Origin of the sequence: Streptomyces sp. HUAS TT7 (assembly GCF_051550175.1) — a bacterium.
Classification (GTDB): Bacteria; Actinomycetota; Actinomycetes; order Streptomycetales; family Streptomycetaceae; genus Streptomyces.
Window position 1 is genome coordinate 3,795,150 of the sequence record NZ_CP196175.1, and the last position, 113,252, is coordinate 3,908,401.

Below are 113,252 nucleotides of genomic sequence, written 5' to 3' on the forward strand. Positions count from 1 at the left end.
CCCTTAAGGCCTTGGGTCTGGGGCGCAGCCCCAGGGGCCGAACCATCCAACCCCCTGGACGGGTGGATGGGTGGGAAAACCGCCGGGGTCTGGGGCTCTGCCCCAGGGAGGTCGGCCCTTCCGGGGCTGGGCGGAAGCCCTAGCCCTCCGTCAGGTACCGCTGCAGCGTCGGCCCCACCAGCTCCACGATCCGCTCCGCCGGCGCGGAGGCGAGTGGCTCCACGTTCAGGACGTACCGCATGATCACGATGCCCATCATGTGCGACGCCGCCAGCTCCGCGCGGAAGCGGGGGTCGGGGACCCGGAGCTCCCCCGCCACCCGCTCAAGGAGGCGGCGCAGGACGAAGCCCCGCAGCACCTTCGCCGCCGCGTCGTGCGTGAGGGCCGAGCGGAGTACGGCGATCAGGGGGGTGCGGGTCGCCGGGTTCTCCCAGATGGCGAGGAAGTGGCGGGCCAGGCGGTCGCCCACGTCGTCGAGGGAGTCGCCGAGGATCGCGTCCACGGTCAGCGCCGGTTCGAAGTCGACCTCGATGGCCGCCGCGAACACCTCGTCCTTCGTGCCGAAGTAGTGGTGGACCAGCGCCGCGTCCACCCCCGCCGCCTTGGCGATACCCCGGATGGATGTCCTCTCGTAACCCCGGTCGGAGAATTCCGTACGCGCGGCGGACAGGATGCGTTCACGGGTGCCCGGGCCCGCTTCGGCGGCGGCCCGCGGCGGACGGCCGCGGCGGCGCGGGGCGGAGTCCGTCATGCGCGGCGGGCCGGCGCGGACGCCAGGTGCAGCCGGGTGAAGGCGAGGGCCTCCGCGAGGTCGGCCTCGCGCTCGGCGGCCGACATGGCCCGCCGGGTGTTCACCTCGATGACGACGTGCCCGTCGAACCCGGTCAGGGCGAGGCGCTCCAGGAGTTCCGCGCACGGTTGCGTACCGCGGCCCGGCACCAGGTGCTCGTCCTTCGCCGAGCCCCGCCCGTCCGCGAGGTGGACGTGGGCGAGCCGGTCGCCCATCCGGTCGACCATGGCCATCGCGTCCGTACGGGAGGTCGCGGCATGGGAGAGGTCGACGGTGAAGTGCCGGTAGTCGTCCTTCGTCACGTCCCAGTCGGGCGCGTACGCCAGCATCTCGCGGTCCCGGTAGCGCCACGGGTACATGTTCTCTACGGCGAATCTGACGTCGGTCTCGTCCGCCATCCGCCAGATGCCGTTCACGAAGTCGCGGGAGTACTGGCGCTGCCAGCGGAACGGCGGATGGACCACCACCGCCGACGCGCCGAGCTTCTCCGCCGCCGCCCGCGCCCGCTGCAGCTTCACCCAGGGATCGGTCGACCAGACCCGCTGCGTGATCAGCAGACACGGCGCGTGGACGGCCAGGATCGGCACCTGGTGGTAGTCGGAGAGCCGCCGCAGGGCTTCGATGTCCTGGCTCACGGGGTCGGTCCAGACCATGACCTCGACGCCGTCGTAGCCCAGGCGCGCGGCGATCTCGAAGGCCGTCGCCGTCGACTCCGGATAGACCGAAGCCGTGGACAGCGCGACCTTCGCATCCGGGATGCGCACCACTGGTTCTGCCACGCAGACAGCGTACGGGCCGCCACCGCCGACGGGGGAGGCGGTCCCGCGAGCCCGACGAACGTCACACTCGCCGGTAGCTCCGCGTCCGGCCCTCCCCCGCGCCCGTACCGCCCCCTCGCCCCGTCAGCCCACCGGCAGGTGGTCGAGATGGCGCAGGATCACGCCCTCACGCAGCGCCCAGGGACAGACCTCCAGCTCATCGACCGCGAACAGGTCCATCGCGCCCTCCGCGACGAGCGCCCCCGCGAGCAGCTGCGGCGCCCGGCCCTCCGAGACGCCGGGCAGCGTGGTGCGCTGCTCGGTCGTCATGGCGGCGAGCTTGGGCACCCACTCCTCCAGTGATTTACGACTCAGAGTGCGCTGGACGTAGGCGCCCTCGCTCGACCGTGCGGCCCCCGCGATCCGCGCAAGCTGCTTGAACGTCTTCGACGTGGCGACCACGTGGTCGGGCCGCCCCGAGCGGGTGAACTCCCCCACCGTGCCCGCGATCTGGGCCCGTACGTGACGGCGGAGCGCCCGTACGTCGGCCGCGTCCGGCGGGTCGCCCGGCAGCCAGCCCGCGGTCAGCCGCCCGGCTCCCAGCGGTAGCGAGACCGCCGCGTCCGGCTCCTCGTCGATGCCGTACGCGACTTCCAGGGAGCCGCCGCCGATGTCGAGCAGCAGCAGCTTTCCGGCCGACCAGCCGTACCAGCGGCGCGCCGCGAGAAAGGTGAGGCGGGCCTCCTCCTCGCCGGAGAGCACCACCAGGTCGACCCCGGTCTCGGCGCGGACCCGGGCGATCACCTCGTCCGCGTTGCTGGCCTCGCGCACGGCGGAGGTCGCGAAGGGGAGCAGTTCCTGGACACCCTTGTCCTCGGCCGAGAGCAGCGCGCCACTGATCGTGGCGATCAGCCGGTCGACGCCTTCCGGTCCGATCGCACCGTCCTCGTCGAGGAGTTCGGCGAGCCGCAGCTCGGCCTTGTGCGAGTGCGCGGGCAGCGGCGCGGCACCGGCGTGCGCGTCCACCACCAGCAGATGAACCGTGTTCGACCCCACATCGAGGACTCCGAGTCTCATGGACTGAACGCTACTGCGCGTCCGGACATGCCCTCGGACATACGCTTGAGGTGTGCCAAAGACGAAAAAGGCGAAGCCGGGCAAAGCCAAGGCCCCGAAGAACCCCGCGAACAGGGCTCAGGACGAGCAGGGGATCGACTTCCCGCGCGCCTGGGTCGAGTTCCCCGACCCCGCCGACGACGAGCAGGTCTTCCGCTGCGACCTGACCTGGCTCACCTCGCGGTGGACCTGCATCTTCGGCAGCGGCTGCCAGGGCATCGAGGCGGGCCGGGCCGACGACGGCTGCTGCACGCTGGGCGCCCACTTCTCCGACAAGGACGACGAGAAGCGGGTGGCCGGGCACGTGGCGCGGCTCACGCCGGAGCTGTGGCAGTTCCACGACGTCGGCACCGAGTCGGGCTGGACCCAGACCGACGAGGACGGCGACCGCCAGACCCGCCGGTGGAACGGCTCGTGCATCTTCCAGAACCGGCCGGGCTTCGCGGGCGGCGCCGGCTGCTCGCTGCACATCCTCGCCCTCAAGGAGGGCAAGGAGCCGCTGGAGACCAAGCCGGACGTCTGCTGGCAGCTGCCGGTGCGCCGGACGTACGACTGGATCGAGCGGCCCGACGACACCAAGGTGCTGCAGATCTCGATCGGCGAGTACGACCGCCGCGGCTGGGGTCCCGGCGGCCACGACCTGCACTGGTGGTGCACCTCGGCGACCTCCGCGCACGGCGCGGGCGAGCCCGTGTACGTGACGTACAAGCCGGAGCTGACCGAGCTGATGGGCAAGGAGGCGTACGACGTCCTCGTCGAGCAGTGCGAGGCGCGGCTCGCCTCGCAGCTCCCCCTGGTCGCCCCCCACCCGGCCGACCCGAAGCGGTAGCTCCGCAACTCCCTTGTCCTGTACGGCAGTTGTCAGCCGCTCGGGGCCGGTGACGGCGGGGTCTGTGTCGGTGTGGGCGTCGCCGTCGGAGTGGGGCTCTGGCTCGGCGGCGTCGGGGTCGGCGTGGGTGCCGGGCTGCTCGGGCTGTGCGTCGGCGGGGTCGGGGCGGGTGTGCTGGATCCCCCCGGGCCGGGGTGACCCGGGCCACCGGGGCCGGGCGAGGACGGCGTCGCGACGGGCGTGCCGTCGCCCGCGATGCGTACCGCCGCGCCCGAAGGCGCCACCTCGACACTTACCGACCAGGCGTGGTGCGGCTCCTGGGCGTGGTCGACCCGGATGTACACGGTGACGCTCTGCCCCGGCGCCAGCCTGCCCGCGCTCTGGCTGAAGGTGAGCCAGCGGGCGTGGCTGCGCAGTGACCAGTCGACGGGCGCGCCGCCGGTCGAGGTGAGCGTGAGCACGGTCGTGTCGCCGGCCGAACTCGCCGTGACTCCGAGCCGGGCGGGGCCGGCCGGGGTGGTCGTGGGGCTGATGACCTCGACGGACACGTCTGGGGCGCGGCTGCCCGCGGTGAAACGGGTGTCGGGCTCGCTGCGCGCGTTGCCCGCGTTCTCGTAGCGGTCGTACGGATGCCCGTTCAGCCCGCCGGGACTGTCGGCCTCGCTGGCGGTGACCTTGGCGCCGCCGTCCGGCTCGCCCGTCGCGGGGGCGCCGCGGTAGGCGGCCCAGAGCGCGAAGACGGGGGCCGCGACGACGGTCGCGACGACGGTGGTGGTCACGGCTCTGGCGCGCAGCCGGTCGCGCCGCGCTGCCCGGTCCTTCGGGTCCATCGGGAACCCGGCGCGGTCGAAACGCGGGGCCCCGCCGCGCGATCGCGGCACGTGCAGCATCGCGGCCTGGGCCGCGGCCCGCGGCGCCTCGGCCAGCGGCAGCGCGGCCGGGGTGACGGTCGCCCCGGGCCAGGGGCCGGACGCGCCCGCGCGCTCGGCGGCGCGGCGGCAGCGGGGGCAGTCGTCGACGTGCCGGACCAGTTCGCGGCGCAGCGCCGCGGAGAGCAACACCTGGTGGTCGCCGGTGAGTTGGGCGACCGTGGGGCAGCCGCCCATCTCGACGACGGCGAGCGCCGCGCGGGTCCGCTCGACCTCGCAGGCGCCCGCGGCCAGCAGTTCGCGGGCGGCCGGGTAGTTCATGCCGAGCACCGAGGCGACCTCGCGGGCGCCGAGCTGGTGGCGGACCGCGAGTTCGAGGGCCTCGCGCTGCTCGGGGGTGGTGCCGGCGGCCTCGGGCCAGGCGAGCAGGGCGAGTTCGCGACGACGCCGCTCCTGCTCCTCCTCGGAGACCTCGATCGTGGGGGCCTCTTCGGCGGTGCGTCCGGTGTGGGCGCCCTGCCGGTTCCTCCTGCGCTCGGCCAGCTTGCGCAGACAGGCCCAGCGGGCGAGTGCGTACAGCCACGCCTTGCGTTCGGCCTCGGCCGAGGGGCAGCGCGCGTACTGGCGCTCGGAGACGGCGAGTATGTCGCCGAGGGCGGCGGTCGCCTCGTCGTGGTCGCACAGGACGGACAGGCAGTACGTGAACAGGCCGTCCAGGTAGGCCTCGTAACGCGCGGGCGGGCGCTGGGCCAACGTACGGGGCGCACGGCTCTGCGCCCGGTGTGCGCCGGTGTTGTGCGCTGGTTGATCCGGTCTGCTGCTCGTCACGCGAGCGACCGTAGGCGGAGCATCAAGGCTTCTTCGTACCGGTTGAGCACATTTAATCCTTACGGGTGAACGTATCCCTCAAAAGGGGACAGGAACCGGGAGTTCCGTGGCATTCCATGGCAGATCCGCTACGCACTGTGCAAACGGACACAACCACCCGGGGCGACGCGGCGCCGGCCGCATCCACCCGAACGGCGGGGCGCGGAAAACCGGCCTCGTGCACAGGTGCCGCTTGCCCGGCCGGTCAAGGCCCGCTTCCCCGGGGTCAGGGCCCGCTGTCCCGGCCCGTACGGGATTGTCAGTGGCCCCCTATACGGTGACGCCATGGCTGCTCGTACGAAATCCGCGAAGGACCGGCCGTCCTACCGCTGCACCGAATGCGGCTGGACGACCGCCAAGTGGCTCGGCCGCTGCCCCGAGTGCCAGGCCTGGGGGACGGTCGAGGAGTACGGCGCGCCCGCGGTGCGCACCACGGCGGCGGGCCGGGTCTCCACGGCCGCGCTGCCCATCGGCCAGGTGGACGGCCGCCAGGCGACGGCCCGCACGACCGGCGTCGACGAGCTCGACCGGGTGCTCGGCGGCGGTCTCGTGCCGGGCGCGGTGGTGCTGCTCGCCGGGGAGCCCGGCGTCGGCAAGTCCACGCTGCTCCTGGACGTGGCGGCCAAGGCGGCCAGTGACGACCACCGCACGCTCTACATCACGGGCGAGGAGTCGGCGAGCCAGGTCCGGCTGCGCGCCGACCGCATCAGGGCGCTCAACGACCATCTGTATCTGGCCGCCGAGACCGACCTGTCCGCCGTCCTCGGCCACCTCGACGCGGTGAAGCCGTCCCTGCTCGTCCTCGACTCCGTACAGACCGTCGCATCGCCCGAGATCGACGGCGCTCCCGGCGGCATGGCCCAGGTCCGCGAGGTGGCGGGCGCGCTGATCCGCGCCTCCAAGGAGCGCGGCATGTCCACGCTCCTGGTCGGCCATGTCACCAAGGACGGCGCGATCGCGGGCCCCCGCCTCCTGGAGCACCTGGTCGACGTGGTGCTCTCCTTCGAGGGCGACCGGCACGCCCGCCTCCGTCTCGTACGGGGCGTCAAGAACCGGTACGGGGCGACGGACGAGGTCGGCTGCTTCGAGCTGCACGACGAGGGCATCACCGGCCTCGCCGACCCCAGCGGCCTGTTCCTCACCCGGCGCGACGTGGCGGTGCCCGGCACGTGCCTCACCGTCACCCTGGAGGGCCGGCGGCCCCTGGTCGCCGAGGTCCAGGCGCTCACCGTCGACTCGCAGATCCCCTCCCCGCGCCGCACCACCTCGGGCCTGGAGACCTCCCGCGTCTCGATGATGCTCGCGGTTCTTGAGCAGCGGGGCCGGATCACCGCGCTCGGCAAGCGCGACATCTACAGCGCGACGGTGGGCGGGGTGAAGCTCTCCGAGCCCGCGGCCGACCTCGCGATCGCGCTGGCCCTCGCCTCGGCCGCCAGCGACACTCCGCTGCCCAAGAACCTGGTCGCGATCGGCGAGGTGGGCCTGGCGGGCGAGGTCAGACGGGTCACGGGCGTGCAGCGCCGACTGGCCGAGGCCCACCGCCTGGGCTTCACCCACGCCCTGGTGCCGACCGACCCGGGCAAGGTCCCGGCCGGTATGAAGGTCACGGAAGTCGCCGACATGGGTGACGCGCTCCGGGTGCTGCCACGGGGGCGTCGTGCACAGGCCCCACAGGGGGAGTAGCGGCGCCGGTAGACTTTGCCCTGGTCTCGCCCGTCCGTACGAGCAGTACGCGAGCAGTACGCGCCGTATGAGCAACACCGGAGGAGTGCAGTGGCAGCCAACGACCGGGCATCAGCACCCGGAAAGTCCGGCACAGGCTCCGGTAACGAAGCACTGATGCGCGCCGCGCTGAGCGCCGTCGCGCCCGGCACCGCGCTCCGCGACGGCCTGGAGCGCATCCTGCGCGGCAACACGGGCGGTCTCATCGTGCTCGGCCTCGACAAGACCGTCGACTCGATGTGCACGGGCGGCTTCGTCCTGGACGTCGAGTTCGCCGCGACGCGGCTGCGCGAGCTGTGCAAGCTCGACGGCGCGCTGGTCCTCGACAAGGACATCACCAAGATCCACCGGGCCGGTGTCCAGCTCGTGCCGGACGCGGACATCCCCACCGAGGAGACCGGCACCCGCCACCGCACGGCGGACCGGGTCTCGAAGCAGTGCAACTTCCCGGTGGTGTCCGTCAGCCAGTCCATGCGCCTGATCGCGCTGTACGTGAACGGGGAGCGGCGGGTCCTGGAGGAGTCGGCGGCGATCCTGTCCCGCGCGAACCAGGCGCTGGCGACCCTTGAGCGGTACAAGCTCCGCCTGGACGAGGTGGCCGGCACCCTCTCCGCCCTGGAGATCGAGGACCTGGTGACGGTCCGGGACGTGACGGCGGTGGCCCAGCGCCTGGAGATGGTGCGCCGCATCGCGACGGAAATCGCCGAGTACGTGGTGGAGCTGGGCACGGACGGCCGGTTGCTGTCCCTGCAGCTGGACGAGCTGATCGCGGGCGTCGAGCCGGAGCGGGAGCTGGTCGTACGGGACTACGTTCCCGAGCCCACCGCCAAGCGCTCCCGCACGGTCGACGAGGCCCTGCGCGAGCTCAACGACCTCACGCACGCGGAGCTGCTCGAACTGCCCATAGTGGCAAGGGCGTTGGGCTACAGCGGCTCCCCCGAGACGCTGGACTCGGCGGTGTCCCCGCGGGGCTACCGCCTGCTCGCGAAGGTGCCGCGCCTGCCGGGCGCGATCATCGAGCGCCTCGTCGAACACTTCGGCGGCCTGCAGAAGCTGCTGGCCGCCTCGGTGGACGACCTCCAGACGGTCGACGGGGTCGGGGAGGCGCGGGCGCGGAGCGTGCGCGAGGGGCTGTCGCGGCTGGCGGAGTCTTCGATTCTGGAGCGGTACGTGTAGCTGGGCCGGGGGGGCAGGGTTTTCCCACCCGCCCACCCGTATGCGCAGGGTTGGCAGGTTCCGCCCCCTCCCGGGGGCTCCGCCCCCGGACCCCCGCACCTCAAACGCCGGAGGGGCTACCCGTGCGGACGGCTTTCGGCTGCGGACCGTGGGTGGCTGGTCGCGCAGTTCCCCGCGCCCCTAGCTGCATTGGTGCTGGCCCGCACCGGCATCTTTCAGCCCGCCCGGCCTCTTACGCGCCGCCCGTGCAGGCATACCCAGCCCGTCCGGCGTTTGAGGACGAGCGCCCTTAAGGCGCGAACGGGGTCTGGGGCGGAGCCCCAGGGTCAGTCCTGGGCCAGGGCGAAGGATGCTCTGGCCACGGGGAGGCCCGGGAAGTGGGCCTCCACCAGGTACGTGCCGGGGGCCACCACCCCCGCCCCGGGCGTCACACACCCCGGCGCGGACTGCGTGCGGTTCCACTCCACGGTGTGGGTGATCGCCGAGCTCCCCGGCACCTGGAAGAAGACGTCCCCGTCACCCGCCGGGCAGTCCTCCGTGGACCACACCCGGTCGTTCCCGGTGGACGTCACCGTCACCACCGCCCCCTTCGGCCCCAGGTCCGCCTTGCACGTGGAGTCCGAGTTGTTCTTGACGACGACTTCGAGGCGCGGCTTCTCCCCCGGTGCGTACGTCGTCTTGGTGCTGCGCAGGGTCAGGGTCAGCGAGCCCGGAGCGCAGGTCGGGAGGCTGGAGTCCGCCGGAACCTGGCGGCCCGTGTCACCCCTGCTGCCCGAACTCCCGCCGCTGGAGCCGGAGTTGGAGCCTCCCGAACCGCCGGAGCCGCCGGATGCGGAGGAGCCGCCCGAGCCGCCCGATCCGCCGGAGTCGTCGCGGCCGCCCGGTGCCGTGCTGATCGCGGGGCCGGAGCCCGATGGGCCCGGGGTGATCGACTGCGTAGGTTCCGGGCCCTTGTTGCCGCTGCCGCTCTTGTTCCCCTTGCCGCCACCGGACGTGACGACCCATAGGACGAGGAGCGCGAGCAGCGCGAGCAAGGACAGCGCAACTGCCCTCCGTCGCCAGTAGATGGAGGAGGGAAGCGGCCCGACCGGATTGCGCAGAGATCCCACGCACTGAACCTTACGAGAGATCGGGGGCAACTCCCGCCCCACCCGCCGCTACTCCGGCCAAGTTTTCCAGATCATCATTCCGGAAGCAGTCGGTCCGCAGTGTGGGCGCCGCCTTCCCGTCGGCTCGTGGTCGCCCCCCATTCATGATTCATACTGTCCGTCACCATGGATAGTGAGCTCTACCGCAACATCACCGACTTCGCCCACGACATGCCGTCCTGGGTGCAGAGCCTCGTCGAGGTCTGGACGGAGCTCGGCCTGCTCCTGTTCGGCGTGCTGTTCGTCTGCGCCTGGTGGCGGGCCCGCCGCCGCGACACGACGTCGTTCGCCCTCGCCCTGCTCGCGCCCGTCGCGACGGCGGTCGCCTATGTGTGCAGCGAGGTGATCAAGTCGCTGATCGACGAGGAACGGCCCTGCCGGGCGGTTGCGGGCGCGGCCACCTCGCTGATCGCCTGCCCCGCGGGCGGCGACTGGTCGTTCCCGTCCAACCACGCCACCATCGCGGGCGCCGCCGCCGTCGCGCTGGCCCTCGCCTGGTCCCGGATCTGGCTGCTCACCGTGCCGATGGCGCTTGCGATGGCCTTCTCGCGGGTCTTCGTCGGGGTGCACTATCCGCACGACGTGGCGGTCGGCCTGGTGCTCGGCACGCTGGTCGCGCTGCTCGTCGTGAAGGCGGGCACCCGGCCGGTGCGGTCGCTGGCCGAGTCGATGCGTACCAGCGACATCTCGGCGGTCGCCTGGTTCGCCGGACCCGGCGCACGCCTCCACGCACGGCAGCACGCGCGCCGCTGAGCGCCATTGCGCGCCCACCTCGGGGGCCGAACATGCCAGGATCGGCTCTGCGATGAACATTCTGCCGACGATGCCGACCGTGCCCATGACCGAGAAGAACGCGACGAACCCGACGACCGAGCCCGCCGTCCTGCACGAATCCGTCATCGGATGGTTCGGCGAGCACGCCCGCGACCTGCCCTGGCGACGCCCCGAGGCGGGCGCCTGGGGCGTGATGGTCAGCGAGTTCATGCTCCAGCAGACCCCCGTCAGCCGGGTGCTCCCGGTGTACGAGCAGTGGCTGGCGCGCTGGCCGCGCCCGGCCGACCTGGCCGCCGAGGCCCCCGGCGAGGCGGTACGCGCCTGGGGACGGCTCGGCTATCCGCGCCGGGCGCTGCGGCTGCACGGCGCGGCCCTCGCCATAACGGAACGGCACGGCGGCGACGTACCGGCGGATCACGGGCAGCTGCTCTCGCTGCCCGGCATCGGCGAGTACACGGCGGCCGCCGTCGCCTCGTTCGCGTACGGGCAGCGGCACGCGGTCCTGGACACCAATGTGCGCCGGGTGTTCGCCCGCGCCGTCACCGGGGTCCAGTACCCGCCGACCGCGACCACGGCGGCCGAGCGGCGCCTCGCCCGCGCGCTGCTGCCCGAGGACGAGGCCACCGCGGCCCGCTGGGCGGCCGCCTCCATGGAGCTCGGCGCGCTGGTCTGCACGGCGAAGAACGAGACCTGCCTGCGCTGCCCGATCGCCGCGCAGTGCGCCTGGCGCCTTGCCGGAAAGCCCGCGCACGAGGGCCCCGCCCGGCGTGGCCAGACCTATGCGGGCACCGACCGTCAGGTACGCGGCCGGCTCCTCGCCGTACTGCGCGAGGCCACCGGTTCCGTGCCGCAGTCGGCGCTGGACGCGGTGTGGCACGAGCCGGTGCAGCGGGCCCGGGCGCTCGACGGGCTGGTCGCGGACGGTCTCGTGGAGCCGCTCGAAGACGGCTTCTACCGGCTGCCCCAGTCCTGACCCCACCGACCGGCGCCGTCCTGCCCGACTGTGTCCGTAACGCCCGAAACAGCGGCGTTACCCCTGGAAAACGGCGGTAAACCTCGGCTGTTACACAACCGATGGCTCTCCGTGCGTCTGCCGACGGCTGCTCCGCACAGCCCCGTGACAAGTCCTCCGTAGGTTCATTCCGGTAAGCGACCAGCAGGACGAGCGGGACCAGCTCACGGGGACGACGGAGGCGGTTGGGTATGGCGCAGGGCGAGGTGCTTGAGTTCGAGGAGTACGTACGCACCCGGCAGGACGCGCTTCTTCGGAGTGCCCGGCGGCTCGTCCCGGACCCCGTGGACGCGCAGGACCTGCTGCAGACCGCGCTGGCCCGCACCTACGGCCGCTGGGACGGCATCGCCGACAAGACGCTCGCCGACGCGTACCTGCGCCGGGTCATGATCAACACCCGGACCGAGTGGTGGCGGGCCCGCAAGCTCGAAGAGGTGCCGACCGAGCAGCTGCCCGACGCCCGCGTCGAGGACGGCTCCGAGCAGCGCGCCGACCGCGCCCTGCTCATGGACGTCCTGAAGGTCCTGGCCCCCAAGCAGCGCAGCGTCGTGGTGCTGCGACACTGGGAGCAGATGAGCACCGAGGAGACGGCCGCGGCCCTCGGCATGTCGGCCGGTACGGTCAAGAGCACGCTGCACCGGGCGCTGGCCCGGCTCCGCCAGGAGCTGGAGAGCCGCGAGCTGGACTTCCGTGCGCTGGAGCGCGGTTACACGGGCGAGGTAAAGGGGCGGGAGCGGTGCGCGGCCTGAGCAGGCACAGCGGGGGCGCTTTGACGGCGGGGACCACGGCACTGGCCGGGCTCTCCGCCCTCGGGCTGCTCATGGCCGGCTGCTCCACCGGCGGCACCGGCACCCGGGACGAGGGCGAGGCCCCGAAGTCCGACAAGGTCGCCCACGCCACGCCGTCGCCGAGCGCGACCAGCCCGGCGCCGTTCACGAAGGTCGACCCGGTGCAGCTGCTCAAGGCCGACCCGAAGGTCAGCACCCGGGTCAAGGCCCAGCTCAAGCCCTGCACCAAGGACCAGTACCCGATCGACGTGACGTACGGGCACCTGACCGGCACGACCGGCCAGGACGTCATCGTGAACGTCATGAACTGCGCGGACGCCGTCGGCCTCGGCGCGTACGTGTACCGCGCGTCGGGCAGCTCGTACGACAACGTCTTCACCGCCGAGGAGACGCCCGTGTACGCCGAGATCGACCGGGGCGACCTGGTGGTGACCCGGCAGCAGTACGCGGCCGGCGACAAGCCGGCGTTCGCGTCCAGCGAGGTCGTGACGACCTACCACTGGTCGGGCGGTGCGAGCGGTAGGTTCGCCCAGCAGGACCAGGTGGAGAACGACTACAGCAAGGCGGTCGCCGGCAACGAGACCGCCGTCCCCGTGCCCGCCACCCCCTGACCCGCCCGCCCGGGTCGGCAGGCGGCGGCGCGCGCATGCCGCAGACTGGTACTGCGCCCGGCTCCAGCACGACGGCTGGGCGACGGAAGAGACCGCCGGAGAACTGAGAGAGCAGCGCGATGGCCGAAACCCATGTTCTGTTCGTCGAGGACGACGACGTCATCCGTGAAGCCACCCAGCTCGCCCTTGAGCGGGACGGCTTCACCGTGACCGCCATGCCCGACGGGCTCTCCGGCCTGGAGGCGTTCCGCGCCGACCGGCCGGACATCGCCCTGCTCGACGTGATGCTGCCGGGCCTCGACGGCGTCAGCCTGTGCCGCCGGATCCGCGACGAGTCGACCGTGCCGGTCATCATGCTGTCCGCGCGGGCCGACTCCATCGACGTCGTCCTCGGCCTGGAGGCCGGCGCGGACGACTACGTCACCAAGCCCTTCGACGGCGCCGTCCTGGTCGCCCGGATTCGCGCGGTGCTGCGCCGCTTCGGGCACGCGGGCGGGCCGGGTGCCGCCACCGAGACACCCGAGGAGGCGCCCGAGCGCGGGGTGCTCGCCTTCGGCGACATCGAGATCGACACCGAGGGCATGGAGGTCCGCAAGGGCGGCGAGCCCGTCGCGCTGACCCCGACCGAGATGCGGCTGCTGCTCGAATTCTCCTCGGCGCCCGGCACCGTGCTGTCCCGCGACAAGCTTCTGGAGCGGGTCTGGGACTACGGCTGGGGCGGCGACACCCGGGTCGTGGACGTCCATGTCCAGCGCCTTCGCACCAAGATCGGGCAGGACCGGATCGAGACCGTCCGTGGCTTCGGCTACAAGTTGAAGGCGTGATGGGCAAGTGAGGCGCCCGGCCCTGCGGACCGGTGTCCGCTGGAAGATCAGTATCGCGATCACGGCGGTCGGCGCGCTCACCGTGATGGCGCTGAGCCTCGTCGTGCACAACGCGGCTCGCGTCTCCATGCTCGACAACGCCCGCGAAGTGCAGATGGAGCGGCTCAGCTTCGCGCAGAACTACTACGAGACCAGCAACAAGCGGGTCCGCTTCGGCACCAAGCTGAACGATCCCGCGCTGCCGCCCGCGCTGAAGTCCAAGGCGTTGCAGGGCCGCAAGGTGTCCTCGGTGCAGGAGCACGGCAGCGGCCCGCCGGACATCTGGGCCGCCGTGCCCGTCGGCAACGGCGACGTACTCTCGCTGCACTCCACCTTCACCGACCGCAGCTCCAATGTGATGGCCGACCTCGACCGCGCCCTGGTCATCGGCTCGGTCGCGGTCGTCTTCGGCGGCTGCGCGCTCGGCATCCTCATCGGCGGCCAGATCTCGCGCAGGCTCCGCAAGGCGGCCGACGCGGCGGGCAAGGTCGCCGAGGGCAATACGGAGGTACGGGTACGGGACGCCATCGGCGGTGTCGTACGCGACGAGACCGACGAGCTCGCCCGCGCCGTGGACGCGCTCACCGACGCGCTGCAGGAGCGCATCGAGGCCGAGCGCCGGGTCACCGCGGACATCGCGCACGAGCTGCGCACCCCGGTCACCGGGCTGCTCACCGCCGCCGAACTCCTGCCGCCCGGCCGCCCCACCGAACTCGTGCGCAACCGGGCGCAGGCCATGCGCACGCTGGTCGAGGACGTCCTGGAGGTCGCCCGGCTCGACAGCGCCTCCGAGCGGGCCGAGCTGCAGGACATCGCGCTGGGCGAGTTCGTGAGCCGGCGCGTCGCGGTGTTCGACCCCGAGGTGAAGGTGCGCGTCGTCCACGAGTCGTGGGTCTCCACCGACCCGCGCCGCCTGGAGCGCATCCTGGGCAACCTGCTCGGCAACGCCGCCAAGCACGGCAAGGGGCCGGTGGAGGTCACCGTGGAGGGCCGGGTCGTACGGGTCCGCGACCACGGGTCCGGCTTCCCCGAGGCGCTCCTTCGCGAGGGGCCGAGCCGGTTCCGTACGGGGTCGAGCGACCGGGCGGGCAACGGGCACGGGCTCGGCCTGACGATCGCCGCGGGCCAGGCCAAGGTGCTCGGCGCCCGGCTCACCTTCCGCAACGTGGCCCCCGAGGGCGCGCCCCACGCGCCGGGCACGGGCGGGGCGATCGCGGTGCTCTGGCTCCCCGAACACGCGCCGACGAACACGGGCAGCTTCCCGGTCCAGCCGCCGACGAAGGACGCGCGGCAGGTGTAGCCCGCCGAGGGGCGCATATGGGGAGCGTCAACGGCCAGCAGTGGCAACACTGTTGACCATGCATGAGGGCTCACGTACTCCGCCGTCCGATTCCGTACCGATACCCGCGCCGGACCGGCCCGAGGCGTCCGAGCCGGTCGAGGCCGAGCGGCGGGCCACCTGGTTCGAGCTGTTCTGCGACCTCGTGTTCGTCGCGGCCGTCGGCCAGATCACCCGCCGCATCAGCTCCGAGCCGACGCTCGGCTCGGTCGCGGCGGCGGCCGCCCTGTTCGTTCCGCTGTGGTGGACGTGGGTGCTGTACACGGTGCGGGCCAACCGCGCGGACCGGGACGTGACCTCGCACCGGCTGCTCACGATGGCCGGGCTCGCGGCGGTGTGCGGGCTCGCGGTGTTCGTGGGCAGCGTGGGCACCTCCGACAGCGCGGACACCGGCTTCGCCCTGTCGTACCTCGGCGCGCGGCTCGGCGTGGCGGCGCTGTACGCCCTGGAGGCCCGGCGCGACCGGCGGCTGGCTCCTCTGCTGCGTTCCTTCCTGACCGGGTCGGCGTTCTCGGCGCTGTTCTGGGCGGGCGGCGCGCTGCTTGCGCCGACGGGGGCGGCGCGGTACGGGATCTGGGCCGGCGGGATGGCGGTCGACCTGGCGATTCCGCTGCTCTCGGGCCGCCGGATCGCGCGGGCCCCGCACCACACCGAGCACCTGCGGGAACGCTTCGGTCTTTTCACGATCATCGTGCTCGGCGAGTCGGTCCTGGGCTTCACCAACGGGCTGGTCCAGGCGCGGACGGCGGGCTCGGCGATGGTGACGGGAGCGGCGGCGTTCGCGCTGTGCGCCTGCCTGTGGTGGTCCTACTTCAGCGCGAGCGGGACCCGGCCGGGCGCGCACGCCGAACTCGCGGGCAATCCGCGCCTGTTGCACATCTACGTTCTGGGCCACCTGCCGGTGCAGCTCGGGCTCGCGGTGGCGGGGGGTGCGGTGGGCACGGCGGTCGTCGGCTCGGCCAGCCGCCTGACCACCGCGCTCGCGCTGTGCATCCTGGGCGGGGTGGCGCTGTTCCTGCTGTCCACGGCGGCGGTACGGGCGGCTTTCACGGGCGTACGTGATCCGGTGGTACGCCTCCGCCTGGCGGCGGCGCTGCTGATCGCGGGACTGGTCCCCTGGGCGGGCCGGGCCCCGGTCTCGGCGGTGCTGGCGGGGGCAGCGCTGCTCCTTGGCCTGTCGGTGGCGGCGGAGGCCCCGGGCCATCGGCGCCGCTTGGAGGAGGCGGGGTAGCTCCGGGGCCCGCTGATCACCCGGGGTGGAAAGGCGCCCCGGTGCTCCGCCCCAGACCCGGGGGGCCGCCCACCCACCCGCCCGTACAGGGAGTCGAAAGGTGGTTCCTGGGGCTCCGCCCCAGACCCCCCGGGGCCTGCGGCCCCTGGACCCCGCCGCGGGTTTCACGCGGGGCAGCCGCGAGGGCGGCAGGGCGCGACAACCCTCGTCCTGAGCCTGTTCACGCCCGTGGCTGCGGGACCAGCCCCTGCAGCAGCAGGGTGAGGGTGAAGGTGAAGCGGTCGTGTCCGGTGCCCGCGGTGAGCTCCCTCGCATGGGCGACGGTATGGGGGAACTGGTCGGGGGGCAGCATCCGGAGCCGCTCCTCGATCTCGGCGGGGTCGATCGCACGGCCGTCGGCGTCCTCGCTCTGCCGCCGGGCGGCGGATGCCTCCAGGCAGTAGCCCGTGATGTAGAGGAAGGCCGCGTCGCTGGCCCAGGCCGCCTGTCGGGCGGGCGCGCCACTGGCGAGCAGGATCGCGAGCATCCCCTCGCCGACCCGCAGGGTCGCCAGATCGGCGGGCACCACGGTGAGGGCGGCCTGCGCGATGCCGGGGTAGCGCAGAAACTGATCGCGCAGCTGTGCGCACACGTCCATGAACTGGTCCCGCCAGCACGCGGGGTCCGGTGCGGGCAGGGCGACCCGGGAGCACAGCCTGCCGATGAGCAGGTCGCCGAGCTCCGCCCTGTTGCGCACGTGCGCGTACAGCGAAGCGGGGCCGGTCCCGAGCCCGGCCGCCACCGTGCGCATCGTCAGGTCCTCGAAACCGCCCGCCTCCACGGCCTGCAGCGCGGCGTCGATGATGCGCTCCACCGTGATGGGGGTCTTCTCCCGGCCGGGAGCCCGGCGCGCTCCGGTTTCCGAGGCGGCGTTCCTGGCCGAGATCAGCGCCGCCCACTGGTCCCGGGAGATTGCGTCACGCGCTGCCCGTCGTCCTGCCACGGCGCCACTCTACCCGTTGACGAACAATGCTCGTTGATAGAACAATGTTCGTCACAGACTGGAAGGCGAACCGACTCGATAAGGAATCACCATGACGACCTCGGTCTCGATCATCGGCGCCGGCCTCGGCGGACTCACGCTCGCCCGGATCCTGCACCTCCACAGCATCCCCGCCACCGTCTACGAGGCGGAGAACTCCGCGGGCTCCCGCACCCAGGGAGGACAGCTCGACCTCCACGAAGAAGACGGCCAGCTCGCCCTGGAGATGGCCGGGCTCACCGAGGAGTACCGCTCGATCATCCACCGGGGCGGCGGAGCACGGCGGGTCGTCGACGAGCAGGGGCGCGTGGTCGTCGACCGGCCGGACGACGGCTCCCTGGCCCGGCCGGAAACGCTGCGCGGCGACATCCGCCGGATCCTGCTCGAAGCACTGCCGCCCGGCACGGTGCGCTGGGGCAAGAAGCTCGTCTCGGCGGCCCCCGTCGGAGACGGACGGCACCGGGTGTCGTTCGCGGACGGCTCGTCGGCCGTGTCCGACGTCCTCGTGGGCGCCGACGGGGTCTGGTCCAAGGTGCGGGCGCTGCTGTCGGACGAGCGGCCGGTGTACTCCGGCATGAGCTACGTCGACACCTACCTTCACGACGTCGACACGGCGCACCCGCGGGTGGCCGGGCTCGTCGGGAACGGCGCCCTGTACGCCCTGGTCCCGGGCAGGGGATTCCTCGCCCACCGCGAGGCCGGCGGCGTCGTCCACACCTACGTCGTGCTGCACCGTCCCGTGGAGTGGTTCGACGCGATCGACTTCACCGACGCCCCGGCGGCGAGGGCGCGGGTGGCGGCCGAGTTCGACGGCTGGGCACCGGAACTGCTGGCCTTGATCACCGACGGTGAGTCCGCACCGGTCCTGCGTAGCATCTACGAGCTGCCGGACGACCACCGCTGGGACCGGGTCCCCGGCGTCACGCTCCTCGGCGACGCGGCACACGCGACCGTCCCCGGAGGAGACGGAGCCAATCTCGCGATGCTCGACGGCGCCGAGCTCGGTACGGCGATCGCGGCCCACCCCGACGACATCGAGCGGGCCCTCGCCGACTACGAGAGCAGAATGTTCCCCCGGAGCCGGAAGGCGGCTACCGCCGCCCACGACACCATCGACTTCGTCTTCGGCGCCAACGCCCCCGCCGGAATCATCAGCCTGTTCGCAGGAGACGAGGGCACCTCCGCCTGAGCCCGCACGAAAAACGCTTCCCCACCCCGCACGGGCGGAGAGTGGGAAAGCGCGTCGGGGTGCGGGCCCCGCCGATCCTGACGGCGGAGCCCCAGGGCCGGCGGACCCTAAGCGACCGGTTCCGAGAGGGCCGCCGCGTCCGCCGGGGCGGACTTCTCCGGCGACGGGGCCGGGGCGGAGCCCCGCAGCGGGACCTCCTTCACGAAGAGGGCCGCCACGAACATGGCCACCGCGATGACCGAACCGACCAGGAACGTTCCATGCGTACCGGAGGCAACCGCGTACTGGTACGCCTCGCGCACCGGAGCCGGCAGCTTCGCCAGGCTCGCCTGGTCCAGTTGGGCGTTGGCCAGCTTGCCCGCGCCCGAGGAGGCCGCCGAGCCGAGGCGGCGCGTCATCTCGTCGCCCACCCGGTTGGTGAAGATCGCGCCCATGATCGAGACGCCGAAGGACGAGCCGAGCGTACGGAAGAGCGTCGTGGAGGACGAGGCGACGCCCATGTCCTTCATCTCGACGCTGTTCTGCGCGACCAGCATCGTGATCTGCATCAGGAAGCCCATGCCCGCGCCGAGCACCGCCATGTAGACACCGGACATGAGCCGGGTCGTGGTGGTGTCCATCGTGGAGAGCAGGAACAGGCCGACCACGACGAGCGCGCCGCCCAGGATCGGGAAGATCTTGTACTTGCCGCTGTTGGTGGTGACCCGGCCCGCGATCAGCGAGACGACCATCATCGAGAGCAGCATCGGAAGCAGCAGCAGGCCGGAGTTGGTGGCCGAGGCGCCCTGCACGGACTGCTGGAACAGCGGCAGGAACAGCATCGCGCCGAACATCACGAAGCCGGTGAGGAAGCCGATCCCGGACATCAGCGAGAAGTTGCGGTTGCGGAAGATGTGCAGCGGCACGATCGGCTCGGCGGCCTTCGTCTCGACGAAGAGGAAGCCGACGATCGAAGCCGCGCCGAGGGCGATGAGCTCCATGATGATCGCGGAGCCCCAGGCGTACTGCGAGCCGCCCCACGTGGTGACCAGGACGATCGAGGTGATGCCGACGGTCAGCAGAATCGTGCCGAGGTAGTCGATCCGCCCGCGCGCCCGTTTCTTGGGCAGGTGCAGTACGGCGGTGACCATGGCGAGCGCGACCGCGCCGAGCGGGATGTTGATGTAGAACGTCCAGCGCCAGCCGAGGTGGTCGGTGATGGCGCCGCCGACCAGCGGGCCGCCGATCATCGCGAGCGCCATGACACCGGCCATCATGCCCTGGTACTTGCCGCGGTCCCGGGGCGGAATCAGGTCGCCGATGATCGCCATGACGCCGACCATCAGGCCGCCCGCGCCGAGGCCCTGGACCGCGCGGAAGCCGATGAGCTGGGACATGTCCTGCGCCATGCCGCTGAGCGCGGAGCCGAGCAGGAAGACCGCGATGGAGGTGAGGAAGGCGCCCTTGCGCCCGTACATGTCGCCGAGCTTGCCCCAGATCGGCGTGGACGCGGCGGTGGCCAGGGTGTACGCGGTCACCACCCAGGACAGGTGCTCAAGCCCGCCGAGTTCGCCCACGATCGTCGGCATCGCCGTGTTCACGATCATGTTGTCCAGCATCGCGAGCAGCATCGCGATCATGAGCGCGAGCAGGACGACCCGCACGCTGCGGGGCTGTGGCGCGTCGCTCACCCCCGCCTCCGCCGCCGTCCCGTCCGGTATCCCCGTCGCCATCGTCCCCAACTCCCTGAAGCCCGCTGTCCACCGGGCGAGGCACTTACTTGTCGCCCGGCTAGTTACCACTACACTGGGGAAGGTAGACCCCAACTTGCCGGGCGTCAAGTAAGTAAATGACAAACGGCGCGGCCGCCGGGGGACGGCGGCCGTACGCATTCGGGAGAGCGGCATGGCCAGAGGAAACACCCGCCAGCGGATCCAGGACGTTGCCCTGGAGCTCTTCGGTGAGCAGGGGTACGAGAAGACCTCGCTGCGCGAGATCGCCGAGCGGCTCGACGTGACGAAGGCAGCGCTCTACTACCACTTCAAGACCAAGGAAGACATCATCATCAGCCTCTTCCAGGACCTCACCAGGCCCATGGACGAGGTGATCGAGTGGGGCCGCACGCAGCCGAAGACGCTGGACGTGAAGCTGGAGATCCTGCGCCGCTACAGCGAGGCCCTGATCGGGGCGGAGCCGCTGTTCCGGTTCATGCAGGAGAACCAGGCGACCATGCGCGAGCTGAGCATCGGTGAGATGTTCAAGGAGCGGATGCACGCGATGGTCGACCTGCTCAAGGACCCGGACGCCGCGATGTCCGACCGCATCCGCTGCTTCACGGCGCTGTTCTCGATGCACGCCGGGATGTTCGTCCTCAAAGACATGGAAGGCGACCCCGAGGAGAAGCGCACCAGCATCCTCGAAGTCGCGGGCGACCTGGTCGTCCAGGCCCACCACAACAGCCGCACGTAGGCGGTCAGACGGTCACGCCCACCGTCTTCAGGAACGCGACCGGGTTGACGGCCGAGCCGTAGTTCGGCGTCGTACGGATCTCGAAGTGCAGGTGCGGGCCGCTGGAGTTGCCCGTGCTGCCGGACAGCGCGATGCGCTCGCCGGTGGCCACGCTCTGGCCGGTGCGTACGTTGATCTGCGACAGGTGGGCGTACTGCGAGTACGTGCCGTTCGCGTGCTTGATCACTATCGCGTTGCCGTAGGCGGGTCCGTCACCGGCGCCGACCGGGCCGGCCTTGACGACAGTGCCGGCGTGCGCGGCGGAGACGGGCGTACCGCTGGGCACCGCGAAGTCCTGCCCCGAGTGCTTGCTCGCCCACATCGAACCGCCCAGGCCGAAGCTCGCGCTCAGCGTGTAGCGCGCGACCGGGTGCACCCAGGAGGCGGCCTTGGCCTGCTTCGCCGCGGCCGCCTTCGCCTGCGCCTTGGCCTGCCCGGCGATCGCGTTCGTGGTGGCGGAGGCGGTCGCGAGCGGAGCGGCGTTCACCTCGTCGGCGACCGCGACACCCGTACCGAGCAGGGCGGCGCCGCCCATCGCGGCGACGGCGGTCACGGCCGCGGCGCGCAGACGGAACGCGGACGGGCGGGCGGGCTTGAGCGAGGTGCGCTGGGGCATGCGGGAGCTCTTCCGTACGACAACAGGGGCGGCCGCCGAACGAGGCCGGGCGGCAAGCGAGAACCCGGCACGCAGAACGGCACACCGGGTCGCCCCACCTTGGTAACCCGAGCCCCCATCCCCACCCAAAACGCCCATCTACTAACGAAAGCCGTAACGATCAGCCCGGGAATACCCCAAACCCCCGCCGAACACCTCCTAAGCCTCGTAGTACCCCCCAAACCCCCTGTGCGCCTTATCACCGCCACCGGGCCATAAGCCCCTCCCTTCAAGGACCAAGGCCCCGCAACCTCGGCGCCCCTCCAAAGGGGCGCGGGGAACTGCGCGACCAGCCCACGACGGCCCGCAGTCGAATACCCGCCCCCGCCCCGAACGCAGCGCCTAGGATTTCGCCCCGTGGACCCCGCGCAGTTAGCCCTCAGGCTCGCCACGACCGCCGTCACCCCCCTGGTGAAGAAGCTCTTCGTGAGCGAAGGGACGGGCGCCGGTCTCGTGGACCGCCCCGTCCGCATCTCCTCGTACGTCTCGTTCCGCGGCGAGAAACGCACCCTGGCCGAGCCCGACCTGCGCAAACTCGCGGCCGCCCTGGTCAAGGAGGGCTTGCGCACCGGCGAGCAGCCCATCCCGGCCGACGAGGAACAGGCCGTCGTGGACGCGCTCACCTCGACCCTGTACGCGCTCGGCGAGCTGGAACTCAGTGACGTCGAGGCCGTCGATCTCGGCCCCGAGGCGCTGGCCCGCGAACTGCGCCGGGCGGGCGAGCGCCCCGAGCGCCACCTCTCCGCCGACGCCACCCACTTCTACGAGCGCCTGCTGCTCGCCACCTGTCGGCACATTCTGAACTTCTTCACCCAGCGCACCACGTTCGTCCCGGCCACGGTCGTCCACCAGAGCCGTCGACAGGCTCAACTCGACGCCAAAATGGACGAGTTGATCGCCCGCACTCCGCGCGCCGACGCCCACGACGCCGAGTTCGAGCGCCGCTATCTCGCCCATGTCGCCCGCAAGCACGGCAAGTTGACGATCTACGGCATCGATCTCACCAACTCCCCCGGCACCTGGCCCCTGGACGCCGCCTACCTGAGCCTGGAAGCCACCGCCGTCGCGCCGCGCGCCGAGCTCGCCGAGCAGCTGCGCACCTCCGCCACCCGCTACGAGCAGCACCCCGGGCTGCTCGCCTCCCGGGTCCGCTCCGACCGCTTCCCGGGCGTGGTGAAGGAGCCGCTTCCGTCCCTGCCGATGCCCGCCGACCAGGCCCTCGCCGATCGCGAGCGCGTGCTGCTGCGCGGCGAGGCGGGCTCCGGCAAGACCACCCTGGTGCAGTGGCTCGCCGTCAGCGCGGCCCGGCCGGGCGACACGGACCCGGACGGCCGCATGACGTATCTGCGCGACCGGATCCCCTTCGTACTGCCGCTGCGCACCCTGACCCGGCACGGCGAACGGCTGCCCGCGCCCAAGGACTTCCTCGCCGCCGTCGGCTCCCCTCTGGCCGGCGAGCAGCCGCCCGGCTGGGAGTCCCGGGTGCTCGCGGCGGGCCGGGGCCTGGTCCTGGTGGACGGCATCGACGAGATCCCCGACGCCGAACGCGCCCGCACCCGCGCCTGGCTCGGCGACCTCCTCGGCGCCTTCCCCGGCAACCGCTGGCTCGTCACCTCCCGCCCCTCGGCCGTACGGGAGGACTGGCTCGGCGCCGAGGACTTCGCGGAGCTGACCATGTCCACGATGAGCCCGTCGGGCGTGGCCGCGTTCATCGGCCGCTGGCACAGGGCCGCCCGGACCGGCATCGACGACGATGTCCTGGCGGCGTACGAGGCACAGCTCCTGGACTCCGTACGCACCAAGCCCGACCTCGGCCGGCTCGCCACCAACCCGCTGATGTGCGGCCTGATCTGCGCCCTCCACCGGGACCGCCGGGGCTTCCTCCCGTACGGCAGGAAGGACCTGTACGACGCGGCCCTCACCATGCTCCTGACCCGCCGGGACCGCGAACGCAGCATGGGCGACCTGCCCGAGCTGCGCGAGGAACCCCAGCTCCAGCTGCTTCAGCGGATCGCGTACTGGCTGATCCGCAACGGCCGCACCGAGATGGACCGTTCGCGCGCCGAGCAGATCATCGGCGAGCTCCTGCCCGCGGTCCCCGAGATCGCCCGCATCGGCGACGCGGCGGCCGTCTACACCCACTTCCTGCACCGCAGCGGCCTGCTCCGGGAACCGGGCCCCGGCGCGGTCGAGTTCGTGCACCGCACCTTCCAGGACTTCCTCGGCGCGCGAGCGGCGGTCGACGAGGGCGCCTGGGGCGAGCTCGTCCAGCACGCGGCGGACGATCAGTGGGAGGACGTCGTACGGATGGCGGTGGCGCATGCGCGGCCGCGTGAACGGCGGGAGCTGTTCGGGGAGTTGCTCGACTTCGGCGACGAGCACCCGTCCGTGGCCGTCCGCATGCGGGTGCATCTGCTGGCCGCGACCTGTCTGGAGCACGCGGCAGAGCTCGACCCCCGGGTCCGCGCCGAGGTCGAGCGGCGCACCGCCGGGCTCATCCCCCCGGCCACCTCCCGCGCCGCGCGGGCGCTCGCCCAGGCGGGCCCGCTGATCCTGGACCTGCTGCCGGGGCCGGACAGGCTGGACGCCGACACCGCCCAACACGTCGTGACAGCCGCCTCGCACACCGGCTCCGAGCGCGCCGTCCCCTTCATGGCCCGCTTCACACGGCACCCGTCGATCGGGGTCCGCTCCCAACTCACCTGGGCCTGGCACCGGTTCGACACCCAGCAGTACGCCGACGAGGTCATCGCCCGCCTGGACCCGGCCGACCTGTACTTCTGCGCGATGTCGGAGGAACAGCTGGCAGCCCTGCGGGCGATGGGCACCCGCCCCCTCCTGGACGCCCGCAACGACCTGCCGGCGAAGGCGCTCCGCGCGTACACGGCGCAGGCCCGGCTGAGGGGCCTGAAGCTCCGCGACAACGAGACCATCCGGGACCTGTCGTTCCTGGAGGGCCAGGATGCGCTGACCGATCTGACGGTCGACGGATGTCCGCACCTGACCGACCTCACGCACCTGGCGGGGCTTCCACTGCGTACGCTGGCGCTGGACGCGATGCACGGCCTCGCCCCGGGTCCGCTATCGGCTCTGAACCAGCTGGAGCGCCTCACCCTTGAGGGAAGCGACTGGGTGTGGACGCTGGCCGATCTGCCGCCCCGGGCGCCGCTGACGATGCTCGTCCTCACCCGGACGACACGGCCCGCCGACGGCTTCGGCGGCATCAGCCGCTTCGAGGCCCTGAACTCGCTCTACCTGGGCCCCGCGAACAGCCCGAAGAATTCCGCCGACTGGGCCGCCCTCGCCCAGCTGCCCCACCTCGACATGCTGGCGGTCTCCGGTCGGTCGGCAAGCCTGGCCCCACCTTCGGCCCGCCTCGAATCCCCCAGCGTGATCCTGCTCTACGGGCGTACGCCCCAGTCCGCTCTGGAACGGATCCCCGGGCTCTTCCCCGGCGTGGAGGCGCTGATCGTCCGCGAAGACATGGCGGAGGCCGACCTCACCCCGCTGGCCGGGGCCGCCCACCTGACAACACTGGACTTCGAGTCCCGGGTCGGCGAGCTGCACGGCGTCGACGCCCTGGACCCGAACGTATGGATCACGAGGGAAGGCCGACTCTTCCCAAGAACGCCCCCAGATTCGCCGCAGCCCTCCCCACCTGCTCCTCCAACGTGAGCGACTCCTCGAACCGCCCGCCCACCCCCTCCGGCACCTTCTTCCCCCGCAGGTACAGCGGGCACGCAAGGTCCGTACACATGTAGATCCCCACCGAGTTGCCCTCCCGCCCCGCCTTCCCGGCGAGCCGGGCCGTCATCAACGACACCCCGCTCCCCGAGTGCGTCGTCAGGCAGACCGAGCACATGCTGCGCTGGAGCAGGCCCCGCCGGCGGGAGGGGTAGCGCAGGGCCACGCCCACGAGTCTTCCGGCGTGTTCGGTGACGAGGTTGGCGCGGTCCGGGGCCGACGGTTCGCGCCAGCCCAGGAAGTCCAGGTCGTCCCAGGGGCGGACGTCCAGCTCGCGCGGCACGGCCAGGCGCGCGGCCTCGCCCTTGGAGCAGTTGATGAACGATGCGCGGATGTCCCGCTCGGTTACGGCCTTCATGCCACAGGACGCTAATGCTAGGACCATTAGGCGGCAACCTAATATTCCCAGGCAACCCGTCACAGAGCCTTAACAACGCCCGCGACTCTGTCCCAACTCCCTTGCGCAGAGCCAGAATTGAGGCGAGGCGAGGGGGTCGTACCATGACCGACGACAGGCACGAAGACGACACGCACGCATTCGACGGGATCGAGCTGGCCGACGCCATCGAGTCCGTGCGCGATCAGCTCACCGAGGCCGCCGCCCGGGCCACCGGGCAGCCGCTGGTCTTCGAACTCGGTGACATCCAGATGGAGTTCACGCTGGAACTCCGCAGGGAGTTCAAGGGCGGCCTCAAGGTCCGGGCCTGGGTGGTGGACGCGAGGGCCGACGCCGGGCGCAGTACGGGACGTACACACAAGGTGTCGTTCACCCTGAAGCCGCACGCCGCGACCGACGGCTCCGCCTGGAAGGTCGGCAACGACCGGCCCGGGGGCGGCTTCGGGACCGGGCCGCGGTGAGTACGTCGCCGCCCACGACCGCCGACCGGGTCGTGGCCGTGCTGTCCGACGGGCGCCAGGGCAGCGGGGTCATCGTGTCCCCGTGGCTGGTGCTGACCTGTGCGCACAATCTGGTGGGCGCCCCGCCGGTCCGGCTCGCCCACCCCTCCATAGGCGAGGTGACGGCCCAAGTCCTTTGGCAGGACGACGCGTTGGACGCGGCGCTCATCTACAGCGACGAGGAGCTGCTTCCCGGCCTTCTGCGGCTCGGCACCGTCGACACCGCGCAGTCGCTGCCCGGCTGCGAGATCATCGGCTTCCCCGACATCCAGCGCTACGGCGCGGACCACCACCTCGACTACGACCAGTTCGTCGGCACCGTCCTGCCGGTCGCGGGCAGTCTGCGCGACGACCTGGTCTGCGAGTTGCACCGGCCCCCGGCCAGTGAGCGCACGGACGGCAGCTCGCCGCTCGCGGGCCTGTCGGGCGCGCCGCTGTTCGCGGCGGCGACCCTGCTCGGCCTGGTCAAGGAGATCCCGCGCGGGCGCGGCCACCGCCGGGTGGTGTGCGTGCCGCTGCGGGGCATCTTCGCCTCGGAGGGCTTCCGCGCCGCGTTCGCGACGCTGACCGCGGTGACCAGCCTCGAACTGGTCACCGGCGTACCCCCGGAGGACCAGCGCTACGAGCACGAGTACGCGGAGGCCATCGGCGCCTCGTACCGCAAGACGAAGATCTTCGGCCTGGACGAGCTGAACAAGCGGGACTCCGAGTGGGACCTCGACACCGCCTACCTCAGCCTGGAGGCCAGACCCAAGGCGACCGAGCCGCCGCAGGCCGGCCGTCCCCTGATGGACAGCGCGCCGCAGCGCATCGACACCCTGCTCGCCTCCCGGCCCCGGGTCCTGATCCGGGGCGAGGCGGGCGCCGGCAAGACCACCCTGGTGTGGTGGCTGGCGGCGCACGCGGCGGCCGGGCGGCTGGGGCCGGGGCTCGCGGACCTCAACGCGCTCGTCCCGTTCGTGGTGCCGCTGCGCACCCTGCGCGCCCAGGGCGCCACCTTCCCGCTGCCCGCCCAACTCCCCACCGCGGCACGCCTGGTGGTGGACGCGGCGCCCGAGGGCTGGGCCGGGCGCGTCCTGAAGACCGGGCAGGCGCTGCTCCTGGTGGACGGCCTGGACGAGGTGCCGCAGGAGGACCGCGAGGAGGCGCACCGCTGGCTCGCCGCCCTCCTGGACCGCTATCCGCGCACCCGCTGCGTGGTGACGGTACGGCCGATGGCGGTCGAGCCGGACTGGCTCAAGTACGCGGGTTTCGAGGAGCTCAGGCTGCTCCCGATGAACGACGAGGACATCACCGCGTTCATCGCCGCCTGGCACCGCGCGGCCCGGCTCGACAGCGGCCCGCACGAGGACCTGGACGAGCTGGAGCGCGACCTGTCCGAACAGTTCAAGCAGAACAGCGCCCTGCGGGGCCTGGCCCGTACTCCCCTGCTGTGCGCGGTGATCTGCGCCCTGCACCGGCTGCGCCAGGGCTTCCTGCCTGACACCCGCTGGAAGCTGTACGAGGCGGCCTTGCGGATGCTGCTCGGCAACCGGGACCAGCAGCGCAAGGTGGAGGCGCCCGAGGGCATCCAGATCAGCGCCGACGAGTGCACCGAACTGCTCCAGCGGATCGCGGTGTGGCTGGTGCGCGAGGGCCAGTCGGAGTTCTCCCGCGACCAGGCGCTGCGCCAGCTCAAGCGTGCCCTGTCGGGCATGGAGAACGTACGCGGCCAGGGCACCCCCGAGGACGTACTGCGGCATCTGCTCAACCGCAGCGGGCTGCTCCAGGAACGGGCCGACGACGTCTTCCAGTTCACCCACCGCACCTTCCAGGACTTCCTCGCCGCCAAAGAATTCGTGGAGGACGGCCACCTGGGCGAGCTCCTGCGGCACGCCTCCGAGGAGCAGCAGTGGCAGGACGTGATCCTGCTCGCCGCCGGGCACTGCGGCCGCCGCGACCGGCCGGTCCTCATCAACGGCCTCCTGGACGCGGGCTCCCGCCGCCACAGCCACCAGGACAAGGCGAAGATCCACGTCCTCGCGGCCCGCTGCGCGCAGCACGCCGCCTACCTCGACGAGACGACCGCCCGCCGGGTCCGCGAGCACATCAGGGCGCTGCTCCCGCCCCGCGACCTGGAGACCGTCACGCTCCTGGCCCGGCTCGGCCCGACCGTCCTGGGCCACTTGCCGGCCCCGCGCGAGACACCCCCCGAAGCGCTGGCGAACGTCGTGGGGCTCATCAACCGGGTCGGCAACGCGGAGTCCATCGAGCACGCCCGCGCCTGGTCCGCGGCCCACCCGGACGCGGTCGACCTGTTCGCCACCGAGTGGTCGCGCTACCCGGCCGAGCGGTACGCCCGCGAGGTCCTCGCCCACCTCGACCTGCGCGAGGCCCGGCTGCACGTGGAGACCCGCTGGCAGCTCGCCCAGCTCCCGCACGTCCCCGACGCCCGACGCCTGTGGATCACCGTGCCGCCCGACCTCACCGCGGACGAGCTGCACACGGCGCTGCGCGGCCGGAAAGTGGCGGCCCTGCGCCTGAACGGCTGCGAGAGCCTCACCGACCTGGCGTTCCTGCGGGACAGCACGGAACGGCTCGAAGACCTGGAGGTGCTGCGGGGTTCGGGCCTGCGCGACCTCACCCAGCTCGCCCGACTGCCCAGGCTGACCTCGCTCGGACTGCTCGACGTGTCCGCCCAGGAGGTCGACCTGTCCCCGCTCGGCGAGCTCCCCGCGCTGCGCACCCTGCTGTTCGGCAGCAGCACCGACCTGCACCTGGCCCAGCTGCCGGTCCTGAGCGGCGTCACCACCCTGCACCTGGAGGCCGACCAGGTCGCGGGCTTCGACGCCCTGAGCCGCTGGCCCGCCCTCAGCTACCTGGAGCTCGCCCCCTCCTCCTCGGCCACCACCCGGCGACTGCTCACGTACGTACGCGGGCGGCCCGGCATCACCCGGCTCGGCGTCGCGCTCAGCTCGGTGGCGGCCCTCGCCGGGGTGGCGCCGCTGCCCAGCGTGCGCCACCTCGACCTGTGGCTCGCCAACTCCGACGGCGACCTCGGCGCGGTCCTCGCGGTGTTCCCCGCGCTGACGACGGTGGACCTCGCGGTGGGCACCGTCCAGGCCGGCTCCTGGAACCCGGCCGCCCTGCTGCGCCGCCCGGGCCTGACGGTCACGGTCAACGGCGGCCCGCCACCACCCGAACTCCCCTGATCAGTCAGCCGAGTTGAAGAGCTCCACCGGGACGGCAAAAAGGGGCTGCCCCGGTCCGTACGTAACGTACGAGCCGGGGCAGCCCCTTCGGGCAAGGCCTCCTGAGAGGACTACGCCTCCTTGCTCAGGTTCGGACCCGCGCCGCCTGCGGCCGCGTCCTCGATCGGCGGGACGTCGGGCAGTGCCGACTTCTCCTCGCCGCGGAAGGTGAACTTCTTGTCCTCACCCTCGCCCTCGGTGCCGATGACCACGATGTGACCGGGGCGCAGCTCACCGAAGAGGATCTTCTCGGAGAGGATGTCCTCGATCTCCCGCTGGATCGTCCGGCGCAGCGGCCGGGCGCCCATGATCGGGTCGTAGCCCTTCTTGGCGAGCAGCGACTTGGCCTCGGCATTGAGCTCGATGCCCATGTCGCGGTCCTTGAGGCGCTCGTCCACCTTGGCGATCATGAGGTCGACGATCTCGATGATGTCTTCCTCGGTGAGCTGGTGGAAGACCACCGTGTCGTCGACACGGTTGAGGAACTCGGGGCGGAAGTGCTGCTTCAGCTCCTCGTTGACCTTGGCCTTCATGCGCTCGTAGCCGGTCTTGACGTCGCCCTGGGCGGCGAAGCCCAGGTTGAAGCCCTTGGAGATGTCCCGGGTCCCGAGGTTGGTCGTCATGATGATGACCGTGTTCTTGAAGTCCACGACCCGGCCCTGGGAGTCGGTCAGGCGACCGTCTTCCAGAATCTGGAGCAGGGAATTGAAGATATCGGGGTGGGCCTTCTCGACCTCGTCGAAGAGGACGACGGAGAACGGCTTGCGGCGCACCTTCTCGGTGAGCTGGCCGCCCTCTTCGTAACCCACGTAACCGGGGGGCGAACCGAAGAGGCGGGAAACCGTGTGCTTCTCGCTGAACTCCGACATGTCGAGGGAGATCAGCGCGTCCTCGTCGCCGAAGAGGAATTCGGCGAGCGTCTTGGACAGCTCGGTCTTACCGACACCGGACGGGCCCGCGAAGATGAACGAACCGCCGGGGCGCTTCGGGTCCTTCAGGCCGGCACGGGTACGGCGGATGGCCTGCGAGAGCGCCTTGATGGCGTCCTTCTGGCCGATGACGCGCTTGTGCAGCTCGTCCTCCATGCGGAGCAGCCGCGAGGACTCCTCCTCGGTGAGCTTGAAGACCGGGATGCCCGTGGCCGTGGCCAGCACCTCGGCGATCAGCTCGCCGTCGACCTCGGCGACGACGTCCATGTCGCCGGCCTTCCACTCCTTCTCGCGCTTGGCCTTCGCGGCGAGCAGCTGCTTCTCCTTGTCGCGGAGAGAGGCCGCCTTCTCGAAGTCCTGGGAGTCGATCGCCGACTCCTTGTCGCGGCGCACGCCCGCGATCTTCTCGTCGAACTCGCGGAGGTCCGGCGGCGCGGTCATCCGGCGGATGCGCATCCGGGAGCCGGCCTCGTCGATCAGGTCGATCGCCTTGTCCGGCAGGAAGCGGTCCGAGATGTACCGGTCGGCCAGCGTCGCGGCCTGGACCAGGGCCTCGTCCGTGATCGAGACGCGGTGGTGGGCCTCGTAGCGGTCGCGCAGACCCTTGAGGATCTCGATGGTGTGCGGCAGCGACGGCTCGGCGACCTGGATGGGCTGGAAGCGGCGCTCAAGAGCGGCGTCCTTCTCCAGGTGCTTGCGGTACTCGTCGAGCGTGGTGGCGCCGATGGTCTGGAGCTCACCGCGGGCCAGCATCGGCTTCAGGATCGAGGCGGCGTCGATCGCGCCCTCGGCGGCACCCGCACCCACCAGGGTGTGGAGCTCGTCGATGAACAGGATGATGTCGCCGCGGGTGCGGATCTCCTTGAGGACCTTCTTCAGGCGCTCCTCGAAGTCACCGCGGTAGCGGGATCCGGCGACAAGGGCGCCGAGGTCCAGCGTGTACAGGTGCTTGTCCTTGAGCGTCTCGGGCACCTCGCCCTTGACGATCGCCTGGGCCAGGCCCTCGACGACGGCGGTCTTGCCGACGCCGGGCTCGCCGATGAGCACCGGGTTGTTCTTGGTGCGGCGCGACAGGACCTGCATGACGCGCTCGATCTCCTTCTCGCGCCCGATGACCGGGTCGAGCTTGGATTCGCGAGCGGCCTGCGTCAGGTTGCGGCCGAACTGGTCGAGCACCAGGGACGTGGAAGGGGTGCCCTCCGCAGGGCCGCCGGCGGTGGCGGCTTCCTTGCCCTGGTAGCCGGAGAGCAGCTGGATGACCTGCTGCCGCACCCGGTTGAGATCGGCGCCCAGCTTCACGAGGACCTGGGCGGCGACGCCCTCGCCCTCGCGGATCAGGCCGAGCAGGATGTGCTCGGTGCCGATGTAGTTGTGGCCGAGCTGGAGGGCCTCGCGGAGCGACAGCTCCAGGACCTTCTTGGCACGGGGCGTGAAGGGGATGTGCCCGGACGGGGCCTGCTGGCCCTGGCCGATGATCTCCTCCACCTGCTGGCGGACCGCCTCGAGCGAAATCCCGAGGCTCTCCAGGGCCTTAGCGGCGACACCCTCACCCTCATGGATCAGGCCCAGGAGAATGTGCTCGGTGCCGATGTAGTTGTGGTTGAGCATCCGGGCTTCTTCCTGAGCCAGGACGACAACCCGCCGCGCGCGGTCGGTGAACCTCTCGAACATCGTTAATCGCTCCTCAGAGCGGTCGGGCAGTAAGGGGGCGGTCCCCTCCCTGTCCTTCCGCATGCTAGTCCCGCAGGGCGGGACAGCTCATTCCAACTGCCGACACCCGTTCATTGCCTCCCGGCCCGAACAGCCGACAACTGCTCCAACCCGATGGTGCGAGACGATGTTCCCGCAGGCCAGGCAGATACCCCTGTCTCCAGTACGCCGATGGCGAACGTGAGACCGCCTGACGAGCGTGTCGCCCCTCCCCACTAGGAATGTCTTACCCGTCGGGACCGACACTCCATGCGGTGCACCCCGGTTCCGTAAGCTACGGGCGAACAACCTTGCGCCCACCCACAGCCCCACGCGCCCCGCATTCCACAACGGAGCGCAGCCGTCCGGAAACTCAGCGTAACCCCGCTGCGTTTCTCCAGTTGCACCGGGCATGGCCTTCACCGTGCCGGCACCCCGCGCTCCCCTGGATGGCCCGCTCGCGCAGTGGTACGAGCGCGAGCTCGGCTGGGCCGTTTCCGCGGGTCCCCCCGTCCAGCTGCTCACCGGACTGCGCTTCGACGTCCTGGAACTCCCGGCGACCGCCGGATCCGCCCTGCTCAATCGGTACGAGCGGACGGGTCCCGTCGCCCTCGCGGGACACCGGATGCGGCTGCTCGTGGCGGCCGGAAGCGCGGACGAGCTGCCGGGGCTGCTCGACTGGCTGGAGTGGGGCGGCGTCGGCCTCGATCTGACGGCCGTCGGCGCCGGAGGCCGGATCACCGCACCCCTGCCGCCGGGATGGGGCGGCTCGCGGGGGGCCGCCGTATGGCTGCGGCCCCCCGAGCCCGGGTGCGAGGTGGAAGCTCGGCTGCCCTCTTTCACCGGATTCACTCAGTGCGGTGGTGCCGGTGAAAAGGACGCTTCCCAGGGTCCGGGGACCCTGCCGGGCGGTCGCGCCGCGGGCCTCAGCCTCGTGAGGCTGGTGGCCGCGGCGGCGACGGAATGCCACCGGGCCCGGTTGTTTCACGCGAAATCCCCAGGTGGTGCGGGGAACGCGGGAACTCAGCCGTTCTGCTTCTCGTAGGCCTCACGGATTTCGGCCGGGACGCGTCCGCGGTCGTTCACGTTGTAACCCTGCTCCTTGGCCCACTTGCGGATCTCGGCAGTGTTCTGGTTGCCGGTACCGAGCAGCGCGCCACGGGCCTTGCCACGACCGCCGGCCGCGCGGCCACCGGTGCGCCGGCCGCTCTTCACGTACGGCTCAAGGAGACCCCGGAGCTTGTCCGCGTTGGCGGTGGTGAGGTCGATCTCGAAGCTCTTCCCGTCAAGAGCGAACGTCACGGTCTCGTCAGCCTCGCCACCGTCGAGGTCATCGACAAGAAGGACCTGAACCTTCTGTGCCACCGGATTTCCTTTCATCGAAAATGCAGTACGCGGAAAGGAAACCGCTTTTGCCTGGAAAACACAAACCCCCTGGAGAGGTTCAGGATCCTTGCTCCACGGGAAACGTACGCGATTCGGACATAGGGTTCCGACAGCTTCCTGCCGCTTCCCCGATCACAGGTGCAGAAGCATCCGGGTGTTGCCCAAGGTGTTCGGCTTCACTCGTTCGAGACCGAGGAACTCGGCGACGCCCTCGTCATAGGAGCGCAGCAGCTCGCTGTAGACATCTGTGTCGACGGTATCGACCGGAGTCTCCCCGATCTCCGTGAACCCGTGCTTCGTGAAGAAGGCGACCTCGAAGGTAAGACAGAAAACCCGGCGCACTCCGAGCCAGCGGGCGGTCTGGAGCAGCTTGCCGAGTACGAGATGCCCGATGCCGCTGCCGTGGAACTCGGGGTCCACGGCAAGAGTGCGCACTTCGGCGAGGTCTTCCCACATGACGTGCAGCGCCCCACAGCCCACCACCCGGGCGTCCGAGTCGCGTTCCGCCACCCAGAACTCCTGGATGGACTCGTAAAGGGTGACCGTTGCTTTGTCGAGCAGGATCCCGTCGCCGACGTACGCATCGAGAAGGCTTCGCACGGCCGGTACATCGCCGGTCCTGGCCCGGCGGACGGTGACCGCATTTGCGGCGGGATAAGACATGCCTGGACGCTATCGCCCCGCACTGTCCCCGGGCGCATCGCCCTCTTGGGACTCTTCGGATCCGTGTTCGGCTTCGCGGTCGCGTTCGGGTTCCGGCTCCTGCACCATGCGCACGGCATCACGCAGCGCTTCGCGCTCCTCGGGGGACATCATGCCGAAGAAGGCGACGAGTGCGGCCGCGCGGTTGTCGCTCTGGGACCAGGCTTCGTTCATCAGAGCCGCGGCGTACGCGGCCCGTGTGGAGACCGCCGTATATCGATAGGCCCGCCCGTCGACTTCCCGGCGGACCCAGCCCTTCTGATGGAGATTGTCCATTACGGTCATGACCGTGGTGTACGCGATGGACCGTTCCTGCTGAAGGTCTTCGAGGACTTCCCGGACGGTCACCGGACGGTTCCACTGCCAGACGCGGGTCATGACGGCGTCTTCCAGCTCTCCCAATTGACGGGGCACATCTGCACCATAGTGGGAGATGTCGCGAATGGCTGGTTATTTGCAGTTAGCGCGCAGCAAAAAGGGCGCACGTGGAGAAATACCCCGTGCGCCCCCGCTGTGTGTGTGCCGTCCGGACCGTGCGGTCAGGAAGAGGCGGGCTTCTGCCGGGCGGCCTCGGCGCGGGCGAGCGCGCCGTCCACGGCCGCGTCCTCCTTGCCCTTGTTCGGACCACCCTGGCTCTTCACGATCGTCACGACGAGCGCGATGAAGAAGATGGCCATCACCACGGGGGGCAGAAGCGCGGAAACGTAGTCCATACCGACAGAGTAGCTAGCCCGCCCTGCGTTCTTCCGGCGGGGGCACGGGCCGGCGGCGCGGTGGGAAGACCTCGGAGGGCTTCGGTACGGGGCGGTCCGGCGCGGGGTGCGCGGGCGCCGGGCGGGCCGGGGCGGCGGGGCGCGGCTCGACGGACTTGTCCTTGCCCTTGCCCCTGTCCGCGGCGCCTCCGTCGACCAGCGTGAGGAGCCGGGTGCGCTGGGCCGGGGTGGTGACCGTGCGGCCGGCCAGGCGGGCCCGCACCGAGCGTTCCGCGATCCGGCGGCAGCGCTCCAGGAGGGCCGCGCAGACCGGGTCGGAGCGCAGCGCGCGCAGGGCGGCCAGGTCCTCGGGCCCGGGGGCGTAGCCGGCCGCCAGGGCGTCCTGGAGCAGCTCGGTGTAGCCGGGCAGCGAGCCGGGCAGCGCGTCACGGTAACGGGCGAGGTCGGCCAGGAGGAAGTCACGCAGCCGGTCCGTCTCGCGGACGGCCTCGTCCACGGAGTCGGCCAGGCGCAGGCAGTCCTTGATGTCCTGGTCCTTGACGGCGGTGGGGTGCAGGGCGATGGCCAGGGCGCGTCGGAGCACACGCAGCTCGTCCGCGCCGAACGCCATGCCGCCTCGGGATCCGTAGGGCGTGGGCATGCGGCGACGATACGTCCTACAGGGACAAAATCGGCTTAACAGGCCGATGCCGGGCGCGTGTCGGGGTGGGTCCCGGTGCGCCCGGCCGCCGCTTCAGGAGCGCGAGATGTTGCGCTCGTACACGAGGCGCAGGCCGATCAGGGTCAGCCACGGCTCGTGCTCGTCGATCTCCTCGGCCTCGCCGAGCACCATCGGGGCGAGGCCTCCGGTGGCGATGACGGTGACGTCGTCCGGGTCGCCGTCGGGGCCGACCAGTTCGCGCTTCATGCGCTTGACGACGCCGTCGACCTGGCCCGCGAAGCCGTACACGATGCCGGCCTGCATGGCTTCGACGGTGTTCTTGCCGATCACCGAGCGGGGGCGGGCCACCTCGATCTTGCGGAGCTGGGCGCCCTTGATGCCGAGCGCGTCGACGGAGATCTCGATGCCGGGGGCGATGACGCCGCCGATGTACTCGCCGCGCGCGCTGACCGCGTCGAACGTCGTGCCCGTACCGAAGTCGACGACGATCGCCGGGCCGCCGTAGAGCTCGACGGCGGCGATCGAGTTGACGATGCGGTCGGCGCCGACCTCCTTCGGGTTGTCGGTCAGGACCGGCACACCCGTCTTGATGCCCGGCTCCACCAGGATCGCGGGGACGTCGCCGTAGTAACGGCGGGTCACCTCGCGCAGCTCGTGCAGGACGGACGGGACGGTCGCGCAGATCGCGATGCCCTCGATGCCGTCGCCGAGCTCCGCGCCGAGCATCGGGTGGGTGCCCATCAGGCCGTTGAGCAGCACGGCCAGCTCGTCCGCGGTGCGGCGGGCGTCGGTGGAGATCCGCCAGTGCTCGACGACCTCCTCGCCGTCGAACAGGCCGAGCACGGTGTGGGTGTTGCCGACGTCGATGGTGAGCAGCATCAGGCCCGGCCCTCTCCGGCCTCGCGCAGGTCCAGGCCGATGTCCAGGATCGGCGAGGAGTGGGTGAGGGCGCCCACCGCCAGGTAGTCGACGCCGGTGGCGGCGTACTCGGCGGCGTTCGCCAGGGTGAGGCGGCCCGAGGATTCGAGCATCGCGCGGCCCGCGACCAGGGCGACCGCCTCGGCCGTCTGGGCCGGGGTGAAGTTGTCGAGCAGGATCAGGTCGGCCCCGGCGTCCAGGACTTCGGTGACCTGGGCCAGGGTGTCGACCTCCACCTCGATGGCCAGGTCCGGGAAGCGGTCGCGTACGGCCTTGAAGGCCTCGGCGACGCCGCCGGCCGCGACCACGTGGTTGTCCTTGACGAGCGCCGCGTCCGACAGGGACATGCGGTGGTTGACGCCGCCGCCGCAGCGGACCGCGTACTTCTCCAGGGCGCGCAGGCCCGGGGTAGTCTTGCGGGTGTCGCGGACCTTGGCGCCGGTGCCTTCGAGGGCGTCGGCCCAGGCGCGGGTGGCGGTCGCGATGCCGGACAGGCGGCACAGCAGGTTGAGCGCGCTGCGCTCGCCGGTCAGCAGGTCGCGGGTGCGGGTCGTGACGCTGATGAGCTTCTGGCCGGCCTCGACGCGGTCGCCGTCCGCGACGTGCCGCTCGACCTCGAACTCCTCCGTGCAGACGATGGAGAGGATCGCCTCGGCGACGCGCAGGCCCGCGACCGTGCCGGCCTCGCGGGCCGTGAAGTCGCCGGTGGCGACGGCGTCCTGGGGGACGGTGGCCGCCGACGTGACGTCCACGCCGCCGTCCAGGTCCTCCTCGATGGCGAGGTGCGCGATGTCCTCGACCTGGACGGGGTCCAGGCCCGACTCGGCGAGCAGGGCGGCGAGCGCGGGGTCGAGCCCGCACTCGTACACCTCCTCGCCGCCGCAGCCGCAGTCGTCGCCGCAGCCGCCGCCCTGGGCGGGCGCACCGATCTGGATCAGGGGGACGTCCACCGGCTGGGGACGGAGTTCCTCGGGCGTGCTCACGGTTACGGCTCCAGGGGGGGTGGCGGCGACGGTCGGGGGGAAGGTGGCGCTGGCGGTGGGGCGGATGTCCAGGGACCGCTCGGGGGTGATGCGGACGACGAGGTGGCGCTGCCAGGCCGCGTCGTCGCGGTCCGGCCGGTCCTCGCGCCAGTGGCAGCCGCGGGTCTCCTCACGGGCGGCCGCCGCGGCGACCAGGACCCGCGAGACGAGCAGCAGGTTGGTGGTCTCCCACGCCTCGACGCCCGGCACGGCGGCCTTGTGCTCGTCCGCGCGGATCGCCTCCAGGCGGCCGGCCGCCCCGGCGAGGCTGTCGGCGGAGCGCAGCACTCCGGCGCCTTCGGTCATGATCCGCTGGATCTGGATGCGGGCGGCCGGGTCGAGCAGCGGCACGGGCCCGCCGTGCGGTTCGGCGGGCAGGCCCGGGTCAACCGCCTTGTCCCGTACGGGAGTCGAGGAACCGGCCGCGATGTCGGCCGCGATGTTCTCGGCGAAGACCAGGCCCTCCAGGAGGGAGTTGGAGGCGAGCCGGTTGGCGCCGTGAACGCCGGTGCAGGCGGCCTCGCCGCATGCGTACAGGCCGGGCACCGTGGTGCGGCCGTGCCGGTCGGTGCGGATGCCGCCGGAGGCGTAGTGCGCGGCGGGGGCGACCGGGATCGGCTCGGTCACCGGGTCGATGCCGTGCGAGCGGCAGGCGGCCAGGATCGTCGGGAAGCGCTGCTCCCACATCCCGGCGCCGAAGTGGCGGGCGTCCAGGTACATGTGCTCGGCGCCCTGGGCCTGCATCTGGCGGGTGATCGCCTTGGCGACGATGTCGCGCGGGGCGAGCTCGGCGAGCTCGTGCTGCCCGAGCATGAAGCGGGTGCCGGCCGCGTCGACGAGGTGGGCGCCTTCGCCGCGCACGGCCTCGGAGACCAGCGGCTGCTGGCCCTCCGAGTCGGCACCGAGGAACAGGACCGTGGGGTGGAACTGGACGAATTCGAGGTCGGAGATCTCGGCGCCGGCCCGCAGCGCGAGAGCCACGCCGTCGCCCGTGGACACCGACGGGTTGGTGGTCGCCGAGAACACCTGGCCCATGCCGCCGGTCGCGAGGACCACCGCGGGGGCGCGGACCGCGCCGACGCCGTCGTGCTGGCCCTCGCCCATGACGTGCAGGGTGATGCCGGCGGTGCGGCCGTCCTCGTCCTTGAGGAGGTCGAGGACCAGGGCGTTCTCGATGGTGCGCACCGCCTGGGTGCGGACGGCCTCCACGAGGGCGCGGGAGATCTCGGCTCCGGTGGCGTCGCCGCCCGCGTGCGCGATGCGGCGGCGGTGGTGGCCGCCCTCGCGGGTCAGCGAGATCGCGCCCGAGTCGTCGGTGTCGAAGTGGGCGCCGGTGGCGATCAACCGCCGTACGGCGTCCGGGCCTTCGGTGACCAGGAGGCGTACCGCGTCCTCGTCGCACAGGCCCGCGCCGGCCACCAGGGTGTCGTCGAGGTGCTGCTCGGGGGTGTCGCCCTCGCCGAGGGCGGCCGCTATGCCGCCCTGCGCCCAGCGCGTCGAGCCGTCGTCCAGGCGTGCCTTGGTGACGACGACGGTGGCGAGGCCCGCCGCCGTGCAGCGCAGGGCGGAGGTCAGGCCGGCGACGCCGGAGCCGACGACCACGACGTCCGCGTCGATGGCCCAGCCGGGTGCGGGGGCGTCGAGCCGTATTCCGGTGCTTGTCATGCCGGTGCTCCGAACGTGAGCGGGATGTTGTCGATGAGGCGCGTGGTGCCGACGCGGGCGGCGACCGCGAGGATCGCCTCGCCTTCGAACCCCTCGGGGGCCTCGGTGAACGTCGCCGGGTCGACCAGCGCCAAGTAGTCGGCCACGACCGGGGGTTCGGCCTTGGCCGCCTCGTCGAGCACGCCCTGGGCGACGGCCTTGATCGACGCGGGGGACGGCGCGGCCGCGGCGACCGCGTGGGCGTCGGCCGCGGCCCTGGCCTCGCCGATCGCCGTGAGCGCGTCGGCCCGGCCCAAGGCCGCGCCGCCGGCGGTGGCCCGCGCGTGCAGGGCGTGCTCGGCGGCGAGCCGGTCGCGGGCCGCGAACAGCGCGCGGGACAGGGCACGGGCCGCGGTGCGCTCCGCCGGGGCGAGGTAGCGGTTGCGGCTGGACAGGGCGAGCCCGTCGTCCTCGCGCACCGTCGGTACGCCCACGACCTCCACGGGGAAGTTCAGATCGCGCACCATGCGCCGGATCAGTGCCAGCTGCTGGGCGTCTTTTTGGCCGTACAGGGCGAGGTCGGGCGCGCTCAGGTGGAGCAGCTTGGCGACGACGGTCAGCATGCCGTCGAAGTGGCCGGGCCGTACGGCGCCCTCCAGGAGCTCGCCCATGGGGCCCGCGGTGACGCGCACTTGGGGCTCGCCGCCGGGATAGACCTCCTCGACGGAGGGCGCGAACACGGCGTCGGCGCCCTCGCGTTCGGCGATCGCGCGGTCCGCGTCCAGGGTGCGCGGATAGCGGTCCAGGTCCTCGCCCGCGCCGAACTGCAGCGGGTTGACGAACACCGTGACCACGACCTGCCCGCCGGGACCGGCCAGCCGGCGCGCGGTACGGATCAGGGTGGCGTGGCCCTCGTGGAGCGCGCCCATGGTCATGACGACGGCCCGGCGGCCGGTCCGCTCCAGGGCCGCGAGCTCCGCGGCCGTACGGACGAGAGCGGTCTGGGCGATCCGTGCTGTCATCGGGGGTCTCCTTCGGCGAGCACACCGAGCAGGTCCTCGGCGAGCTCGGGCTTCAGCAGTCCGTGGGCGAGCGCCCGGTCGGCGGTCGTACGGGCCATCGCCAGGTATCCGGCGACCGTGCCCGGCGCGTGCTTGCGCAGCTCGGCCACGTGGGCGGCGACCGTGCCGGCGTCGCCGCGCGCGACCGGTCCGGTCAGGGCCGCGTCGCCCGAGCGCAGTGCGTTGTCGAGGGCCGCGCCGAGCAGTGGGCCGAGCATGCGGTCGGGGGCCGCGACGCCGGCCTGGCCAAGCAGCTCCATGGCCTGGGCGACCAGCGTGACCAGGTGGTTCGCGCCGAGGGCGAGGGCCGCGTGGTAGAGCGGGCGCTTCGCCTCCTCGATCCACTCGGGCTCGCCGCCCATCTCGATGACCAGCGCCTCGGCGGCGAGGCGCAGCTCCTCGGGGGCGGTCACGCCGAACGAGCAGCCCGCCAGGCGCTGGACGTCCACACCCGTGCCGGTGAAGGTCATCGCCGGGTGCAGCGCCAGGGGCAGCGCGCCGGCTCGCCTGGCCGGATCCAGGACGGCCGTGCCGTACCGCCCGGAGGTGTGCACCAGGAGCTGGCCCGGCCGGATCGCGCCGGTCTCGGCGAGGCCCTCGACGAGGCCCGGCAGCGCGTCGTCGGGGACGGTGAGAAGGACGAGGTCGGCGCGCTGGAGGACCTCGGCGGGCGGGACCAGCGGCACGTCGGGCAGCAGGGTCGCGGCCCGGCGCACCGACGCGTCGGAGACGCCGGAGACCGCGACCGGGCGGTGCCCGGCCAGCTGGAGGGACGCGGCGAGCGCGGGGCCGACCCGGCCCGCGCCGACGACGCCCACGGCGAGGCGGGCGGGGCGGTCCGCCGGGCTGTGTTCGGGGCGGTGCTCTGATGGTGCGTTCACGCGGTGGGGGCCTTCCGTTCCAGTCCGCGAGGGGTACCGGACGCCAAACCAAAATCAAACGGCCCCGTCATGCTACGCCCAGGCCCCGGAAACCCCTTTGGTTGTCCACAGGGTGTGGGTGATCATCACCCCATGGCAGAAACCGAACGGAATTCCCCCTCCGAATCCACCGCCGACACCCCGGCCGGGGCGCCGGAGGAAACCCCGGAACAGGCCCTGCGACACCGCCTGACCGTGTTCAGGGGCGCCAAGCGCACACTGGCGGAGCAGAGCGTCGACCACACCCTCGCGGAGCGCCTGACGGCCCTCCTGACGGACGGCGCCGAGGTCTACGACCTGGACGAGTTCGCCGACATCTACGGCAACGGCGCGGTCACCGAGCTGGAGCGCCGCACCGCCGAGGAGCTCGGCTTCCCGGCCGCCGCCTTCTTCCCCACCGGCACGATGGCCCAGCAGGCCGCGCTGCGCTGCTGGGCGGCCCGCACCGGGAACCCGACGGTCGCCCTGCACCCGCTCGCCCACCCCGAGGTGCACGAACGCCAGGCGTTCAGCCAGCTCAGCGGCTTGCGTACGGTCCACCCGACGGACGAGCCCCGGCTGCCCAAAGCGGAGGAGGTGCTGGGCTTCGAGGAGCAGTTCGGCACGCTCATACTGGAGCTCCCGCTGCGCGACGCCGGGTTCGTGCTGCCCACCTGGGACGAACTGGTCGCCGTGGTGGAGGCGGCCCGCGAACGGGACGCCGTGGTGCACTTCGACGGCGCCAGGATCTGGGAGACCACCGCCCACTTCGGCCGCCCCCTGCGCGAGATCGCGGCCCTCGCGGACAGCGTGTACGTGTCCTTCTACAAGACGATGGGCGGCCTGTCCGGCGCCGTCCTGGTGGGCTCCGAGTCGCTGATCGCGGAGGCCCGCACCTGGCGCCACCGCTACGGCGGCCAGCTCTTCCAGCAGTTCCCCGCCGCCCTCGCCGGCCTGATCGGCCTGCGCAAGGAGCTGCCCGCCCTCCCCTCGTACGTGGCCCACGCCAAGGTCGTGGCCGAGGCCATACACGAGGGCCTCGCCAAAGCGGGCGTGCCGTGGTTCCGGGTGCACCCCGAGCCGCCGCACACCCACCAGTTCCAGGTGTGGCTGCCGTACGACGCCGAGGTCCTCAACGCCGCCTCCCTGCGGCAGGCCGAGGAGAGCGGCGTCTGCCTGTTCCGCCGCTGGTTCCCGAGCCCCTCGGGCCCGGCGGGCCTGGCCGTCACCGAGGTCACGGTGAACGCCCCGGGCCTCGCGTGGAGCGCCGAGGACGTACGGGCCGCGGTGGCGGAGTTCGTACGGCTGCTGGGGTAACGGGGGCGGGGGTGGCTCGGATCGGCGCCCCTCAGCGGCAGGCGGGCGGGTGGTGGCGGGGGTGCGGGGCCGTCAGGCGGGCCAGCGCCGCCCGCAATCTGCCCGTGGCGAGCCGGCCCGCCAGGACCGCCTCGAAGCGGCGGTAGTCCCGTATCCCGCGCAGGACCGCCACGTCGTGGGTGCCCGGCACCGGCGGTGCGGGCGCGCCGAGCCGGGCCGCGCGGTAGCTGTCGATCATGTGCTGCTGCATCACGTCCATGCCTCCACGGTGAACCCGTTCCGGCCGGGCCGCGCGCCGATTGACGAGCCGCGTCAATTGGGCTCCCGGGGCGCCCGAGGCCCTGACCAGCGCCGTCGATTGACCAGGACCGTCAATCGGCGGCCGCTCTGTCAGTACCGCGGTGCACCATGGGGCCATGAGCGTGACCATCGACATCACGGGCCTGCCGCCCGAGCGCATCGGCTTCGCGATCTCGCCGCTCGCCGAGCTGGGCCTGGCCCTGCACGCGCTCTCCGAGCCCGGCCACCACCCGGGTCTGCACGGCTGGGTCACGGCGACCGCGGCCTCGCTGAAGCCCGACCTCGCGGACCGGCTGCACGAGGCCGAGTTCCTGTGGCGCAACACGTTCTCCGACGTGTTCATGCCGTTCGCCGGCATACCCGGCTGGGACGGCACCCCCGGCTCGACGCTCGCCGAGGACCTCGCCCTGCTCGACCGCCTCCCCGACGAGCGGTTCGCCTCCGCCGCCCTGGAGTTCACCTGCTCCAGCCTGTATTCGGTCAAGACGCCGTCCCCGCTGCACGACCCGGCGATGCGGGCGCGCGCCCTGGAGATGGCGGCGGTCCGTGGACCACGCCAAGTGGAGTTCGCCGAGCGCCTGTTGAGCGACCCGGCTTCCGTACGGGCCTGGTTGCGGCGCCTGTTCGCGGACTGCGAGGAGGCCTTCTTCGCGGACACCTGGCAGCGGATCCGGGTCCAGCTGGCCGCGGATGCCCGGCACAAGGCGGAGATCCTTCGCCGCAAGGGGCTCGACGAGGCCGTCACCTCGGTGTCGGCCGCGCTCAGCCTGGACGAGGGCGGGACGCGGATCAGTGTGGACAAGCTGACCGAGGGCCGCACGACCGCGACCGACCCCGAGCCCGGTGCGGGGCTCACCTTCGTGCCCACCTCGTTCGGCTGGCCGCACCTGATGGTGCTGCACGCGCCGGGCTGGCGGCCGGTGATCCACTACCCGGTGCACGGGCCCGAACTGCCCTCGCCCGCCTCGGTCGAGATCCTCAAGCTGCGGATGGAGGCGCTGGCCCACCCCATGCGGATGCGCCTGTGCCGCAACCTGGCCCGCTCCCCGTACACGACGAGCGAGCTCGCCGACTCACACGGGATCACTGCGCCGGAGGTGTCCCGGCACCTTGCCGTCCTGAAGAAGGCGGGGCTCATTTCGACGCGGCGCCGGGGGCGGTACGTACTGCACCAGCTCGACCTCACGGTCGTGGCTCGGTTGGGGAGTGACTTCCTTGAGGGGGTGCTTCGGTAGCTCCGCGGCGGTGGGGGCCGGGGTATTCGACCGCGGGCCGTCGGGGGGCTTTGCGCGGTTCCCCGCGCCCCTGACCCCGCTTTCGGCTACGGGCCATGCGTGGTGCTCGCGCAGTTCCCCGCGGCCTTGCAGCGCGCCCGGCACCGCCACTCGCGCCCACGCGGCGGAGCCGCAAATGGCGCAGTCCCGCGCCCCTTGCAGGGCGCCCGGCGCCATGCGCCTTCAGCCGCGCCCAGGCCCCGGTCGCTGAGCCGGCGCAGTACGAGGCGGAGCCCGAGCCGTACCGGCGGAGGTTCAGAGTGCGCCGCCGCCCGCCCGGACCAGGCCCGTCTCGTACGCCAGGACCACGACCTGGACGCGGTCGCGCAGTTCCAGCTTGGTCAGGATGCGGCCCACGTGGGTCTTGACCGTGGCCTCCGACAGGACCAGGCGGGCGGCGATCTCGCCGTTGGACAGGCCCTGCGCGACCAGGAGCATGACCTCGCGCTCGCGCTCGGTCAGCTTCTCCAGCTGCTTGTGCTCGGGCTCCTTGCTGCTGGCCGGGAGCATCGGGGCGAACCGGTCGAGCAGCCGCCGCGTCGTCGACGGGGCGACCACCGCGTCGCCGCTGTGCACCGAGCGGATCGCACCGAGCAGTTCGGCGGGCGGCACGTCCTTCAGCATGAAGCCGCTGGCGCCTGCCTTCAGCCCGGAGAAGGCGTACTCGTCGAGGTCGAAGGTGGTGAGGATCAGCACCTTGGGCGGGTTGGGCGCCTCGCAGATGCGCCGGGTGGCCTCCACGCCGTCCAGCCGCGGCATGCGGACGTCCATCAGGACGACGTCGACGGCGGTCGCGCGCAGGATGTCGATCGCCTCCGCGCCGTCGCCCGCCTCCGCGACGACCTCCATGTCCGGCTGGGCGGCGAGCACCATCCGGAACCCGGTGCGCAGCAGCACCTGGTCGTCGACGAGCATCACGCGGATCGTCATCGTTCCCTCTCCATCACGGCGTACAGCGGTCGAGTACGTACAGGAAATCAGTGGGCCGGTACCGGTGGGGCCGGTATCAGTGGGCCGGTTTCAGAGGCAGTAGCGCGCTGATGCGGAAGCCGCCGCCTGGACGCGGGCCCGCGTCCAGGGTGCCTCCGACCATGCCGATCCGCTCGCGCATGCCGATCAGGCCGTGGCCCTGGCCGTCCGCGCCGCCGTCCTCGTACATCTCGTGGGCGGCGCCGCGGCCGTCGTCCTCGACGAGCAGGCCGAGCCCGTCGTCGAAGTACACGAGCCGCACGCTCGCCCCCGCGTCCGGGCCGCCGTGCTTGCGGGTGTTGGTCAGCGCCTCCTGCACGATGCGGTACGCCGTGAGCTCGACGCCGCTGGGCAGCGGGCGCGGGGTTCCCTCGATCTTGAAGTCGACGGTGAGGCCGGCCCCGCGGACCGTCTCGACCAGGTCCTCGATCTGCTGGACGTCCGGCTGCGGCACGTACTCCCCCGCCTCCTGGTGCTCGCCCGTGCGCAGCACGCCGAGCAGCCGGCGCATCTCGGCGAGCGCCTGGCGCCCGGTCATCGAGATCGTCTCCAGGGCCGTCTTCGCCTGGTCCGGCGAGGTGTCCATCACGTATGCCGCGCCGTCGGCCTGCACGACCATCACCGACACGTTGTGCGCGACCACGTCGTGCAGCTCGCGGGCGATCCGGGCCCGCTCGGCCGCGACTGCCACCTTGGCCTGTGCCTCGCGCTCGCGCTCCAGGCGTGAGGCCCGCTCCTCCAGCTGCGCGAAGTAGGCCTTGCGGGTGCGCATCGAGTCGCCGAGCACCCAGGCGAGCACGAACGGGACGGTCATGATGATGACGAAGAAGACCTTCTCCGTCGCCGTGTTGATGCCGCCGGTGTCCATCCACCGGAAATGCGCGAGCGGCGCCGCGCACAGCCCGCCGACCAGCGCGACCCGCGAGGCCCAGCGCTCGCCCGCGGAGGCCACCGTGTAGACGATGACCAGCATCGCGAAGTCCTGGATCTGCGGATTGACGTTCAGCGCGAGCTGGACCAGGCCCATGGCGATCACGAGCAGCAGCATCTTCTCGGGGACCTTGCGGCGCAGCGCCACGGCCGTGCTCATCCCGAGCGCCACCAGGACCTGGATGCCCCAGCCGGCCTGCTTCGGGTCGTCCGCCATCGCCGTGATCTGCAGGCCGGAGAACCCGAACAGGATGACGGCCCAGAAGGTGTCGACCCCGGTCGGGTGTCTGCGGATGAAGTCGTAGAGGCGCTGCACGTAACCCAGCGTAGGGAAAGCAGATAGGTGCAGGGGTCAACCGCCGGGGCGATCCTGACCCCGGCGGCGTACTCCGCAAGGTGGAGACTTGGCCCCGTGACGGATGAGACGTGTCAGCAGTCCCCTGGTTCGAGCGGCCCCGGGGACCCTTGCGGATGGCGGGTCGCCACCGAGCGGGCGCTCTACGGCGACGGCGGGTTCTATCTGCGGCCTGAAGGGCCCGCCGGGCATTTCCGCACGTCGGTGCATGCCTCGCCGCTCTTCGCGGGGGCCGTCGCCCGCCTCCTTACCGAGGTCGCGGCCGGGCTCGGGCCCGGGCCGGTCGACCTCGTCGATGTCGGCGCGGGTCGCGGGGAGCTCCTGAGCGGGGTGCTGGCCGCACTGCCGGCCGGCTTCCCGGTCCGCGCGTACGCCGTGGAACGCGCGCCCCGCCCGGCCGGTCTCGACGACCGGATCGAGTGGCGCGGGTCCCTCCCTTCAGGCATCCGGGGACTGCTCTTCGCCAACGAATGGCTCGACAACGTGCCGGTGGACGTGGCGGAGGCCGACCCGGACGGGGTGGCCAGGCTCGTCCTCGTACGTCCGGACGGCACCGAGACGCTGGGGGCGCCGGTGTCGGGGGCGGACGCGGAGTGGCTCGCGCGCTGGTGGCCGCTGAGCGAGCCGGGTTCTCGGGCCGAGATCGGGTGGCCGCGGGACGAGGCGTGGGCGGGGGCGGTCGGCTCGCTGGCCGCGGGGGTCGCCGTGGCCGTCGACTATGCGCATACGTCGGGTTCCCGGCCGCTCTTCGGAACGCTGAGCGGGTTTCGGGGCGGGCGGGAGGTTTCGCCCGTGCCGGACGGGTCCTGCGACATCACGGCGCATGTCGCCCTGGACGCGTGCGCGCTGCCGGGGGCGGAGCTGGTTCCGCAGCGCTCGGCCCTGGCGCGCCTCGGGGTCTCGGGGGCCCGGCCCCCGCTGTCCCTGGCGTCCTCGGACCCGGCGGGGTACGTACGGGCGCTGGCCGGGGCGGGAGAGGCGGCGGAACTTACCTCGCGGGGCGGGTTGGGGGACTTCGGGTGGCTGATCCAACGGGTCTGACCCGGCGGGGCGGGCGCGCGGGGCCGGCCCGAGCGGGGCGGGCCCGCTGGGGGCCGGGCCTCCGGGCGGCTCGCCGCAGGGGATACTGGCCCCCATGACGGAGACGACGGTCGGGATCGGGGGCGGGGCGGAGAGCACCGACATGGTGCTCAACATCGGCCCCCAGCACCCCTCCACCCACGGAGTGCTACGCCTCAAGCTCGTCCTGGACGGCGAACGCATCCAGCACGCCGAACCGGTCATCGGCTACATGCACCGCGGTGCCGAGAAACTCTTCGAGGCCCGCGACTACCGCCAGATCGTGATGCTGGCCAACCGCCACGACTGGCTCTCCGCGTTCTCCAACGAGCTCGGCGTGGTCATGGCCGTGGAGCGGATGCTCGGCATGGAGGTCCCCGAGCGCGCCGTGTGGACCCGCACCCTGCTCGCCGAGCTGAACCGGGTCCTCAACCACCTGATGTTCCTCGGCTCGTACCCGCTGGAGCTCGGCGGCATCACCCCCGTCTTCCACGCCTTCCGCGAGCGCGAGGAGCTCCAGGCCGTCATGGAGGAGGTCTCCGGCGGCCGCATGCACTACATGTTCAACCGGGTCGGCGGCCTCAAGGAGGACCTGCCGCTCGGCTGGCTCGGCCGGGTGCGGCACGCCGTCGCCTCGGTGCGTTCGCGCATGGACGTCTACGACCGCCTCGTGCTCGGGAACGAGATCTTCCGGGCCCGCACCAGGGACGTCGGCGTGCTGCCCGCCGAGGCCGTGCACGCGTACGGCGTCAGCGGCCCCATCGCCCGCGCCTCCGGCGTCGACTTCGACCTGCGCCGCGACGAGCCCTACCTCGCGTACGGGGAGCTGCAGGACACCCTGAAGGTCGTCACCCGCACCGAGGGCGACTGCCTGGCCCGGTTCGAGTGCCTCCTGGAGCAGACCCACAACGCCCTCGACCTCGCCGACGCCTGCCTCGACAGGATGGACGGGCTTGCCCCCGGCCCGATCAACCAGCGCCTCCCGAAGGTCCTCAAGGCGCCCGAGGGCCACACGTACGCCTGGACCGAGAACCCTCTCGGCATCAACGGCTACTACCTCGTCAGCAAGGGCGAGAAGACGCCGTACCGGCTGAAGCTGCGCTCGGCCTCGTACAACAACATCCAGGCGCTCGCCGTGCTGCTGCCGGGGACGCTCGTCGCCGACATGGTGGCGATCCTGGGGTCGCTGTTCTTCGTCGTCGGCGACATCGACAAGTAGCCGCCGCATTGCCCTAGTCGGACCAGTACCCTCGCGCCGCCGCCAGGACGAAGCCCGGGCCGAACGCGATGATCAGGCCCGCCGCATCGGCGGCGGGCGGCCGGGTGAACGTGCGGGACAGGACGTCCAGGACCGCCGAGCCGCCCAGGTTTCCGTTGGCGGCCAGGCTCTCCCAGGCGTGCCTCAGGGCGCCGTCCTCGCCGTCGAGGCCGAGGCCCGCCGCCGTGTCGTCCAGGATGCGCGGGCCGCCGGGGTGCACCACCGCGAAGTCGAGCGCGTCCGTTCCGAGCCATTCCCGCAGCGCCGGCAGGCAGTCGTTGAAGGCGGCGGTCGCGGCCCGGGTCGGGTCGAAGTGCAGCCCGGCGCCGCTCGGCCGGCCCCGGTAGCGGTCGGCGCTGTCGGGCAGCACGTACTCGAAGGTGTCCTCGACGACGAAGCTCGGCCCGTCCCAGGCCGGGCGCGCGCAAACGACCGCGGCGGCGGCGCCGTCCCCGAAAAGGACCTTGCAGACCATGGATTCGAGGCTGGTGTCCTCGTGGTTGTACGTCGCCGCCGAGAAGCACTCGGTAGTGACGACGAGGACGTTCGCGCCGGGGTGGGCGGCGATGTCCTCGTGGGCACGGACCAGGCCCTGGGCGCCGCCCGCGCAGCCGACCGTGCCCATGGGGTGGCGCCGGACGTCGGGCCGCAGGCCGAGTTCGGCGACCAGGTGCACGTCGAGGGAGGGCACGGTCCAGGACGTGGTGTGGCTGGTGACGATCGCGTCGATGTCGCCGGGCCGCAGCCGCGCCGCGGCCAGCGCCCGCCGCCCCGCCTCGACCGCGAGGCCCAGCGCATCCTCGTACGCCGCCCTGTTGCGCTCCTCGACCAGAGCGTTTCCGGCCACGGTCGGCGCGCCCAGCGGGCGGGTGAAGTGCCGGGTCCGCACGGTGGTCTCCCGGGCGACCCGCAACACGGCCTCCAGACACGGCAGTTCCGGATGGGCCCGGCGGATGTCGGCGCAGATCTCGTCGGTCGTCACAATGTTCCCCGGCAGAACGACACAGGGAGGAGCTATGTGAGCGGGCACGGACGATCTCCCTCACAAATCGAAAATGGGCGGATCATCACCGTACGTCAGTTGGCCTGAATCAACCCCATAAATCCAAAAACTTGGTCAACTCGTCAGCGGTGCTTGGCCGAGCGGGCTCCGGCTCGCGAGGAAGTCGTCCGCCGTGGGGAGCGCCTTCCGTAGTGGGGGGGCGGTCGGTGGGGGCGGTCGCGGGGCGCGGTGCGGGCGCCGGAGCAATTATCTGCATCCGTGCCCCCTGGAAGGAGGGCGGGGCTCCCGACGACAATCATGTCCGCGGGCCCACTCGGGGGAGGAGCCCGCCCGGATGCCGGCTGCCCGCGCATCCGGACTCTGCGGACGGTACCGGCACTCGCCACGATGCGCGGCCTCGGTACCGGCCGCAGACCTCGTTCTGGGGGCCGCTGGGCCCCCGGCCCCCGCTAAACCCTGGGGGCTTTGCCCCCATCCCCCAATCCCGGGGCCTGCGGCCCCGAACCCCTCCCGGATGTCTGGGTTCACTGCGGGCCGTCTGCGGCTGGTCGCTCCCCCAAGTTCTCGGCTTCTCCCCCAAGGCCTTAAGGGCCAGGGGGGACCCCATGAACAGGGGGACCCCCATCGCGGCGGAGCCGCACGTGTCACAGCCCCGCGCCCCTGTAGGTCACCCAGCACCGGCGATTGAGGACGAGCGCCCTTCAGGCGTGACCGGGGTCTGGGGCGGAGCCCCGGGAAAACCGGGCTACGAGATGGCCGTGCGCAGTTCCGCCACGTCCAGTTGCTCCGTCTCGTCATGGGCCGTCAGGTCGATTACCTCGCCCACCGTTTTGTCCGGGCCGCCCTGCTGGGCGCGGTCCGCCAGGGCCTCTGCGCCGACCACGTCGGCCAGGTCCTCGTCCTGTACGGCCTCGATCGCGGCGGCCGCCTTCCGCTCGCCGCCCGTGCCGAAGAAGTCGAAGCGGCCCTCGGGGCGGACCGCGCGGCGGGCGAGGTAGGGCACCACGGCGGAGGCCACCGGCGCGGGGGCCGCGGGCAGTTCGGCCTGGCGGGGCTTGGCGGTGAGGGCGGCCGCCGGGCGGGTGTGCTCCCCGCTGCCGAGGGCCGCCGCGGGCTTCCCCTGCGGCTCCTCCGCCTCCCGGGACTCGGCGCGGGACGTGGCCGCACCGGCCTCGGCCCGTGCCTTCGCCTGGCGTTCGGCGCTGAGCGAGAGGGACTCCAGGGCTCGGGCGGCCGCGAGGTAGGAGGCCGGCGTCGGCGTGCGGCTCGACGGCATCAGCGCCTTGGGCCCTGCCTCCAGGGCGAGCTGACGCCGGCCTTCCAGGGCGCTGGCCCGCTCGGTCTCGGCGTTGGCGTAGCGCCGCAGCAGGGCCGCGTGCTCGCCGCGCAGACCGGCCAGCTCCATGCGCTTGGTGCGCAGCTTGGCGTCGAGGCGGCCGCGCAGCTCGCGCGACTCCTCCAACTCGGTCTCCAGCTCGGCGATCCGCTCTTCGGTGCGCCACTGGTCGGCGGCGCGCGAGCGGGTCAGCTCGGCGACGCGACGGCCCGCGGCCCGGTCCCAGGCGCGCATGAGCACCGAGCCGGTGACGCAGGCCGCCGCGGCCGCGGCGGCCAACGCCCGCAACACCGTGGGTTGGTCGAAGAGCCAGGCGCCACCGGCGCATATGACCGAGACGCCGGCGACGGCCGACGGCTGGAGGAGCCGGTGCAGCGGAGGGGAATGACGGTGGCGTCCACGTGGCATGGCCTGAAATTTACCGTGCGTAGACCTCATATGGACCCCCGCCCGTCAATCTGTTCCCCTGTAGTTACTCGGATCGCCAAATTCGGCTACTTCTTGATCAGTCCCTTCGACTGGAGATAGGCCTTCGCGACATCGGCCGGCTTGGCCCGCTCGGCATCGACCTTGCGGTTGAGATCGACCAGATCAGCGGTCGTCAGAGCCTTGGTCAGCTTGCCGAGCGCATCGGCTATCTCCTGGCCGCCGGCGTCCTTGGCATTGACGACCGGCAGCACGTTGTCCGCGTTCTGCAGCTTCTTGTCGTCCTGGAGCAGCACGAGTCCGTAGGTGTCCAGGGTCGCGTCGGTCGTGGTGGTCAGAACCAGCTGGTCCACCCCGTCCTTGACGGCCTGCTTGGCCTGCGGGGTGCCGACGCCCTTGGGGTCGATGCCCGTGACGTCGATGCCGTACTTGGAGGTCAGACCCGGCGCGCAGAATGGCCGGATCTTGCACTCGTCACCGGCGGCGACCTTCACCTTGGCCTTGGAAGTGCCCAGGTCCGAAAGGGTCTTGAGGTTGTTCTTGGTGGCGAATTCCTTGGTCACCGCGAACGCGTTCTGATCCACCGCCTCACCGGCGGGCAGAACCTTCAGTCCGCGCGGCCCGGCGAGCTTGGTCAGTTCGCCCACGGTCGCCGCGACGTCGCTGGAGGCGAGGGGCTTGGCGCCCGCGCCGTTCGCCTTGGCATTGAGGAATTCGGTGAGCGTGGCCGCGTATTCCGGTACGACGTCGATCTCGCCCTTCTCCAGGGCGGGTTCGTACAGTTCGCGGTTCTTCACGGTGGTGACCGAGGTCGAGTACCCGGCGTCGGCCAGGGCCTGCGAGTACAGCTCCGCCAGGACCGCGGACTCGGTGAAGCCGGCCGCGCCGATCACCAGCGAGCCCTTCTTTCCGCCGCCCGTACTGCTGGACCCGCCGGCACCGCTCTTGTCCTTGCTCTTCTCCAGGCTGTCGCCGCCGCACGCGGCGAGCGTGCCGGCCAGGGCCAGCGTGCCGAGTGCCAGACCGGTCGTACGCAGGATCTTGCTCATTGAGGGTTCACCATTCAGGAGACGTCACGGGATCACAGGTACTGCGGGATCGGGGAGTTGCCGGATCTCAGGGTCACGAACGCTTGCGCAGCGGGCTGAAGAGGCGGTCGACCGCGACCAGGACGCCCTCCACCAGCAGGGCGAGCGCGGCCACGAGCATCGCTCCCGCCACCACCTGCGGGGTGTTGTACACCGCGAATCCCTCGGTGACTATCCGGCCGAGCCCGCCGAGCCCAGCCATCGCGGCGATCGTCGCGGTGGCGATGATCTGGACCGCCGCCGAGCGGAGCCCGGTCATGATCAGCGGGTAGGCGAGCGGCAGTTCCACCTGGAGGAAGAGCTGACGCCCCGACATCCCCATGCCGCGGGCCGCCTCCACCGCCGCCCGGTCCACCTCGCGCATGCCGACGTAGGCGTTGGTGAGCAGTGGCGGCACCGCGAAAAGCACCAGGGCGATCACGGTGGGCAGATAGCCCGCGTTGCGCAGCGGCGTCACCATGAACAGGGCGAGCACCGCGAAGACGGGTATCGCCCGGCCGACGTTGGAGATGTTGACGGCGAGCGCGCCGCCCTTGCCGATGTGCCCGAGCCACAGCGCGAGCGGCAGGGCGACCAGGCAGGACACGACGAGGGCGAGCGCGCTGACGTACACGTGCTCACCGAGCCGGTGCCAGGCGCCGTCGTCCCCCGACCAGTTGGCGCCCGTGGTCAGCCACGTCCAGGCCTGTGTGAAGACTCCCATCGCTCAGACCGCCTTCGCCGTACGGATCCGGGTCCACGGCGTGAGCAGCCGCTGGATCCCGAGGAGCAGCAGGTCGGCTGCTGTCGCGAGGGCCACGCACAGCACGGAGGCGGTGAGGATCTGCGCCTTGAAGAAGGTGGGCAGGCCCTGCTCGATGAGGTTGCCGAGGCCGCCGTGGTCGACGAGCGAGCCGATCGTGGTCAGCGCGACGGTGGCCACCGTGGCGATCCTGAGCCCGGCCATCAGCGCGGGCAGCGCGAGCGGCAGCTCGACCTCGAAGAGCAGCCGTATCCGCCCGTACCCCATGCCGCGGGCCGCCTCCAGGGCGTCGGAGGGCACCGATTCGAGCCCGGCCAGGATGTTCCGTACGAGAATCGTCAGCGAGTACAGCACCAGGCCCGTGATCACCAGCCCGGCCGAGAGGCCGAACACCGGGAGCAGCAGGGCGAACATCGCGAGCGACGGCACGGTGTAGAGCACGGTCGTGAAGCCGAGGACGGTGGCCGCGACCCCCTTGCGCCCACGCGCGAGCAGCGCGAGGGGGAAGGCGATGAGCAGGCCTGTCAGGACCGACACCGCGGTGATCCACACGTGCTGGACCGTCGCGTCGGTCAGCTCCTGGCTCCGGGAGCTGACGTACTCCCAGCAGATCCAGTCGTTCGCCGCCAGACAGTTCTGCGCCACTACTCCACCTCCCCCTGGTGTTCGATTCGTTCCCGACGACCCTATCCCCGGCCACTGACAATCGCCTCGGGCCTTCGCAGTACAGCAACATGGGCTTCACACAAGCGCGCCAGCCAGCCTTCACAATGGGGAACCATGATCCGGTTCGAGCACGTCACCAAGCGGTACGCCGACGGGACCACCGCGGTGGACGATCTTTCCTTCGAGGTGGCCGAAGGTGAACTGGTCACCCTGGTCGGCCCGTCGGGGTGCGGCAAGACCACCACGATGAAAATGGTCAACCGGCTCATCGAGCCGACCAGCGGGCGGATATTCCTTGACGGCGAGGACATTTCGACCGTCGATCCCGTGCAACTGCGGCGCCGCATCGGCTATGTGATCCAGCAGGTCGGGCTGTTCCCGCACAAGACGGTCCTGGAGAACACCGCGACCGTCCCGCACCTGCTCGGCGTGAAGAAGGCCGTCGCGCAGAAGCGGGCGGCCGAGCTGCTCGACCTGGTCGGGCTCGACCCGACCAGGTACGGCTCGCGCTACCCGGAGCAGCTCTCCGGCGGCCAGCGCCAACGGGTGGGCGTGGCAAGGGCGTTGGCGGCCGACCCGCCGGTCCTGCTGATGGACGAGCCGTTCGGCGCGGTCGACCCGGTGGTGCGCGAGCGGCTGCAGAACGAGTTCCTCAGACTCCAGTCGCAGGTGCGCAAGACGGTGCTGTTCGTCACCCACGACATCGAGGAGGCCGTCCGCCTCGGCGACCGCATCGCCGTCTACGGGCAGGGCGCCATCGAGCAGTTCGACGCCCCTGCCGCCGTGCTGGGCGCCCCCGCCACCGAGTACGTCGCGGACTTCGTCGGCGCCGACCGGGGGCTCAAGCGGCTCTCGGTCACCCCCATCGAGGAGGGCGACCTGGAGCAGCCGCCCGTGGTGCACCTCGACGACCCGCTGCCCGCCGACATCGCGCGCTGGGCGGTCGTCCTGGACGGCGAGGACAACCTGCACGGCTGGATCTCCGCCGAGCGGGCCCGGGCCGGCACGGGCACGGTCCGCGAGCACGCCCGGCGCATGGAGGCCTGGCTTCCGGTGGGCGCGTCCCTCAAGCAGGCCTTCGCGACGATGCTCCAGCACGACGCGGGCTGGATCGCGGTGATCGACCGCGAGGAACGGGGCCGCTTCCTCGGCGTCCTCACCCCGGCCCGGCTCCACGAGGCGCTGCGCCGCTCCATCGACGCGGACGCCCAGGCGGTGCCCCGGACCGAGGTGAAGGTCGAGTCGGTCAGCTCGCGCTGAGCCGCCCGCTGATCCACTCCAGGGTCGGCGGGATCTCGCGGCGCCAGGTGTTGAAGTTGTGGCCGCCGCTGTCGAGGGTGATCGAGGAGACGCGTCCCGGCGCCTTGACCTTCTTGATGAAGGCCTGGGTCGGCTTGAAGTTCTCCTCGCCCGACAGCGAGCTCGTGACCAGGAAGGACGACTTGCCGGGCTTGAGGTGGTCGAGGCTCCACAGCAGGTTGGCGCGGTTCTCCTCGGCCTTGTTGCCGTGGAAGAGGTCACCGGTCGTCGGGTCGTCCGCCGCCTTGTAGTACGCCGAGAGGCCGGCGCTCGCCGCGAACTGCTCGGGGTGGTGCATGCCGATCTTCAGGGCGCAGTAGCCACCGGTCGAGTTGCCGATGAAGCCCCAGTTCTGCGGCTTGGTGCCGACCCGGTAGTTCGCGGAGATCGCGCCCGGCACGTCCTTCGCGAAGAACGTCTCGGTCTGCGGGCCGCCCGGTATGTCGACGCACTCGGTGTCCCGCTGGCCCGCCACCGTCGGCCGCATCATGATCAGGATCATCGGCTGCATCTTCTTATGCTTGGCCTGCGCCCAGGCCGTCTTCGGGTACCTGAGGCCCTTGAGCAGGTTCTCGGCGGTGCCCGGGTAGCCGGTCAGCACGATCGAAGCCGGGAAGGTCTTGTTCTCGTAGGCCTTCTGGAAGTACTCGGGGGGCAGATAGACGTAGGCCGGGCTCGTTATCTTCGACTTCTCCCCGGCCAGCACGATCTTCTGGATCTCGCCGCCCAGCTGCGGCTTGCCCGCGCCCGGGGTGTCCGGCTTCTGCTTGCCGACGACCTGGATGTTCTTGCCGCCCGCCGAGTGGTCGACGACCTTGCCCATGTCCTGCTCCTGCCCGAACAGGTCCGCCCAGGACCCGTAGAACAGGAACGAGTTGTTGGCGGCCAGACCGACCGAGGCGAAGATCGCCAGCTGGGTCGCGAGCAGCAGCCCGATGCGGCCCGTCACGGCCTTCCAGCTGCGACGCGCCAGGCGCGGCCACAACCAGATGGTGACCGCGAACAGCACCACCGCCAGGAACACGGCGAGTGCCAGGACCTTGTTGCTCGTGAGACCCATGAGTCGATGAAACTTTCTGGCTGAGATTTTCCTGAGACCGAGGGAACCCGCCCCCCTGAAGTCCCGTCCTAGAGGGCGCAAATTGTCCGGCTGGACGGTGCGGACGCCGTCCCCCGGCCAACTGAATCTCTCGCGGAGTCACGGGAAGCGATGTCTGTCAGGATAGATGGGGACAAAAACGGTTCGGTTCCGACTCGTGTACGAAAGGTCCTCCGCGGGCCGCGCCCCGAGTCGGTTCCCAAGCTGGTCGGTACGGCCTGCACGATCGTGGGCCTCCTGGACGTCGCGGCCGGAGTCTTCGATCGCGTCCGGCACAGTCGGTTCCACACCGTCAGCGAGGTGCTGCCGGGCACCTTCGGCCCCTTCGCGGCGGCCGTGGCGCTCTGCGCCGGCATCCTGCTGCTGCTCCTCGCGCACGGCCTGAAGCGCCGCAAGCGGCGAGCCTGGCGGGCCGCCGTGGTGCTGCTGCCCATCGGGGCGGTGGCCCAGTTCTGGTACCGGCACTCCATTGTCGGGGTGCTGATCTCATTGGTACTTCTCACGCTGCTCATCCGCCACCGGAGCGAGTTCACCGCGCTGCCCGACCCGCGCAGCCGCTGGAAGGCGGTGGCGAACTTCTTCCTGATGGGAGCGGGCTCGCTGGGCCTGGGCCTGGTCATCGTGAGCGTCCACCCCAACCGCACGGTCGGCAACCCGAGCATCGTGGACCGCATCCAGCACGTGATGTTCGGCCTCTTCGGCTTCGAGGGCCCGGTCGAGTACCAGGGCAAGACCAGCTGGACGGTCGGCTACTCGCTCGGCGCGCTCGGCCTGCTCACCGCGGTCACCACGATCTACCTGGCGTTCCGGCCCGAGCACCCGGCCGCCCGCCTCACCCAGGACGACGAGCACAAGCTCCGCGACCTGCTCGCCAAGCACGGTGCCCGCGACTCGCTGGGCCACTTCGCGCTGCGCCGCGACAAGGCCGTCGTCTTCTCGCCCAGCGGCAAGGCGGCCGTCACCTACCGCGTGGTCTCCGGTGTGATGCTCGCCTCGGGCGACCCGATCGGCGACGTCGAGGCCTGGCCCGGCGCCATCGAGCGCTTCATGGACGAGGCCAAGGCGCACTCCTGGACCCCGGCGGTCGTCGGCTGCTCGGAGACCGGCGGCGAGGTCTGGACCCGCGAGACCGGGCTCGACGCCCTGGAGCTGGGCGACGAGGCGGTGGTGGACGTCGCGGATTTCTCCCTCGCCGGACGCGCCATGCGGAACGTACGCCAGATGGTCAAGCGCATCGAGCGCAATGGCTACGAAACCCGCGTACGGCGCGTTCGTGACCTCTCGGACGGGGAGCTGGAGCGCATCCGCCGGGCCGCCGAGGACTGGCGCGGCACCGACACCGAGCGCGGCTTCTCGATGGCGCTCGGCCGGATCGGCGACCCGAACGACGGCGACTGCGTGATCGCCACGGCCCACAAGGCGGACGACGAGGGCGCGGCGCCCTCCCCCTACGGCGACCTGAAGGCCATCCTGCACTTCGTGCCCTGGGGCAAGGACGGAATGTCGCTGGAGATGATGCGCCGCGACCGCTCGGCCGACCCCGGCATGAACGAGCTCCTGATCGTGGCCTCGCTGCAGGCGTGCGACAAGATCGGCATCAAGCAGGTCTCCCTGAACTTCGCGATGTTCCGCTCGGCCCTCGCACGCGGCGAGAAGATCGGCGCGGGCCCGGTCCTGCGGATGTGGCGCGGGCTCCTGGTCTTCCTGTCCCGCTGGTTCCAGATCGAGTCGCTGTACAAGTTCAACGCGAAGTTCCAGCCGCGCTGGGAGCCGCGCTTCATGGTGTACCGGGCCCACGCCGACCTCCCTCGCATCGGCTTCGCCGTGATGCAGGCGGAGGGCTTCGTGAACCTGGGCCTTCCGGGCCCGCTGGCCCGCCTCACGCGGGCGGCGCGGCGGGAACGGGCGTGCGCGCACGTGCCCCCGGCGGAACGAGAGGTAAGCGCGGCGTAACACCGCCCCGCGTCCCGAACCCCGGTTCCGGCCCCCCTGCGGGGGGCTCGGGGCCGGGGTTCTGCGTTTCCCCCCGCCCCGGACGTGGGTGGCCGCAGGCCGCCGCGGAGAGCGGCTGGGGCTCTGCCCCAGCGCCTCCCCGCCGCCCCCGAGCAACGGGCGGCCCGGTGGGCGAGCTCCCCCGGGGCGGAGCCCCAGGGGACCCGGGGCACCCACCCCCGAAACCTCAGGCGCGCTCCAGCTCCGGCTCCGGCGCGTCCGTCGACGAGGCCGTCACGCGCCGCGACCGCGCCCGGTCGGAGGACAGGCCCACCAGAGCCACGCCCACGACCAGCACAAACGCGATCCCGGCGAGCGCGAAGCTCAGCGTGAACTGCGATTCGACCGGCAGCGGCGGCACCCCGGCCGGCAGGCCGGAGATCACCTTCGAGGCAAGCAGCGAGGTGATGACCGCGCTGGCGATCGCGGAGCCCACCGAGCGCGAGATCGAGTTGATCCCGTTCGCGATCCCCGTCTGGTGGTGCGGGACGCTCGCCACGATGAGCGCCGGCATCGCCGCGTACCCGAAGCTGATCGCGGCACCGATCAGCATGCCCGCGAGGATCACGGACGCCGTCGAGTCGTGCGCCCCGGTCAGCCAGGCGAAGCCGAGCACACCGAAGGCGGCACCCGCCGCGAGCGTGAAGCGCGCCCCGATCCGCCCCACCAGCTGCCCGCCCAGCGGCGCGGCGATCAGCGAGACGAGCGTGGTCGGCAGCAGGTACTCGACGGAGGCGCGAAGGACGGACGCCGAGAAGCCGTAGCCGGTCAGCTTGTCCGGCATCTGCACCAGGTACGAGACGCCGATGAACTGCGAGAACATCGCGAAGCCGAGGAGCAGCCCGGCCAGGTTGGTGAAGAGCACCGGCCGGTGCGCGAACATCCGCATGTCCACCATGGGCTCGGCGACCTTGCGCTCGACCAGGACCCAGACCCCGGCCATCACGACGGCGCCGACGAAGAGCCCGATCGTACGGCCGGAGGACCAGCCCCACTCGTGGCCCTGCGAGATGGGCAGCAGGAGCAGCACCAGGAAGGCGGCCAGGGTGGCCGCGCCGAACCAGTCGGTGCGCCCGCCCGTCTTCGTACGGGAGGCCGGCACGACCGCGATGACCGCGATCAGGGCGACGACCGCGAGGATCACGGCGAGCCAGAACACCCGGTGGTAGTCGGGGTGCGAGCCCTGCGTGAGCAGGCCGGCGCCGACGAGCGCGAGGCCGCTGCCGAACGCGAGGGTGCCGCTGACCAGCGCCATCGCGCCGTGCAGCTTCTGCGGCGGGATCTCCTCGCGCAGTACGGAAAGCGCCAGCGGGAAGATCGCGGTGGCCGCGCCCTGGAGCACCCGGCCGATGATCAGCAGGGTGAGCGAGCTGGTGGTGGCGGCGAGCACGGAGCCCGCGACCATCACGACGAGTACGCCGATCAGCGTGGGCTTCTTGCCGTGCATGTCGCCGAAGCGGCCGAGCAGCGGGGTGAAGACGGCCGCCGAGAGCAGGGTCGCGGTGGTGACCCAGCTGACGCCCGAGGTGGTGGTGCCGAGGTCGTTCTGGATGATCCCGAGGATCGGCACGACCAGGGTCTGCATCATCGAGACGACCATGGCGGCGAGGCCGAGCACCAGGACGAGCCCTGTACCGCCGCTGGGGCGTTGGTTAGTGGTCACTTTTTCTTCCGTACGGCAGGAGGAGCTACTGAGTCGATTGAAAGCTTGATTACCTCAAGCAACTTAATGAAGGTAAACATCAAAGGTTGAGGTAGTCAAGTTTCACTCGAATCGCGGGTACAGTGGACGGCATGCCTGGAACCAGCCGCCCGACCGCCGTCAGCAACGCCACGCTCATGGACGCCATCTGGGACTCCCTGGCCGGCTTCTACGGCGACTTCACGTCGGCCGCCGCCGACGAGGGCCTCACCTCCAGCCAGGCCAAGACCCTGACCGTGCTCCGCCGGGGCCCCGCCTCCATGCGCTCGCTCGCCACCACGCTGCACTGCGACGCCTCCAACGTGACCGGGATCATCGACCGCCTGGAGGCCCGCGCCCTGGTGCGCCGCGAGCCCAGCCCCACCGACCGCCGCGTCAAGAACGTCGTCCTGACCGACGAGGGCATCCGCACCGTGGAGACCGTCCGCACCGGCATGCTCGCCACCCACGGCGCCCTCGACGCGCTGCCCGACGCCGACCGCGTCGCCCTGCACGATCTCCTCCAGCGCCTTTTCGCCACCCCCGAGCGTGGTCCGGGAACGCCGGGCTGACGCCTACGCTTGACGTATGAGTACGTTGAACGGGCGGGGGTCCGTCGAAGGCCTGCCCGAATGGGACCGCTGCGCGGTCATGGGCGTGGTCAATGTGACGCCCGACTCCTTCTCGGACGGCGGCCGGTGGTTCGACACCTCCAACGCCGTCAAGCACGGCCTCGACCTGGTGGCCGAGGGCGCCGACCTCGTCGACGTCGGCGGCGAGTCGACCCGCCCCGGCGCCTCCCGCGTGGACGAGACCGAAGAGCTGCGCCGCGTCATCCCCGTCGTACGGGGCCTGGCCGCCGAGGGCGTCACCGTCTCCGTCGACACCATGCGCGCCCGCGTCGCCGAGCAGGCGATCGCCGCCGGGGCGGTCCTGGTCAACGACGTCAGCGGCGGGCTCGCCGACCCCGCGATGATCCCCGCCGTCGCCGCCACCGGCGCCCCCTTCGTCGTCATGCACTGGCGCGGCTTCAGCCAGGACATGAACAGCCGCGCGGTGTACGAGGACGTGGTGGGCGAGGTCGTCGCCGAACTCCGCCTCCGCATGGAGGCCGTCATCGAGGGCGGCATCGCCCCCGAGCGCCTCGTCATCGACCCCGGCCTCGGCTTCGCCAAGCAGGCCGGGCACGACCTCGCCCTGGTCGCCCACCTCGCCGAGCTGCGCGCGCTCGGCCGCCCCATCCTGGTCGCCGCCTCCCGCAAGCGGTTCCTGGGCCACGTCCTGGCCGGCGACGAGGGCGCCCCGCCGCCCGCCCGCGAGCGCGACGCGGCCACCGCCGCCGTCTCCGCCATCGCCGCCCACGAAGGCGCCTGGGCGGTCCGCGTCCACGAGGTGCGGGCCACCGCCGACGCCGTTCGCGTGGCGCGCGCCGTCGAGGGAGCCCGGTGAGCCGGCGGACCGAGAGCGAGGCGGTCGAGCGCGCCAACACCGCGTTCTACGAGACGCTGGAGCGCGGCGACTTCGACGAGCTGTCCGAGCTCTGGCTGGACGCCACCGAGGCCGGCGACACCGGGATCTCCTGCGTCCACCCGGGCTGGCCGGTGCTCTCCGGGCGCGGCGAGGTGCTCCGCTCGTACGCGCTGATCATGGCGAACACCGAGTACATCCAGTTCTTCCTGACCGATGTGAAGGTCGTCATCCTCGGCGAAACCGCGCTCGTCACCTGCACCGAGAACATCCTCAGCGGCGGCCCCGCCGAGGAGAGCGGCGAGCTGGGGCCGCTCGTCGGCCAGCTCGTGGTCGCCACCAATGTGTTCCGCCGCACATCCCAGGGCTGGCGGCTCTGGTCCCACCACGGCTCGCCGGTGCTCGCCGAATCGGGCGACGAAGAGCCGGAAGAGGACTGAATCCGGGCACGATTGGGGGCTTTGCAGGATTGAATCCGGGGCCATCGGGTAGGGGCGGCTACCAGGCCTGTCCGGTTCTGTCCATAGCCCCCGTGGGCGAGCACTGTCAGTGCCCGCAGGTAGATTCGATTGTGGGCACCGTGCCGCCCGCACGCGGCCGCATGTCCGTCTGACCAACGACAGCAGGAGTGATTCGCGTGGATCGTGTCGCGCTGCGCGGCCTCAAGGCCCGTGGGCACCATGGCGTCTTCCCCCGGGAACGCGAGGAGGGCCAGACCTTCATCGTGGACCTGGTGCTCGGCCTCGACACCCGCCTCGCGGCGGCGGACGACGACCTGGCGAAGACCGTGCACTACGGCGTGGTGGCGGAAGAAGTCGTGGACGTCGTCCGGGGCGAGCCCGTCGACCTGATCGAGACGCTCGCCGAGCGGATCGCCCAGCAGTGCCTCAAGCACGAAGGCGTCCAGGAGGTGGAGGTGGTCGTCCACAAGCCCGACGCGCCGATCACCGTCCCGTTCGACGACGTGACCATCACGATCACCCGGAGCCGAGTATGAGCGTGTATTCGCAGGGGGCCTCCCAGAGCGACCCGACCGTGCAGCCGGTGCCCGCCTCCGTGGTCGAGCAGGTGGACGCAGCCGACGTGACGCTCTCCAACCCGCGCCGCGCCGTCATCGCGCTCGGCTCGAACCTGGGCAACCGCCTGGAGACGCTGCAGGGCGCCATCGACGCCCTGGAGGACACCCCGGGCCTGCGCGTCAAAGCCGTCTCGCCGGTGTACGAGACCGAGCCCTGGGGCGTCGAGGCGGGCTCCCAGCCCTCGTACTTCAACGCGGTCGTCGTCGTGAAGACCACCCTGCCGCCGGCCTCGCTCCTGGAGCGAGGCCACGCCATCGAGGAAGCCTTCGACCGGGTCCGCGACGAGCGATGGGGCCCGCGCACCATCGACGTGGACATCGTCGCCTACGCCGACGTCGTCTCCGACGACCCGGTCCTGACCCTCCCCCACCCGCGCGCCCACCAGCGGGCCTTCGTGCTCGCCCCCTGGCACGACGTGGAGCCCGAGGCGCAGCTGCCCGGACACGGCTCGGTCGCCGACCTGCTGAGCGAAGTCGGCCGCGACGGTGTACTGCCGCGCGCCGATCTGGAACTCCGGCTGCCCGAGTAGTCGTTACGCTTCTGAGGTCGATCTCCCGAGACCCGAAGGGCACTACTCCGTGAAGCAACTGCGCCTGGGCGTGCTGGCCGGTCTGTTCGTCGTCGCCGGGGTGCTCTCCTGGGCGGCCGCCCGGCTGTGGGACTCCGTGTCCACGCTGCCGAGCGTGCCGATCGCGGCGCCCATCGTGCTCGGGGTGATCGCGGTCATCCTGCTCGCCACCGCCCTGTCCATCCGCTCCCGGCTGCGCGCCCAGCGCGAGCGCCGCCCGGAGGCCAAGGGCGTCGAGCCCCTGATGGCCGCCCGCGCGGTGGTCTTCGGCCAGGCCAGCGCGCTGGTCGCGGCCCTGGTGTGCGGGATGTACGGCGGCACCGGTGTCTATCTGCTCAGCTATCTCGATGTGCCGGCCCGCCGCGACCAGGCGATCTACGCCGGCTTCTCGGTCCTGGCCGGCATCGGAGTCGTGGCGGCCGCCCTGTTCCTGGAGCGCATCTGCAAGCTCCCCGAGGACGAGGACGAGGACGACAACAAGGCCCCGGCCACCTGACCCTCCGTCACATCGGCTGCGCAAAACGGCCCCGGTCACCTGCCGACTTGGGTTCTAGCAGTCGTCGCAACACCCCAGCTCAGGGGATGCGATGGACTTCGAAGTACGCAAGATCCGCTCACCGCAGGGCCGTAAGAAGCTGACGCGGGAGCGAGAGGCATACTTCCAGCTCATGCAGCAAGGCATGAGCAGTCGCGAAGCCTGCCGGGTCGTCGGTATCGACCGCCGGACCGGGCTCAAGTGGCGCAACGGATCGCAGCCGTACGTCCGCCGGACGAAGGCGGCACCGCCCATCAAGGCGGTGCCGCCTTCGCCCATCTCGTCCCGCTACCTGTGCGAAGCCGAGCGCATCTACATCGCCGACCGGTTCCGCGAGAAGGCCACAATCCGCTCGATCGCTGCCGCGCTGGGCCGCAGCCCCTCCACCGTCAGCCGTGAGATCCAACGCAACCGTCACCCCGTCAACGGCCAGTACCGGCCCTTCGCGGCCCAGGCCCGCGCCGCGTCCCGCCGGCCCCGCCCCAAGCCCCGAAAGATCGGGGAGAATCCAGTGCTGCGGGACTACATACAGGACCGCCTGAGCAAGCGCTGGAGCCCAGAACAGATCGTCCACCACCTCCGTCGCGACTTCCCCGACCACCCGGAGATGCACGTGGTGCACGAGACCATCTACCAGGCCCTCTACGTCCAGGGCCGCGGAGAGCTTCGCCGGCAGCTGACCAAGTCGCTTCGAACGGGCCGGGCCATACGTGTCCCCCGCCGCCAGGCCCAACAGCGCAGGCCGCGTTACAGACACCCCATGGTCATGATCAGCGAGCGCCCCGCCGAGGCCGAGGACCGCGCCGTTCCAGGCCACTGGGAAGGGGACCTCATCATCGGGAAGAACCACAAGTCAGCGATCGGCACCCTCGTCGAACGCACCACCCGCTACGTCCTGCTCCTGCACCTTCCCGACGGCTGGGGCACAGAAGCCGTCCGTGACGCCCTCATCGACACCGTGAAGAACCTGCCAGCCCACTTGAAGAGATCACTCACCTGGGACCAGGGCTGCGAGATGGGCCGCCACCACGAGTTCACACTCGCCACCGACATCCCGGTCTACTTCTGCGATCCCGCCAGCCCCTGGCAACGCGGCTCGAACGAGAACACCAACGGTCTGCTGCGGCAGTACTTTCCCAAGAGCACCCACCTCGGAAACCACAACCGCGCGCACCTCGACGCCGTCGCCGCCGAGCTCAACGGCCGCCCACGCAAGACGCTCAGCTGGGAGACCCCAGCCGAGCGTCTGTCTAAACTGCTCGCGGCTTGATCAAGCAACCACGTGTTGCGACGACCCCTGGAATTCGCCCGAGCAGGCGGCCGGGGCCGTTTTTTCGCGCAGGCCCCAACAGGCAGCTCCCGTACGGGAGTTGGGCCCACGGAGTCAGCGGATAACCGGCGGACGGGCAGCCGATGTCAGCGAGCCATGATCAGGCTCATCGCCTCGCCGCGCGTCGCGGGGTCGCGGAGCTGGCCGCGCACCGCCGACGTCGTCGTCTTCGCGCCGGGCTTGCGGATGCCGCGTACCGACATGCACATGTGCTCGGCCTCGATCACCACGATCGCCCCCCGCGCGTCGAGGATGCGCATCAGGGAGTCGGCGACCTGGGTGGTGAGGCGCTCCTGGACCTGGGGGCGGCGGGCGAACACGTCCACCAGGCGGGCCAGCTTCGACAGGCCGGTGATCTTGCCGGACTCGGCCGGGATGTAGCCGACGTGGGCCACCCCGTGGAACGGCAGCAGGTGGTGCTCGCAGAGGGAAACGATCTCGATGCCCTTCACCAGGACCATCTCGTCGTGCCCCAGGTCGAACGTCGTCGTCAGCACGTCCTCCGGCTCCTGTCGCAGGCCCGCCAGGATCTCCCGGTAGGCCCGTGCCACGCGCGCCGGCGTCTCCTGGAGGCCCTCGCGGTCCGGGTTCTCGCCGACCGCTATGAGGAGCTCGCGCACGGCGTTCTCGGCCCGTTTCTCGTCGAACTCGCCGATCTGCGCCTCGCCGTCCAGCGTCACCGGGTCGGTCATCTGTGCCTCGTTCCTCGACTGTCGTTCATGCGCGTGGCCGGAAAACAGCCGCGCCCCCACAGGCTAAAACCTGGGGGGCGCGGCATGCATTCCGGGGCCGATGCGGCCCTGGTGCTCAGCTCTCCGGACGGTCCTCGGGGGCCGGGACGGCCTCCGTGGACTTGTCCATCGGCACGGAGCCGTTGCTGGTGGCGGCACCGTTGGTGAGGGCCAGCTCCTTGGGCGAGAGCACCGGCGGCCTCGTCGACGGCGTACGCCGCGAGGAGCCGGTCCAGGCCGGACGGGCCGGGCGCTTGACGATGCCCGAGAAGACCTCGGCGATCTGCTCCTTGCCCAGCGTCTCCTTCTCCAGGAGCTGCAGGACCAGGTTGTCGAGGATGTCGCGGTTCTCGACCAGGATCTCCCAGGCCTCGTTGTGCGCCGTCTCGATGAGCTTCTTGACCTCTTCGTCGACGAGCGCCGCGACCTCTTCCGAGTAGTCGCGCTGGTGCGCCATCTCACGGCCGAGGAACGGCTCGGTGTTGTCGCCACCGAACTTGATCGCACCCAGACGCTCGGTCATGCCGTACTGCGTGACCATCGCGCGAGCGGTGGCCGTGGCCTTCTCGATGTCGTTGGCCGCGCCCGTCGTCGGGTCGTGGAAGACGAGCTCCTCGGCCGCGCGCCCGCCCAGCATGTACGCCAGCTGGTCGAGCATCTCGTTGCGCGTGGTCGAGTACTTGTCCTCGTCCGGCAGGACCATGGTGTAGCCCAGGGCCCGGCCGCGCGACAGGATCGTGATCTTGTGAACCGGGTCCGAGTTGGGGGAAGCCGCGGCGACCAGGGCGTGACCGCCCTCGTGGTACGCCGTGATCTTCTTTTCCTTCTCGGACATGATCCGCGTCCGCTTCTGCGGACCCGCCACGACGCGGTCGATCGCCTCGTCGAGCGCGTTGTTGTCGACCAGCTTCCGGTCGCTGCGCGCCGTCAGGAGCGCCGCTTCGTTCAGCACGTTCGCCAGGTCCGCGCCGGTGAAGCCCGGGGTGCGCCGCGCGACGGCCGACAGGTCGACGTCCGGAGCGACCGGCTTGCCCTTCTGGTGGACCTTGAGGATCTCCAGACGGCCCTGCATGTCCGGACGGTCGACCGCGATCTGGCGGTCGAAACGGCCGGGGCGCAGCAGCGCCGGGTCGAGGATGTCGGGCCGGTTCGTGGCGGCGATCAGGATGACGCCGCCCTTCACGTCGAAGCCGTCCATCTCGACGAGCAGCTGGTTGAGGGTCTGCTCGCGCTCGTCGTGACCGCCGCCGAGGCCTGCGCCACGGTGGCGGCCCACGGCGTCGATCTCGTCGACGAAGACGATCGCCGGGGCGTTCGCCTTGGCCTGCTCGAAGAGGTCGCGGACACGCGAGGCGCCGACACCGACGAACATCTCGACGAAGTCGGAACCGGAGATCGAGTAGAACGGGACACCGGCCTCACCCGCGACAGCACGGGCGAGCAGCGTCTTGCCCGTACCGGGCGGGCCGTACAGCAGCACACCCTTGGGGATCTTGGCACCGACGGCCTGGAACTTCGCCGGCTCCTGGAGGAACTCCTTGATCTCGTGGAGCTCCTCGACGGCCTCGTCGGACCCCGCCACATCGGCGAAGGTCGTCTTCGGGGTGTCCTTGGTGATGAGCTTGGCCTTGGACTTCCCGAAGTTCATGACTCGGGAGCCGCCGCCCTGCATCTGATTCATCAGGAACAGGAAGACCACGACGATGAGGACGAAGGGGAGCAGGGACAGCAGGATCCCGAGGAACGGGTTCTGCTTGTCGGGCGAGACGGTGTACCCCTTCGGGATGTCACCGCCCTTCACGCCGGTCTGCAGCGAGTCGGCCATCGCGGTCGCCTGGGCGTCACCGATGTAGTTGGCCTGAACCTTGCTGCTGCCCTTGACCTTCTGGCCGTCCTTCAGGTCGATCTTGATGACCTGGCTGTCACCAGTGGTGATCTTGGCCTGTTCGACCTGCTTGTTGTTGATCGCCTGAACGACATCGGATGTGTCGACCGTCTTGTAGCCGCCCGACGAGCCGACGACCTGCATCAACACGACCACGGCGAGGACGGCCAGCACGATCCACATGACCGGCCCACGGAAGTATCGCTTCACGTCCATCCATACGGAGCGAGAACGCCCCGTCCCTCCTGCCCGTAGGTAAATGCTGCTGTGAGTATGACTAAGACTGTGTGTAAAGACTGTTCTTCGGACGGTACCCCAGCATTGTCACCCGTGGTCGCACGGTACGGCTGACAAAGGGCCCTTCCCCTGCTCCAACGGCGGGAGGAGGCCTGTGGTTCCCCGAACGGGCCGGGTTGCGTCAGCCGCCGTACACGTGTGGCGCGAGCGTCCCGACAAAGGGGAGATTGCGGTACTTCTCGGCATAGTCGAGGCCGTAACCCACGACGAATTCATTGGGAATGTCGAAGCCGATCCACTTCACGTCGATCGCGACCTTTGCGGCATCCGGCTTACGGAGCAGCGTGCAGACCTCAAGGGAGGCGGGCTCGCGCGATCCGAGGTTGGAGAGAAGCCACGACAGGGTCAGGCCCGAGTCGATGATGTCCTCGACGATCAGGACGTGCTTGCCCTTGATGTCGGTGTCGAGGTCCTTGAGGATCCGCACGACGCCGGAGGACTGGGTGCCCGCACCGTACGAGGAGACGGCCATCCAGTCCATGGTGACCGGGGTGGACAGCGCGCGGGCCAGATCTGCCATGACCATGACGGCGCCCTTGAGGACTCCGACGATGAGCAGGTCCTTGCCCGCGTACTCCGCGTCGATCTTCCCGGCCAGCTCCGCCAGCTTCGCGTCGATCTCTTCCTTGGTGATGAGCACCGACTGGAGGTCGGTGCCCATGTCCTTCTCGTTCACCCGGGCCGCTTTCTTGGGGGTTTCTGTTGTCCGTACGCGAGCCGAGTTACGTGCGTGGTCTCAGCTCTGCCGAATGACCAGTCTGCCACCCTGCCGACGGGCCACGACGCGGCCGGGGAGATTGATGGCCCGCTGGCCGCGCCAGCTGGTGATCAGCTTGTCGACCTCCTCCACATGGCGGGCGAAGAGCGAACCGGCGGGCGAGCCCGCCCCGATGACCTCACGGCGCACGATGCGGCGGCGCACGGCGGGCGGCAGCGCGTACAGCTTCGCGCAGTCCAGGAGCCCGGCGTCGTCCCGTACGGTCGCGTCCGCCTGGAGGGCCCAGGCGTCCAGGGCGTCGGCGTCGTCGCGGGAGAGCTGGGCGGTGCGGGCGAGCGCCTCGACGACGCCCTTGCCGAGCGCCTTCTCAAGCGCGGGCAGGCCCTCCTGGCGCAACCGGGAGCGGGTGTAGGCGGGGTCGGCGTTGTGCGGGTCGTCCCAGACCGGCAGCGCCTGCACCATGCAGGCCTTGCGGGCGGTCTGGCGGTCGATCTCCAGGAAGGGGCGCCGGTAGCGGCCGGCCGCCCCCGAGACGGCGGCCATGCCGGACAGGGAGCGGGTGCCGGAGCCGCGGGCGAGGCCGAGCAGCACCGTCTCGGCCTGGTCGTCGCGGGTGTGGCCGAGCAGGATCGCGGCGGCGCCGTGGCGCTCGGCGGCGGCGTCCAGAGCGGCGTAACGGGCGTCCCGGGCGGCGGCCTCGGGCCCTCCTTCGCGGCCCACGTGGACGGCGATGGCCTCGGCGGGCTCCAGGCCCAGGCCGGTCATGCGGGACACGACCTCGGCGGCTCGCAGGTCGGAGCCGTGTTGCAGCCCGTGGTCGACGGTGATGCCGCCGGCGCGCAGCGAGAGCTTGCGGGATTCGAAGGCGAGGGCGGAGGCGAGCGCCATGGAGTCGGCGCCGCCGGAGCAGGCCACGAGCACGAGGGGCGCGGGCGGCGCGGTGAGCAGGCCGGCCCTGGGACCGGCAGAGGCTCCCGCGGTCACGGCGGCAGCGGCGCTCTCATGGTCGCGGGAGTGTTCGTTCAGTACGTCGTGGAGTACGCGGCGAACCGCCAGGCGTATCGCTGCGACCGCAGGATGGGGACCCATGTCCGGTGCCCTTCGGTGTTGGGGGGTGCCTCTGGTGCGGAGAGGAAGCGGGGGGAATCAGAGGGAGCAGTGGGAGCAGGAGGGACGTTCAGTCACACAGAGTGCGTAGATGGTGACAGAACAGAGCCGTTACCCGAGCATTGCACGCCTACCCATGCCTCACGGTCCCTCGGATGGGTGATTCCCGCGTTGACACCCGCCTACCGGCGGCTTTTCGCTCAGGACTCCGCCTTGCGGTGCACGCGCGCCACCCAGTCCGCCGGCTTGGCGATCTCGGCCTTGGTGGGGAGCGTGTTCGGCGATGTCCACACCCGATTGAAGCCGTCCATGCCGACCTCGTCCACCACGGCCCGCACGAAGCGCTCGCCGTCGCGGTACTGGCGCAGCTTGGCGTCGAGGCCGAGCAGCTTGCGCAGCGCCATGTCGAGCCGGGAGGCCCCCTTGGCCCTGCGCTCCTTGAACTTCTCGCGGATCTCGGCCACCGAGGGCACGACCTGCGGCCCGACCCCGTCCATCACATAGTCCGCGTGGCCTTCGAGCAGCGACATGACGGCGGTGAGCCGGCCGAGGATCTCGCGCTGGGCCGGGGTCTGCACCAGCTCCACGAGCGAGCGCCCCTCCTCGCCCTCCTCGCCCTCGGGACGGCCCCCGGCCAGCGACTGGGCGGCCTCGCGCAGCCGCTCCAGGACCGTCATCGGGTCGACCTCGGTCTCGCCGAGGAATGACTGGATCTCGCCCTCCAGGTGGTCGCGCAGCCAGGGCACGGCCGTGAACTGGGTGCGGTGGGTCTCCTCGTGGAGGCACACCCAGAGCCGGAAGTCGTGCGGGGCGACATCGAGTTCGCGCTCGACGTGGACGATGTTGGGCGCCACCAGGAGCAGCCGGCCCCCGCCGCCGGGAGCCGCCGGGAGCTCGCGGCTCGCGGGCGCGAACGTCTCGTACTGGCCGAGGACCCGCGAGGACAGGAAGCTCAGGAGCATGCCCAGCTCGACGCCGGTGACCTTGCCGCCGACCGCGCCGAGCACGGCCCCGCCGGGCATGTTCCCGCGCCGTTCCTGCATCTTGTCGAGGAGCGGCCGCAGGACCTCGCGGAAGCCCGCGACGTTCGCCCGCACCCAGCCGGCCCGGTCGACGACCAGGACCGGGGTGTCCTCGGGTTCGGCGCCCTCCGGGATCATCCGGGTGAACGCCCGTACGTGCTCCTCGGCGGCCTTGGCGTGCCGGCGGAGCTCGGCGACGATCTCACGCGCCTCGTCGCGGCTCACGTCGGGACCCGGCCGCACCAGTCGGGTCGCGGTCGCGACCGCGAGGTTCCAGTCGACCATCCCAGAGGTACCTGCACCGCCGATGCCAGTCATGCGTCAACCGTACGTTGTCGGCCCCTGAAGGGAACCCGGTTGGCGCCGCTCAGTGCGCCGTGAGCCGGGTGGCGAGCCGGTCGAGCGCCTTCTGTACGGGGACCGGGTCGGCGCCCGGCGTGCCCGTCGACAGGAACGCGAACGCGAGGAGGTGGCCGCTCGCGTCCACGACCGTCCCGGCCAGGGTGTTGACCCCCGCGCCGCCCAGCGTGCCGGTCTTCGCGCGGACCAGGCCGGTCGCCGCGGAGGCCGTGCCGTAACGGCCGCTGAGGGTGCCGGTGAAGCCGGCGACGGGCAGGCCGGTGAGGATCGGGCGCAGCTCCGGCCGGGCCGGGTCGGCGGCCTTGGCGAGCAGCCGGGTGAGCAGGCCCGCGGTGACCCTGTCGACCCGGTTCAGGCCACTGCCGTCCGCGAACACGGCCCCGTTCAAAGGGAGTTGGAGCTTGGCGAGTTGCGCGGGCACGGCCTCGGCTCCGCCGTCGAAGCTCGCGGGCCTGCCGGTGGCGGTCGCGGTCGCGCGGTTCAGGGCCTCGGCGATGTCGTTGTCGCTGTTGGTCAGCATCCGCTCGACGATCTCGGGCAACGGCGCGGACAGCGTGCTCGCCACCGGCTTGGCACCGGCCGGCGCGGCGCCGGACGCCGGCCCGTCCACCTGCACCCCGCGGGCGCGCAGCAGCTCGGCGAAGGCCCGAGCGGTGTCGCCCGCCGGGTCGGAGGTGCGCGTCGCGGGCCCGCTGTCGGAATTGTCGGTACGCCCCTCGTCGGTCATCAGCGCGACGACCGGCGCGAGGTTCTCGTTCGCCCCGATCGGATGCACCGGGGGCCCGCTGAACAGCGAGGTGTCGTACGTCAGAGTTACGTTGCCGAGCGAGCGCGCCCGCAGCGCGCGGGCCGTGTCGTCGGCCAGGGCGGCCAGGCGCGCCTTGTCCAGGGTGGGGTCGCCGCCGCCGACGAGGGTGAGCGCGGCGGAGCCGGGCGGGGCCACCACCCTGGTGGCGAAGCGGTGGTCGGCCGGGAGCGCGCTGAGCACAGCGGTCGCGGTGGCGATCTTCACAGTGGACGCCGGCGTCATGGCCGCGTCCGCCCGGACGGCGTACAGCACCTGCCCGGTGGCGGTGTCCAGGACCGAGGCCGCCGGGTTCGGGCCGAGCACCGGGTCGGCGAGCAGCTGGTCCAGGTCGGAGGGAAGGGCCGCCGGGACGGGGGCCGCGCGCGGGGCGCCGAGGGCCGCGAGCACGCTGGGCGCGCTCGGCGCCGGAGCCGGAGCTTCCGGATCCTTGGGGGGCCCGTGATGTGCGCCACCCCTGGTGCCCCACGATGCGGCCCGGTCACGCTCGGCCGTACGCTGGCCTGAGTCCCACGGTCCGGCCACGGCCACCGCTCCGGCCGCCAGTGCCAGGCCGACCGCCGCCGCACCCGCTGTGAGCTGCCATGTCTTGGGTCCCGGCACCGAGGACCAGCCCCTTTCGCGATCACACACCTGCGTGAGGGACACTTAATCACCAGAACTGCGTCCTGCCGCGAACATGGCATCGGCGCAGCACCCGTCCGATGCATGTGCTGATCATGGAGGAGAGCCACCCGTGGAGTTCGACGTCACCATCGAGATCCCGAAGGGGTCGCGGAACAAGTACGAGGTCGACCACGAGACCGGCCGGATCCGCCTGGACCGTCGACTCTTCACCTCGACCAGCTACCCGGCCGACTACGGCTTCGTCGAGGACACCCTCGGCGAGGACGGCGACCCGCTGGACGCGCTGGTCCTGCTGGACGAGCCGACGTTCCCCGGCTGCGTCATCAAGTGCCGCGCGATCGGCATGTTCCGGATGACCGACGAGGCCGGCGGCGACGACAAGCTGCTGTGCGTCCCGGCGTCCGACCCGCGCGTGGAGCACCTGCGCGACATCCACCACGTCTCCGAGTTCGACCGCCTGGAGATCCAGCACTTCTTCGAGGTCTACAAGGACCTGGAGCCCGGCAAGTCCGTCGAGGGCGCCAACTGGGTCGGCCGCGTCGAGGCCGAGGCCGAGGTCGAGGCCTCCTACAAGCGCCTTGAGGCACAGGGCGGCGCGCACTGACGCGCGATCTTCCGTGAACAGCGGGCGGTGCACCTTCACGGTGCGCCGCCCGCTGTCGTATCGGCTCATGACCGACCACATACTGGGCACACGCATCCAAGCGGCCGGAGGGAGGCACGGGACCAGTGGTGGCCGAGCAGCACGACGCGGTCGAGGACCGCAAGCCGCAGTCCGACGAGGCACGCAGCGCCTTCGCACCCCCCGAGGGCGTGGAGCAGCCGCAGGTGGCCGAGGAGGAATCGCCCACCTCCGAGTTCGCGCTGCCCGCGGGGCTAGCCGCCCCGGTCGTGGAGGCGCCCGCCGACCAGCCGGCCTCCGCGTTCGCGACGCCGAGCACCTACAGCGCCCGTGACACCCCGAACGCCCTGATCACCACGGCGGGCCTGCCGCTGGTGCGACTGTCCAAGGACGCGCCCTGGCAGGACCGGATGCGCACCATGCTGCGGATGCCGGTGGGCGACCGGCCGGTGGCCGAGCCGGTGCAGAAGCACGACGACACCGGCCCCGCCGTGCCCCGCGTGCTCGACCTGACGCTGCGTATCGGCGAGCTGCTGCTCTCCGGCGGCGAGGGCGCCGAGGACGTCGAGGCCGCGATGTTCGCGATCTGCCGCAGCTACGGCCTGGACCGCTGCGAGCCGACGGTCACCTTCACCATGCTGGCCATCACGCACCAGCCGTCCCTGGTGGACGACCCGGTGACCGCCAACCGCACGGTGCGCCGCCGCGGCACCGACTACACGCGCCTGGCCGCCGTGCACCGGCTCGTCACGGACATGACCAGCGAGGAGCACGAGGTCTCCCTGGAGGAGGCCTACCGACGCCTCGCGGAGATACGGCGAAACCGCCACCCCTACCCCGGCTGGGTCCTGACCACCGCCTGCGGACTCCTGGCCGGAGCGGCCTCCGTGCTGCTCGGCGGCGGCGTCGCGGTGTTCCTGGTGGCGGCGGTCGGCGCGGTCCTGGGCGACCGGCTCGCCTGGCTGTGCGCGTCCCGCGGGCTGCCGGAGTTCTACCAGTTCGTGGTGGCCGCGATGCCGCCCGCCGCGATGGGCGTCGCGCTCAGCCTGCAGTCCTCCTGGGACCTCAGTCCCTCTGCGGTGATCACCGGTGGCCTGTTCGCGCTGATCCCCGGGCGGGCCCTGGTGGCGGCCGTGCAGGACGGCCTGACCGGCTTCTACGTCACCGCGTCGGCGCGGCTGCTCGAAGTCGGGTACTTCTTCGTCGCGATCGTCGTCGGCGTCCTGACCGTCCTGTACGGCGGGCTCCAGATCCACGCCGAGCTCAACCCGGAGGGCACGTTCAAGCCCATCGACCGCCCGGTCGTCCAGATCCTGGCCTCGTTCGTGCTCTGTCTGACCTTCGCGGTCCTGCTCCAGCAGGATCGTTCCACCGTGCTGATCGTGGCCGCCAACGGCGCGGTCGCCTGGGTCGTCTACGCCGCCATCGCGGTCACCGCGAAGGGCTCGCCGATCATGGCGACGGCGGTCGCGGCGGGCCTGGTGGGCCTCTTCGGCCAGCTGCTCTCGCGGTACTGGAACACCTCGGCGCTGCTGTACGTCACCGCCGCCATCGGCCCGCTGCTGCCCGGTAGCGCCACGTACTTCGGGGTGCTCTCGATCGCCCAGAACCACATGGACACGGGCATCGCCTCGCTCGCCAAGGCGGCGGCGCTTGCCCTGGCCATCGCGATCGGCGTGAACCTCGGCAACGAGATCGCCCGCCTGTTCCTGCGGGCCCCGGGCGCGGGCCGCGCGGCGGCGAAGCGGACGCGCGGGTTCTAGGCCCCTCCCGGAGCGGGGTCAGCGCTTGGCGTGACGGCCGCCGCGCTGAGGCGCCTGGCCGTCGGCCGCCTGCGGGTTCTTCTTGGCCTTGGAGCGGGCCCGCAGGAACTCGATGGCGATGGGAACGACCGAGACCAGCACGATCGCGACCAGGATCAGCTCGATGTTCTTGTGCACGAACTCGACGTTGCCAAGGGCCGCGCCGAGCAGCGTGACGCCCGCGCCCCACAGCGTGCCGCCGATGACGTTGAAGGTGACGAACGAGCGGTAGTTCATGCCGCTGACGCCCGCGATGATCGGCGTGAAGGTGCGCACGATCGGCACGAAGCGGGCCAGGACCAGCGACTTCGGGCCGTACTTCTCGAAGAATTCGTGGGCCTTCTCGACGTTCTCCTGCTTGAAGAGCTTCGAGTCGGGCCGGCTGAAGAGGGACGGACCCACCTTCTTGCCGAAGAGGTAACCCACCTGGTCACCGATGACCGCGGCCAGCACCACGAGGACACACACCAGCCACAGCGGAGTGTCCAGCTTGCCGGTGGTGACCAGGAGACCCGTGGTGAACAGGAGCGAGTCGCCCGGCAGGAAGAAGCCGATGAGCAGACCGGACTCGGCGAACACGATGATCAGCAGGCCGGCCAGGCCGAAGGTCTGGAGCAGATAGTCGGGGTCCAGCCAGCTCGGCCCGAGGGCAAGGGAAGTCACGGGTACCGGGCTCCTGGGTGTGGGTATCGGGCGGGCTGTCTGCCGTCGGCAGCCAAAGTTATCAACGTAGCGCGCGAACTCGTGGTTCCAGGGGCAGGCTGGGTAGGGCCGACAAGGGCTACCGAAGGGGAAACCACATGGGCATCGAGGAATACGGCGGCGGACAGGGCCCGCAGTCGGACGTACTGGTGGTGACCACCAATGACGTACCCGGCTACACCGTGCAACAGGTCATCGGGGAGGTCTTCGGCCTCACCGTACGCTCCCGGCACCTGGGCAGCCAGATCGGCGCCGGGCTCAAGTCCATGATCGGCGGCGAGCTGAAGGGCCTGACCAAGACGCTGGTCGAGACGCGGAACCAGGCGATGGAACGGCTCGTGGCGCAGGCGAAGGCGCGCGGCGCGAACGCGGTCCTGATGATGCGGTTCGACGTGACGGAGGCGGCGGACGTGGGTACGGAGGTCTGCGCGTACGGAACCGCGGTGATCCTGACCCGGAACTGACGCCCCGCCCCCCCACTCCAACTCCCCTACCTGGAAAGGTGGTTGACCCTCCATGGCACTGCACCGCGGCGGCAGCGAGAAGGAGCACGTCGACGAGAAGGAGTACGGGCGGCTCGCCCTGAACCCCTTCTACGGGGAGGCCGACCCGGTCGGCTCGATGACCTCCGCGCCGCCGCGGCACCGGCTGCCGGACCGGCCGCTGGCCCCGTCGACCGCGTACCAGCTGGTCCACGACGAGCTGATGCTCGACGGGAACGCCCGGCTCAACCTGGCGACGTTCGTCACCACCTGGATGGAGCCGCAGGCCACGGTGCTGATGGCGGAGTGCCGGGACAAGAACATGATCGACAAGGACGAGTACCCGCGCACCGCCGAGCTGGAGCGGCGGTGCGTGGCCATGCTCGCCGACCTGTGGCACGCGCCGGACCCCAGCACCGCGGTCGGCTGCTCGACGACCGGGTCGAGCGAGGCGTGCATGCTGGCGGGGCTGGCGCTCAAGCGGCGCTGGGCGCAGAAGAACGCCGACCGCTACCCCTCGCGCGACGCCCGCCCGAACCTCGTCATGGGCGTGAACGTGCAGGTGTGCTGGGAGAAATTCTGCAACTTCTGGGAGGTCGAGGCGCGGCAGGTGCCGATGGAGGGCAACCGGTTCCACCTCGACCCGGGGGCCGCGGCCGCGCTCTGCGACGAGAACACGATCGGCGTCGTCGGGGTGCTCGGCTCGACCTTCGACGGGTCGTACGAGCCGATCGGCGCGCTGTGCGCGGCACTCGACGATTTGCAGGAGCGTACGGGTCTGGACATCCCGGTGCACGTCGACGGGGCGTCCGGGGCGATGGTCGCGCCCTTCGTCGACGAGGACCTGGTGTGGGACTTCCGGCTGCCCCGGGTGGCCTCGATCAACACCTCCGGGCACAAGTACGGGCTCGTGTACCCGGGGGTGGGCTGGGCGCTGTGGCGCACGGCGGCGGAGCTGCCCGAGGAACTGGTCTTCCGGGTGAACTACCTCGGCGGCGACATGCCGACCTTCGCGCTGAACTTCTCGCGGCCGGGGGCGCAGGTGGTGGCCCAGTACTACACGTTCCTGCGGCTCGGGCGCGAAGGCTACCGGGCGGTGCAGCAGACCACGCGGGACGTCGCGCGGACGCTGGCGGAACGGATCGAGGCGCTCGGCGACTTCCAACTCCTCACGCGGGGCGACGAGTTGCCCGTGTTCGCCTTCACGACGGCGCCGGGGGTGCACCGGTACGACGTGTTCGACGTGTCGCGGCGCCTTCGCGAGCGGGGCTGGCTGGTGCCGGCGTACACCTTCCCGGCGAACCGGGAGGACCTGTCGGTGCTGAGGGTGGTGTGCCGCAACGGGTTCTCCTCGGACCTGGGGGCGCTGCTGCTTGAGGACCTGGGGCGGTTGTTGCCGGAACTCCGCCGCCAGGCCGGCCCGTTGGGCCGGGACGAATCGGTAGCAACAGCGTTCCACCACTAGCCCCTTGGGGGCCGCCCACCCCGTTCCCCAGGATGAAATGCCCCTGGGGCTCCGCCCCAGACCCCGGGGGGGGTTCGCCCGCCCTCCCGCCCGTGACGGGGGTCGAGAGGTTGAGCCCTCGGGCTGCGCCCCAGACCCCTTGCGGGGACTTCGTCCCCTGCACCCCTTTTCGGGGCTCCGCCCCGGACCCCGTTCGCGCCTGAAGGGCGCTCGTCCTCAAACTCCCCCAAGGCCTTAAGGGCCAGGGGGGACCCCCATGACAGGCTGGGGGTGGGCTGACGTCCGTGTTCGCGTAACGGGCCGGGGATGAACTGGTGTCCATGATCGCCGGACAGGCCAGCGGTGAGCTCGTGCCCGCGATCGCCGGACGGGCTGGACATGGGCTGACGTGCCCGTGCGCGGGACGGGCTGGGGACTGCGGTCCGTGTTCGTCTGGCGGGCCGGGGATGCACCCTGCCAAGGTCAATCCCGCTAGGGGCGCGGGGCTGTGACATTTTGCGGCTCCGCCGCGTGGGCACGACCAGCCACCCACGGCCCGCATCCGAAAGCACCACCCGTCACCGGCCGGAGCCGAACCCACCCACACCCCTCTCGGCCGGAGCCGCCCCCACCCACCCCGGAGGGTCTAGGGAAGGGGCGGGGAGGGGCCAAACCGGGGTCTGGGGCGGAGCCCCAGCGCACCCCGCCGAACCGCTCGACCCCACCCCCGGAGGGGCAAGCCCCCTACCCGTTCAGCCTCCCGAATCGCCCCACCGCCAGCGGCAAGAACAACCCCACCAGCACCACCGGCCACCCCACCGCCAACACCCCCGCATGTTCGGCCGCCCAGGACGAACCCCCCACCCCCGGGCCACACAGCTCCCGCACCGCCGTAGCCGTCGCGGACAGCGGGTTCCATTCCACGACCGCCCCCAACCACCCCGGCATCGACGCAGGCACGGCAAACGCGTTGGACAGGAAGCCGACCGGCCACACCAGGATCTGCACCGCCTGCACCAGTTCCGGCCGCCCCGCCACCATCGCCAGGTGAATCCCGACCCAGAGCATTGCGAAGCGGAACAGAAGGAGCAGCCCCAGCGCCGCGAGCAGGCCCGCGCCCCCGTCCGGTCGCCACCCGATCGCGTACCCCACGCCGATCATCACGACCAGCCCCGCCGCCGACTGCAGCATGTCCGCCACCGCCCGCCCGACCAGCACCGTCCCCGACACCATCGGCATCGAGCGGAACCGGTCGACTACCCCCTTGTTGAGGTCCTGCGTCACCGCCAGCATCGTGCCTTCGAGCCCGAACGCCATGGTCAGCGCCAGCATCCCCGGAACCAGGAAGTCGACGTACGGGCCGGACACGCCCCGCCCGCCGCCGATCAGATAGCCGAACACCAGCAGCAGCATCACGGGGAAGACCAGCCCGACCACCACCTGCACCGGCTGCCGCGCCCAGTGCGCCATCTCGCGCCGCGTCATGGTCCAGGAGTCCGCGACCACCCAGCCGACCGCGCTCACACCGCCACCCCCCGCTCGCCCCGCTCGCGTTCCGGCGGAGACTCGCCGTCCCCCACCGGCCCACCTTTCGTCAGAGACAGGAACACCTCGTCCAGCGTCGGCCTGCGCACCGCTATGTCCTCCGCCTCGATACCCGCCGCCGACAGTTCCCGTACGACATCGACCAGCACCCCCATCCGGTCCGCGACCGGCGCGCTCAGCAAGCGGCGGTCGCGGTCCACAGCCACCCCGGGAAGCCTCAACACCCGTACGACATCGGCCAGTTGAGAGGGGTCTCTCACCACCACCTCGATACGGTCCGAGCCCACCGTCGCCTTCAGCTCGTCCGCCGTGCCCTCGGCGGCCACCCGGCCGCCGTCGATCAGGGAGATCCGGTCGGCCAGCTGATCGGCCTCCTCCAGGTACTGCGTGGTCAGCAGGACCGTCGTGCCGCCGCCCACCAGCGAGCGCACCGCCTCCCAGACCTCCGCCCGGCCGCGCGGATCGAGCCCGGTCGTGGGCTCGTCCAGGAACAGCACCTCCGGGTCGGTGATGAGCGACGCCGCCAGGTCGAGCCGCCTGCGCATGCCCCCGCTGTAGTGCCGCACCGCCTTGCGGCCTGTGTCCGCCAGGCCGAAACGGGCGAGGAGTTCATCGGCCCGCTGCCCCGCCCGGCGCGCCCCGAGATGATGGAGCCGGCCGAACATCTCCAGATTCTGCCGCCCGCCCAGCTCCTCGTCGACGGCCGCGTGCTGCCCGAGCAGCCCGATCCGCCGCCGCACCTCACCCGCCTCCCGCCGTACGTCGTGGCCCGCGACCAGCACCCGGCCCGCGTCGGGGCGCAACAGCGTGGTCATGATCCGCACCGCCGTGGTCTTGCCGGCCCCGTTGGGCCCCAGCACCGCGTGCACCGTGCCGCGCCGCACGGCCAGGTCGAGCCCGTCGAGCACCCGCTTCGCCCCGTACCGCTTGCCCACTTCCTCCACGAGGATCGAGTTTCCGTTTACGTCCGCGTCGGGCAATCTCTTCTCCTTCAACAGCACTCGCGGCTCAACAACTCTCGCGATTCAGCCGCTCCCGCTAGGTAATCAAACTTGATTACTCAATCGAAGATAACCGACCGCCCCCCACTCGTCAAACTTGATTAGAGATCGTCCCCGGGGTCCCGCTCCCCCGTCGCGAACGGGTTCTCCTCGCCCTCGGCCAGGATGCCCACGAACGGCTCCCCCTCGCCCGCGAAGACGTACGCCCCGCCCTCGATCCGCGCGATCAGGCCGCGGGTCCACTCCGCCTCGGCATCCGCGGAGTGGACCCACATGTTCATGATTTCGCCGATGTGGCCGAGCTGGCCCGGGCCCTCTTCCGGCGTGTAGTACTCCGTCGCCGAGGCGCGCCAGCCCGCCAGCTTGTCCAGCCGGTCGCGCAGCAGGGCGACCGCCTCGGCACGCGGCAGGTCCACCATGAAGCCGAGCGCCGCCGACAGGACGTCCATCTTCTGGTCGTACGAGGCGAGCGCCTCGCGCAGCAGCCGGAAGAACTCCTCCCGGCCCGCATCCGTCAGCTCGTACTCCGTGCGCGGCGGCCCGCCGACCGTGCTGGGCGCCACCTCATGGGCGAGGAGGACGCCCTGCTTCGCCATCTGCTTGAGCGCGTGATAGATCGAACCCGGCTTGGCGTTGGACCACTCGTGGGCGCCCCAGTACTCCAGGTCGTTGCGCACCTGATAGCCGTGCGCCCGGCCGTGCTGACGTACCGCGCCGAGGACGAGGAGACGGATGCTTGACATGGCCGCAAGCCTATGGCCCCACCTGTCACGGCTGCCTGCGGCCTCGGCCGTCGCAGCGGTTCATGAGCCGCCGCAGCGGTTGGTGACCTCGGCTGTCACGAACCGTCTGCGGCCCCGGCGCGCTCAGCCGTTCGCGAGATCCACCAGCTCGAACGCCGTCTTGCCGTCGATGGACTCGCGGATGATGTCCGCGTGCCCGGCGTGCCGGGCCGTCTCCTCGACGAGGTGCATCATCAGCCAGCGCATCGAGACCCGGCCCTCCTTCGGGAACCACGGCGCCGGCGGCAGCGGGAAGGTGTCGTCGAGCGAGGGGACCTTGCGGATGAACTCCTCGGTCTCGGCGGCCACTTCGTCCCAGAAGACCAGCATGCCCGCGGTGGTCTCGTCGCCCATGAGCTGGAAGCTCTCGTGCCAGTTCGACTGGTCCCGCTGCTTCTCGTTGGGGCGCTGCTGCGCCATCCGCAGCCAGTTCAGTTCGGTCTCGGCGACGTGCTTGATCAGTCCGCCGAGGGACAGCGCGCTGGCGCTCGGGCGGCTGGTGACCTGCTCCTCGGTGAGACCGAGGACGGCGCGGCGCAGCCCGCCGCGCTGGGCTTCCACGAAGCTGAGGAGAGCGCCGCGCTCGTCGCCGTGCGCCTCTGCGGGAACGTGAGTGGGCATGATCCGACCGCCTTCGTTCGAGTGCTGCATCCGGTGTGCCGGCCTGCTGTACCGGCCGGCTGACAAGAAACACGTTACGAAGGAAAGAGGTCAGATTCTGTCCTCTGCCAGCCGCCCGCCGATATCTGTCATCGCCCGCCCGCCGATATCCGTCAGAACGGGAACGGGCTGCGCTCGTGCTGGACCGAGATCCACTTCTGGGTGGTGAAGGCCTCGACCGTCGAGTCGCCGTTCAGCCGCCCGAGCCCCGAGTACTTCTCGCCGCCGAAGGCGACCAGCGGCTCGTCCTGGATCGTCGAGTCGTTGACGTGCATCATCCCGGTGTCGATCCGCTTGGCGAACCGCACCCCGCGCTCCACATTGGCGGTGTGCACGGCGCCGCTGAGTCCGTACGGGCTGTCGTTCGCCATGCGTACGGCCTCCTCCTCCCCCTCGAACGGGATGAGCAGGGCGACCGGGCCGAAGATCTCCTGGCGCAGCACGGGAGAGTCGGCGGGCAGTCCGGTGAGCACGGTGGGCTCCACCAGGTTGCCACGCGTGCGGCCCCGTACGAGCGCGGTCGCGCCCTCGGCGAGGGCCTGGTCGACCAGTGAAGTCAGCGCCTCCGCCTGGAAGTTGTTGATGACGGGGCCGATGTCGGTGGCGGGGTCGGCCGGGTCGCCGGTTCTGAGCGAGGTCACCTTGGCGAGGAACTTGCCGGTGAACTCCTCCAGGATCGACCGGTCGACCAGGATCCGGTTGGCGGCCATGCAGACCTGGCCCTGATAGACGAAGCGGCTGAAAACCGCCGCGTCCACCGCGTAGTCGAGGTCGGCGTCGTCGAGGACGACCAGGGCGCTGTTGCCGCTCAGCTCCAGGATGACGCGCTTGAAATGGCTGCCGGCGACCGAGGCGACGTGACGGCCGGTCCGGTCCGAGCCCGCGAACGAGATCACCTTGGGCACGGGGTGCTCTATCAGCGCGTCGCCGATCTCGGCGATGTCGGTGACCAGGACGTTCAGGAGCCCGGCCGGCAGCCCCGCGTCCTTGAATATCTTCGCTATGAGCCCGCCGCCGACGACCGGCGCGTTCTGGTTCGGCTTGATGACGACCGCGTTGCCCAACGCCAGTGCGGGGGCTATGGACTTGACGGTGACCAGGAACGGGAAATTGAACGGGCTGATCACCCCGATCACGCCGACCGGGAGGCGGTAGACGCGGTTCTCCTTGCCGTCGACCGGCGACGGCAGGATCCGGCCCTCGGGGCGCAGCGCCAGCTGGATCGCCTCGCGCAGGAACTCCTTCGCGAGATGGACCTCGTACACCGCCTTGAGCCGCGTGCCGCCGAGCTCGGTGATGATCGCCTCGACGATCTCCGCCTCGCGCTCCTCGGTGATGCGCAGGGCGCGCTCGAAGACGAGTCTGCGGGTGTACGGATTGGTATCGGCCCATTCACGCTGGGCGCGCTCGGCCGCACGGTAGGCCTCGTCGACCTCTTCGACGGTGGCGACGGTGATGGCGGCGAGCTTCTCCCCGTTGTACGGATCGAAGTCGATGATGTCCCACGACCCGCTGCCGGTGCGCCACTGGCCGTCTATGAACTGGTGGGCGAGGTCGGTGAAGAAGGACATGCCATCCCCTACTGCTGTGTCCGCCGGCTCCGCGCGGTCAATCGCGTCACTGGCCTGATGTGACGTCATCCTACTGATGAGTCAGCTGAGTTGGAGGAGTCCGCGCAGAAGATCGCGGCTCTCCTCCGGGTCCGGGCTGTCCTGCTGGAGCCGGGCCATCGCCCGTTCGTACTGTGCGACCTCTTCCGGCTTGTCCAAATACAGTGCGGAGGTGAGCTGTTCGAGATACACGATGTCCGACAGGTCGGACTCGGGGAACCGCAGCATCGTGAAGGCACCGCTCTCCCCCGCGTGCCCGCCGAAGCTGAACGGCATGACCTGAAGGTTGATGTTGGGCTGCTCCGACATCTCGATGAGATGCTTCAACTGCCCCCGCATCACGTCCCGTTCACCGTACGGGCGCCGCAGCGCGGCCTCGTCGAGCACCGCGTGGAACTGCGGGGCCCGCTCGGACACCAGGGCCTTCTGCCGCTCAAGACGCAGCGCGACGCGCTTGTCGATCTCGGCCGCGGGCGCACCCTGCATGCCCCGTGAGACCACGGCGTGGGCGTACGCCTCGGTCTGCAACAGGCCGTGCACGAACTGGACTTCGTAGATGCGGATCAGTGAGGCCGCGCCCTCCAGGCCGATATATGTCTGGAACCAGCCGGGCAGCACATCGCCGTAACTGTGCCACCAGCCCGCGATGTTGGCCTCCTTGGCGAGGCCGAGCAGCGACATGCGCTCCGCCTCGTCGCCGACGCCGTAGAGCGTGAGCAGGTCCTCGACATCCCTGGCCTTGAAGCTCACCCGCCCCAACTCCATACGACTGATCTTGGACTCGGACGCCCGGATCGAATAGCCGGCTGCTTCCCGCGTGATGCCGCGCGATTCGCGCAGGCGCCTGAGCTGAGAGCCCAGCAGAATGCGCCGGACCACCGAACCTCCGCCGGCCTCGACCGCGCTCGGCCGGGGGGATCCCCATGCCTCCCCTGCGCTCACTTCGCCGTCCTCCCCATCCAATGGTGGTGGGCAGTCTGCCATCAAAACGCTTCACCCCGTACCCGCGTGATTACGGAAATGGTCAAGGAGTGAAATCGGCCTGAGGAACTTCTGGGGAAGAAATGAGCAAGAAACGGCACGGTGGGGGACAGGTCGGTCGCGTGCACGTGCATCTGCCCTTGCATCGGGCCGAAGCATTCGGAACCATGGTCCCCGCGCACCTGCGTGCTCAACTGCGTCTAGTCGCTTGCGTCCTGTACCGCCACGGCCGCGAACCACGGGAGTGCCTCGCATGGGGACGAATGGATCGACCATGCTGGAGCCTTTTGAGCCCTTAAGGCAGGCGCTTCCCCCCATCGACCCCTCGACCGTGGCGGGTTCCGCGTCCTGTGCGCTGCCCGCCCGTTACGAAGCGGTGCGCGGGGCACGGAAGTTCACCAGGTCGACGCTCACGCAGTGGGGCCTCGGCGAGTGCTTCGACGATGTCGCCCTGGTCGTCTCGGAACTCGTCACCAACGCGCTGCGGCACGCGCTGCCCGCCGACACCCCACGCGAGACCGAGGTGCCGGTGCGGCTCCATCTCATGCGCTGGACGAGCCGGCTGGTGTGCGCGGTACGCGACCCCAGCAACGAGAGCCCGGTCGAGCGCGAGAGCGACGACTTCGGCGCGGAGTCCGGCCGCGGCCTGTTCCTGGTCGAGTCCTTCGCCGACAGCTGGGGCTGGCACCCGCTGTCGGGAGCGATCAGCGGCAAGGTCGTATGGGCGCTGTTCCGGCTGGCACCGGCGGAGTGAGCTGACACATTTCAAAGTCGGCCGACTGTCAGCCGTCGCTTGTTGGCCGACGGCTCTGAATTGCCGGCCATGAGCTGTCAGCCATGAGTTGCCATTGGTGCGTCGTCATCCGTGAGCTGCCGTCCGTCGGCCGCCCTCAGTCGGCTATCAGATGGTCGAACTCGCCGTCCTTGATGCCGAGCAGCATCGCCTCTATCTCCGCCCTGGTGTAGACCAGGGCAGGCCCGTCCGGGTGGCGTGAGTTGCGTACCGCCACCCCTCCGCCCGGCAGTTTGGCGAATTCGACGCAGGATCCCTGCGAGTTGCTGTGCCGGCTCTTCTGCCACGCGACACCCTGAAGCTCCGCTGCCGCCATGCCGTTGTACGCGTGGTGCAAGGTCGCTCCCGGGATGTGCAGACGTGCAACTGTGAATGGTCAACTGCCCCGGATCATAGCTGTGTTCATGTGCGCCTGCATGGGAAGATGCACGTGCACGCGGGGTGCCCGGGCGGTTACAGCCGCCCTGCCGCCCCTCCTGCGCGCGCACGAGCCCCCGCCCGTGATCTTGCGCGCCTTCATCTGTGCCGGGTCGTCCGGATCGAATCCCTCGTGCACGAGGGAGAGACGCGTTCCGCGGCCCTCTGGTTCAGGCGTCCAGGTGACCGTCCAGTCGGCCGGGTTACCGGCGGCGCTTCCGGCGAGGGCGTCGGACCAGCGGACGGCATCGTGCAGCGGTGACCGACTTCGAGGCGGAAGTCGCCCGCCATCGGCCACTCGGCGACCAGCTCGGGATCGGTGAAGGCGCGCCACGCCTTCGCGGGCGGGCGAAAAACTGGTCGACCCGGCCGTCGTCAGGCCGTGAGGGTCTTCACAACTGGAATCAATGCCTCTGGAATTCATGCCTCGTCGTGGGGCATCCGGTCGAGGACCTGCACGGGCTGCGGGCCGTTCCCCGCTCCACTGGCAGGGGTGACCTTCGCAGGGTGCCCGTGCAGGCATACCCAGCCCGTCATGGGGGTCCCCCTGGCCCTTAAGGCCTTGGGGGAGATTGAGGACGAGCGCCCTTCAGGCGCGAACGGGGCCTGGGGCGGAGCCCCAGGAGCGCCCCAGGAGCACCTTTCCCCCCGGAGGCCACGCGGCGGAGCCGCAGAGTGTCTCAGCGGGAAGGGGTGGGGTGGGGTGGGGTGGGGGAATCCTCCCGGTGGGCCGAGCCGCTCCGGCTGGTAACTTGCTGCGGTCCCGAACAGCGTTCACAGGGGGAAGACAAGCCGTGCACAGGCACATACGTACCGCAGGATTCGCCGCCGCCGGACTCGCGGCCGCACTCGTTCTGACCGGCTGCGGCAGCAGCAAGAGCGACGACAAGCCGGCCGCCAAGTCACCGTCCGGCTCGGACAGCTCCTCGTCGGCTCCGGGCGGCGACGGCACTCCGGCCAAGTCCAGTGACCTGAAGGGGAGCTGGACCGCGACGAGCGGCGGCAAGACCGTCGCCATGGCCATCGCGGACAAGGGCGTGGCCCTGCTCTCCCCGCACGTGTGCTCCGGCACCGTCGCCGAGACTTCGGGCATGACGATGCTGACCCTGAAGTGCGCCGACGGGAACACCGATCGCACCCAGGGCATGGCCACGATCAAGGGCGGCAACCTTGAGGTGAAATGGGAGGGTGGCGGGACGGAATCCTTCACCCGGGGCAAGGCGGGCTCGCTCCCGACCGACCTCCCGACGGCAGGTCTCCCGACGGCAGGTCTCCCGACGGCCGGCCTGCCGACCCCGTAACACCGGACAAGCATCCAACTCCCTTAAGACTTAGGCGAGTTGGGCTCAGTCAGGGCATCGGTCAGGTCGTCGAGGCAGTGCACGACCAGGCCGGCGCCCCTGCGCACCACGCGGTCGGGCACGCCCTCGCCGTCCCAGGCGGCCAGGGCCTGCTCGACCCCGTCCCACCGCGGCACGCGCCGCTCACGCACCGCCTTGGCCCCCTGCTCGGTGGCCTCCCGCAGCGCCTCGGCGAGCTTCGCGGCGGCCGGCACCGGCACCGCGTCCCGGTCCGGCAGATGCGCCTCCATCAGCATGGCCGTACGCCCCAGCTGGCTGAGCGCGTGGGCGGCTTCCTCGGCCGCCGAACGCGACAGGCCCCGGTGCCGCACCGGCTCGTGGGTGGCCTTGTCGAGCGCCTCCTGCCAGGCGATGCGGGCCGCGCGCGTGTCAAGGAGCGCCTGGCGGATGTCGCCGGACGCGCGGCCCGGGTCGGCGTAGTGGGCGACGACGGCGGAGGCGTAACGGCCGTTCGCGGCAAGCCAGTCGGCGAGCCGGGTGCGCAGGCGCGACGTCTCCCAGGCCGGGTAGACGGCGTACGAGATCATCGCGAGCGCCCCGCCGATCAGTGTCAGGAACACCCGGTCGGGCACGGTCTGGGTCCACTGGAGGCCGCCCATGCCGAGCAGGAACACGACGTACGCGGAGACGCAGCCGCTCAGCACCGCATAGCCCGTACTCATCAGCAGGTACGCCAGGAACGCGCAGGTCACCGCGATGGCGGCGGACAGGCCGGTGTCCGGGTGGGTGAGCTGGACGATGCCGGTGGCGAGCGCGACGCCGACGAGGGTGCCGCCGAAGCGGGCGACCGCGCGGGCGTAGGTGAGCGAGAAGTCGGGGCGCATGACCATCACGGAGGCCATCGGGGCCCAGTAGCCGTGGCCGAACGGCAGGACATGGCCGAGCAGATAGCCCGCGGTCGCCACCGCGCAGACCCGTACCGCATGCCGGAATACCGGGGAGCGGCGGTGGCCCAGCTCGTCGCGCATGGTGCGCAGGGCGAGCGGGACCAGGTGGGGCAGGGTGGGACGCAGCAGGGGTTCCGCTCCGGCGCCGGTGCCGCTGCCCTGGGCGGTTTCGACGACGTCCGCGAGCAGTGCGGTGAGCCGGGCGGCGGCGCGGCGGGCGGGGCCGGTGAGGATGGCGCCGGTGTCGGGGGTGGCCAGCGCGGCCTCGGCGGCGGGTGGGATGACGGGTGCCTCGCCGTGCCGGATGGCCCGGGCGGCGCCGTCCAGGACGGTGGCAGCGGCGGCGAGCAGTTCCCGAACCCTCGCGCGTTCGACGCCCTCCTCCGGGACACCGAGCGCGGGGTCGGCGAGCGAGGCGAGCACCGGCCGGATCCGCTCGGCGACGCCGCGGGCGCCGTGCAGTTCGGCGGGGCGGCGGCGAGCTTCGCGCGGGGTGACGGCGGCGGCGAGCCGGGCGGTCATCAGGGGTTGTGGGTCGAACGGGGCGAGGGGGTCGTGCCGCAGCCGGCGCGCGTAGTCGGCCTCCGCCGCGAGGGCGTCGGCGAGCGCGTCGCGCTGGGCGCCCCATCTGCGGATCGGGAACAGGACGACGAGGGCGGCCTGGACGACCCCGCCGAACGCGATCATCCCGGCGTGGCCTGCGGCCTCGACGAGCGAGCTCGGCAGGGTGACGGTGACCAGCATGATCGCGACGTTGGACGAGGCGATGACCCCGACGGTCGGGCCGACGGCCCAGGCGAGGCCCGCCAGGAACGTCCACAGCGCGAGCAGCACGAGAAAGAACGGGGAGTGGGTGCCGACGAGATATCCGAGAAAGGTGGAGATCGCGAGCGAGAGCCCCGAGGCGAGGGCGAGCACGGGCCTCGGGCGCCAGCTGCGCTGGTACGTGGCGATGGCGCCCTGGAACGCGCCGAACGCGGAGCTTGCGGCGACGGAGGGGCCGAAGAGGGTGAGGCTGATGCCGACGACGATGGCGAGCCCCGCGGCTGCGCGCAGCGCGACGAGAGGTTCGAGCCGCCGCCGCTCGACCTTCAGCCCCGAGCGGGCGGTCTCCCTCAGCGCCCGAAGCCAGCTCATGATCCCGAGGGTATCGGGAAGTGGGACGAGCCCGGCATTCCGGGCCGCCCGGGGTGCGCCCCGGCGAATCGACCCGGCGGACTGAGCTGGGCTCCGCCCCAGACCCCATTGCCCCCTCCCCACCTCTTCCCGCCGCAACACTCCGCGGCTCCGGGGGCGAGGTTGCCGTCCGGCGGGGTGCGCTGGGGCTCCGCCCCAGGAGGCCCGAGCCATCCCACCCCGTCACGGGATGGGGCCCCCTCAGCCTCCCCGAGGCAACCCGGGCCGTCCTCGATGCGCTCGGTCCGCCGCCGCGCGGCCGTCTCTCCAGCCCGACTCGTCGGAGACGCCCCGCACCCGCGTCGACACCGTCCGGGGGAACATCTCCTCCGCCCGGCCCGCGACCGCCACCGCCCGCGTCGCAAGGACCGGAAGGAGCGAGCTCCCGAACTCCGCCTCCACGTCGCGGGCGGTCGCCGCGAGCAGGTCGCCGAGCCGCCCCGCGTACGCGAGCAGGAAGGACTGGCGGAACGTCTTCGTGCGCTTGCGTCCGCCCGCCCGCTGCGCGGCCTCCGCCTTCGTCATCGCCGCCGTGCCCTGCACGAGGAGCGAGGTGTACAGCAGCTCCACCGCGTCCAGGTCGGCCTCGAAACCCACCACCGTCGAGAAGCCGAGCTCCGCGTTCCACACCGCCCGGCAGTGGTTCGCCGACGCGACCGCGTCGAGCAGGATCGCCTTGGCCGTCTCGTACGGCGCGTCCACCCCGATCCGGCAGGCCCCCGGCACCTCGTCGCCCGGCCCGCGCCCCGCGAGCAGCGCCTCGTCCACGCTGTGCCGCGCCATCAGCTCCTGCGCCTTGGCGGAGAGCGCCTCCGCCTCCTCGGGGAACCCGGTCGCCTCGGCCTTGGCGAGCAGGGCTCGGATGCGGCCCAGCATCTTGGGTTCGCCGTGCACCGGCGGCCCGAGCACCGATGCCCCCGGCGCGGGCCCGGCCGGCTCGATCGCGGGCAGCGCGAGCAGCAGCCGGTAGAGCTCCAGCACGGCGGTGGCGTACGAGAACCGGTCGGCCCGCCACACCTCGCCGGGCAGCTCGTCCACCTGCCCCTGCCATCGCGCGGGCAGCCGCTCGTAGCGCCCGAGCTCGTCGCGGATCAGCCCGCTCAGAATGCGTACGTGCGGCTCGTCCAGGTCACGCCGTACGATCCGTACGACATCGGCGGGCTGCCAGCCACGGCCCCAGGCGCGCCACACGAACTCCCGCCCGCGCAGGGCGAGTTCGGCATCCGCATCCGGTGCGGCGGCGAGCAGCGAGGCGCCGGTGTCGAGGGCCGCGTCCCCCTCGATGTACAGCGCCGCCGCGAACGCGCGGTCCACGGCCTCCATCAGGGAGCCTCGTGTTCCGCGTCCCAGGACCGCCGGGCGTCCGCGATCGCGCCGCGGTGGTCGATCGACCAGTCCGCGAGCGCCTTGATCAGGTGCGTCATGCTGTGGCCCATCGCGGTCAGCTCGTACTCGACCTGTGCCGGCACCGTCGGATACACGGTCCGCTTCACCAGCCCGTCGCGCTCCAGGCGCCGCAGGGTGAGCGTCAGCATGCGCTGGGAGATGCCGGGCACGGCCCGCTGCAACTGACGGAAGCGGTGCACGCCTGCCGCGAGTTCGACCACCACGTACACCGACCACTTGTCGCCGAGGCGGTCGAGTACGTCGCGCACCCCGCACTCCTCCTGCGGCGTCTCGCAGCTGATGACCGGCTCGGCCGGGGCCGGGGTGGTTACGGCGGTGTGCCCCACTGACATGAAAGTGCCTCCTTACCGATCCGCTCGCTGTCGATCACGATCGTCCCAGCAAACGAACGCGACAACGAAACGGGGGAGCTTCCATGCTGCTCATCACGGGGGCCTCCGGCGGGCTCGGCGGTCTGATCGCCGGGCGCCTCGCCGGCCGCGACGACATACTCATCGGCACTCGCGCGGCCCTGCCCGGCGCCCGCCGCACCGACTTCGACGAGCCCACCTCGCTGCCGGAGGCCTTCGCGGGCGTCGACACCCTGCTGCTCGTCTCGGCCGGGTACGGCGAAGACGACACGGTCGTCGCCCGCCACGACGCCGCGATCTCGGCCGCCGAGCGCGCGGGCGTGCGCCACGTCGTCTACACCAGCCTGGCCGCCCCCGGCGACCACCTCCCCTACGCGCTCGCCCACCGCTGGACCGAGCGCCGGCTGCGCGAGTCCGCGCTGAGCTGGACGGTGCTGCGCAACGGCCTGTACGCCGAGCTGCTAGCCAACCTCGCCGCGCCCGGCGCGGACGGCCGCATCACCGCCCCGCTCGGCGACGGCCGGCTCGCGGCGGTCGCCCGCGAGGACCTCGCCGACATCGCGGCCCGGGTCGCCCTGGACCCGGCGGCCCACGCCGGCCGGACGTACGAGCTGGTCGGCGAACACGCCCTGGGCGGCGCCGAGTTGGCCGCCGCCACCTCCACTGCGTACGAGCCCGGCACGCTCGCCGGGGCCCGGGCGGCCCTCGCCGCGTCCGGCGCCGAGCCCTTCCAGGTGCCGATGCTGGTGGGCACGTACTCCGCCATCGCGCACGGCTTCCTCGGCGCGACCGACACCGGCGAGCTGCGCCGCCTGCTCGGCCGCGCCCCGAGGCCCGCGATCGAGGTGTACGCGGCGGCCGTGCGCGAGCAGGCGTAGGCCCGGCTGCCCACAGCCTGTGGACAAACCCCGGCGCGCCGCCCCCGCGATCACAGGACGCAATGAAACCGTCTGGCGGTGCGGAACGTCCAGAAGGCGTCCCGAGTTCCGCTTGGGACCGGACCCGCTGGGCACCCGAACGGACAACGACCGAAAGGACCGCCGTGTTGCGCCTGCGTACCGCCCCCCTGGCCGCGATCGCCGTCATCGCCGCCGGCCTGACCCTGACCGCCTGCGGCAGCGACAACGGCGGCTCCGGCAAGGTCGCCACCGACACCCCGAGCAATGCCGCCTCGAACAGCACCGGCACCGGATCCGGCTCCCCCGGCGCGGACGGCGGCCGCACCATGGCCCCCTCCGGCGGCAGCATCGGCGGCGGCACGAACGCGGGGACCGGAACCGGAACCGGCGGCGACCACTGCCTGACCTCCCAGCTCGCCTTCGCCGTCGCCCCGGGCAGCGGCGCCCAGTCGCAGGGCTCGCAGGGCGCCGTCACCATCACGCTCACCAACAAGGGCGCCAAGTCCTGTGCGATGAAGGGCTATCCGGGGGTCGACCTGGTCGGCGGATCGACCAAGTGGTCGCTCACCCGCGGGACCGCCGAGACCCCGAAGACGGTTACGGTACGGCCGAATGCCACGACCACCTTCAACATCTTCTATCTGCCGTTCAACAAGGGTGACGGCCAGGAGTTCAAGCCGAAGAGCATCGTGATCACCCCGCCGGACGAGACCCACCCCCACACCCTGCCCTGGGACTTCTCCTCGGTCCTGCTCCAGGACGGGGCCACCCACCCGGGCACCTACGTCAGCCCGATCGGCTCCAAGTAACGTACAAACGAGGCCAGTTGATGCCTCACAGGCTCGCGCCCGTGAGGCGGTTGGCGAAGGTGGACAGCGTGTAGGCGCCGATGCCGAGGACCACTTCGAGGGCGTTCTGCTCGGTGTATCCGTACGACAGGAAGTCCTTGACGGTCTCGTCCTCGACGCCGCCCGCCTTCGCCAGGACCGCGAGCGCGAAGCGGCGTACGGCATCGAGCTTCGGGTCGGCGAGGGGGCGCCGCTCGTGCAGGGCGGCCACCAGGTCCTCCTCGACGCGTCCAGCTGGCTGGGCAGTTGAACGGAACCCTTGCCTTGAGCACACTCGAACACGCTTTGATGGCCCCATGAAGTACACACAGCTCGGACGCACCGGACTCCAGGTCAGCCGTCTCGTCCTCGGCACGATGAACTTCGGCGGCGAGACCGACGAGGCCGGCAGCCACGCCCTCATGGACGCCGCCCTGGACGCGGGCATCAACTTCTTCGACACCGCCGACATCTACGGCGTGGACGAGGAGAAGGGGCGCACCGAGAAGATCCTCGGCGCCTGGTTCGCGAAGGGCGGCGACCGGCGCGACAAGGTCGTCCTCGCCACCAAGATGTACGGCGACATGACGCAGGGCAAGGAGTGGAGCACCCCGTCCTGGCCCAACCACAGCAAGCTGTCGGCGGTCAACATCCGCCGCTCGGTGGAGGCTTCGCTCAGGCGCCTGGGCACCGACCACATCGACATCTACCAGTTCCACCACGTCGACCGGGCCACCCCGTTCGAGGAGATCTGGCAGGCCATCGACGTCCTGATCACCCAGGGCAAGATCCTGTACACGGGAACCTCCAACTTCCCCGGCTACAAGATCGCCCAGGCCAACGAGACCGCCGCCCGCACCGGACGCCTCGGCCTGGTCAGCGAACAGTGCCTCTACAACCTCGCCGAACGCCGCGCCGAGATGGAGGTCATCCCGGCCGCCCAGGAGTACGGGCTCGGCGTCATCCCCTGGTCGCCGCTGCACCAGGGTCTGCTCGGCGGCGCGCTGCGCAAGGAGCGCGAGGGCACCGGCTCGCGCACCAAGAGCGGCCGCTCGGCGGCAGGCCTGGCCGACCCGGCCGTACGGGCGCAGGTCCAGGCGTACGAGGACCTGCTCGCCAAGCACGACCTCGACCCCGGCGAGGTGGCGCTGGCCTGGCTGCTCACCCGGCCCGGCGTGACCGGCCCCATCGTCGGCCCGCGCACCCCCGCCCACCTCGAATCGGCGCTGCGCGCCGTGGAGTTGGAGCTGAGCGAGGAGCTGCTCGGCGCGCTCGACGAGATCTTCCCGGGGCCCGGCCCCTCCCCGGAGGCCTTCGCCTGGTAGTCACGTACGCCAAGGGGCCGGGCCGGACCGGGAAGTCCCGGCCCGGCCCCTTGCCTTGAGCGCGCTCGAAGACGTTGGCTTGATTCCCATGAAGTACACGCAGCTCGGACGCACGGGTCTCCAGGTGAGCAGGATCGTCCTGGGGACGATGAACTTCGGACCGCAGACCGACGAAGGCGCAAGCCACGCGATCATGGATGCCGCGCTCGGCGCGGGCATCAACTTCTTCGACACCGCCAACGCGTACGGCTGGGGCGAGAACAAGGGCCGTACCGAGGAGATCATCGGCAGCTGGTTCGCCCAGGGCGGCGGCCGGCGCGACAAGACCGTCCTCGCCACCAAGCTCTACGCCAACATGGGCGTCGACGAGCCCTGGCCCAACCACCACAAGCTGTCGGCGGTCAACATCCGCCGCTCGGTGGAGGCTTCGCTCAGGCGCCTGGGCACCGACCACATCGACATCTACCAGTTCCACCACATCGACCGCCTGACCCCGTTCGAGGAGATCTGGCAGGCCATCGACGTCCTGATCACCCAGGGCAAGATCCTGTACGCCGGCTCGTCCAACTTCCCCGGCTACAAGATCGCCCAGGCCAATGAAATCGCCGCCCGCACCGGACGCCTCGGCCTGGTCAGCGAACAGTGCCTCTACAACCTCGCCGAACGCCGCGCCGAGATGGAGGTCATCCCGGCGGCGGTGGACTACGGGCTCGGGGTCATCCCCTGGTCCCCGCTGCACGGCGGCATGCTCGGCGGCATCCTGCGCAAGGAGCGCGAGGGCTCGGGTTCGCGTTCCCAGGGCGGCATCGCGGTCCAGACCCTCGCGAAGCCGGGCGTGCGGGAGCGGGTCCAGGCGTACGAGGAGCTCGTCGCCAAGCACGACCTCGACCCCGCCGAGGCGGCGCTCGCCTGGCTGCTCACCCGGCCGGGCGTCGCGGGTCCGATCGTCGGCCCGCGCACGGCGGACCAGCTGGACGCGCCGCTGCGGGCGGTCGAACTCGACCTGCCGGAGGAGTTCCTGACCGCGCTCGACGACATCTTCCCGGGCCCCGGGCCGTCCCCGGAGGCCTTCGCCTGGTAGGTCCGCAGGGTCTCGCAGGCGGTACGCGCCTGCGCGTGCGTATGCGTCGGGGCGGGGGCGGTCAGCCGACGGCGGCCGCCACCGCCACGACGACGAACATCAGCACGAGCACACCGGCCATGATCCGGTTCCTGGTCTTCGGGTCCACCCCTTGAGCCTAACCGGCCGCGCCCAGCGGCCAGCGGGCGACCGCCTCGTAGCGGGGGCGCTCGCCGGGGGTGCCGCCGCCCGGGAGGGTGCTGCGGATCAGCGCCAACTCGCCGACCTGCCACGGGGTGCCCTCGAACGCGGCGAGGACTTCGACGTACGGCTTCAGGTCCATCGGCGTACGGGATCTCGCCAGGGTGAGGTGCGGCACATAGCGGCGGTGCTGGTCCATCGGGATGCCGGAGCGGCGGGCGGCGGCGTCCGCGCGTTCGGCGAGCAGCCGCAGCTGATCGAGGCCGCCCGCGACGCCGGCCCACAGGGCGCGCCCGTCGAAGCGGCCGCCGCCGTGCAGCCGCAGCGTGAACGGGTCGGTACGGTGGGCCGCCCTGCGCAGCCGCTCGTGCAGCTCGGCCAGGACCGCCTCGTCGGTCTCCCCCATGAACGCGAGGGTCAAGTGCCAGCCCTCGCGCCCGGTCCAGCGCAGCCCCTGCACATCGGGCAGGTGCTCCAACTGCCGTACGGCACGGCCGAGTTCGGCGATGGCCGGCGCTGGGGGAAGTACGGCGGCGAAGAGGCGCATGGGGACAGTCAACCAAGATCGGCCCCCTGCGCGGAGCCGCCGAAGGGGCGGGCGTAGAATCCCGTCGCTCGTTTGTGCGGGGCCTGGGTCCCGGCTTCCCTGGGGGGAAATCATCCATGCGGCTGACCATCCGCACCGCTTTGGCGACGGCCGCCGCCGTCGTGGGGTTCACCGCGACCGCGGTCGCCCCGGCCGACGCCTCCGTCGGCCTCGACCGCTGCCCGGTGGGCAAGTTCTGCGTCTTCGACCATGCCGACAACCAGGCCCCGATGGACGCGTACGCCGGCCCGCAGGCCTCCGCCGAGCCGTGGGACGACGAGACGCCCGCCGTCTACAACCGCTCGGGCGGCGATTTCTCGTGCATGTGGAGCCCGGCGGAGTTCCAGTACCTGGACCCCGGCCGCGACATGTACGTGCGCGACCCGGGCATAGGCACCCCGCCGAAGCCCGCCCCGCCGCACGGCGCGAAGCCCCGTAAGGACGAGAACAGCTCGTTCCGCTGGGGCCGGACGCTGCGCGAGTGCCAGTCGGGCAAGGAGTACTCCGACTGGAACTCCGGCGACGGCGAGGACGCGAAGGCGCTGCCCTTCGGCGACCTCAACGGCGACGGCCAGGCCGACCTCCTCCAGCGCAACTGGAACGGCAGCCTCTACTTCCTGGACGGCGACGGGAACGGCACCTACCTCGGCCGCGGCTGGAACGGCATGACGCTGGCCCGGCACGGCGACCTCACCGGCGACGGCAAGGAGGACCTGCTCGCCCGGGACGGGGCCGGCGTGCTGTGGCTGTACCCCGGCAAGGGCGACGGGCGCCTCGGCAAGCGCTCGCGCGTGGGCGCCGGCTGGTCCGGCATGCGCCACTTCGCGCCCGTGGGCGACCTGGACGGCGACGGCCGGAACGACCTCATGGCCCTCGACACGTCCGGGCACGCCTGGCTCTACCCGGGCAACGGCCACGGCGGCTTCGGCCACCGCAAGAGCCTGGGCGCCGGCTGGGGCTCGATCCTGACGTTCACCGGCACGGGCGACCTCGACGGCGACGGGCACGGTGACGTCGTCGCCAACGACACGGCAGGCAGGCTGTGGCGCTACCCGGGGAACGGCCACGGCGGGTTCGGCCAACGGGTCCTGATCGGCAGCGGGGGCTGGCAGAAGTACCCGACGCTGCTGTGCGTCGGCGACGTACTGGACGACCTCGCCTGGAACGCGCCCGACCTCCTCGCCAAATCGGACCGCGAGCTCACGACGTACCCGGGCACGGGCAAGGGCACCCTGGGTGAGGGGCGCGAGGACTGGAACTGGGCGAGGAGCGACATCTTCTGACCCTGTACGGGAAACGGCCCGGCCCCCGCATCCGGGGGCCGGGCCGTTCACGTTCCGCGTGCCGTCAGGCGGCCGTCACCAGGGCGGGATTCCTCGGGACGAATGCGAGGTGTCGGTGACCGGGCCGTACGTCGACCTTCAGGCGCAGGTTGGCCGCGCGGGCCAGCATCAGGCCCACGCCGATCGCCGCCGCGCCGCAGATGAGACCGCCGAGCGCGAGGCTGACGCGGACGCCGTAGACGTCGGTCAGCCAGCCGAACAGCGGGCCGCCCAGCGGGGTGCCGCCGGTGAAGACCATCATGAACAGGCTCATCACGCGGCCCCGCATCTCGGGGTCGGTGGCCATCTGCACCGAGGCGTTGGCGGTCACGTTCACCGTCAGGCCGAGGATGCCGACCGGGATGAGCAGCGCCATGAACACGCCGAGGCCGGGGGCCCCGGACGCGACGAGTTCGAGCACCGCGAACAGGAACGCGGCGAGCGCCAGCATCCGCAGCCGGGTGGAGGACCGCCGGGCCGCGAGCAGCGCGCCGACCAGCGAGCCGATCGCCATCAGGCTGTTGAACACGCCGTACATGCCGGAGCCGCCGTGGAAGACGTCGGAGGCGAACGCGCTCAGCCAGATCGGGAAGTTGAACCCGAAGGTGCCGACGAAGCCGACCAGGACGATGGGCCAGATCAGCTCGGGCCGCTCGGAGACGTAGGCGAGGCCTTCCTTCAGCTGGCCCTTGCCGCGCGGGGCGAGCTTGGTCGGCTGGAGTTCCCTGGTCCGCATCAGCGTCAGCATCAGCAGCGGGGCGGTGAAGGACAGGCCGTTGGCGAGGAACGCCCAGCCGGGTCCGACGGCCGCCATGACGGCGCCCGCGACGGCGGGGCCGACAAGCCGGGCGGACTGGAAGTTCGCCGAGTTGAGGCTGACCGCGTTGCGCACCCGGTCGGGCCCGACCATCTCGGAGACGAAGGACTGCCGGGTCGGGTTGTCGACGACGGTGACCAGGCCGGTGAAGAAGGCCGTCAGGTAGACGTGCCACACCTGGACGTGACCGGACAGGGTCATCACGGCGAGGAACAGGCCGCCGAGGCCCATCGCCGCCTGCGTCACGAACAGGATGTTCCGCTTGGCGAACCGGTCGGCTATGACGCCGCCGTACAGGCCGAACAGGAGCATCGGCAGGAACTGCATGGCGGTGGTGATGCCCACCGCCACGGAGGAGCCGGTGATCGTCAGGACCAGCCAGTCCTGGGTGATCCGGGCCATCCAGGTGCCGATGTTGGACACGATGGCGCCGGAGAAGAACAGCCGGTAATTGCGGACCGCGAGCGAGGAGAACGTCCCCCCGCCGCGCTTGTTGTAGGTGGGGGTAGGTGCGGGGGCGGATGCTGATCCGGGTCCCGTACTCAAAAAGTGTTCGCCTCCTAGCGATGCGCCTTACAGGTGTGCGAGCTTCTCCAGGACCGGGGCGGCCGCGCGAAGCTTCGCCCATTCGTCCTCGTCCAGGCCTTCCGCGAGGGAAGCCAGCCAGGCGTTGCGCTTTCGGCGGCTCTCTTCGAGCATCGCCTCGGCCTCTTCGGTCTGGCTGACCACCTTCTGGCGGCGGTCGTCGGGATGCGGCTCCAGCCTGACCAGGCCCTTCGCCTCAAGCAGGGCGACGATTCGGGTCATCGACGGCGGCTGTACGTGCTCTTTGCGGGCCAGCTCACCGGGGGTGGCCGAGCCGCAGCGGGCCAGGGTGCCGAGCACCGACATCTCGGTCGGGCTGAGCGATTCGTCGACGCGCTGGTGCTTGAGGCGCCGGCCCAGCCGCATGACGGCCGAGCGCAGGGAGTTCACGGCGGCGGCGTCCTCGCCGCTGCCGTGGGACAGGTCAGACATGTTCGTTAGCATAACTCATTACTCTGGCTAAATACCACCGGGTTAAGCCCAGGTGTCCGGCGCCACACCGGCGACATCGCGCCACACTTCACCCGAAGGAGTGAGTCGTCTGCGGAAAGTGACGCGCGCAGCGGCCGCGGGCGTGCGACCCTCGCTCCATGGGGACCAGCGTGCTCAGCCTGCGGATAGACGGTGAGCTGCTCGAACGGCTCAGGCACCATGCCGCGAAACGCGGAATGAGCGTCCAGGACTATGTGGTCCGGACGCTCATTCGCGACGACTTCGACGAACGCTTCAACGCGGCGGTCGACGAGACGGAGAGGTTCTACGGGGCGGCGTGAATCGCCCTGCCGGGGGGCTGATCGCTACGTGAGTCCGAGCGCCGGCATCAGGTAGTAGAAGGCGAACACCGCCGAGACGATGTACATCGCGATCGGGATCTCGCGGGCGCGGCCGGCCACCAGGCGCAGCACCGTGAAGGTGATGAAGCCCATGCCGATGCCGTTGGTGATCGAGTACGTGAACGGCATCATCAGCATCGTCACGAAGGCCGGGATGGCGATCGTCCAGTCCGCCCAGTCGATCTCCTTGATCGAGGCGGACAGGATCAGGAAGCCGACCGCGAGCAGCGCCGGGGTGGCGGCCTGGGAGGGCACCATCGTGGCGAGCGGGGTCAGGAACAGGGAGACGGTGAAGAGGCCGCCGGTGACCACGTTCGCGAAGCCGGTCCGCGCCCCCTCGCCGACGCCCGCCGTGGACTCCACGAAGCAGGTGGTGGCGGACGAGGACGACGCGCCGCCCGCCGCGACCGCGATGCCGTCGACGAACAGGACCCGGTTCATGCCGGGCATGTTGCCCTGGGAGTCGGTCAGGCCCGCCTCGTCGCTGACACCCATGATCGTGCCCATCGCGTCGAAGAAGCACGAGAGCAGCACGGTGAAGACGAACAGGACGCCGGTCAGGATGCCGACCCTGGAGAACCCGCCGAAGAGGCTGACCTGGCCGACGAGCCCGAAGTCCGGGGTGTCGACGGGGTTGCCCGGCCACTTCGGGGTGGTCAGACCCCAGGACGGCACCGTGGCCACCGCGTTGATGATCATCGCGAGGACCGTCATCGCCACGATGGAGATCAGGATCGCGCCCGGCACCTTGCGGACCATCAGCGCGAGCGTGAGCAGCACGCCGAGGACGAAGACCAGGACCGGCCAGCCGAGCAGGTGCCCGTTGCCGCCGAGTTCGAGCGGCACGGTGGTGTGCGCGGCGTCCGGGATGCGCGAGACGAAGCCCGAGTCGACCAGGCCGATCAGCATGATGAACAGGCCGATGCCGATCGCGATGCCCTTGCGCAGGCCGAGCGGCACCGCGTTCATGACCCGCTCGCGCAGCCCGGTGGCGACCAGGAGCATCACCACGAAGCCGGCCAGGACGACCATGCCCATGGCGTCGGGCCAGCTCATCCGGGGCGCCAGCTGGAGCGCGACCACGGTGTTGACACCGAGCCCCGCCGCGAGCGCGATCGGCACATTGCCGATGACGCCCATGAGCAGCGTGGTGAAGGCCGCCGTGAGCACGGTCGCGGTGACCAGCTGCCCGCTGTTGAGCTGGTGACCGTACATGTCCTTCGCGCTGCCGAGAATGATCGGGTTCAGCACGATGATGTACGCCATCGCGAAGAAGGTCGCGAATCCGCCGCGGATCTCACGGGCGATGGTGGAGCCACGCTCGGAGATCTTGAAGTAGCGGTCCAGGCCGTTGGTCGGCTGGGCGGGTGCCGGCGGCTGAGCTGCGGCGTCGACCTTGTCGGGGGCCGAGGAGGGCATGCGGAACCTCAGTCGTGAAGGGGCGGGGAAACGGCACGTACCCGAACTTCTTTGGACGTTTTAACGAACAGAATGAGTCAGCCGTAAGCCGTTTCAGTATGAATACATAAGGCGAAGATCACCATCTCCGCGCGTAGACCCAAGGGCCGACTGGACCGTCCGCAGGCCGGATTCCCGGGAATAGCCGCGCCCTACACTGATCGCATGGCGAAGTGGACACCGAAACACGAGGCGCCGGAGCCCCTTGAGGGCCCCGTGGTCGCCACCATCACCGGCGGCACGATCCTCTGGTTCGTCCTCTTCCTCGTCCAGCTCCCCTTCTACGGCTGGTTCGACGACCACGGCCACCTGTGGTGGGTGTGGACCTGCCTGGCCGGCGGCGGCCTCGGCCTCATCGGCATCTGGTACGTCCGCGGCCGCGACGCGGCGATCAAGCGGCACGCCGCACAACAGGCGGCCGACGCCGAGCGGGACGCAAGAGCCGAAAGTCAGTAACTCTCGGGACCTGCGTACCGCCAGAGGACCATTCGCCTCCTACCAGGGTCGGATGTTCGGCCGTCCCGGCAGGTGAAGCGGCCATTCCCCCCGTACCGTCGAAATCATGACGCAGCGCGCCAATATCGACGCCGGGGCGGAACTCGACCCCGTCCATCCCGTGAAGCCGCCCGCTCCGGCGGGGCGGGCCGGTGGGCTGACGACGGCCGAGGTCGCCGAGCGGGTGGCGCGCGGCGAGGTCAACGACGTTCCGGTCCGCAGCAGCCGGTCCACCGCGGAGATCGTCCGCGGCAACGTCTTCACCCGGTTCAACGCGATCATCGGCGTGCTGTGGGCGATCATGCTGGTCGTGGCGCCGATCCAGGACAGCCTCTTCGGCTTCGTGATCATCGCCAACACCGGCATCGGCATCATCCAGGAGATGCGCGCCAAGAAGACCCTGGACGGGCTCGCGGTCATCGGCGAGGCGAAGCCCACGGTGCGGCGCGACGGGCGGGCCACCGAGATCTCCACCTCCGAGATCGTGCTCGGCGACGTCATCGAGCTCGGGCCCGGCGACAAGATCGTGGTGGACGGCGAGGCGGTCGAGGCGGACGGCCTGGAGGTCGACGAATCCCTCCTGACCGGCGAGGCCGACCCGGTCCTCAAGAAGCCCGGCGACAAGATGATGTCGGGCGCCTTCGTGGTCGCGGGCGGCGGCGCGTTCACCGCCACCAAGGTCGGCCGCGAGGCGTACGCGGCTCAACTGGCCGAGGAGGCGAGCCGGTTCACCCTCGTCCACTCCGAGCTGCGCAGCGGCATCTCCACCATCCTCAAGTACGTCACGTGGATGATGATCCCGACCGCGCTCGGCCTGGTCATCAGCCAGCTCGTGGTCAAGGACAACAACTTCAAGGACTCCATCGCCCGCACCGTCGGCGGCATCGTCCCGATGATCCCGGAAGGCCTCGTCCTGCTGACCTCGGTCGCCTTCGCGATCGGCGTCATCCGGCTCGGCCGCCAGCAGTGCCTGGTGCAGGAACTGCCCGCGATCGAGGGCCTGGCCCGCGTCGACGTGGTGTGCCTCGACAAGACGGGCACGCTCACCGAGGGGGGCATGGACGTCACGGAGCTGCGCCCGCTGGGCGGCACGGACGAGGCGTACATACGCAAAGTGCTCGGCGCGCTCGGCGAGTCCGACCCGCGCCCGAACGCCTCCCTCCAGGCGATCATCGACGCCTATCCGGACAGCGAGGTGTGGCGCTGCACCGAGTCGCTGCCGTTCTCCTCCGCCCGCAAGTACAGCGGCGCCGCGTTCAGCGAGGGCGACGGCGAGAACAGCACCTGGCTGCTGGGCGCGCCCGACGTACTCCTGAAGCCGGGCGACCCGGCACTGACGGAGATCGACACACTGAACGAGAAGGGCCTGCGCGTCCTGCTGCTCGCCCGTGCCTCCCGCGAGCTGGACGACCCCGACATCGCCTCCGACGCCAAGGCCAGCGCGCTGGTCGTCCTCGAACAGAGGCTGCGGCCCGACGCGTCCGACACCCTGCGCTACTTCGAGGAACAGAACGTCAAGGCCAAGGTCATCTCCGGCGACAACGCGGTGTCCGTCGGCGCGGTGGCCGGAAAGCTCGGCCTGCCCGGCGCGGCCGACACGGTCGACGCGCGCCAGCTCCCCACCGACCAGGCCGAGATGGCCGACGTCCTGGACTCCAACGCGGTGTTCGGCCGGGTCACCCCGCAGCAGAAGCGCGACATGGTGGCCGCCCTCCAGTCCCGCGGCCACACGGTGGCGATGACGGGCGACGGCGTGAACGACGTCCTGGCCCTCAAGGACGCGGACATCGGCGTGAGCATGGGCTCGGGCTCGGAGGCGACGCGAGCGGTGGCCCAGATCGTCCTCCTGAACAACAGCTTCTCCACCCTGCCGTCGGTGGTGGCGGAGGGGCGGCGGGTGATCGGCAACATCACGCGCGTGGCGACGCTGTTCCTGACGAAGACGGTGTACTCGGTCCTGCTGGCGGTGTTCGTGGTGTGCTCGCAGGTGGAGTACCCGTTCCTGCCGAGGCACTTGACCCTTCTCTCCACGTTCACGATCGGCATCCCGGCGTTCTTCCTGGCCCTGGCCCCCAACAAGGAGCGCGCCAAACCGCACTTCGTGCGGAGGGTGATGCGGTACGCGATCCCCAGCGGGGTCATCGCGGCGGTGGCCACGTTCGTGACGTACATGATCGCGCGGGCGTACTACACCGGGCCGGGCGAACTGGACGCGGAAACGAGCGTCACGACGCTGACCCTGTTCCTGGTCTCGATGTGGGTCCTGGCGATCATCGCCCGCCCGTACACGTGGTGGCGGATCGCGCTGGTGGTGGCCATGGGGGTGGCGTTCCTGCTGGTGCTGGCGGTCCCGTGGCTGCAGCACTTCTTCGCGCTGAAGCTGGTGGGGGCGGTGATGCCGTGGACTGCCGTCGGCATCGCGGTGGTGGCGGCGGGAGTGCTGGAAGTGGCGTGGCGCTGGGTCGTACGCCGCTGGCCGGACTAGGAAGTCCGGCCGCCCACCCTCCCCTGCAAGGGGTGGGTGGGTTCGGCCCCGCCCCGGGTGTCTAGTCGAACCAGCGGTCCCGGGCCAGTTCCTCCGTCCTCGACGGGTCCTCCAACAGCGCTGCCACCTCGAAGCGGCGGGGCCACTGGCCCGCTGCCCAGGCGAGGCCCGCTGCCACGCCCTCCAGGGTCGCCGCGTGGACCACCCCGTCGGCCGGGCGGCGCCAGTCCAGTTCCACGCCGCCTGCCAGGAGCTCCTCGTGCTCGACGTACGTCGCGGGCGTGGACGGGCCCAGCAGGGCCCTCACCGCGGCCGGCACCTCGTGCTCCACGCCCGTCGACGTCACCTCCGCCGACCCCAGCTCGCTCAGCCGCCCCACCTGGAGCAGCTCCGCGAGCTCGGCCGCGCGGGCCGGGGCCACTGGCAGCAGGGCCCGGCCGGCAGCGAGCGGGAGGAGGTCCGGGGCGTCCGCCACGACCGCCTCCGAGGCGTCGACCACCCGGACCTCGCCGTCCACCACCGCCCGCAGTTCGTCCGGCAGCGTCACCTGCTCGGGGTCCAGGTCCGCCAACGCGGTGTACAGGGCGTGGAGTTGAGACCCGGACACCGGGCGCGTCCCGTCCGCGAGGCGGCCGAGCAACTCCGCCGCACCCCCCGGCTCGTCGAGCAGCGCCGGCACCGATGTGCGCACCCCCAGCGCCCGCAGGACCTGCGCGTCGTCGAAGCCCGTCGCGTCCGCGGACTCGTACAGGCCGGAGAGGAGGGGATCGGAGCCTGCCGCCCGCAGACCCGCTGGCCGACGTCCGCCGAGGACCGGGTGGTCGCGCAGCCACCAGGCGGTGTAGGGGCGGACGGATTCGGTCGTGCCGTCGGGCAGCAGTACGCGCACCGGCTGGATCAGGGCGTCCCGCAGCGGCGGCCGGGCGAGCAGGGCGAGGGCCTGCGGCCAGCAGTCGTCGTCCACCAGGTCCAGGTCCCGGACCGCGATGATCTCCGTGGCGACGGGTGGCACCGGGGAATCCGGGAGACGGTCCAGGGCGTCTTCGCACCAGACGTCCACCGCGTCAAGGAGGCCCGCGTCGTCCGGCTCGGCGAAGTCGCCGTCGCGGGGCTCCAGTTCGTCCGGGTCCAGGACGACATCGGTGGCGCGTACGAGGGCGAACGTGGCAAGCACCCCGCACGCGGTGAGCGGCTGCTCGCCCCAGCGGTCCGCCAACTCCCTGTCCACCTCGGCGAGTTCACCCTCGCGGATGACGGCGGCGAAGGGCGACCCGGGCAGGACGAGTTCGCCGGCGGGGGCGAGTTCGCCGTCCTCGTCGGGCAGGGCGAGCGCGCCGAGCCAGGGTTCGTCGCCGGGGGAGAGGTTCGCCTCGCGCACCAACATCAGTACGGTGTCGGCCAGTTCGTCCGCGTCGAGGGCGTCCTCGTCCCAGATCTCGCCGCTGTCGAGCGAGGCGGCCACGGCTGCCCGCACCTGAGGGGTCGTCAGAACCGCGCGCGGGGTCGCGGGCAGCGCGCCGAGCTTTTCGAGCAGGGGGTGGGCGGCATCCGCGTGGGCGACCTTCAGGCCGAGGCGGCCGAGGTCGGCCGGGGTGTCGGAGAGCGGCAGCAGGATCTGGCGGGGGCCGATCACGGTGCGGCCGCCGGCGAGCGGCACGGGGAGCCCGGAGAGCCGGTCGGGGTCGACCCCGGCGAGCGTGTCGTAGAGCCGGTACCACCACTCGGGGGCCCGCTCCGCCCCGGCGATCCGCTCGATGGCGTCGCCGAGCGGCAGCCGCCCGACCTCCAACGTGCGCAGTTCCGGGCGGCGTTCGAGACCGGCGGGCAGGAGGGTGGGCAGGACTTCGGCGAGGACGCGCACCGTGTCGGCGCCCGCGCCCTCGACGACCTCCGCCTCGAACGGGCGAAGGGCGACCAGCTCCTCGGTGGGCGCGGCGGGCGCCAGGAACGCGACGCGGGGCAGCCGTTCCAGGACCGCCGCGCGCAGGGCGCCGTCCAGCTCGCCCCGGCCGAGCGGGCCGGGCACCAGGTCGACGGTGCCGGCCGACACCGGCCGCCAGGCGCCGAGGAGTTCGGCGTACGCGTCGGCCGCGCGCTGCACCAGGAAGTCGGTGAGCGGTCCGGGCGCGGGGTGGCGGCGCGCGGTGTCCAGCGGGAACGAGGCGATGAGCAGCGCGGGGATGCCGAGCGGCTCGTCGGTGGGGGTCGGCGCGTGCACCACGGCGGCGGTACGGGGCCGCTCGGGCGCGCCGTCCTCGTCCACCGGGACCGCCCAGGTCACCGTCCAGTGCGGCCGCAGCCGCTCCTCGACGGGCCGGTCGGCGAGCAGGTCCGGGGTGATGGCCCCGTGATGACTGACGACACGCCAGCGATGAGTGGCCCCGTCCCGACTGTCGTCGATGTGCACGTGGGCGTCTTCTTCATCCTCGGGCACGGAGCGCGTCAACACCCTTGTCCCGTCCGGGGTTTCGACGACGATCTCGGTCAGTCCGGGGAGGGTGAGCAGCAGCGCGTCGTCGATGCCGTCGAGAAGGCGGCGTACGAGATCCTCGGCGGTGCCGTCGCGCAGCGGGAGCACCACGACGGTGTCGTAGCCCTCGGGGGCGGCGCCCTCGGCGGGCAGCGGCAGCCTGAGCAGCGGTACGTGTCCGTCGCGGCGGCGCAGCTCGTCGCCCAGGCCGGGGCTGACGCGGGCGGCGTCGGCGGCCAGTTCGCGGGCCTCGGCGAGCGACCAGCGCACGCCGCCGGTACGGCCCACTACGGCGGGCTCGTCGCTGACGGCGAGCACCGCGGCGAACCCGACGCCGAACCGGCCCACGGCCACGTCGGTGTCGGCGCGCTTGGCGCTGGCGCGCAGGGTGGACAGCGACTCGACGCCGATGGCGTCCAGCGGGGCGCCGGTGTTCGCGGCGGCCAGCAGGGCGGGGGTGTCCGGGGTGGCGGGGTGCAGGGTCAGCCGGAGCCGGCCGGTGGTGCGCGCTCGGGCGGCTGCGTCGGCGGCGTTCTGGGCGAGCTCCACGACGAGGCGGTCGCGGTAGCCGCCAAGGGCGAGGTCCTCCTCGGCGTTGGCGTCCTCGCGGAATCTGGCCGGGCCCGCGCCCCAGGCGTTCAGGACCCCGCGCCGCAGCCGCGCCGTCCCGAAGGGGTCGGCCCCTTCGGCCGCCATCGCCTTGACGATCACGCCGTACTCCGCTCTGTCCTGGCCCCGCGGATGCCGGGGCTGCGGGCCGAAGGTACCGCGCGTTGGACGCGGTCCCTCAATTTCCCCCACCCCGCCCCTGGCCGGTGTGCCCGTCCGGGGGTGTGGGGTTGTGGGCCCGGCGGGGTGCGCTGGGGCTCCGCCCCAGACCCCGGTTTGGCCCCACCCCGCCCCTTCCCTAGACCCTCCGGGGGTGGGTGGGGTCGGCTCCGGCCCGGTGGGGGTGGTCGTTCGGCTGCGGACCGTGGGTGGCTGGTCGCGCAGTTCCCCGCGCCCCTAGCGGGGCTGACCTTGGCAGGGTGCATCCCCGGCCCGTCCGGTGATCACGGACGCCAGCCCACCCCAGCCTGTCATGGGGGTCCCCCCTGGCCCTTAAGGCCTTGGGGGAGATTGAGGACGAGCGCCGTTCAGGCGCGAACGGGGTCCGGGGCGGAGCCCCGAAAAGGGGTGCAGGGGACGAAGTCCCCGCGGGGGGTCTGGGGGCGCAGCCCCCAGAGCCGAACCATCCAACCCCCTGCACGGGCGGGAGGGTGGGCCAACTCCCCGGGGTCTGGGGCGGAGCCCCGGGGCTCAGCTCATCCAACCCCCGTCACGGGCGGGAGGGCGGGCAAACCCCCCGGGGGCGCAGGGGGCAGAGCCCCCGCAAAGGGGGTCTGGGGGCGCAGCCCCCAGAAGCCGAACCATCCAACCCCCTGCACGGGCGGGCGAGTGGGCCAACCCCCCGGGGTCCGGGGCGGAGCCCCAGGCACCCCCGCGCCGGCCGGCGCCGAAAGGCACCCCGCTACGAGTGGCCCAGATCCTCCGTCGCGTCCGGGGCGGTGTCCGGGACGGAGCCCTCCCGAGCCGGCCGCAGGGCCAGGACGTCGGGGGCCACCGTGTCCAGGACCGGCGGAGCCGGACGGGGCGGCTTCGGCATGACCGCCGCCTCGGAGTGCCCCCCGCAGCCGTAGTCGAGCGCCACGACACGCCCGTCCGCAGGACCGAATTCGTTGGCGCAGATCCCGAACGCCTGGGAGAGGGATCCCGCGATCGGGACGAGGAACGCGCAGGACACGCACGAGGCCGGCGCCGCCTGAGCCATCGCGGTCTTGCCGCCGAAGGACTCCTCCCACCGGTCGGCCGCCGCGTGCAGCCCGTACCGGGAAAGGACCCGCGCCCGCCGCATGCCGAGTTCCTCGGCGACGGCCGCGATGGAGCCGCGCGCGGTGGCCGCCGGCGCCTCCAGGTCGGACAGCTCGGCGTCCTCCGCGTCGACCCGCTCGGCCATCTCCTCGGAGACCACGGAGTTCGGCGGCGGTACGTCCTCGCCGGAGTACCCGGGCTCCAGGCGCAGGTCGTCGGCCTCGGTGGGCAGCAGGTCGCCGGGGCCCATGTCGCCCGGGCGAAGCCGCTCGCTCCACGGCACCCACTCCGGTGCCCGCAGCGCGTCCGGGCCGGGCAGCAGAACCGTCTCGTCCAGGGTGACCGCCTTGGCGCGCGACGCCCGGGCGACGGTCACCGCCCAGCGCCAGCCCCGGTAGCCGGGCTCCTTGCACTCGAAGAAGTGCGTGACGACCCGGTCGCCCTCCGAAACCAGGGCCACATGCTCGCCGACCACACCGGGTGCGGCGGCTTCCTCCGCCGCCTCGCGGGCTAGGTCGACCGCCTCGGCGCACAGGCGGTCAGGGGTACGGCTTCGCGTCGTCGCAGCACTCACAGGTCTCGCTTCTCTCCTACGCCGTCTCACGGGTGCGCCGGGGAGCCGAATGCGTACGGGCGGCGGGCGGAGCGGACCAGGGGGCCGCGTCAACGTCCGCGCCCGGGCGATCAACTGCCCAGCGGCTGTCCAGTTTCACTGACCAAGGGGATCCCCCTTGCTCCGTATGAGCGTGGAGGCGCACCTTCTGCGATCCATTCTGCGGGATCGCGGAGAGGCGCGCGGCCTTGGGCAGCCGCGGGCGGCGCGCCTGTCACGCTACCCCCTTCGTGGCCCCCGGCCCACCTGCGCGTCCGAATCCTGGTTCGGGTCGGACGGGCTTGGGGCACTATGGCGGGGTGGCAACCGCAAGGTCGTCAGGGTCTTCGGACACCGCCGGCCGCCTCCGCAAGGCAGGCCGGGCGGTCGGCCGCGCCCTGCACATGCCGTTCACGGGAACGGCCCGTTCGATCAGGAAAGCGACCCACGCGCACGGCGCCGGTGAGTCGGGCCTCGGCAAACTGATCGAGTTGCACGCGGTGAACGGCGCCGGCGACGTGATGATCACCGTGGCGCTCGCCTCGACCGTGTTCTTCTCCGTGCCGACCGACCAGGCGCGCGGCCGGGTCGCCCTCTACCTCGCCATCACGATGGCGCCGTTCACTCTCCTGGCGCCCGTGATCGGCCCGCTGCTCGACCGGATGCCGCACGGCCGGCGCGCCGCGATGGCCGGCGCGATGCTGGCCCGCGCGCTGCTCGCCCTCACGATGTCCGGCGCGGTCGCCACCGGCGGCCTGGAGCTCTATCCCGCGGCGCTCGGCGTACTGGTCGCGTCGAAGGCGTACGGCGTGGTCAGGAGCGCCGTGGTGCCGCGCCTGCTGCCACCCCGCTTCTCCCTGGTGAAGGCCAATTCGCGGGTCACCCTGGCCGGTCTGCTCGCCACGGGCATCGCCGCCCCGATCGGCGCCGGGCTCTCCCGCATCGGGCCTCAGTGGCCGCTCTACGGGGCGTTCTGCATCTTCGTCGCCGGTACGTTCCTGGCGTTCACACTGCCCCACAAGGTCGACTCGGCGAAGGGCGAGGCCAGGGCGCAGCTCTCCGACCGCAGCGGCCGCAAGCCCAGCCTGCGTACGGTCGGCGTGTCCGTCCTGAACGGTCTGTACGCCAATGCCGCGCTGCGCGCGCTCTCCGGGTTCCTGATCTTCTTCCTGGCGTTCCTGCTGCGCGAACACCCCCTGTCCGGGCAGAGCGCGGCCGTCTCGCTCGGCATCGTGGGCGTATCGGCGGGCGTCGGCAACGCGCTGGGCACGGCGGTCGGCTCGCTGCTGCGGGCCCGCGGGCCCGAGGTGCTGATCGTGACCATGCTGACCATCGCGCTGGGAGCGGCCGTCCTGTCGGCGGCGTTCTTCAGCGGCCTGATGGTCGCCGTGCTCGGCGCGACGGCCGGGTTCACCCAGGCGCTCGCCAAGCTGTCCCTGGACGCGATGATCCAGCGCGATGTGCCGGAAGAGGTCCGTACGTCCGCGTTCGCCCGCTCGGAGACGCTGCTCCAGGTGGCCTGGGTCCTCGGCGGCGCGGTCGGCATAGCGCTTCCGCTGAACGGCATCCTCGGCATGTCGGTGGCCGCGGCCCTGCTGGCGCTCGGAGCGGCCGTCTCGGTACGGGGCCTCCTGGGCGCGGCCCGGCGCGGCACCCCGAACCCCCGGGTGGCGTGAGCGACGTGCGACACGGCACGCCGCACCCCCGCGCTGCTTGGCTGGGGGCGACCGATAGCCTTCGCTTCATGACCGTTGCGTTCAATTCCGGTAGGACCCGCCGGGCCGGCCTCGCACTCGCCGCTGCCTCCGCCGGACTCCTCGTCCTCTCCGCCTGCGACAAGCCGACGCCTCTCGCGACCGTGACGGTCGGCACGAACTCCGTCAACACCGAGGCGTCCTGCCGCGGCGACGGCAAGCCGCTCGCAGAGGCCAAGCTCACCAGCTGCCTCAGCGGCGTCAAGGACGCCAAGTCGATCGACTACGCGCCCGGCGCGACCCTGCGCCTCGGCGTCGACCCCAAGGTCGTCGAGGACGGCAGCAAGTGGATCGCGCTGCTCGACGGCAGCCCGATCACCGAGCCGTCCGCCCAGACCTACCGGAGCTTCCCCGGCGCCGACGTCTTCTCGACCGGCGGGCAGGGTGCCGCGCCGAAGGAGAAGAAGATCAGCATCGTGCAGGTCGACAAGGACAACAAGCCCGAGTCGGTCTGGAGCTTCACGCTCAAGCGCACCAGCTCCTGACGGCCGGGCCCCGCCTGATGCGTGTGCTGGTCGTGACCGCGGTGGCGGCGGAGGCGGACTCCGTCGCCGCCGGTCTCGCCCTCGCCGGATACGCGTCACCCGGCACACAACCGCCCGAGCGGCCGGCCCGCTTTGGCCGCGACGGCCATGCCATCGACGTGCTGCCCGCCGGGGTGGGCCCGGCGGCCGCCGCGGCCGGCACTGCCAAGGCCCTCGCCCGCGCCCCGTACGACCTGGTCGTCTCGGCCGGGATCGGCGGCGGCTTTCCCGGCGTCGCGCCGATCGGCTCACTCGTCGTCGCATCGGAGCTCGTCGCCGCCGACCTGGGCGCCGACTCCCCCGACGGCTTCGTCCCGCTGCCCGAACTGGGCTTCGGCCGCGACCGGTTGGCCGCCCCGCCCGCCTTGCGCGAGGACGTCACCCGAGCCCTCGGCGCCCTCACGGGCCAGGTCCTCACCGTCACCACCGCCACCGGAACCGCCGGGCGCGCAGCCGAACTCCTGGCCCGCCACCCCTCGGCCGCCGCCGAGGCGATGGAGGGCTTCGGTGTCGCCGAGGCCGCCGACCAGTACGGTGTGCCCGCCCTCGAAATCCGCGCGATCTCCAACTCCGTCGGCCCCCGGGACCGTTCGGCGTGGCGGATCGGCGACGCGCTCGCCGCCCTCACCGACGCATTCGGGAAACTCCCGCCCGTACTGGAGAGTTGGACACCTCATGAGCCTGACTGAGCCGCTGAAGATCGCCTACTCTCCCTGCCCGAACGACACCTTCGTCTTCGACGCCTGGGCGCACGGCCGGGTGCCCGGCGCGCCCGAACTCGACGTGACGTTCGCCGACATCGACATCACCAACGGCATGGCCGAGCGCGGCGAGTTCGACGTGCTCAAGGTGTCGTACGCGGTGCTGCCGTGGGTGCTCGACGAGTACGCGCTGCTGCCGTGCGGCGGCGCGCTGGGACGGGGCTGCGGCCCGCTGGTCCTCACGCGGGAGCCGGGTGTGGACCTGACCGGCAAGACGGTAGCCGTGCCGAGCGAGAAGTCGACGGCGTACCTGCTGTTCCGGCTGTGGGCCGCGGACGTCGTGCCGGGCGGGGTCGGCGAAGTCGTCGTCATGCCGTTCCACGAGATCATGCCCGCGGTGCGCGACGGCAAGGTCGACGCCGGACTCGTCATCCACGAGGCCCGCTTCACGTACCAGAACTACGGCCTGCACTGCCTCGCCGACATGGGCCGGCACTGGGAGTCGACGACCGGTCTGCCCATCCCGCTCGGCGCGATCATCGCCAAGCGCTCGCTGGGCGAGGACACGCTGCGGCTGCTCGCCGAGTCGGCCCGCACCTCCGTGCGGCTCGCCTGGGACGACCCCGAGGCGTCGAGGCCCTACGTACTGGAGCACGCCCAGGAGATGGACCCGGCAGTGGCCGACAGGCACATCGGGCTCTACGTCAACGAGTTCACCGCCGACCTCGGCGAGGACGGCTACGCCGCGGTGCGCGGCCTTTTGACACGCGCCGCGGCCGAGGGGCTCGTACCGCCCCTCGGCCGCGATGCGCTGGAATTCGTAAAGAACTGAGCGGACTAAACGTCCAGCTGGTCCGCCACCGCGCGCAGCAGGCCCGCGATCTTCTTGCCGGCCGCCTTGTCCGGGTAGCGGCCCTTCTCCAGCATGGGCGTGATGTTCTCCAGGAGCGTCGTCAAGTCCTGCACGATGGAGGCCAGTTCGTCGGGCTTGCGGCGCTGGGCCGCTGCCACCGAGGGGGCCGGGTCGAGGACCGTGACGGAGAGGGCCTGGTCACCGCGCTGCCCGGCGACGACGCCGAACTCGACGCGCTGTCCGGGCTTGAGTGCGTCGACCCCGGCGGGGAGCACGGAGGAGTGGACGAAGACGTCGCCGCCGTCGTCCCGGGAGAGAAAGCCGAAGCCCTTCTCGCTGTTGAACCACTTGACCTTGCCGGTAGGCACGTCTGTCCTCGTCCTCGTACTCGTCGTTGTGTGCGGGGCGCCGAAAACGGCTCTGGATAGCACTACAGCGGGTCGCCTTCCGACCCGCCGACACCAAGGCTAATGGTCCAGGGGCTGCTGACAAGACGTCCCGGCCTGTCCTTACGAGCAGGGAACTACCCTGGCGGGGTGAGTACCGAAACCCAGGCCAAGACCGACCGCGACGCCCCCACCACCGGTGATCGGCTGGTTCGCATCGGCGTCGTCGTGTTCTTCGTCGGCGCGCTCGCCACGCTGGTCACAGTGGCGCCGCTGTTCCTGAACACCGCGCCGTTCCCGTCGTTCGCCTATCTCGTGTGCATGCTGATGGGCGCCGGCTTCCTGATCGCGGGGGCGGGCGTGCTGCTCACCATCGCGGAACAGCGCCGCCAGGCCCGCGCCTGACCCGCCCGCCGCCCACCTGAACCGGCCGGTCCCGTACGCAAGTACGAGGCCCCGCTGTCAAGCGCGTTCGGCGGCGTAACCCTTCAACCAGGCCGGAAATGACGTCAGATCGTCGAGGACGACGTGGGCGCCGGCCTCGCGCAGCTCGTCCGCGCCGATCGGCCCGGTCGGGACCGCGACGGACAGGGCGCCCGCGGCGCGGGCGCCGAGCACGTCCCCGAGGTGGTCGCCGACGTACACCGCGGCGCCGTGCTCGCGCAGCGCGGTCGCCTTGCCCTCGGCCCACAGCCCGCCGACGACCTCGTCCGGGGTGATCCCGAGGTGGTCGAGGTGCATCCGCGCCTGGGGTGCGTTCTTGGCGGTGACGACGACGGCCCGGCCGCCGAGCTCCTGCACCGCGCGCACCGCGTCGGCCGCTCCCGGCATCGCGGGCGTGGGCAGGATCGCGCGTGTGGGGTAGATCTCACGGTATTTGAGGACCATCTCGGCGATGAGCTCCTCGGGGAACCAGTGCCGCAGCTCCCAGTCGAGTGGCGGCCCGAGCCTGCTGACGGCCTGGTCGGCGTCGATGTACGTCCCGGTCGTCGCGGAAAGCTCCTGGTAGACGGCGTGGATGCCGGGCCGGGAGTCGATCAGGGTCATGTCGAGGTCGAAGCCGACCGTGGGCGCGTCTATGGGCATAGAGGCCATTGTGCCCAGGTGGGCGGGGCGGCCGGGCCCTTAGACTGACGGCCGC

General features: G+C 71.4%; 104 protein-coding genes and 1 pseudogene. 48 read left to right on the top strand and 57 right to left on the bottom strand.

The window, feature by feature from the left end; genetic code table 11:
- Nucleotides 1-139: 139 nt before the first annotated feature.
- From ACSHXC_RS17030 to ACSHXC_RS17040, 3 genes are all read right to left on the bottom strand, one after another.
- Entirely contained in the window at nt 140-751 is a 612-nt protein-coding gene (locus tag ACSHXC_RS17030; RefSeq protein WP_438292408.1) for a TetR family transcriptional regulator, read from the bottom strand.
- Entirely contained in the window at nt 748-1,569 is an 822-nt protein-coding gene (locus ACSHXC_RS17035) for a sugar phosphate isomerase/epimerase family protein (RefSeq protein WP_078966775.1), read from the bottom strand. The genes ACSHXC_RS17030 and ACSHXC_RS17035 overlap by 4 nt, the downstream gene beginning before the upstream one ends.
- A 123-nt stretch (nt 1,570-1,692) precedes the next feature.
- Nucleotides 1,693-2,625: a Ppx/GppA phosphatase family protein gene (locus tag ACSHXC_RS17040; RefSeq protein ID WP_438292409.1), complete on the bottom strand. Its 933-nt coding sequence runs from the start codon at nt 2,623-2,625 to the stop codon at nt 1,693-1,695.
- Between the two features lie 52 nt (nt 2,626-2,677).
- Between ACSHXC_RS17040 and ACSHXC_RS17045 the strand changes: the two genes are divergently transcribed.
- On the top strand, nt 2,678-3,493 hold the full coding sequence (locus tag ACSHXC_RS17045) for a hypothetical protein (protein WP_438292410.1): 816 nt from the start codon (nt 2,678-2,680) through the stop codon (nt 3,491-3,493).
- A 32-nt stretch (nt 3,494-3,525) separates the two neighbouring features.
- Here ACSHXC_RS17045 and ACSHXC_RS17050 read toward each other — a convergent pair whose 3' ends face one another.
- Complete coding sequence (locus tag ACSHXC_RS17050; protein WP_438292411.1) at nt 3,526-5,190, bottom strand: BACON domain-containing protein; 1,665 nt, start codon at nt 5,188-5,190, stop codon at nt 3,526-3,528.
- 324 nt (nt 5,191-5,514) lie between these two features.
- Between ACSHXC_RS17050 and radA the strand changes: the two genes are divergently transcribed.
- Nucleotides 5,515-6,912, top strand: coding sequence for a DNA repair protein RadA (radA, locus tag ACSHXC_RS17055; RefSeq protein ID WP_438292412.1), 1,398 nt, complete (start codon nt 5,515-5,517; stop codon nt 6,910-6,912).
- A 90-nt stretch (nt 6,913-7,002) separates the two neighbouring features.
- Entirely contained in the window at nt 7,003-8,127 is a 1,125-nt protein-coding gene (gene disA / locus ACSHXC_RS17060; protein ID WP_114041367.1) for a DNA integrity scanning diadenylate cyclase DisA, read from the top strand.
- 326 nt (nt 8,128-8,453) lie between these two features.
- Here the strand turns inward: disA and ACSHXC_RS17065 are convergent, their stop codons facing one another.
- Nucleotides 8,454-9,236, bottom strand: a complete 783-nt coding sequence (locus tag ACSHXC_RS17065; RefSeq protein WP_438292413.1) for a hypothetical protein — start codon at nt 9,234-9,236, stop codon at nt 8,454-8,456.
- A 165-nt stretch (nt 9,237-9,401) separates the two neighbouring features.
- Here ACSHXC_RS17065 and ACSHXC_RS17070 point away from each other — a divergent pair, with 165 nt between their 5' ends.
- The 7 genes from ACSHXC_RS17070 to ACSHXC_RS17100 all read left to right on the top strand — a co-directional run bounded on the left by ACSHXC_RS17070 (nt 9,402) and on the right by ACSHXC_RS17100 (nt 15,893).
- On the top strand, nt 9,402-10,028 hold the full coding sequence (locus ACSHXC_RS17070; RefSeq protein ID WP_438292414.1) for a phosphatase PAP2 family protein: 627 nt from the start codon (nt 9,402-9,404) through the stop codon (nt 10,026-10,028).
- Between the two features lie 70 nt (nt 10,029-10,098).
- Nucleotides 10,099-11,022 (top strand): A/G-specific adenine glycosylase, encoded by a 924-nt coding sequence (locus ACSHXC_RS17075; RefSeq protein ID WP_438296633.1) that lies wholly within the window; start codon nt 10,099-10,101, stop codon nt 11,020-11,022.
- Nucleotides 11,023-11,252: 230 nt separating this feature from the next.
- Complete coding sequence (locus ACSHXC_RS17080; RefSeq protein WP_053729102.1) at nt 11,253-11,810, top strand: SigE family RNA polymerase sigma factor; 558 nt, start codon at nt 11,253-11,255, stop codon at nt 11,808-11,810.
- On the top strand, nt 11,798-12,460 hold the full coding sequence (locus ACSHXC_RS17085) for a hypothetical protein (protein ID WP_438292415.1): 663 nt from the start codon (nt 11,798-11,800) through the stop codon (nt 12,458-12,460). Before ACSHXC_RS17080 ends, ACSHXC_RS17085 begins: the two co-directional genes overlap by 13 nt.
- Before the next feature lie 119 nt (nt 12,461-12,579).
- Nucleotides 12,580-13,284 (top strand): two-component system response regulator CseB, encoded by a 705-nt coding sequence (gene cseB / locus ACSHXC_RS17090; RefSeq protein WP_438292416.1) that lies wholly within the window; start codon nt 12,580-12,582, stop codon nt 13,282-13,284.
- Between the two features lie 7 nt (nt 13,285-13,291).
- Nucleotides 13,292-14,623: a two-component system sensor histidine kinase CseC gene (gene cseC, locus ACSHXC_RS17095; RefSeq protein WP_438292417.1), complete on the top strand. Its 1,332-nt coding sequence runs from the start codon at nt 13,292-13,294 to the stop codon at nt 14,621-14,623.
- A gap of 58 nt (nt 14,624-14,681) precedes the next feature.
- Nucleotides 14,682-15,893: a low temperature requirement protein A gene (locus ACSHXC_RS17100; RefSeq protein WP_438292418.1), complete on the top strand. Its 1,212-nt coding sequence runs from the start codon at nt 14,682-14,684 to the stop codon at nt 15,891-15,893.
- 220 nt (nt 15,894-16,113) lie between these two features.
- On the opposite strand, the gene ACSHXC_RS17105 is transcribed toward ACSHXC_RS17100, so the two are convergent.
- Entirely contained in the window at nt 16,114-16,875 is a 762-nt protein-coding gene (locus ACSHXC_RS17105; RefSeq protein WP_438292419.1) for a TetR/AcrR family transcriptional regulator, read from the bottom strand.
- Between the two features lie 91 nt (nt 16,876-16,966).
- On the opposite strand from ACSHXC_RS17105, the gene ACSHXC_RS17110 reads away from it, so the two are divergent.
- Nucleotides 16,967-18,103, top strand: a complete 1,137-nt coding sequence (locus tag ACSHXC_RS17110) for an FAD-dependent oxidoreductase (RefSeq protein WP_438292420.1) — start codon at nt 16,967-16,969, stop codon at nt 18,101-18,103.
- Nucleotides 18,104-18,210: 107 nt separating this feature from the next.
- On the opposite strand, the gene ACSHXC_RS17115 is transcribed toward ACSHXC_RS17110, so the two are convergent.
- A complete protein-coding gene (locus ACSHXC_RS17115) occupies nt 18,211-19,815 on the bottom strand; it encodes an MDR family MFS transporter (RefSeq protein WP_438292421.1) in 1,605 nt (534 codons plus the stop codon).
- Nucleotides 19,816-19,987: 172 nt separating this feature from the next.
- On the opposite strand from ACSHXC_RS17115, the gene ACSHXC_RS17120 reads away from it, so the two are divergent.
- Nucleotides 19,988-20,551 (top strand): TetR/AcrR family transcriptional regulator, encoded by a 564-nt coding sequence (locus ACSHXC_RS17120; protein WP_438292422.1) that lies wholly within the window; start codon nt 19,988-19,990, stop codon nt 20,549-20,551.
- 4 nt (nt 20,552-20,555) lie between these two features.
- Here the strand turns inward: ACSHXC_RS17120 and ACSHXC_RS17125 are convergent, their stop codons facing one another.
- Entirely contained in the window at nt 20,556-21,206 is a 651-nt protein-coding gene (locus tag ACSHXC_RS17125) for a M23 family metallopeptidase (RefSeq protein ID WP_438292423.1), read from the bottom strand.
- A gap of 396 nt (nt 21,207-21,602) precedes the next feature.
- Here ACSHXC_RS17125 and ACSHXC_RS17130 point away from each other — a divergent pair, with 396 nt between their 5' ends.
- A complete protein-coding gene (locus tag ACSHXC_RS17130) occupies nt 21,603-24,920 on the top strand; it encodes an NACHT domain-containing protein (protein WP_438292424.1) in 3,318 nt (1,105 codons plus the stop codon).
- Here the strand turns inward: ACSHXC_RS17130 and ACSHXC_RS17135 are convergent.
- Entirely contained in the window at nt 24,844-25,347 is a 504-nt protein-coding gene (locus ACSHXC_RS17135; RefSeq protein WP_438292425.1) for an FBP domain-containing protein, read from the bottom strand. The two genes, ACSHXC_RS17130 and ACSHXC_RS17135, sit on opposite strands and share 77 nt — an antisense overlap.
- Nucleotides 25,348-25,490: 143 nt before the next feature.
- Here ACSHXC_RS17135 and ACSHXC_RS17140 point away from each other — a divergent pair, with 143 nt between their 5' ends.
- Nucleotides 25,491-25,847 carry a trypco2 family protein gene (locus ACSHXC_RS17140; protein WP_438292426.1) on the top strand — a complete coding sequence of 119 codons (357 nt, stop codon included), beginning with the start codon at nt 25,491-25,493 and terminating at the stop codon, nt 25,845-25,847.
- The gene (locus tag ACSHXC_RS17145) at nt 25,844-29,077 is read left to right on the top strand and encodes an NACHT domain-containing protein (protein WP_438292427.1); all 3,234 of its coding nucleotides are present in this window, start codon (nt 25,844-25,846) and stop codon (nt 29,075-29,077) included. The genes ACSHXC_RS17140 and ACSHXC_RS17145 overlap by 4 nt, the downstream gene beginning before the upstream one ends.
- Nucleotides 29,078-29,187: 110 nt before the next feature.
- On the opposite strand, the gene ACSHXC_RS17150 is transcribed toward ACSHXC_RS17145, so the two are convergent.
- Nucleotides 29,188-31,716: an ATP-dependent Clp protease ATP-binding subunit gene (locus ACSHXC_RS17150; RefSeq protein ID WP_114041382.1), complete on the bottom strand. Its 2,529-nt coding sequence runs from the start codon at nt 31,714-31,716 to the stop codon at nt 29,188-29,190.
- Nucleotides 31,717-32,146: 430 nt separating this feature from the next.
- Here ACSHXC_RS17150 and ACSHXC_RS17155 point away from each other — a divergent pair, with 430 nt between their 5' ends.
- The gene (locus tag ACSHXC_RS17155) at nt 32,147-32,779 is read left to right on the top strand and encodes an SCO3374 family protein (RefSeq protein ID WP_438292428.1); all 633 of its coding nucleotides are present in this window, start codon (nt 32,147-32,149) and stop codon (nt 32,777-32,779) included.
- Here ACSHXC_RS17155 and ACSHXC_RS17160 read toward each other — a convergent pair.
- From ACSHXC_RS17160 to ACSHXC_RS17205, 10 genes and pseudogenes are all read right to left on the bottom strand, one after another.
- Entirely contained in the window at nt 32,758-33,099 is a 342-nt protein-coding gene (locus ACSHXC_RS17160; protein ID WP_053729112.1) for a histone-like nucleoid-structuring protein Lsr2, read from the bottom strand. The two genes, ACSHXC_RS17155 and ACSHXC_RS17160, sit on opposite strands and share 22 nt — an antisense overlap.
- A gap of 153 nt (nt 33,100-33,252) precedes the next feature.
- Nucleotides 33,253-33,783: an amino-acid N-acetyltransferase gene (locus ACSHXC_RS17165; RefSeq protein WP_189970757.1), complete on the bottom strand. Its 531-nt coding sequence runs from the start codon at nt 33,781-33,783 to the stop codon at nt 33,253-33,255.
- Nucleotides 33,784-33,792: 9 nt separating this feature from the next.
- Nucleotides 33,793-34,236 carry a BlaI/MecI/CopY family transcriptional regulator gene (locus ACSHXC_RS17170; protein ID WP_344372754.1) on the bottom strand — a complete coding sequence of 148 codons (444 nt, stop codon included), beginning with the start codon at nt 34,234-34,236 and terminating at the stop codon, nt 33,793-33,795.
- A 125-nt stretch (nt 34,237-34,361) separates the two neighbouring features.
- Nucleotides 34,362-34,535, bottom strand: coding sequence for a hypothetical protein (locus ACSHXC_RS17175; RefSeq protein ID WP_189970753.1), 174 nt, complete (start codon nt 34,533-34,535; stop codon nt 34,362-34,364).
- A gap of 13 nt (nt 34,536-34,548) precedes the next feature.
- Entirely contained in the window at nt 34,549-35,145 is a 597-nt protein-coding gene (locus ACSHXC_RS17180; protein WP_438296635.1) for a hypothetical protein, read from the bottom strand.
- Nucleotides 35,146-35,268: 123 nt separating this feature from the next.
- A complete protein-coding gene (locus ACSHXC_RS17185) occupies nt 35,269-36,075 on the bottom strand; it encodes a type III pantothenate kinase (protein WP_438292429.1) in 807 nt (268 codons plus the stop codon).
- Nucleotides 36,075-37,097 carry a carboxylating nicotinate-nucleotide diphosphorylase gene (gene nadC / locus ACSHXC_RS17190; RefSeq protein WP_386037608.1) on the bottom strand — a complete coding sequence of 341 codons (1,023 nt, stop codon included), beginning with the start codon at nt 37,095-37,097 and terminating at the stop codon, nt 36,075-36,077. The genes ACSHXC_RS17185 and nadC overlap by 1 nt, the downstream gene beginning before the upstream one ends.
- A 6-nt stretch (nt 37,098-37,103) precedes the next feature.
- Nucleotides 37,104-38,801: pseudogene (locus ACSHXC_RS17195) on the bottom strand (L-aspartate oxidase); the annotation flags it as partial.
- Complete coding sequence (gene panC, locus ACSHXC_RS17200; RefSeq protein ID WP_438292430.1) at nt 38,798-39,802, bottom strand: pantoate--beta-alanine ligase; 1,005 nt, start codon at nt 39,800-39,802, stop codon at nt 38,798-38,800. The gene panC and the pseudogene ACSHXC_RS17195, both read right to left, overlap by 4 nt.
- The gene (locus ACSHXC_RS17205) at nt 39,799-40,722 is read right to left on the bottom strand and encodes a Rossmann-like and DUF2520 domain-containing protein (protein ID WP_438292431.1); all 924 of its coding nucleotides are present in this window, start codon (nt 40,720-40,722) and stop codon (nt 39,799-39,801) included. Before ACSHXC_RS17205 ends, panC begins: the two co-directional genes overlap by 4 nt.
- Before the next feature lie 132 nt (nt 40,723-40,854).
- On the opposite strand from ACSHXC_RS17205, the gene ACSHXC_RS17210 reads away from it, so the two are divergent.
- On the top strand, nt 40,855-42,057 hold the full coding sequence (locus ACSHXC_RS17210) for a threonine aldolase family protein (protein ID WP_438292432.1): 1,203 nt from the start codon (nt 40,855-40,857) through the stop codon (nt 42,055-42,057).
- 31 nt (nt 42,058-42,088) lie between these two features.
- Here ACSHXC_RS17210 and ACSHXC_RS17215 read toward each other — a convergent pair whose 3' ends face one another.
- Nucleotides 42,089-42,316 (bottom strand): hypothetical protein, encoded by a 228-nt coding sequence (locus tag ACSHXC_RS17215; RefSeq protein WP_438292433.1) that lies wholly within the window; start codon nt 42,314-42,316, stop codon nt 42,089-42,091.
- Nucleotides 42,317-42,479: 163 nt separating this feature from the next.
- On the opposite strand from ACSHXC_RS17215, the gene ACSHXC_RS17220 reads away from it, so the two are divergent.
- A complete protein-coding gene (locus ACSHXC_RS17220; RefSeq protein WP_438296637.1) occupies nt 42,480-43,592 on the top strand; it encodes a DUF5937 family protein in 1,113 nt (370 codons plus the stop codon).
- A gap of 294 nt (nt 43,593-43,886) precedes the next feature.
- Here ACSHXC_RS17220 and ACSHXC_RS17225 read toward each other — a convergent pair whose 3' ends face one another.
- Together ACSHXC_RS17225 and ACSHXC_RS17230 are read right to left on the bottom strand one after the other, a co-directional pair.
- Entirely contained in the window at nt 43,887-44,561 is a 675-nt protein-coding gene (locus ACSHXC_RS17225; protein ID WP_386010659.1) for a response regulator, read from the bottom strand.
- A gap of 76 nt (nt 44,562-44,637) precedes the next feature.
- Nucleotides 44,638-45,846, bottom strand: coding sequence for a sensor histidine kinase (locus ACSHXC_RS17230; RefSeq protein ID WP_438292434.1), 1,209 nt, complete (start codon nt 45,844-45,846; stop codon nt 44,638-44,640).
- A 96-nt stretch (nt 45,847-45,942) separates the two neighbouring features.
- Between ACSHXC_RS17230 and ACSHXC_RS17235 the strand changes: the two genes are divergently transcribed.
- Together ACSHXC_RS17235 and ACSHXC_RS17240 are read left to right on the top strand one after the other, a co-directional pair.
- Nucleotides 45,943-46,926: an SAM-dependent methyltransferase gene (locus ACSHXC_RS17235; RefSeq protein ID WP_438292435.1), complete on the top strand. Its 984-nt coding sequence runs from the start codon at nt 45,943-45,945 to the stop codon at nt 46,924-46,926.
- Nucleotides 46,927-47,020: 94 nt separating this feature from the next.
- Nucleotides 47,021-48,163: an NADH-quinone oxidoreductase subunit D gene (locus tag ACSHXC_RS17240; RefSeq protein WP_438292436.1), complete on the top strand. Its 1,143-nt coding sequence runs from the start codon at nt 47,021-47,023 to the stop codon at nt 48,161-48,163.
- Between the two features lie 13 nt (nt 48,164-48,176).
- Here the strand turns inward: ACSHXC_RS17240 and ACSHXC_RS17245 are convergent, their stop codons facing one another.
- The 5 genes from ACSHXC_RS17245 to ACSHXC_RS17265 all read right to left on the bottom strand — a co-directional run bounded on the left by ACSHXC_RS17245 (nt 48,177) and on the right by ACSHXC_RS17265 (nt 53,442).
- The gene (locus tag ACSHXC_RS17245; protein ID WP_438292437.1) at nt 48,177-49,184 is read right to left on the bottom strand and encodes a PhlD; all 1,008 of its coding nucleotides are present in this window, start codon (nt 49,182-49,184) and stop codon (nt 48,177-48,179) included.
- A gap of 766 nt (nt 49,185-49,950) precedes the next feature.
- A complete protein-coding gene (locus ACSHXC_RS17250; protein ID WP_438292438.1) occupies nt 49,951-50,949 on the bottom strand; it encodes a hypothetical protein in 999 nt (332 codons plus the stop codon).
- 86 nt (nt 50,950-51,035) lie between these two features.
- A complete protein-coding gene (locus ACSHXC_RS17255; protein ID WP_438292439.1) occupies nt 51,036-52,016 on the bottom strand; it encodes an ABC transporter substrate-binding protein in 981 nt (326 codons plus the stop codon).
- 73 nt (nt 52,017-52,089) lie between these two features.
- Complete coding sequence (locus ACSHXC_RS17260) at nt 52,090-52,758, bottom strand: ABC transporter permease (protein ID WP_344372707.1); 669 nt, start codon at nt 52,756-52,758, stop codon at nt 52,090-52,092.
- Between the two features lie 3 nt (nt 52,759-52,761).
- A complete protein-coding gene (locus tag ACSHXC_RS17265) occupies nt 52,762-53,442 on the bottom strand; it encodes an ABC transporter permease (protein WP_438292440.1) in 681 nt (226 codons plus the stop codon).
- Nucleotides 53,443-53,577: 135 nt separating this feature from the next.
- Between ACSHXC_RS17265 and ACSHXC_RS17270 the strand changes: the two genes are divergently transcribed.
- Complete coding sequence (locus tag ACSHXC_RS17270) at nt 53,578-54,723, top strand: ABC transporter ATP-binding protein (protein WP_438292441.1); 1,146 nt, start codon at nt 53,578-53,580, stop codon at nt 54,721-54,723.
- On the opposite strand, the gene ACSHXC_RS17275 is transcribed toward ACSHXC_RS17270, so the two are convergent.
- On the bottom strand, nt 54,710-55,822 hold the full coding sequence (locus ACSHXC_RS17275; protein WP_438292442.1) for an alpha/beta hydrolase: 1,113 nt from the start codon (nt 55,820-55,822) through the stop codon (nt 54,710-54,712). The genes ACSHXC_RS17270 and ACSHXC_RS17275 overlap by 14 nt on opposite strands.
- A 150-nt stretch (nt 55,823-55,972) precedes the next feature.
- Here ACSHXC_RS17275 and ACSHXC_RS17280 point away from each other — a divergent pair, with 150 nt between their 5' ends.
- On the top strand, nt 55,973-57,814 hold the full coding sequence (locus tag ACSHXC_RS17280) for a phosphatidylglycerol lysyltransferase domain-containing protein (RefSeq protein WP_438292443.1): 1,842 nt from the start codon (nt 55,973-55,975) through the stop codon (nt 57,812-57,814).
- A gap of 226 nt (nt 57,815-58,040) precedes the next feature.
- On the opposite strand, the gene ACSHXC_RS17285 is transcribed toward ACSHXC_RS17280, so the two are convergent.
- Entirely contained in the window at nt 58,041-59,516 is a 1,476-nt protein-coding gene (locus tag ACSHXC_RS17285; protein ID WP_438292444.1) for an MFS transporter, read from the bottom strand.
- Nucleotides 59,517-59,647: 131 nt separating this feature from the next.
- Between ACSHXC_RS17285 and ACSHXC_RS17290 the strand changes: the two genes are divergently transcribed.
- The 7 genes from ACSHXC_RS17290 to ACSHXC_RS17320 all read left to right on the top strand — a co-directional run bounded on the left by ACSHXC_RS17290 (nt 59,648) and on the right by ACSHXC_RS17320 (nt 64,453).
- Nucleotides 59,648-60,106 carry a MarR family winged helix-turn-helix transcriptional regulator gene (locus ACSHXC_RS17290; RefSeq protein ID WP_438292445.1) on the top strand — a complete coding sequence of 153 codons (459 nt, stop codon included), beginning with the start codon at nt 59,648-59,650 and terminating at the stop codon, nt 60,104-60,106.
- Between the two features lie 16 nt (nt 60,107-60,122).
- The gene (gene folP / locus ACSHXC_RS17295) at nt 60,123-60,983 is read left to right on the top strand and encodes a dihydropteroate synthase (RefSeq protein ID WP_438292446.1); all 861 of its coding nucleotides are present in this window, start codon (nt 60,123-60,125) and stop codon (nt 60,981-60,983) included.
- A complete protein-coding gene (locus tag ACSHXC_RS17300; protein ID WP_189965293.1) occupies nt 60,980-61,441 on the top strand; it encodes a nuclear transport factor 2 family protein in 462 nt (153 codons plus the stop codon). Before folP ends, ACSHXC_RS17300 begins: the two co-directional genes overlap by 4 nt.
- 197 nt (nt 61,442-61,638) lie before the next feature.
- Nucleotides 61,639-61,998, top strand: coding sequence for a dihydroneopterin aldolase (gene folB, locus ACSHXC_RS17305; protein ID WP_399052839.1), 360 nt, complete (start codon nt 61,639-61,641; stop codon nt 61,996-61,998).
- Entirely contained in the window at nt 61,995-62,609 is a 615-nt protein-coding gene (gene folK / locus ACSHXC_RS17310) for a 2-amino-4-hydroxy-6-hydroxymethyldihydropteridine diphosphokinase (RefSeq protein ID WP_438292447.1), read from the top strand. The genes folB and folK overlap by 4 nt, the downstream gene beginning before the upstream one ends.
- 49 nt (nt 62,610-62,658) lie before the next feature.
- Nucleotides 62,659-63,144 (top strand): DUF3180 domain-containing protein, encoded by a 486-nt coding sequence (locus tag ACSHXC_RS17315; RefSeq protein ID WP_438292448.1) that lies wholly within the window; start codon nt 62,659-62,661, stop codon nt 63,142-63,144.
- A 91-nt stretch (nt 63,145-63,235) separates the two neighbouring features.
- Entirely contained in the window at nt 63,236-64,453 is a 1,218-nt protein-coding gene (locus tag ACSHXC_RS17320) for an IS30 family transposase (RefSeq protein WP_438292449.1), read from the top strand.
- Nucleotides 64,454-64,599: 146 nt separating this feature from the next.
- Here the strand turns inward: ACSHXC_RS17320 and folE are convergent, their stop codons facing one another.
- The 6 genes from folE to dacB all read right to left on the bottom strand — a co-directional run bounded on the left by folE (nt 64,600) and on the right by dacB (nt 72,041).
- Nucleotides 64,600-65,205 carry a GTP cyclohydrolase I FolE gene (folE, locus tag ACSHXC_RS17325; protein ID WP_438292450.1) on the bottom strand — a complete coding sequence of 202 codons (606 nt, stop codon included), beginning with the start codon at nt 65,203-65,205 and terminating at the stop codon, nt 64,600-64,602.
- Nucleotides 65,206-65,320: 115 nt separating this feature from the next.
- Entirely contained in the window at nt 65,321-67,345 is a 2,025-nt protein-coding gene (ftsH, locus tag ACSHXC_RS17330; protein WP_438292451.1) for an ATP-dependent zinc metalloprotease FtsH, read from the bottom strand.
- A gap of 202 nt (nt 67,346-67,547) precedes the next feature.
- Nucleotides 67,548-68,087, bottom strand: coding sequence for a hypoxanthine phosphoribosyltransferase (gene hpt, locus ACSHXC_RS17335; protein ID WP_053731222.1), 540 nt, complete (start codon nt 68,085-68,087; stop codon nt 67,548-67,550).
- A gap of 75 nt (nt 68,088-68,162) precedes the next feature.
- Entirely contained in the window at nt 68,163-69,233 is a 1,071-nt protein-coding gene (tilS, locus tag ACSHXC_RS17340; RefSeq protein WP_438292452.1) for a tRNA lysidine(34) synthetase TilS, read from the bottom strand.
- A gap of 218 nt (nt 69,234-69,451) precedes the next feature.
- Nucleotides 69,452-70,591 carry a zinc-dependent metalloprotease gene (locus ACSHXC_RS17345; RefSeq protein WP_438292453.1) on the bottom strand — a complete coding sequence of 380 codons (1,140 nt, stop codon included), beginning with the start codon at nt 70,589-70,591 and terminating at the stop codon, nt 69,452-69,454.
- 49 nt (nt 70,592-70,640) lie between these two features.
- On the bottom strand, nt 70,641-72,041 hold the full coding sequence (gene dacB, locus ACSHXC_RS17350; protein ID WP_438292454.1) for a D-alanyl-D-alanine carboxypeptidase/D-alanyl-D-alanine endopeptidase: 1,401 nt from the start codon (nt 72,039-72,041) through the stop codon (nt 70,641-70,643).
- Nucleotides 72,042-72,174: 133 nt separating this feature from the next.
- On the opposite strand from dacB, the gene ACSHXC_RS17355 reads away from it, so the two are divergent.
- Nucleotides 72,175-72,669, top strand: a complete 495-nt coding sequence (locus tag ACSHXC_RS17355) for an inorganic diphosphatase (RefSeq protein WP_053731216.1) — start codon at nt 72,175-72,177, stop codon at nt 72,667-72,669.
- A gap of 128 nt (nt 72,670-72,797) precedes the next feature.
- A complete protein-coding gene (locus ACSHXC_RS17360; protein ID WP_438292455.1) occupies nt 72,798-74,450 on the top strand; it encodes a threonine/serine ThrE exporter family protein in 1,653 nt (550 codons plus the stop codon).
- A gap of 18 nt (nt 74,451-74,468) precedes the next feature.
- Here the strand turns inward: ACSHXC_RS17360 and ACSHXC_RS17365 are convergent, their stop codons facing one another.
- Nucleotides 74,469-75,152, bottom strand: coding sequence for a DedA family protein (locus ACSHXC_RS17365; RefSeq protein ID WP_438292456.1), 684 nt, complete (start codon nt 75,150-75,152; stop codon nt 74,469-74,471).
- A gap of 137 nt (nt 75,153-75,289) precedes the next feature.
- Here ACSHXC_RS17365 and ACSHXC_RS17370 point away from each other — a divergent pair, with 137 nt between their 5' ends.
- Together ACSHXC_RS17370 and ACSHXC_RS17375 are read left to right on the top strand one after the other, a co-directional pair.
- On the top strand, nt 75,290-75,655 hold the full coding sequence (locus ACSHXC_RS17370; RefSeq protein WP_438292457.1) for a YbjQ family protein: 366 nt from the start codon (nt 75,290-75,292) through the stop codon (nt 75,653-75,655).
- Between the two features lie 52 nt (nt 75,656-75,707).
- Nucleotides 75,708-77,138: a glutamate decarboxylase gene (locus tag ACSHXC_RS17375; RefSeq protein WP_438292458.1), complete on the top strand. Its 1,431-nt coding sequence runs from the start codon at nt 75,708-75,710 to the stop codon at nt 77,136-77,138.
- A gap of 723 nt (nt 77,139-77,861) precedes the next feature.
- Here the strand turns inward: ACSHXC_RS17375 and ACSHXC_RS17380 are convergent.
- The 6 genes from ACSHXC_RS17380 to ACSHXC_RS17405 all read right to left on the bottom strand — a co-directional run bounded on the left by ACSHXC_RS17380 (nt 77,862) and on the right by ACSHXC_RS17405 (nt 83,657).
- Nucleotides 77,862-78,602, bottom strand: a complete 741-nt coding sequence (locus tag ACSHXC_RS17380) for an ABC transporter permease (protein WP_438296639.1) — start codon at nt 78,600-78,602, stop codon at nt 77,862-77,864.
- A 35-nt stretch (nt 78,603-78,637) separates the two neighbouring features.
- Nucleotides 78,638-79,642 (bottom strand): ATP-binding cassette domain-containing protein, encoded by a 1,005-nt coding sequence (locus tag ACSHXC_RS17385; protein ID WP_438292459.1) that lies wholly within the window; start codon nt 79,640-79,642, stop codon nt 78,638-78,640.
- Nucleotides 79,643-79,764: 122 nt separating this feature from the next.
- Nucleotides 79,765-80,406: a PadR family transcriptional regulator gene (locus ACSHXC_RS17390; RefSeq protein ID WP_438292460.1), complete on the bottom strand. Its 642-nt coding sequence runs from the start codon at nt 80,404-80,406 to the stop codon at nt 79,765-79,767.
- Between the two features lie 123 nt (nt 80,407-80,529).
- Complete coding sequence (locus ACSHXC_RS17395; protein WP_438292461.1) at nt 80,530-81,066, bottom strand: DinB family protein; 537 nt, start codon at nt 81,064-81,066, stop codon at nt 80,530-80,532.
- A 152-nt stretch (nt 81,067-81,218) separates the two neighbouring features.
- The gene (locus ACSHXC_RS17400) at nt 81,219-82,676 is read right to left on the bottom strand and encodes an aldehyde dehydrogenase family protein (protein WP_438292462.1); all 1,458 of its coding nucleotides are present in this window, start codon (nt 82,674-82,676) and stop codon (nt 81,219-81,221) included.
- 81 nt (nt 82,677-82,757) lie between these two features.
- Nucleotides 82,758-83,657 carry a helix-turn-helix domain-containing protein gene (locus ACSHXC_RS17405; RefSeq protein WP_438292463.1) on the bottom strand — a complete coding sequence of 300 codons (900 nt, stop codon included), beginning with the start codon at nt 83,655-83,657 and terminating at the stop codon, nt 82,758-82,760.
- 292 nt (nt 83,658-83,949) lie between these two features.
- On the opposite strand from ACSHXC_RS17405, the gene ACSHXC_RS17410 reads away from it, so the two are divergent.
- Nucleotides 83,950-84,450 (top strand): ATP-binding protein, encoded by a 501-nt coding sequence (locus ACSHXC_RS17410; protein ID WP_438292464.1) that lies wholly within the window; start codon nt 83,950-83,952, stop codon nt 84,448-84,450.
- A 136-nt stretch (nt 84,451-84,586) separates the two neighbouring features.
- On the opposite strand, the gene ACSHXC_RS17415 is transcribed toward ACSHXC_RS17410, so the two are convergent.
- The gene (locus tag ACSHXC_RS17415; RefSeq protein WP_114039138.1) at nt 84,587-84,826 is read right to left on the bottom strand and encodes a DUF397 domain-containing protein; all 240 of its coding nucleotides are present in this window, start codon (nt 84,824-84,826) and stop codon (nt 84,587-84,589) included.
- Between the two features lie 179 nt (nt 84,827-85,005).
- Entirely contained in the window at nt 85,006-85,215 is a 210-nt protein-coding gene (locus tag ACSHXC_RS17420) for a hypothetical protein (protein ID WP_438296641.1), read from the bottom strand.
- Between the two features lie 485 nt (nt 85,216-85,700).
- On the opposite strand from ACSHXC_RS17420, the gene ACSHXC_RS17425 reads away from it, so the two are divergent.
- The gene (locus tag ACSHXC_RS17425; protein ID WP_438292465.1) at nt 85,701-86,207 is read left to right on the top strand and encodes a hypothetical protein; all 507 of its coding nucleotides are present in this window, start codon (nt 85,701-85,703) and stop codon (nt 86,205-86,207) included.
- 23 nt (nt 86,208-86,230) lie between these two features.
- Here ACSHXC_RS17425 and ACSHXC_RS17430 read toward each other — a convergent pair whose 3' ends face one another.
- From ACSHXC_RS17430 to ACSHXC_RS17440, 3 genes are all read right to left on the bottom strand, one after another.
- Nucleotides 86,231-88,291 (bottom strand): FUSC family protein, encoded by a 2,061-nt coding sequence (locus ACSHXC_RS17430; protein ID WP_438292466.1) that lies wholly within the window; start codon nt 88,289-88,291, stop codon nt 86,231-86,233.
- Between the two features lie 240 nt (nt 88,292-88,531).
- Entirely contained in the window at nt 88,532-89,653 is a 1,122-nt protein-coding gene (locus ACSHXC_RS17435; protein ID WP_438292467.1) for a DUF2786 domain-containing protein, read from the bottom strand.
- A complete protein-coding gene (locus tag ACSHXC_RS17440) occupies nt 89,653-90,069 on the bottom strand; it encodes a winged helix-turn-helix transcriptional regulator (protein WP_344372626.1) in 417 nt (138 codons plus the stop codon). Before ACSHXC_RS17440 ends, ACSHXC_RS17435 begins: the two co-directional genes overlap by 1 nt.
- An 83-nt stretch (nt 90,070-90,152) precedes the next feature.
- On the opposite strand from ACSHXC_RS17440, the gene ACSHXC_RS17445 reads away from it, so the two are divergent.
- Nucleotides 90,153-90,965 carry an NAD(P)H-binding protein gene (locus ACSHXC_RS17445; protein ID WP_438292468.1) on the top strand — a complete coding sequence of 271 codons (813 nt, stop codon included), beginning with the start codon at nt 90,153-90,155 and terminating at the stop codon, nt 90,963-90,965.
- Nucleotides 90,966-91,132: 167 nt separating this feature from the next.
- Nucleotides 91,133-91,795: a DUF4232 domain-containing protein gene (locus tag ACSHXC_RS17450; protein WP_438292469.1), complete on the top strand. Its 663-nt coding sequence runs from the start codon at nt 91,133-91,135 to the stop codon at nt 91,793-91,795.
- Between the two features lie 25 nt (nt 91,796-91,820).
- Here ACSHXC_RS17450 and ACSHXC_RS17455 read toward each other — a convergent pair whose 3' ends face one another.
- Entirely contained in the window at nt 91,821-92,045 is a 225-nt protein-coding gene (locus ACSHXC_RS17455) for a hypothetical protein (RefSeq protein WP_438292470.1), read from the bottom strand.
- Between the two features lie 85 nt (nt 92,046-92,130).
- Here ACSHXC_RS17455 and ACSHXC_RS17460 point away from each other — a divergent pair, with 85 nt between their 5' ends.
- Together ACSHXC_RS17460 and ACSHXC_RS17465 are read left to right on the top strand one after the other, a co-directional pair.
- Entirely contained in the window at nt 92,131-93,138 is a 1,008-nt protein-coding gene (locus tag ACSHXC_RS17460) for an aldo/keto reductase (RefSeq protein ID WP_438292471.1), read from the top strand.
- 88 nt (nt 93,139-93,226) lie between these two features.
- Nucleotides 93,227-94,219 carry an aldo/keto reductase gene (locus tag ACSHXC_RS17465; RefSeq protein WP_438292472.1) on the top strand — a complete coding sequence of 331 codons (993 nt, stop codon included), beginning with the start codon at nt 93,227-93,229 and terminating at the stop codon, nt 94,217-94,219.
- A 157-nt stretch (nt 94,220-94,376) separates the two neighbouring features.
- Here ACSHXC_RS17465 and thpR read toward each other — a convergent pair whose 3' ends face one another.
- Nucleotides 94,377-94,946: an RNA 2',3'-cyclic phosphodiesterase gene (gene thpR / locus ACSHXC_RS17470; protein ID WP_438292473.1), complete on the bottom strand. Its 570-nt coding sequence runs from the start codon at nt 94,944-94,946 to the stop codon at nt 94,377-94,379.
- 116 nt (nt 94,947-95,062) lie between these two features.
- Between thpR and ACSHXC_RS17475 the strand changes: the two genes are divergently transcribed.
- Entirely contained in the window at nt 95,063-96,268 is a 1,206-nt protein-coding gene (locus ACSHXC_RS17475) for an FG-GAP repeat domain-containing protein (protein ID WP_438292474.1), read from the top strand.
- A gap of 64 nt (nt 96,269-96,332) precedes the next feature.
- Here ACSHXC_RS17475 and ACSHXC_RS17480 read toward each other — a convergent pair whose 3' ends face one another.
- Together ACSHXC_RS17480 and ACSHXC_RS17485 are read right to left on the bottom strand one after the other, a co-directional pair.
- Nucleotides 96,333-97,670 carry an MFS transporter gene (locus tag ACSHXC_RS17480; protein ID WP_438292475.1) on the bottom strand — a complete coding sequence of 446 codons (1,338 nt, stop codon included), beginning with the start codon at nt 97,668-97,670 and terminating at the stop codon, nt 96,333-96,335.
- A gap of 27 nt (nt 97,671-97,697) precedes the next feature.
- Nucleotides 97,698-98,141 (bottom strand): MarR family winged helix-turn-helix transcriptional regulator, encoded by a 444-nt coding sequence (locus tag ACSHXC_RS17485; RefSeq protein WP_053724836.1) that lies wholly within the window; start codon nt 98,139-98,141, stop codon nt 97,698-97,700.
- Between the two features lie 158 nt (nt 98,142-98,299).
- Between ACSHXC_RS17485 and ACSHXC_RS17490 the strand changes: the two genes are divergently transcribed.
- Complete coding sequence (locus ACSHXC_RS17490; RefSeq protein ID WP_053724844.1) at nt 98,300-98,482, top strand: ribbon-helix-helix protein, CopG family; 183 nt, start codon at nt 98,300-98,302, stop codon at nt 98,480-98,482.
- A 24-nt stretch (nt 98,483-98,506) separates the two neighbouring features.
- Here the strand turns inward: ACSHXC_RS17490 and ACSHXC_RS17495 are convergent, their stop codons facing one another.
- On the bottom strand, nt 98,507-99,961 hold the full coding sequence (locus ACSHXC_RS17495) for an NCS2 family permease (RefSeq protein ID WP_438292476.1): 1,455 nt from the start codon (nt 99,959-99,961) through the stop codon (nt 98,507-98,509).
- 204 nt (nt 99,962-100,165) lie between these two features.
- On the opposite strand from ACSHXC_RS17495, the gene ACSHXC_RS17500 reads away from it, so the two are divergent.
- Together ACSHXC_RS17500 and ACSHXC_RS17505 are read left to right on the top strand one after the other, a co-directional pair.
- Nucleotides 100,166-100,456: a DUF2530 domain-containing protein gene (locus ACSHXC_RS17500; RefSeq protein ID WP_438292477.1), complete on the top strand. Its 291-nt coding sequence runs from the start codon at nt 100,166-100,168 to the stop codon at nt 100,454-100,456.
- Nucleotides 100,457-100,562: 106 nt separating this feature from the next.
- Nucleotides 100,563-102,980 (top strand): cation-translocating P-type ATPase, encoded by a 2,418-nt coding sequence (locus tag ACSHXC_RS17505; RefSeq protein WP_438292478.1) that lies wholly within the window; start codon nt 100,563-100,565, stop codon nt 102,978-102,980.
- A 61-nt stretch (nt 102,981-103,041) separates the two neighbouring features.
- On the opposite strand, the gene ACSHXC_RS17510 is transcribed toward ACSHXC_RS17505, so the two are convergent.
- Together ACSHXC_RS17510 and ACSHXC_RS17515 are read right to left on the bottom strand one after the other, a co-directional pair.
- A complete protein-coding gene (locus ACSHXC_RS17510; protein ID WP_438296643.1) occupies nt 103,042-106,146 on the bottom strand; it encodes a sacsin N-terminal ATP-binding-like domain-containing protein in 3,105 nt (1,034 codons plus the stop codon).
- 814 nt (nt 106,147-106,960) lie between these two features.
- On the bottom strand, nt 106,961-107,875 hold the full coding sequence (locus tag ACSHXC_RS17515; RefSeq protein WP_438292479.1) for a DUF3027 domain-containing protein: 915 nt from the start codon (nt 107,873-107,875) through the stop codon (nt 106,961-106,963).
- 338 nt (nt 107,876-108,213) lie between these two features.
- On the opposite strand from ACSHXC_RS17515, the gene ACSHXC_RS17520 reads away from it, so the two are divergent.
- The 4 genes from ACSHXC_RS17520 to ACSHXC_RS17535 all read left to right on the top strand — a co-directional run bounded on the left by ACSHXC_RS17520 (nt 108,214) and on the right by ACSHXC_RS17535 (nt 111,704).
- The gene (locus ACSHXC_RS17520) at nt 108,214-109,569 is read left to right on the top strand and encodes an MFS transporter (protein WP_438292480.1); all 1,356 of its coding nucleotides are present in this window, start codon (nt 108,214-108,216) and stop codon (nt 109,567-109,569) included.
- A gap of 68 nt (nt 109,570-109,637) precedes the next feature.
- Nucleotides 109,638-110,132 carry a DUF2771 domain-containing protein gene (locus ACSHXC_RS17525; RefSeq protein WP_438292481.1) on the top strand — a complete coding sequence of 165 codons (495 nt, stop codon included), beginning with the start codon at nt 109,638-109,640 and terminating at the stop codon, nt 110,130-110,132.
- Nucleotides 110,133-110,149: 17 nt separating this feature from the next.
- Nucleotides 110,150-110,860: a futalosine hydrolase gene (locus tag ACSHXC_RS17530; RefSeq protein ID WP_438292482.1), complete on the top strand. Its 711-nt coding sequence runs from the start codon at nt 110,150-110,152 to the stop codon at nt 110,858-110,860.
- Complete coding sequence (locus tag ACSHXC_RS17535; protein WP_438292483.1) at nt 110,847-111,704, top strand: 1,4-dihydroxy-6-naphthoate synthase; 858 nt, start codon at nt 110,847-110,849, stop codon at nt 111,702-111,704. The genes ACSHXC_RS17530 and ACSHXC_RS17535 overlap by 14 nt, the downstream gene beginning before the upstream one ends.
- Nucleotides 111,705-111,709: 5 nt before the next feature.
- On the opposite strand, the gene ACSHXC_RS17540 is transcribed toward ACSHXC_RS17535, so the two are convergent.
- On the bottom strand, nt 111,710-112,093 hold the full coding sequence (locus tag ACSHXC_RS17540) for a cold-shock protein (protein ID WP_114039113.1): 384 nt from the start codon (nt 112,091-112,093) through the stop codon (nt 111,710-111,712).
- A gap of 135 nt (nt 112,094-112,228) precedes the next feature.
- Here ACSHXC_RS17540 and ACSHXC_RS17545 point away from each other — a divergent pair, with 135 nt between their 5' ends.
- The gene (locus ACSHXC_RS17545) at nt 112,229-112,516 is read left to right on the top strand and encodes a hypothetical protein (protein WP_438296644.1); all 288 of its coding nucleotides are present in this window, start codon (nt 112,229-112,231) and stop codon (nt 112,514-112,516) included.
- A 57-nt stretch (nt 112,517-112,573) separates the two neighbouring features.
- Here the strand turns inward: ACSHXC_RS17545 and ACSHXC_RS17550 are convergent, their stop codons facing one another.
- Nucleotides 112,574-113,206 carry an HAD family hydrolase gene (locus ACSHXC_RS17550; RefSeq protein WP_438292484.1) on the bottom strand — a complete coding sequence of 211 codons (633 nt, stop codon included), beginning with the start codon at nt 113,204-113,206 and terminating at the stop codon, nt 112,574-112,576.
- Between the last annotated feature and the right edge of the window lie 46 nt (nt 113,207-113,252).

Bases quoted from the DNA above. Each gene is read 5' to 3' on its own strand.
- ACSHXC_RS17535 (WP_438292483.1), top strand. From the start codon at position 110,847: ATGAGCCTGACTGAGCCGCTGAAGATCGCCTACTCTCCCTGCCCGAAC.
- ACSHXC_RS17475 (WP_438292474.1), top strand. From the start codon at position 95,063: ATGCGGCTGACCATCCGCACCGCTTTGGCGACGGCCGCCGCCGTCGTG.
- cseB (WP_438292416.1), top strand. From the start codon at position 12,580: ATGGCCGAAACCCATGTTCTGTTCGTCGAGGACGACGACGTCATCCGT.
- ACSHXC_RS17410 (WP_438292464.1), top strand. From the start codon at position 83,950: ATGGGGACGAATGGATCGACCATGCTGGAGCCTTTTGAGCCCTTAAGG.
- ACSHXC_RS17250 (WP_438292438.1), bottom strand. From the start codon at position 50,949: ATGCCACGTGGACGCCACCGTCATTCCCCTCCGCTGCACCGGCTCCTC.
- ACSHXC_RS17070 (WP_438292414.1), top strand. From the start codon at position 9,402: ATGGATAGTGAGCTCTACCGCAACATCACCGACTTCGCCCACGACATG.
- ACSHXC_RS17505 (WP_438292478.1), top strand. From the start codon at position 100,563: ATGACGCAGCGCGCCAATATCGACGCCGGGGCGGAACTCGACCCCGTC.
- ACSHXC_RS17345 (WP_438292453.1), bottom strand. From the start codon at position 70,591: ATGACTGGCATCGGCGGTGCAGGTACCTCTGGGATGGTCGACTGGAAC.
- ACSHXC_RS17180 (WP_438296635.1), bottom strand. From the start codon at position 35,145: ATGGCGTTCGGCGCGGACGAGCTGCGTGTGCTCCGACGCGCCCTGGCC.
- ACSHXC_RS17485 (WP_053724836.1), bottom strand. From the start codon at position 98,141: ATGTCTGACCTGTCCCACGGCAGCGGCGAGGACGCCGCCGCCGTGAAC.
- ACSHXC_RS17465 (WP_438292472.1), top strand. From the start codon at position 93,227: ATGAAGTACACGCAGCTCGGACGCACGGGTCTCCAGGTGAGCAGGATC.
- ACSHXC_RS17400 (WP_438292462.1), bottom strand. From the start codon at position 82,676: ATGTCCTTCTTCACCGACCTCGCCCACCAGTTCATAGACGGCCAGTGG.
- ACSHXC_RS17125 (WP_438292423.1), bottom strand. From the start codon at position 21,206: ATGCCCCAGCGCACCTCGCTCAAGCCCGCCCGCCCGTCCGCGTTCCGT.
- tilS (WP_438292452.1), bottom strand. From the start codon at position 69,233: ATGGGTCCCCATCCTGCGGTCGCAGCGATACGCCTGGCGGTTCGCCGC.
- ACSHXC_RS17290 (WP_438292445.1), top strand. From the start codon at position 59,648: ATGCCTGGAACCAGCCGCCCGACCGCCGTCAGCAACGCCACGCTCATG.
- ACSHXC_RS17150 (WP_114041382.1), bottom strand. From the start codon at position 31,716: ATGTTCGAGAGGTTCACCGACCGCGCGCGGCGGGTTGTCGTCCTGGCT.
- ACSHXC_RS17115 (WP_438292421.1), bottom strand. From the start codon at position 19,815: ATGGCGACGGGGATACCGGACGGGACGGCGGCGGAGGCGGGGGTGAGC.
- radA (WP_438292412.1), top strand. From the start codon at position 5,515: ATGGCTGCTCGTACGAAATCCGCGAAGGACCGGCCGTCCTACCGCTGC.
- ACSHXC_RS17550 (WP_438292484.1), bottom strand. From the start codon at position 113,206: ATGGCCTCTATGCCCATAGACGCGCCCACGGTCGGCTTCGACCTCGAC.
- ACSHXC_RS17175 (WP_189970753.1), bottom strand. From the start codon at position 34,535: ATGGACTACGTTTCCGCGCTTCTGCCCCCCGTGGTGATGGCCATCTTC.
- ACSHXC_RS17240 (WP_438292436.1), top strand. From the start codon at position 47,021: ATGACGGAGACGACGGTCGGGATCGGGGGCGGGGCGGAGAGCACCGAC.
- ACSHXC_RS17530 (WP_438292482.1), top strand. From the start codon at position 110,150: ATGCGTGTGCTGGTCGTGACCGCGGTGGCGGCGGAGGCGGACTCCGTC.
- ACSHXC_RS17275 (WP_438292442.1), bottom strand. From the start codon at position 55,822: ATGGGTCTCACGAGCAACAAGGTCCTGGCACTCGCCGTGTTCCTGGCG.
- ACSHXC_RS17510 (WP_438296643.1), bottom strand. From the start codon at position 106,146: ATGGCGGCCGAAGGGGCCGACCCCTTCGGGACGGCGCGGCTGCGGCGC.
- ACSHXC_RS17120 (WP_438292422.1), top strand. From the start codon at position 19,988: ATGGCCAGAGGAAACACCCGCCAGCGGATCCAGGACGTTGCCCTGGAG.
- ACSHXC_RS17380 (WP_438296639.1), bottom strand. From the start codon at position 78,602: ATGACGCGGCGCGAGATGGCGCACTGGGCGCGGCAGCCGGTGCAGGTG.
- ACSHXC_RS17280 (WP_438292443.1), top strand. From the start codon at position 55,973: ATGTCTGTCAGGATAGATGGGGACAAAAACGGTTCGGTTCCGACTCGT.
- hpt (WP_053731222.1), bottom strand. From the start codon at position 68,087: ATGGGCACCGACCTCCAGTCGGTGCTCATCACCAAGGAAGAGATCGAC.
- ACSHXC_RS17460 (WP_438292471.1), top strand. From the start codon at position 92,131: ATGAAGTACACACAGCTCGGACGCACCGGACTCCAGGTCAGCCGTCTC.
- folK (WP_438292447.1), top strand. From the start codon at position 61,995: ATGAGCGTGTATTCGCAGGGGGCCTCCCAGAGCGACCCGACCGTGCAG.
- ACSHXC_RS17260 (WP_344372707.1), bottom strand. From the start codon at position 52,758: ATGGGAGTCTTCACACAGGCCTGGACGTGGCTGACCACGGGCGCCAAC.
- ACSHXC_RS17390 (WP_438292460.1), bottom strand. From the start codon at position 80,406: ATGTCAAGCATCCGTCTCCTCGTCCTCGGCGCGGTACGTCAGCACGGC.
- ACSHXC_RS17320 (WP_438292449.1), top strand. From the start codon at position 63,236: ATGGACTTCGAAGTACGCAAGATCCGCTCACCGCAGGGCCGTAAGAAG.
- ftsH (WP_438292451.1), bottom strand. From the start codon at position 67,345: ATGGACGTGAAGCGATACTTCCGTGGGCCGGTCATGTGGATCGTGCTG.
- ACSHXC_RS17445 (WP_438292468.1), top strand. From the start codon at position 90,153: ATGCTGCTCATCACGGGGGCCTCCGGCGGGCTCGGCGGTCTGATCGCC.
- ACSHXC_RS17110 (WP_438292420.1), top strand. From the start codon at position 16,967: ATGACGACCTCGGTCTCGATCATCGGCGCCGGCCTCGGCGGACTCACG.
- folP (WP_438292446.1), top strand. From the start codon at position 60,123: ATGAGTACGTTGAACGGGCGGGGGTCCGTCGAAGGCCTGCCCGAATGG.
- ACSHXC_RS17255 (WP_438292439.1), bottom strand. From the start codon at position 52,016: ATGAGCAAGATCCTGCGTACGACCGGTCTGGCACTCGGCACGCTGGCC.
- ACSHXC_RS17430 (WP_438292466.1), bottom strand. From the start codon at position 88,291: ATGAGCTGGCTTCGGGCGCTGAGGGAGACCGCCCGCTCGGGGCTGAAG.
- ACSHXC_RS17525 (WP_438292481.1), top strand. From the start codon at position 109,638: ATGACCGTTGCGTTCAATTCCGGTAGGACCCGCCGGGCCGGCCTCGCA.
- ACSHXC_RS17155 (WP_438292428.1), top strand. From the start codon at position 32,147: ATGGCCTTCACCGTGCCGGCACCCCGCGCTCCCCTGGATGGCCCGCTC.
- ACSHXC_RS17495 (WP_438292476.1), bottom strand. From the start codon at position 99,961: ATGCCCTCCTCGGCCCCCGACAAGGTCGACGCCGCAGCTCAGCCGCCG.
- ACSHXC_RS17135 (WP_438292425.1), bottom strand. From the start codon at position 25,347: ATGAAGGCCGTAACCGAGCGGGACATCCGCGCATCGTTCATCAACTGC.
- ACSHXC_RS17030 (WP_438292408.1), bottom strand. From the start codon at position 751: ATGACGGACTCCGCCCCGCGCCGCCGCGGCCGTCCGCCGCGGGCCGCC.
- ACSHXC_RS17440 (WP_344372626.1), bottom strand. From the start codon at position 90,069: ATGTCAGTGGGGCACACCGCCGTAACCACCCCGGCCCCGGCCGAGCCG.
- ACSHXC_RS17080 (WP_053729102.1), top strand. From the start codon at position 11,253: ATGGCGCAGGGCGAGGTGCTTGAGTTCGAGGAGTACGTACGCACCCGG.
- folE (WP_438292450.1), bottom strand. From the start codon at position 65,205: ATGACCGACCCGGTGACGCTGGACGGCGAGGCGCAGATCGGCGAGTTC.
- thpR (WP_438292473.1), bottom strand. From the start codon at position 94,946: ATGCGCCTCTTCGCCGCCGTACTTCCCCCAGCGCCGGCCATCGCCGAA.
- ACSHXC_RS17375 (WP_438292458.1), top strand. From the start codon at position 75,708: ATGGCACTGCACCGCGGCGGCAGCGAGAAGGAGCACGTCGACGAGAAG.
- ACSHXC_RS17185 (WP_438292429.1), bottom strand. From the start codon at position 36,075: ATGCTGCTCACCATCGACGTCGGCAACACCCACACCGTGCTCGGCCTG.
- ACSHXC_RS17435 (WP_438292467.1), bottom strand. From the start codon at position 89,653: ATGGAGGCCGTGGACCGCGCGTTCGCGGCGGCGCTGTACATCGAGGGG.
- ACSHXC_RS17270 (WP_438292441.1), top strand. From the start codon at position 53,578: ATGATCCGGTTCGAGCACGTCACCAAGCGGTACGCCGACGGGACCACC.
- ACSHXC_RS17215 (WP_438292433.1), bottom strand. From the start codon at position 42,316: ATGGACGTGATGCAGCAGCACATGATCGACAGCTACCGCGCGGCCCGG.
- ACSHXC_RS17075 (WP_438296633.1), top strand. From the start codon at position 10,099: ATGCCGACCGTGCCCATGACCGAGAAGAACGCGACGAACCCGACGACC.
- ACSHXC_RS17040 (WP_438292409.1), bottom strand. From the start codon at position 2,625: ATGAGACTCGGAGTCCTCGATGTGGGGTCGAACACGGTTCATCTGCTG.
- ACSHXC_RS17395 (WP_438292461.1), bottom strand. From the start codon at position 81,066: ATGCCCACTCACGTTCCCGCAGAGGCGCACGGCGACGAGCGCGGCGCT.
- panC (WP_438292430.1), bottom strand. From the start codon at position 39,802: ATGACAGCACGGATCGCCCAGACCGCTCTCGTCCGTACGGCCGCGGAG.
- ACSHXC_RS17100 (WP_438292418.1), top strand. From the start codon at position 14,682: ATGCATGAGGGCTCACGTACTCCGCCGTCCGATTCCGTACCGATACCC.
- ACSHXC_RS17165 (WP_189970757.1), bottom strand. From the start codon at position 33,783: ATGTCTTATCCCGCCGCAAATGCGGTCACCGTCCGCCGGGCCAGGACC.
- ACSHXC_RS17500 (WP_438292477.1), top strand. From the start codon at position 100,166: ATGGCGAAGTGGACACCGAAACACGAGGCGCCGGAGCCCCTTGAGGGC.
- ACSHXC_RS17225 (WP_386010659.1), bottom strand. From the start codon at position 44,561: ATGACGATCCGCGTGATGCTCGTCGACGACCAGGTGCTGCTGCGCACC.
- ACSHXC_RS17210 (WP_438292432.1), top strand. From the start codon at position 40,855: ATGGCAGAAACCGAACGGAATTCCCCCTCCGAATCCACCGCCGACACC.
- ACSHXC_RS17490 (WP_053724844.1), top strand. From the start codon at position 98,300: ATGGGGACCAGCGTGCTCAGCCTGCGGATAGACGGTGAGCTGCTCGAA.
- ACSHXC_RS17140 (WP_438292426.1), top strand. From the start codon at position 25,491: ATGACCGACGACAGGCACGAAGACGACACGCACGCATTCGACGGGATC.
- ACSHXC_RS17370 (WP_438292457.1), top strand. From the start codon at position 75,290: ATGGGCATCGAGGAATACGGCGGCGGACAGGGCCCGCAGTCGGACGTA.